Below are 109,974 nucleotides of genomic sequence, written 5' to 3' on the forward strand. Positions count from 1 at the left end.
CCCGGCGAAGACCCGCGCGACGCGCCGGACATCGCGGCGCTGTGGTCGATCCTGGACCTGACGCCCGAAGGCCGGCCCGCGGATTGGTACCCCAAGCTGCACTATTGAGGCTGGATATATCTGCAGTATTCCGACGAAAAGCTGTATGCTTGAACAGCCAATCAAGGAGCTTTCGATGGACACCCTGCTCGACACCGCCTACCTGGTCGCACTGGTCGAACCGGCCTTGCCAGAGGCCGCCCGCATGCAAGCTGAACTGCGCTACTGTCGCGAACTGGAGCGCCGGCTGGGCACGCCCGATGACGTGGCGCACGCCCTGCGCGCGATTGCGCGCGTGGCCGCGCTTGAGGACGAACCCGGCGCCGAGGCCCAGACCCTTCTCGTCCAATGGCGGCTGGCCAACCACGCAGCGCGCCAGCTGGCCGTGCAGGACCTGCCACAGGCCGCCGCGCAGGCGCGGTTCGAGGTGCGGCTGGGGTGAGCGCCGGCGTCCACACTTCTGTGGATAGCCGATCGGCGCTCCCAGGCCAGCCTGCGCAAACCCTCGTTGTGCATTGGCACTGCCATCTCTACATTTGCCCGAATATATTGGTGCAACTTTCGAGCGAAGGGAGTCGCAAGAGCGAGCCATGCGCAGCCCATCCTCACCGTGGGTCTGGTCCCTCGTCGCGCTGGCGATGGGATGCGCGCTGGCCTTTGCAGAGGCGCACCGCATCGCCGCCGCGCAGCAGGAAGTCCGCGCGCAGCGCTTCGACAGCCTGGTCGAGCGCGCGACCGCCGAACTGCTCGAGCGCCTGAACATCTACGAGTACGGCCTGCGCGGCACACGCGGCGCGGTCATCGCAGCGGGCAACGGCCAGATCAGGCGCGAGAGCTTTCGCCGCTACGCCGAATCGCGCGAGATGGCGCGCGAGTTCCCGGGGGCCCGCGGCTTCGGCTTCGTGCGGCGCGTGCCGCAGGCGCAGCTGCCCGAGTTCCTGGCGCAGGCGCGCGCGGAGCGGGCGGACTTCGCAGTCCAGCAGCGCAGCGCCCACGACGGCGATCTGCTCATCATCCAGTACGTCGAGCCCGAGGCGCAGAACCGCGAGGCCATCGGCCTGGACATCGCCTCCGAAGCGAACCGGCGCGACGCGGCTTTGCAGGCCTTGCGCAGCGGCCAGCCCACGCTGACGCGCCCGATCACGCTGCTGCAGGCCAGCGGCCAGCCGTCGCAGGGCTTTCTGTTCCTGCTGCCCATCTACACCGCCCACGACGGCCGGGCCTTGCCGCTGGACGCCGCATTGACCGCCGAGGGCCTGGCCTACGCGCCGCTCGTGATCAACGAGGTGCTGGCCGGGCAGGCGCTGATCCACGACGAGCTCTCGCTCGCGCTGTACGACACCGACGGCACGCAGCCGCCGCAGCGCTTCTTCGCAGAGCCCCAGGCCGACGATGCGGCGCACGCCGGTCTGGTGCGCCGCGTGGCGCTGGCCGTGTACGGCCGCCAATGGATCGCCGAGGTCAAGGCCACGCCGGTGTTCTCGGCACGGCTCGGCCTGCCGCCGCCGCAGCGCACGGCGCAGCTGATGATGGGCGCGAGCGCGCTGCTGGCCACCCTGCTCTACTTCTTCCTGCGCGACCGGCAGCACCGCCGCCAGGCCATGGTGGAGGACGCCCACATGGCCGCCATCGCGGAGAACGCCGGTGACGGCATCGTCGGCCTGGACCCGCAAGGCCGGATCACGCGCTGGAACCGCGCGGCCGAGAGCATCTTCGGCCGCAGCACGGCGCAGGTGCTGGGCCGCCCGCTGCAGGATCTCCTGACGGGCGCGGACGGCAGCGCCCCGGGCCCGCTGCTGCCCACGGCGCGCACGGAGTTCACGGCACAGCTGCAGCGCGACGGCCGCCGCATCGACCTGGACATCCGCAGCGCGCCCGTGGTTGCCCAGGACGGCCGGAGCCTGGGGCTGGCCGTCACGGTGCGCGACATCACCGAGCAGCTGCGCGCCGACGAGCGCTTCCAGCTGGCGGTGGAGGCTGCGCCGACGGCGATGCTGATGGTCGATGCGCAGCAGCGCATCGTGTTGGCCAGCCGCAAGGCCGAGGAGCTGTTCGGCCACGACGCGGCCGAACTGCGTGGCCTGTCGCTGGATGCGCTGATTCCGGAGGGCCACCGCAGCGACCACGCCGACAACGTGGCCAGCTACCTGCGCGCACCGCAGCCGCGCGCCATGGGCCAGGGCCGCGCGCTGTACGCGCGCCACCGCGACGGGCGCGCCATCCCGGTGGAGATCGGCCTGAACCCGGTGCGCACGCGCGAGGGGCCGGCCACGCTGGCCTCCATCACCGACATCTCGCAGCGGCGCCGGCTGGAGGTGCAGCTGCAGGCCACGCTGGACCGGCTGCGCCTGGCGGTGGCCGCGGCAGATGTCGGCATCTGGGTCTGGCGCCTGGAAGACGAGGAGATGGAATGGGACGCGCGCATGTTCGATATCTACGGCGTGCCGCCCGCGCTGCGTGCCGGCAGCGGCTGGGTCGCGTTCTGGCAGTCGCGCGTGCACCCGGACGACCTGCTGGCGCTGCAGCCGGGGCTGGAGCGGCTGCGGCGCGAGGGCGGCACCTACGAAGCCAGCTTCCGCATCACGCGCGCGGGCGAGACCCGCCACATCCAGGCCGCCGCCATCGTCGAGCACGGCCCCGATGGGCGCGTGCAGCGGCTGGTCGGCATCAACCGCGACATCACGGCGCAGATCACCGCACAAGACCGCATCCTGGAGCTCAACACCTCGCTGGAGGAACAGGTCGCGCGGCGCACGCAGGAGTTGCACCACGCGCTGGAGGACGCGCGCCAGGCCACCCGCACCAAGTCGGAGTTCCTGGCCAACATGAGCCACGAGATCCGCACGCCGATGAACGCCATCCTGGGCCTGTGCTACCTGCTGGCCGGCCAGCAGTTGCCGGCCGATGCGCAGGCCATGCTGCAACGCCTGCGCGACGCCGGCCAGGGCCTGCTGGCCATCATCAACGACATCCTGGACTTCTCCAAGATCGAGGCGCACCGGCTGGAGATCGAGCAGCAGCCCTTCGACCTGGGCGGCGTGCTGGACAACCTGGCCTCGGTCATGGCCGCGGCCCGTGGCGACAAGCCGGTGGCCCTCGTCGTGCAGCCGCCGCCGGCCGGCTGCCGCTACCTGGTCGGCGACAGCCTGCGCCTGGGCCAGGTGCTCATGAACCTGCTCAGCAACGCCATCAAGTTCACCGAGCGGGGCGAGGTCACGCTGGGCGTGGCGCGCGAGGACGACGGCGCCACGCCGGGCCGGGTGCGGCTGCGCCTGTGGGTGTCCGACACGGGCATCGGCATCGGGCCCGAGCAGCAGGCGCACATCTTCGAAGCCTTCAGCCAGGCCGACAGCTCGACCTCGCGGCGCTTCGGCGGCACCGGCCTGGGGCTGACCATCAGCAGCCACCTGGTGGGCCTGATGGGCGGCAACCTGACCGTGGCCAGCGTGCCCGGTGTCGGCAGCACCTTCAGCTTCACGCTCGATGTCGCCACCACCACGGCCGAGCGCTGCCCACCATTGCACCAGGCCGCCGCCCGCCTGGCCTGCGGCGCCGCGGCACGCAGGCTGCAAGGCATGGCGCTGCTGGTCGTCGACGACAGCGAGATCAACCGCGAGGTGGCGGCGCGCATCCTGGGCGGGGAAGGCGCCACGGTGTCGCTGGCCGACGACGGCAGCAGCGCGCTGGCCCGGCTGGCGCAGCAGCCCACCGCCTTCGACGTGGTGCTCATGGACATCCAGATGCCGGGCATGGACGGCTACGAGGCGACGCGGCGCATCCGCGCCACGCCGGCCCTGCGCCAGCTGCCCGTGGTGGCGCTGACGGCGGGCGCATTCCCATCGGAGCGCGACAAGGCCCTGGCCAGCGGGCTCGACGCCTTCGTCGCCAAGCCCTTCCTGGTCGACCAGCTGGTGCAGACCCTGCTGCACGTGCGGCGCAGTGGCCATGCCGCGCCGGCGGACCAGCCGCCGGCCCGGCCCGGCGCCACGGCGCTCGATGTGCAGCGCGGGCTGGCGGTCTATGGCGACGCCGCGGCGTTCGCCCTGGCCCTGGGCCGGTTCATGCAGCTGTACGGCGACGAGGCGCTGCAGCTGCGCCGCGCCAGCCCGGCCGAAGCCGCGGCGCTGGCGCACCGGCTGCGCGGCGCGGCGGCGCAGCTGGGGCTGGTCGATGTGGCCGAGCGCGCCGCCGCCTACGAGCATGCGCTGGGCAGCGGCCGCGCGACGGACGCCGCACTGGATGCGCTGGCGCAGGCGATGGCGCAGGCCGGCGCTGCGGTTGCCGACTACGCGCGCCAGGCTGGCGGCTGACCTGCGCCACGCAGCGCGTGGGCGTTGCCCACCGGGCGCAGCGCGAGAGCGCCGCCCGCGGGCTCAGCGGTAGGGGTTCTGGAAGCCCAGCCGCTCCAGGATCTCGGCTTCGCGCGCTTCCATGGCCTCGGCGTCCTCTTCGCCGGTCTCGTGGTCCCAGCCCTGGGCGTGCAGCGTGCCGTGCACGAGCAGGTGGGCGTAATGCGCCTGCAGCGTCTTGCCGTTCTCGCGTGCCTCCTGCGCGACGACAGGCGCGCACAGCACGAGGTCGGCCGTGACCACGGGCTCCTGCGTGTAGTCGAAGGTCAGCACGTTGGTGGCGTAGTCGCGCTGGCGGTAGTCGCGGTTGAGCGCCTGGCCCTCCTCGGCGCCGACGATGCGCACGGTGATCTCGGCGTCCGTGTCGAGCGCGTGGCGGATCCAGCGCTGCACCTTGTGGCGCGGCAGCGCGGCGCGGTGTTCGGCCACGCCGTCGAAAGCGGCGAATTGCAGCGACAGCTGCAGCCCGTTCAACACGCTCATCGTGCCCCCCGGCGCGCACGCACCACCTGCTCGGCCGCGTCGCGGCCGGTGGCGTCGGCATCGCCACCGCTGCCACGCGCGTCGTAGGCATCGACGATGCGCGCCACCAGCGGATGGCGCACCACGTCGGCGCTGGTCAGCCGCGTGATGGCGATGCCCTTGACGCGCTTCAGGACACGCTCGGCATCGATCAGGCCCGACAGCTGCTGCTTTGGCAGGTCGATCTGGCTCACGTCGCCCGTCACCACGGCCTTGGCGCCGAAGCCGATGCGCGTGAGGAACATCTTCATCTGCTCGGGCGTGGTGTTCTGCGCCTCGTCCAGGATCACGAAGGCGTTGTTCAGCGTGCGCCCGCGCATGAAGGCCAGCGGCGCGATCTCCAGTGCATTGCGCTCGAAGCACTTGGCCACGCGCTCGGCACCCATGAGGTCGTACAGCGCGTCGTAGAGCGGGCGCAGGTAGGGGTCGATCTTCTGCGCCAGATCGCCGGGCAGAAAGCCCAGGCGCTCGCCGGCCTCGACGGCCGGGCGCGTGAGCACGATGCGCTGCACGGCCGAGCGCTCCAGCGCGTCGACGGCGCAGGCCACGGCCAGGTAGGTCTTGCCGGTGCCCGCCGGGCCGATGCCGAAGGTGATGTCGTGGCTGGCGATGTTGTCCAGGTAGGTGGCCTGGTTGAGCGTGCGCGCCTTGAGGTCGCTGCGGCGCGTCAGCAGCGAGGGGCCTTCCGGGCCGCCGGAGACATCGCCGTCGCCGGCCAGCATCAGCTGCACGGTGTCGGTGGCGATCGGGCGGGCGGCGATCTCGTACATCGCCTGCAGCACCTCGAGCGCGCGCTGGGCCTTGGCCTTGGGGCCGTCGATCTTGAACTGCTCGTGGCGGTGGGCGATTTTGACCGCGAGCGCAGTCTCGATCTGGCGCAGGTGCGCGTCCATGGGGCCGCACACGTGGTCCAGCCGGGTGTTGTTGGGGGGCGTGAAGTTGTGGCGGACGATCATGGCGCCATTGTCGCCCGCTACCATCGCCGCCCATGATCGGACGACTGCAGGGCCTGCTGGCCGAAAAGAACCCACCCCAGGTGCTGGTGGATTGCCACGGCGTGGGCTATGAGGTCGACGTGCCCATGAGCACCTTCTACAACCTGCCCGCGCTGGGCGAACGGGTGACGCTGCTCACGCACTTCATCGTGCGCGAGGACGCGCAGCTGCTGTTCGGCTTCGGCACCGCGGCCGAGCGCAACACCTTCCGCCAGCTCATCAAGATCACCGGTGTGGGCCCGCGCACGGCGCTGGGTGTGCTGTCGGGCCTGGGCGTGGCCGACCTGGCGCAGGCCGTCACGCTGCAGGAAAGCGGCCGGCTCATCAAGGTGCCTGGCATCGGCAAGAAGATCGCCGAGCGGCTGCTGCTGGAGCTCAAGGGCAAGCTCGGCGCCGACATCGGCCCGCACCAGGGCGCCACCACCGACCACCAGGCCGACATCCTGCAGGCGCTGCTGGCGCTGGGCTACAGCGACAAGGAAGCCGCCGCCGCGCTGAAGGCCCTGCCCCAGGACGTGGGTGTGAGCGAGGGCATCAAGCTCGCGCTGAAGGCCTTGTCCAAGGCCTAATTGCGGGTGGAGGAACCGCCCGCGCGCCCTGGCGCCGGGCTTGGCGCACCCGCCCGCTAAACTCGCCGGCTGCCCCCGCAGCCCCTTCTCGAGCCCGCCCGCCGCCATGTTCGCCTCCACCGATCCCGCCACCATCGCCCGGACTGTCGTCATCGGCGGGCTGCTCATCGGCCTGGCCCTGGGCATCGTCGGCCAGGCGAGCCGCTTCTGCATCCGCGGCGCCATCGCCGACTGGGTGATCTTCCGCGGCCCGGCGCGGCTGGCCTCCTGGCTGCTGGCCATCGGTGTGGGAGCGCTGTGCGTGCAGGGCCTGGTCAGCGGCGGGCTGCTGGACGCCACGCGCACCATCGCCTGGTCGGACCGGCTGGCCTGGCTCTCCTGCGCGGTCGGCGGGCTGCTGTTCGGCTACGGGATGATCCTGTCCGGCGGCTGCCCGCAGCGGTGCCTCGTGAAGGCCGGCTCGGGCAGCCTCAAGGCCATGGTCGTGCTGGTGCTGGTGGCGATTGCCGCCCTCATGACGCTGCGCGGCGCCTTCGCCGGCCTGCGGGTGGATTACCTGGATGCAGCCGCGCTGCCGCTGGCCGGCCCGCAGGACCTGGGCGGCCTGCTGTCGCGCGCGTCCGGCGTGGGCGCCGCGGGCCTGCGCTGGGCCCTGGCCGGGCTGATCGCTGCGGGCGCCTTCGCTTTCGCCTGGCGCGCACGCCAGCGCCTGGACGCCGTGCACTGGGTCGGCGGCATCGGCGTGGGCCTGCTCCTGGGCGTGGCGCTGTTCATCACCGGCCACCTGGGCTTCCTGGCGGAACACCCGGAGACGCTGGAATCGGCCTGGCTGGGCACGCAGTCGCGCCGGCCCGAGGGCCTGTCGTTCGCCGCGCCCATGGCCGCCGCGCTGGATCTGCTCACGCTGTGGACCGACCGCGCCACCGTGTTGACCTTCGGCGTGGCCGTGGCGCTGGGCGTGCTGGTGGGCAGCCACATCAGCGCGCGGCTGCGCGGCGAATTCCGCCTGGAATCCTTCACCACGCCGGGCGAGCTGGCATCGCACAGCGCCGGCGCGCTGCTGATGGGCTTCGGCGGCGTGACGGCCCTGGGCTGCTCGGTCGGCAATGGGGTCACCGGGCTGGCGCTGCAGTCGGCCGGCTCGGTGCTGGCCGTGGCCGGCATCGTGGCCGGCGCCTGCCTGGCGCTGCTCGTGCAGGACCGGCACAGCGCGGCGCGCGGCATCGGCACGCCGGTGGCGCCGAGCGCAAGCCGCTGAGCGCCGTTCAGGCGGCGTAGCCGGGGTTGGGCAACCCGCCCGTGAGCCTGGGCTGGTTCACCTTGCGCGGCGTGACCTTGCCGCCCTGCGCCTGGAGCCATTGCTCCACCACCTCCCAGACGGGCCGGTTGCCGGCCCTGGCGGCCTCCTCCGCCACCGGGGCCCAGCCGGCCACCTTGTAGCTGCGGCCGGCCTCGATGGGCTTGCCGTGCAGCCGCATGTCCTCGATGCGCCTGCCGGCTGCCGCCAGGGGGTTGCAGCTGTACTGCAGCCCGCCGACGCGCACCATGTCGCCGCCCTGCTGGTAGTAGGGATCGGGGTTGAACAGGTTGTCGCAGACGTCTTCCAGCACGGTCTTGAGCATCTCGCCAGACATCGCCGTCACGGTGGCGTACGAGTAGGTGGTGGCGGTCATGTCCATGAGCCACTCGCGCGTGATGGCCTGGCCCGACAGCAGGCTGGTGCCCCAGCGAAAGCCGGGAGAGAACGCGATCTCGGCACCCTGCACGTCCATCAGCGCGTCCAGCAGCAGCTGGTCGCCCGAGCCGTTGAAGTTGCCGCGCCGGTAGAGCAGGCCCTCCGTGTGGGCCAGCGTTTCACCGAGCTTTGCTTCGTAGGGCGCGCGGATCTTCGTGATCAGCGCGTCCATGGCGGGGTCGGCCGGCAGCATGTTGGCGAACACGGGCAGCAGCCGGTAGCGGAAGTCCGCCACTTTGCCGTCCTTGACGTCGAAGTCCAGCACCCCGAGGAACTTGCCGTTGGAGCCGGCGTTGGTGACGATGGTCTTGCCGCCACGGTTCTCGACCAGCGAGGCGACCGGCATGCCGTCGTGCGTGTGGCCACCCAGGATGGCGTCCACACCGCTCACGCGGCCGGCCATCTTCAGATCGACGTCCATGCCGTTGTGGCTCAGTACCACGACCACCTGCGCACCCTTGGCGCGCGCCTCGTCCACCATCTTCTGCAGGTTCTCGTCCTGGATGCCGAACTCCCAGTCGGCCACGAGGTAGCGCGGGTTGGCGATCGGCGTGTAGGGAAAGGCCTGGCCGATGATGGCGCAGGGCACGCCGTTGATGGGGCGGATCACGTAGGGCTTGAAGACCGGGTCGCCGAAGTCGGTGGTCTTGACGTTCTGTGCGACGAAGTCGACCTGGCCCGCGAAGTCCTTGTCGATGATCTCCTTCACGCGCTCCATGCCCAGCGTGAACTCCCAGTGCCCCGTCATCACGTCCACGCCGAGCAGCTTGGCGGCGTCCACCATGTCCTGGCCTTTGGTCCACAGCGCCGTGGCCGAACCCTGCCAGGTGTCGCCGCCGTCGAGCAGCAGTGCGCCGGGCCGGCTCGCACGCATGCGCTTGACGAGCGTGGACAGGTGCGCGAAGCCGCCGACCTTGCCGTAGCGGCGCGCCGCCTGGTCGAAGTCGAGGTAGGTCAGCGCGTGGGCCTGGGCGCTGCCCGGCGGCACCCTGGCGGCCTTGAGCAGATGCTCGCCCACCAGGTGCGGCAGCCGGCCCTGCATGCCGGCGATGCCCAGGTTCACGCTGGGTTCGCGGAAGTGGATGGGTTTGAGCTGCGCGTGGCAGTCGGTCATGTGCAGGAAGGACACATTGCCGAAGCGCGGCAACTCGTACAGCGCCAAGGACGCGGCCGCAGCGTCGGCCTCGCTCCACCGTCCCAGGCCCATGCCGGCCACCGAAGCGGCGCCCATGACCTGCAGGAACTCACGCTTGGTCAGATTCATGAATCAGCAGTTGCTTATGGATGGGAGATGAAAAAGGCCTGGGATTCCCAGGCCCGCAGGCTCATTGATTGACCGGTGAGGCCGGGTCGAGCAGCAGCGCCATGATGTCGCGCACCTGCGCCTCGGTCAGGTTGCCCATGTGGCCCGAACGCGGCATGTTGGAGCAGGCGTTGTAGGCCTTGGCGTTCCAGATCTTGCCCCAGGTGTATTCCACGATGGGCTTGGCCGCCGCGCCGGAAGGATCGGTCACGCCGCGCAGCTTGCCGTAGTGGTACAGGCTTGGGCCGATGGTGCCGAAGGAAATCTCCTCCTTGGCGATCTGGTGGCAGTTGTAGCAGTTGCCGCCATTCACGGTGCCCGCCGCATCGGTCCAGGTCTGGCCCCGGCCGCTCTGGGCGATCCTCTCGCCCTCTTTCCAGTCGCCCAGGAACCGGCCGTCGGCAGGCCACTTCACGGCCTTGAGGTTCTCGGCCTCGATGCGCCTGGCCACCTCGGGCGCCAGCGGCTTGCCGGCGACGTCTGCCGCGTTGCACAGCTTCAAGGTCTCGTCGATGCCGGTGACCCGGTCGACCGTGGCGATGCCCTGGGCGCGGAAGCCGGCCTTGACCATGTCTGCGGCCACCTGGTCGGCGTCGGTGGCGGCGCCGCCCATGCGGCTGGCGCAGCCCACCAGGACGGCTGCCGAGGCCAGCGCCGCGGCCATGACGATGCGTGTCTTGTTCATGCCTGCTCCTGCTTCAGCGCTTGATGGCGGGTGCGGCGGACTTGGCACCCCTGGCGTTGACGCCGAGGTAGGTGCTCAACGCCGTCAGCGCATCGGCGCCGAACTCCGGATAGGGAAAGCGCTGCTGGCGATAGCAGTCGTTCAGGCGCAACTGCATGCTCCACATCTGCCCGTTGGAGACGCGGTAGGCCGGCCACGCCGCGAAGCCGACGCCGTCGCCGGGGTTCTTGGTCAGATTGGGCAGGTCCTGCAGGCGGATGCGCTTGCCGTCCTCGCCATGGCAGGAGGCGCAGGCGAAATCGTGGGTGCCGCCGCGCATGAAGAACAGGCGCTTGCCCGCCTCGTAGTAGGTCTTCTCCTGGGCGTGGTTCTGCGGCAGGTTGAACGGCAGCCCCTTGGACTCGGCGGCCACGTAAGTGGCCAGCGCCGTCACATTGGCCATCTCGCCGCGGCCGAACGGCGTCTTGGCGATCTCGGCGGCATCGAAGCCCTGCTGCTGCTGCATGCAGGTGACGAGCCGCGTCTCCAGGTCCTGGACCTTGCCGGTGTCGGCGAAGTAGCGCGGCAGCTCGACGAAGGCGCCCTTGACCACGCCCGGGCCCTTGCCCAGGTCGCAGCCCTGCAGCGAAGCGTTCCGGGGCCCGCGCTTGCTCTTCCACAGCTCCTCGCCCTTGGCTTCGAAGAGGTCCGCCGGATTGCCGTCTTCCAGCATCTTGCGGTACTCCTCGATCGATTCGGTCGTGGTCTTCTGGGCGAACGCGCCCGGCGCTGCGGCGAGGCCCAGCAGCACGGCCCAGAGTGTTGTCTTCGTTGTTGTCATGCGTTCCACTCGTTGTCGACAAGCCCTGTGGGGAGGGGGAAGGCTCAGAAGCTGTGAATGAATCGATCGCGGCCACGACGGGGTGCGCCGGGCCACAGGCGTAGGCGCAGGCCGCCGCCCGGGCTCGTGCCCGGGCAAGGCCTGCAACGCCCGCATGTGGGCTGGCGTGCCCCGGCCCGAAGGGCGAGGCCCCTGGCGCGACGAAGGCGATGGAAGCTGGCTGTCATGGGGCCTCGCGTGGTCGTGAGGGATTCGTTCACAGCTTCTCAGGACACGGTCGCTTCGTCCGTGCGCGTGTCGCCCTTGTTGTCCTTCCAGGTGACCGAGACCTTGTCGCCGGCCTTGGCACCCTTCAGTGTGAATTGCATGAAGGGATTCTTGGAGACCGCGGGGCCCCACTCTGCGCTCAGCACCGGCTTGCCGTTGTGGGCCGCGGTGACTTCGGTGATGTGCCAGGCGGGGATGGTCTTGCCCGCGCTGTCCTTGCGCTGGCCGGTTTCCATTTCGTGGCTCATGAGGACGCGGACGACGGCATTGCCGCCGTTGGCCTGCGCGCGGATGCGCATCGGATCTGCCATGGTGCTGTGCTCCTGGATGTCTGGATGGGATGAAGTCTTGCGCCGCTCAGCCGCCGCAGCCGCCGAGCGTGACCTTGACTTCCTTCTTCGCGTACAGCGCCTTGCCGTCGTTGGTGATCGCCACGGCGTACACATCGGAGGTCTGGCCCATCTTGGCGCGCGTGGAGAAGCTGGGCTCGACCGCGTCGGACACGTTGAACATCGCGACCAGCGCGTTCGGGTTCTTCTCGACCAGTACCAGCAGGTGCTTGAGGTTGGGCAGCGTGGAGGCCACGGCCATCGGCACGACGGCGCCGTTCTCGGCGATGTCGGGTGCGGTCAGGGTCACGTCCTTGCTCTCGGCGGGCGCGCTGCCGCCGAAGGCCTTGGCCGCGTCGGCGATGCTCTTGGCTTCGAAAGCCGTCTTGTTGAACGCGAACGCATCGCGCGGAAGGAGGCCGGCAGCGGCCAGAAGGCCGGCCACCGCCATGGATTGCTGCAAGGTATCGCGTCGGGTTTGCATCGCGGCTCCAGATGACTCGTTAGTTAAGCAGATACTAATGTGATGGGGGTCACGCACTATCGGGAATATCCCTGTCGGTCAGCGGCTTGCGCCGCTGGCGAGCCAGCCGGCGATTCTCTGCGCATCCTCGGCGGAGATCTCCTGCGGCGGCATCGGCATGCTGCCCCACACGCCGGCCCCGCCCGACTTGATCTTGCCGGCCAGGTACGCGCCCTGGCCTGCGTGCCTGGCCGCGATCTCGGCCCAGCTCGGCCCGATGGTCTTGCGGTCGGGCGCGTGGCAGGCCGTGCAGCTGTTCCTCGCCAGCAGCTCGCCGGGCATGGCGGAGCCAGCGGCAGCCGGCGCGCCCGTGGCAACACCCGCGGTCGCGCCCGTGGCAGCGCCACGCTGGGCGCCGACCAGGCGGTTCTGCTCGGCCAGGTTGCCATGCGCATTGCGCGCGAAGTCGGGCAGGCTGGAGGCGACCCGGCCCTCGACCGGGCAATCCTTCATGCAGGCCGTGGCCGCCAAGTCGGGCCGGGCCGCGGTGCCGGCGATGCCGCTGCCGGGCCACAGGGCATGGGCCGTGGCCATGCCGTTGCGGTTGGGCATGCGCTGCTGCACCTCGGCGATGTTGCGGTCGCTGAGCACGTAGTCGTCGGGCACCACACCGGCGAGATTGAGCATGAAGGCGGTCACCGCGTAGACCTCCTCGGTCGACAGCGACTTGGGCTGGTTCCACGGCATGGCCCGGTTGATGTAGTCCCACAGCGTGGAGACGGTGGCCACCTTCATCATCGTGGTGCGGCCGGGGTAGTCGGTGCGCCGCAGGTTGGCCACGCGGCCGGACTGGATGTCCGCAGCCGTGGTGCCGCCGACCAGCGGGTTGAACACCTCGTTGGACTCGCCGAACACACCGTGGCAGGAGGCGCACTTGGCCTCCCACACGTCCTGCCCCTTCGCCACCGAACCTGCGCCCTTGGGCAGGCCCTTGAAGTCGGGGCGCACGTCGATGTCCCAGGCGGCCACCTCGGCCGGCGTGGCCGCGCGGCCCAGGCCCGGGAAGCGCTCCGCAGGCTGGGCCTGCACGGCCGCCGCGCCGGCCAGCAGCACCAGGGCGGCAGCCAGTTCACGCAGTCTGGACATTCTTCACCTCCCCGCTCTCCTGCACCAGCCAGGACTGGACCGCGTTGTTGTGGTAGATCGAGCGCGTGCCCCGCACCGCGCGCAGCTGGCGGTAGCCGGGCTGCACGTAGCCGGTCTCGTCCATGGCGCGGCTCTGCACGATGGCGGGCTTGCCATCCCAGACCCAGTCGATGTCGAAGCGCGTGAGGCACCTGTCCATGACGGGGCCTTGCAGCCGCGCGGTGCGCCAGTTGCGCCCCCCATCGACCGACACGTCCACGCGCTTGACCTTCCCACGGCCCGACCAGGCCAGGCCGGTGATGCTGTAGAAGCCCTTGTCCAGTAGCACCTGGCCGCCCGAAGGCGTGGTGACCACGCTCTTGCACTCCTGGATGCTGGTGTACTGGCGGTGCTGCCCGTCGGGCATGAGGTCGATGTAGTGCACGGCCTCGTCCTTGGCGCCCCAGGGCTGGTCGCCGACCTCGATGCGCCGCAGGTACTTGACCCAGCTGACGCCCTGCACGCCGGGCACCACCAGGCGCAGCGGGTAGCCGTTCTCGGGCCGCAGCATCTCGCCGTTCTGTCCGTAGGCGACCAGCACGGCGCCCGAGCGCACCATGTCCATCGGGATGGTGCGGGTCATGGACGAACCATCGGCGCCCTCGGCCAGCACGAACTGGCCACGCTGCAGGTCGGCTCCGGCCATCTCCAGCAAGGTGATGAGCGGCACGCCGGTGAACTCGCTGCACGAGAGCATGCCGTGCGAGTACTGGCACGTCGGCACGGCCACGTTGCCCCACTCCATGCCGGTGTTGGCGCCGCATTCGATGAAATGGAAGCGCGAGACCGAGGGCAGCCGCATGAGCTCGTCCATGGTGAACACCTTGGCCTGCTTGACCATGCCGTTGAGCATGAGGCGGTGCCGGGACGGGTCGACATCCCACCAGCCCTGGTGGTGCCGTTCGAAGTGCAGGCCGCTCGGCGTGACGATGCCGAACAGGGACTGCAGCGGCGCGAACGACACCGAGGCCTGCGCGGTCTGCGTGAGGCCCGGGCTCTGGCGCCGCTGCACATTGCGCTCGTACCTGGAGGGTTTGCCGTAGCCATCGGTCACCACCGGCTGGCCCAGGCCCGTGGAGTGCTCGGGCAGTTGCAGGATGGCCGGATCGCCGTCCTGCACGGTGGACGCCCCCTGGGCCAGCGCCAGCGGTGCGGCCGCGCCCGCCGCAGCGGCCGCGAAGGCACCACGGATGAAGTCGCGCCTGCCGTTGCGCGCCTCCTGCACCACGCTGGCCAGGCCGGCGCGGTCCAGGAAATTCTCGGGCGCCTTGCGCAGGCGGCCGGGCTCGATGCCTTGCTTGTCCATCTCGGTCCTTTCGCTCACCGCGAACACTTCTTCATGTGCCAGCACCCCCGTCCACCATGCGGCGCACGGCTTCGCACAGCAGGCCGCCGTGCACGGGATGGACGGCGTAGAACACCTGCGCGCCCTTGCGCTGGCGCGTTAGCACACCGCAGCGGTGCAGCGTGGCCAGGTGCTGCGAGACGCTGGACCGGGCGCTGCCCAGTGCCGCCCGCAGTTCGCCCACGTTCATCTCGCTGCGGCACAGCCGCTGCAGGATGCGCAACCGCAGCGGCGTGCCCAGCAGCGCGAACAGCTCCGCCGCGCGCTCGAACACCCGGGCCGAAGCCATGTCTCCCGCCCCCGCATCGCCCTGCGCGGCCGGCGTCTCGCTGGTGGTCGGTGCGCGCCTCATGCCCCGGCCATGGCCGAGACCGCCAGCGCGAGACACGCGAGCTTCATGGGGCTGCCTCCTTGTACGTTTATTTCGAATATCAGCATGTTCGAATGTAATGGAGGCAGACCGGCGATGCCATCCTTGCGCCCCCGGGGAAAACCCTGGAAGCGTGCCGCTTCAGCCGCGCAGCGCCTGCCGCGCCGTGTCGATGCGTGCGTCGAGGTAGGCGCCGTAGAAGTCGGCGCTGGACATGCCACGCAGGCGCGGCGCCAGTTCGCGTCCGGCATGGCCCAGGAACAGCAGCGTCGGTGCGGCATCGACCCGCCAGGCGCGCACCAGCTGCGCGTGGGTGCGCTCCTGCCCGTCGGCGTCGACAACGCGCCTGGCACTGCGCATGTCCACCTGGACCACGGGCAGGCCGCCGTGGCGGCGCAGCGGCACGAGGTGGTGGTCGCGCACGGTGCGGCAGTAGGCGCAGCCGTCCAGGCTCACCATGACCACGAGCGGCTGGCCGGCACCCAGCGCGGCCACGGTTTCGGCAGGCAGAGACGCGGCCAGCGGCAGCGCCGGCTGGGCGTGCAAGGGCAGCGCCTGCCCCCACGCACTGGCCAGGAGCAGCCGGCGCTTCATCGGTCTTCGCGCTCCATCAGCAGGTAGGTGTTGTACGCGTTCATGCGGTTGGCCGCGCCGAACAAGGGCAGGTGCGCGAAGCGTGACCAATCGGTGCGGGCGTAGGCTTCGTCGAAGGGCTCCATGTCGCGCGCGGCCCGGCCCATGGTCTCGCGCAGGTAGGCCAGGTAGTCGCGCGTGAGTTCCATGTCGGCGCGCGCGTCGCGCGACACCGGGCCGTGGCCGGGCACCACCGCCTGGGCGTCGAGCGCCAGCAGGCGGGTGAGCGCCTCGATCCATTCGCCGCTGCGGGCCTGGCCGACGAAAGGCACGCGCCCACGGAACACCAGGTCGCCAGCGAACAGGAGCTTTTGCGATGGCACGAACACCGCCAGGTCTTCCGGCGTGTGCGCCGGACCGACCGGCATGAGCACGAATCGCAGCTTGCCCACCACCAGCTCGCGCGGGCCGTCGATCCACTCGTCCGCCGGCACCAAGTGCGTCTGCGCGTCGATCCAGGGTGCGAGCTCGGTGCGGGAGGCCGCCAGGCGCGACGCCGCCAGCTCGGAATGCAGGTACTCCAGGCCCCCGCGGTGGGCGACGATGCGCGCGCCGGCACGCTGGAACTCCTGCAGGCCGTAGATGTGGTCGGCGTGGTAGTGCGTGACGATCACGTGCGTCACGGCCTTGCCGGTGACGCGGCGGATCTCCTGCATGAACGCGCGCGCCAGCTGCGGCGAGCCCAGCGCATCGATGGCCACCACGCCGTCGTCGGTCGCGACGAAACCGGCATTGGAGATGAAGTTGCGGTTCTGCGGGCTGCCCAGCGCCGACATGCCTTGCACATACCAGGCCGCTGGCGCCACCCGCTCGGCCACCAGCGCCGGCTGGGCCCACCCGGTACAGGCCAGGCAGAGCAACGCCAGCACAGCGGCACGTCCGCACAACGCATCCAAATAAGCCATTGCTTATTTTAAAGACGAAGTTGCGGGCGCGCGAAGCGGGCCGGGCCCTACTGCAGATCCGATTCGATGGCGATCTGCGTGCACACCGCCCGGCACAGCGTGACCACGCGGTCGTTGTTGATGCGGTAGTAGATCTGCACGCCTTCGCGGCGCTTGGCCAGCACGCCGGCCTGGTACAGCGTGTTGAGGTGCTGCGACATATTGGGCTGGGTGGTGTCGATCTCTTCGAGCAGCTGGGTGACGTTCTTCTCGCCATTGCACAGCGCGCTGATGATCTTGAGCCGCATGGGCGCAGACATCACGCGGAACACCTCGGCGGCCAGCTCGAACACCTCGTCCGACTCCGCCGGAGCGGCCGCCTTCACTGCACCCATTGCCCGCTTCACCATGATGAGTCCTTGCCCTTCGTGCCTATATTAACAACGGGCGATGTTTGCCGCACCAGCCATTGTGCGCCGGCACGGCACGGGGCGATGGCGCTCAGGGCTTGATGTAGACGAAGCCCTCGCGCGCCTGCAGCCGCGCCACGCGCACCACGCCGGAGGGCGTGAAGTCCGCGTCCATGGTGAACTGGTCCTTCTTGAGATTGCGGTTGCGCAGCGTGATCTCGCAGACCTCGAAGCGCACGCCGCGCGCCTTCAGTGCACTGACCAGGGCGCCGTAGTCGATGTCGGGGTTCTTCGCATCGCGCGCGCCCTCCATCAGGAAGTCGATGCCTTCGGCATGCGTGACCACCACGATGGTGGTGTCCGGTGCCACGTCCAGGTGGTTGCGGATGTTGCGCAGCCCCTTGGTGGCCTGCGCCGCCGCATTGTCGATGTGGTAGACGACCTTGTCCTGGGCCAGCGCCGCACCGCACAGCAGCACCAGGCCCGCCAGCACGCCCAGCAGCCTTCTCGTGGTCTTCATGGGAATCCTTCTTTCATGAAGCATCAGTCTCGACGCATCGATGGTCGCCGCCCGTACGGGTTTTCCCCTTGGACGCACCGCGACGGGGCGGCCGGGGAAATCAACGCCGGCTGATGGATCGGCGTTACTGCGCGTCGCGCACGATGCGCCCGTTGAGCGCCTGCACCGGCCGGGCGTTGGCCGGGAACATCTGCGCGAACAGGCGCAACTGCTCGGCGCTCAGCGTCACGGGCTGCTTGAGCACCATCCACAGCACGCCCTCGGTGCAGGGCGGCTGCGTCAGCGAGCCGAAGAACTGGTAGTAGCGCTGGTCCTTGGGCAGCAGCGCGGACAGGTCGAGCCAGCCCAGCGGCATGCGCACCATGTCGCCGGCGTCCAGCGGGATGTAGGTCCAGACCCGGTCGATGAAGGGGTTCTGCTCGCCCGGCTGCAGCAGCACGGCCACGATGGCGGTCTGGCCTTCAGCGTTGCGGTGCACCAGGTGCACGCCCATGGCGAAGCCGCTGTGGTCGACGACCTCCCCGGCCGGGTGCTGGAAGTCGAAGGACTCCAGCCGCCAGCTGCTGCCGCGCACCTGCAGCAGGTTCTCGCCCTGCACCTCCACGCGGATGGTGCGCCCGTCGTGCACCACGGTGCCGGTGCTGGGCCGGTAGTCGAAACCCAGCGCCTCGTTCGGCCCCTGCAGGGCTGCCGACGCTTCGATGTGGATGGGCGACTGGCGCTGCCCGCTGCCGCACAGCTGGTACTCGGGCTGCAGGCGGGCCCAGGCCTGCGGGCCACCCGGGCCCCTGTACGACCAGGGCGGTGGCGGGCCTGCGGGCTTGCGCTCCTCGGGCGGCGCAGCGTCGCGCGGCGGGCGGGCTTGGACCGGGATCGGCAGACCCAGCGCGATGGCCCGGGCGCGCTCGTACTGGCGCTGGACCTGCTCCTCGCTGGCACGTGCCGGCGGCCGGGCGTTCACCAGCGGCGCGGCGCCAGCGGCACGTGCCGCCGGTGCAGCGGCCGGTGCGGTCCGCGGCGGCGGCACCTCGTCCTGGGCGATGGCCTGGGCCTGGCGCGCCGGGGCGGCGGCTGGCGCCCTCGATGCACTCGACGCAGTCGACGGACCGGACGCGCTCGCTGCACGCTGTGCGCTCGGCGCCGTGGGCGGTGTGGGGACCACGCGCAAGGCGCCGCCCTGCCCTACGTTGACGGTGACGCTGGGGATCGGCGCAACCGGCGGCGGCTGGCCCTTGGCGGGCCGCGTGGTCGGCGGGGTGCGCTGGCCATTGGCCCGCTCGATGGCCTCACGCAGTTGCTGCGACATGCGTTCGTTGCCGCCCTCGGCTGGCTGGGCCTGGGCCGCCGAACCCACGGACGCCAGCGCGCCGCACAGCAGGACGACAAGGGGAAAACGGGGCAATGGCAAGGCAATGGGCATGGTGGGTGGATGGCGCTTGCGGCACCCTGCTGCTGTATCGGCGCGGATGGCCGCGACTTGAGCGCGGCAATGTGCAAATCGCGTCCGCAAACCGGTCGGATGCCGGGCTATAGTGCCCGTTTTCGTGCCTGCCTTTCCCTTGCGCATTCCCCGTGTCCATCCAGACTGACAACTTCGCCATGCCGCCGGAGCGCCGTGTGGTGTCGGCCGCGCCCGCCTCGCCCAACGAAGAGGCGATCGAGCGCGCGCTGCGCCCCAAGCTGCTCGACGAGTACGTCGGCCAGGCCAAGGCGCGCGAGCAGCTGGAGATCTTCATCGGCGCGGCCAAGAAGCGCACCGAGGCACTGGACCACGTGCTGCTGTTCGGCCCGCCGGGCCTGGGCAAGACCACGCTGTCGCACATCATTGCCCAGGAGCTCGGCGTGAACATGCGCCAGACCAGCGGCCCGGTGCTGGAGAAGCCCAAGGACCTGGCGGCGCTGCTGACCAACCTGGAGCGCAACGACGTTCTGTTCATCGACGAGATCCACCGGCTGAGCCCGCTGGTCGAGGAAATCCTCTACCCGGCGCTGGAGGACTACCAGATCGACATCATGATCGGCGAGGGGCCGGCCGCGCGCAGCATCAAGCTGGACCTGCAGCCGTTCACGCTGGTCGGCGCCACCACGCGCGCCGGCATGCTGACCAACCCGCTGCGCGACCGCTTCGGCATCGTGGCGCGGCTGGAGTTCTACACGGCCGAGGAGCTCTCGCGCATCGTCACGCGCAGCGCTGGCCTGTTGAAGGTGCCGATCGAGGCACAGGGCAGCCTGGAGATCGCCACGCGCTCGCGCGGCACGCCACGCATCGCCAACCGGCTGCTGCGCCGCGTGCGCGACTACGCCGACGTGAAGGGCAACGGCACCATCACCCAGGACATCGCCAACCGCGCGCTGGCGCTGCTCGACGTCGATCCGCAGGGCTTCGACGTGATGGACCGCAAGCTGCTGGAGGCGGTGATCCACCGCTTCGACGGCGGCCCCGTGGGGCTGGACAACATCGCCGCCAGCATCGGCGAGGAAGCCGGCACCATCGAGGATGTGATCGAGCCCTACCTGATCCAGCAGGGCTTCCTGCAGCGCACGCCGCGCGGGCGCATCGCCACGCAGGCCGCGTTCCGCCACCTGGGCGTGACGCCGCCACAGACTGCGCCCGACCTGTTCGCCTGATGCAGCAGGACGCGCCCGACACCGGGCTGTTCACCCCGCTCGAATTCGCGCCCACCCGCCGGCGCCAGAACCTGCTGGTGGCCGGGCTGCTGGTGCTGGCCGGCCCGGCCCTGGCCTGGGCCGCGGCGGCGCAACTGCCCGGCATGGCACTGGGCTGGCGCGTGCTGGCCGGCGTGGCCGTGCTGTTGTCGTGCCTGTGGCTGGCGCGCACGCTGTGGCGCCATGCCGCCAGCAGTGCGCCCGTGCTGCGGCTGGACGGGCGCGGCATCTCCGGCGCCACGCTGCAGCCGCCCGTGCCCTGGCATGTGCTGGAAGACGCTCAGCTCGAGCGCGGCGGCCTGCTGCGCCTGCAGCGCCGGCCCGATGGCGCGCACCCGGACCAGCCCCAGGGCTGGCTGCGCCGCAACCCGGCGCGCCCACGCGTGAGCCTGCACTTGCTGAGCCCGCGCCAGCAGGACATCGCCTACGACGCCATCCACGCCCGGCTGGACGTGCTGCGCCTGCGCGCCGGCACCGGCGAGGCCGCCAGCCGGCGCGCCGCGCGCGACGAGGACGCCTTCGAGAGCCACCTGGACACCCTGGTGCCCACGCCCTGGGCGCTCTACGTGGTGGTGGCCGCCAACGTGCTGGTCTGGGCCATGAACTGGGCAGCCGGCCTGAGCCCGCTCAAGCCGGCCTCCACCGAGTTGTTCGCCTGGGGTGCCAACGCGGCCTCGGCCGTGGTGCTGGACGGCCAGTGGTGGCGGCTGCTGACCGCCGCCTTCCTGCATGGCGGCATCGTGCACCTGACATTCAACATGCTGGGCCTGTGGGAGGCCGGCAAGCAGCTGTGCCGGCTGCTCGGCAATGGCCAGTTCGGGCTGGTCTACCTCGCCAGTGCGCTGGCCGGCAGCGCCGCCAGCCTGCACTACGCGGCCCAGAACTCGGTCTCGGTCGGCGCCTCGGGTGCGGTGTTCGGCGTGCTGGGCGCGCTGGTCACGGCCAGCTGGCACTACCGCCACCTGGTGCCCGCCACCAATTTGCGCCGGCTGTGGACCGGGCTCGGCTTTTTCATCGGCTATTCGCTGCTGCACGGCTTCACGCAGGAGAACGTGGACAACGCCGCCCACGTCGGCGGCCTGGCCTGCGGCATGCTGCTGGGCCTGGTGCTGCTGGCGCCGATCGACCGGCAGGCCGCAGCCAGCCGCCGCCACAAGCGCGCCGCCGCCATGGGCCTGCTGGCGCTGGCGGCGGTCGGCTACGCCGTGCTGGCCACACCGGTGCCACGGGTCTGGCACGCGCAGATGTACGCCGCGCAGGAACTGCTGCCCGAGGTCGCGCGCCGCTTCGACCAGGGCTTTCGCCAGATGGCACTGGAGGCGCAGCGCCTGCAGCGCGGCGAGATCCGCCAGCCGGTGTTCCTGCAGAACGCCGAGCGCGCGATCAGCCCGGCCTGCAGCGCCATCACGGAGGAGCTGGCGCCGCTGCGCGTGCCGCGCTGGGAGCAGACCGGCCGCCTGGTCCACATGTACCTGCAGATCTGCGCGCTCACCACCCGCTCGCTGGCGCTGGAGCAGGCCATGCTGCGGCGCGACCCCGACCTGCCGGCCGACGCGGCGGCGCAGCTGGCGCAACTGTCCGGCCAGATGCAGCTGGCCCTGCGCGAGCTGGCCGACGCCGTGCGCCGCGCTCCCGTTCCCGTTCCCGTGCCCCGAAAGCCTGCGCGTGCACCCCAAGCCCCAACCTGAACCCCGCCCACGCCGCAGCGGTGTGCTGCTGCTGGCCGCGCTGCTGGTTGTGGCCGCCCTGTTGTGGACGGGCCGCGCCGAACTGCCGGCCCAGCTGGCGCGCTGGACCGGCGCCGCCACCCGCCCGACCGCCACGCTGGACTACGCCCGCCTCTCGCCTTCACTGGACGCCGCCGCACTGGGCCGGCAACTCGGTGGCCTGTCGCTGCCTTGCCAGCCACAGGCCGAAGGCAGCGTCTGCGAAGCCGCGCTGGCCGAGGCCAACGGCGTGGCCGCCGCGTTGCTGCGCGCCCGCTGGCATCAGGGCACGCTGCAGTCCGTGGACTTGCTGCTGCCCTGGTGGGAACACCACCGTGCGGTCGGCATGCTGACCGAACGCCTGGGCGCGCCGGGTGGCAACGAAGTCGTCACTGCCGACGGCCAGCGTCTGGCCGCGCTGCGCTGGAGCCTGCCCGAAGGCACGGTGCAGATGGCGCGCGCGCCAGGCTGGAACCCGCTGCACTGGGCCACCGTGCGCTGGGACGCCGCGCCGCCGCGCTGAGCGTGGCTGCAGGGAACGCGCGCGCATGGTAAGGTCGCGCGCTCGGGTTTTCCCCTAGAAACCCCACCGACCGGCCCGCGCAGCGCGGTCCGCGCCCAGGAGTCTCCCGCCTTGAACAACCTCCCCACCGCCGAAGGCACCGCCACGCCTGGCGCGGCCACCACAGGCTTTGCCCGCGCCGTCTTCTCGCTCGGCGTGGGCGGCTTCGCCATCGGCACCGGCGAGTTCGTGATCATGGGCCTGCTGCCCGAAGTGGCCGCCGACATCGGCACCACCATCCCGCAGGCCGGCCACGTGATCAGCGCCTATGCGCTGGGCGTGGTGATCGGCGCGCCTGTGCTGGCCGTGCTGGCCGCCGGCATGGGCCGGCGCGCGCTACTGGTCGCGCTGATGGCCGTGTTCGCCCTGGGCAACTTCGCCAGCGCTGCCGCGCCGGGCTATTGGTCGCTGAACCTGCTGCGCTTCGCGGCCGGCCTGCCGCACGGCACCTACTTCGGCGTGGCCGCCCTCGTGGCGGCCGCGCTCGCGCCGCCCGGCCGGCGGGCCCAGGCCGTCGGCCTCGTGATGCTGGGCCTGACCAGCGCCACGCTGGTCGGTGTGCCCATCGCCGCGGCACTGGGCCAGTGGCTGGGCTGGCGCGCGGCCTTCGTGCTGGTCGGCGTGATTGCGCTGGCCGCCGCCGTGCTGGTGCAGCGCAACGTGCCCGACCTGCAGCCCGACGCCGGCGCCAGCCCGCTGCGCGAACTCGGCGCCCTGGCCAAGCCGCAGGTCTGGCTCACGCTGGGCATCGGCGCCATCGGCTTCGGCGGCATGTTCGCGGTGTTCAGCTACATCAAGCCCACGCTGCTCGAAGTGGCCGGCATGCCGCTGTCGTGGGTGCCCGTGGTGCTGGCCTTGTTCGGCCTGGGCATGGTGGCCGGCAACCTGGCGGGCGCGCGCCTGGCGGACCGCGCGCTGATGCGCACCATCGGCACCATGCTGGTCTGGTCCGGCCTGGTGCTGGCGCTGTTCACGGTGATGGCGCACCACCCGGTCACGGCCGCGCTGAACCTCTTCATGGTGGGCACCATCGTGGCCATCGGCCCGGCGCTGCAAGTGCGGCTGATGGACGTGGCGGGCGACGCGCAGACGCTGGCTGCCGCGCTCAACCACTCGGCCTTCAACGTGGCCAACGCCGTGGGCGCCTGGCTCGGCGGCGTGGCGATCAGCGCGGGCTTCGGCTGGACGTCCACAGGCTGGGTCGGCGTGGCACTGGCCATGGCCGGGCTGGCGGTGTACTTCTGGGCGCTGTCGAATGCGCGCGCCCATGCGCGCCGCAACGCAGTGGCGCCGCAGAACTGCGCCGAGCAAGCGGGCTGATCAGGCCCGCGCGGCCAGCCTCATCGCTGGCGGCGGCGGCGCACCCACAGCATGGCCAGCCCGCCGCTCAGCACCAGCAAGGCGCTGGCCGGCTCCGGCACCTCGGACAGGGCCAGCTGCTGGTACGCCAGCTCCTGCATCCTGCGGGCCTGCGCACCGGTGATGCCCAGCGCGGCCGCCGCCGTCTCGGATGAGCCCAGGCTGCGCGGGTCCAGCCCCGTGACCTGGCCGAAGACCACCAGGGCTTCCAGGTAGCTGCCGTACTGGCTGGCGTGGTAGCTGTCGCTGGCCCACAGGTTGACGAGGCCAGGCGCGATGCCGTCGTAGGGGTTGGGATCGGCGAAGCCCTGCGCCATGGCCATGTTCCAGGCCAGGCCCACGGGGATCACGCCGTGGATGTTGTCGGACGCCGCGTCCGCCAGCGCATAGCCCGCGTACACGTCCAGCGCCATCTGGTAGATGGATTCGCCATACCAGGGCCGGCCGGCCGGGTAGGTCTGGTCGGCACGCGACCAGGTCGCCATCAGCTGCACGTTCACATCCGCGTTCTGCGCGACGAACATGTCGGCCAGCAGGCTGGAGTACTGCAGCAGCTTGGTCGGATCGCCGGGAGCGGCGGCGTCCAGCGTGCTGAAGGTGTGCATCACCACGTTGTCCCATGGCTTGTTGATCAGCGCCTGCTTGGTGTTGTAGTGCAGGTCCAGCCCGCTGCCGCCCACGGTCTCCAGGCTCACGTTGTAGCTGAGCCCGGCCTGCTGCGTGAAGGCCTTGAACAGCGCAGGTATGCCGCCGATGCCGCCGCCGTTCAGGTCGGTCACCGTGTTCGGCTGGTAGGTCTGCACGGCCGAACCCTGGCCGTAGGTGAAGCTGTTGCCGATGAACAGGATGGAGGGCGCGGCACAGGCGCCGACGCCGGCCGCGCCAAGCGAGAGCGCCAGAGCCGCCTGGGCGGCGCGGCGCCACAACCGGGACGATGGAAAGAGCGAGCCGTTGCGCATGCGGTGTGGCTCCTGTCTGGATTGGGGCGCCGAATATACGAATGAATGCGCCATTCGCGCGCAGATCGTTACGAATTGTTGCGACAACGGAGGCCCAGGGAGAGCAGCCGGCGCGGCGCTCGCCGCGCCCTACGCCTTGCCGCGTTCCAGCATGCGGCCTTCGCGCGCCGACACCTCCAGCACGCCCTCGCGGTAGGCGCAGCGCCCGTTCACATAGACCGCCACCACCCCCACGCTGGCCTGCACCGGCTGGTCGTAAGTGGCCATGTCGGCGATGCGCGCGGGATCGAACACCACCACGTCGCCGGCATGGCCCACCCGCAGCAGGCCGCGGCCTGCGAGACGGAAGTTCTTCGCCGTCATGCCGGTCATCTTGTGCACGGTCTGCTCCAGCGTGAACAGGCCGCGGCCGCGCCAGTAGCGCGCGAACACACGCGGGAAGGCGCCCCACAAACGCGGGTGCGGGTGCCGGTCGTGCGGCAGGCCGTCGCTGCCGACCATGGCCAGCGGATGGGCGATGACGCGCTCCACGTCGTCCTCGCGCATCTGGAAGTAGCAGGCGCCGCCCGGCATGAGCCGCCGCGCCGCGGCCTTCTGGTCCACGCCCCACTCGGCCGCGATGTCGGCCAGCAGGCGGCCGGTGAACTCGGGGTGCGTGTCGCTCCAGGTGAGGAGCACGTCGATCACGCCGTCGACCAGGTCTTCGCGCAGCACGGTGGAGCCGGCCACGTAGGGGTAGACGTCGAGCGCCACGTCCTGGCGCTGGGCCAGCTGGTCCACCAGCGGGAGCGTCTCGCGCGTGCGCCCCCATTGCGTGGGGCCGGCGCACTTGTGGTGGGACAGCACGAGCGGCACGCCCGCATCGAAGGCGCAGTCGCCCGCCTCGTGCATGGCTTCCAGGATGGACTGCATTTCGCTGCGCAGGTGCGTGGCGTAGACGCCGCCGTGTCGCGCGACGACGCGGGCCAGGTCTGTCACCTCGTCGGCCGGCGCCGCGAAGGCTTCCTCGTAGAACAGGCCCGAGGACAGCCCCAGCGCCCCCTCGGCCATGGCCGCATCGAGCAGCGCGGCCATGGCGGCGCGCTCCTCGCCGCTGGCGGCGCGCGTGAGGTCGTCCATCGCCGCGAAGCGCAGCGTGGTGTGGCCGATCAGCGCGGCCACGTTGAGCGCGGGCCGCGCCAGGTGCACGGCCTCGCGGTAGGCGGCCAGCGTGGCGTAGCGGAACGAGTCGCCCCCCAGCAAGGTGAGCGGCGGCTTGGCCTGGGCCGTGGCATAGGGCGCCAGCGAGATGCCGCAGTTGCCCGTGACCACGGTGGTGATGCCCTGCGACAGCTTGGCCAGGTACTCGGGCGTGCGCAGCACGATGGCGTCGTCGTGCGTGTGGCAGTCGATGAAGCCTGGCGCCACGGCCTGGCCGGTGCAGTCCATCACCGCCACGTCGGCGATGTCCAGGCCGGCCGGCAGGCGCTGGCGCAGGCCAACACCCGACGCGGCGATGCGGCCGTCCACGAGCAGCAGGTCGCCGGTCCACGACGGGCCGCCCGAGCCGTCGACGATGAGGCCGTTCTCCAGCAGGGTGACTTCAGCCACGTTGCACTCCTCCGCCATCCCAGCTCTGCAGCGGATGGCTCTGCACGTCGATGCCATGGCGCTGCAACGCCTCGCGCACGCCGCGCAAACGGCGCACGGCGGGCTCGCCCACGCGCTGGGCCACCAGCACGGTCAGGATCTCGATCAGGGTCAGGTGCACCAGGTAGGCATCGATGCCCACGTGCATCACCGCGTCGTCCGGCACGGTCAGGCCCAGCAGCCAGTCGGCCCGCGCGGCCAGCGGCGTGCCGGGCCGCGTGATGGCCACCACCTTGGCACCCTGCGCGCGCGCGATGTCCACCGCGTCGAGCAGGCTGGGCATGCCGCCCACGTGCGTGAAGGCGATGACCACGCCGCCGGCCTTCTGCGCGCCGGCCGCCACCTGTTGCAGGTGGTAGTCGGCCCAGGCCGTGGCCGACAGGCCCAGGCGGAACAGCCGCGCCTGCAAGTCCATGGCCATGAACCAGGAGGTGTTGCCGGCGCCGACGATGTCGATGTGTGTCGCCGTGGCGATGGCGTCCACCGCGGCCTGCAGCACGTCCATGTCGAGCTGGTTGCGCACGCCGGCCACCGAGGCCGCGGCGCTGCGCGCGATCTTGCCGACCACCTCGTCGGCGGCATCGGCGATGTTCACGCGGCGGTGCAGCGGCGAGCCGCCCAGCGCCAACTCTTGCGCCAAGGCAAGCTTGAACTCGCGCAGGCCGGCGAAACCCAGGTCGCGGCAGGTGCGCATGATGGTGGGCACCGAACTGCCGCTGCGCTCGGCCAGCTGCTCGAAGCTTTCCTCGAGCGTGCGGTCGGGGTCCTCCAGCATGGCTTGCAGGATGGCGCGGCGCGTGGCCGGCGCCGCCTCGCGCGCCAGCGCGATGCGTTCGAGCAGGGAGGGCGAGTTGTTCATCAGAAGTGCAGCGTGACGGCATCCGTCACGCGGTAGTCGTCCTCGACGATGGGCATCCAGTGCCATTTGTCGAAGGTGGTGCAGGGATGCGAGATGCCGAGGCCGACGCGCTCGCCGACCACCGGGGCCGTGGCCTCGTCGGCGGCGTCCCAACGCAGGAAGGCGTGCTGGTCGTTGAGCGCCGTGACCGTCCAGCTCGCGGGGATCGCCTGCGGCGCCGGCATGCCGCGCGGTGCGCGCGCAAACGGGATCGGCATCTCCTGGTCGTAGGAGATGTCGCGCCGCCCGCAGGTCAGGATCGCCAGGCCCGGCTCGGGCCGCGACTGCACGGCGGCCCAGACTTCGAGCGCAGGCTGCAGCGTTTCGGTGAAGCCGCAGCGCTCGGCCACCGAGGCCAGCAGGCGCTTGTAGTTGCCATGGTCGTGCGTGATGTAGCAGCCCGAGCGCAGCAACCCGCGCACGGGCCGGCCCAGCAGCGGCGTGAGGCGCCCGGCCACCAGGTCGAAGATGGCCGAGCCGCCGGCCGAGAGCAACACCTCGTCGTGCGCGAACAGGCTGTCCTCTGCGCACAGCTTGGCGATGGCCTCGACGCGGGTCATCAGCGCGTCGGCGTAGGCCGCGTCGTGCTCGGTGCGACCGGTGGCGCCCATGCCCTCGTAGCACTCGATGCCGGCCAGCCGCGTGGCCGGGCTGGCGTGCAGCGCGCGGGCCAGTGCGGTGGCCTCCTCGTGCGTGCGGCAGCCGGTGCGGGCGCCGGGCACGCCGATCTCCAGCATCACCTCGAACGGCTGGCTGCCGGGGTGCGCGGCGAACCATTGTTCGATCAGCGCAAGCTGGGCGGTCGAATCGACGAGGAACACCACGCGCAGACTGGCATGTGCGGCCAACAGCGCCTGGATGCCGGCCAGGTCGTCGTCGGTCACGACCTGGTTGGCGATCAGCGTGCGGCGCGCGCCGGCCTGCACGCCGACGGCGAGCTGCGTGACGGTGGCGAAGCTCAGGCCCCAGGCGCCGGTGTCGAGCTGGCGCGTGAACAACTGGGGCGACATGGTGGTCTTGCCATGCGGCGCGAGGTCGATGCCGCGCTCGCGCACGAAGGCCTGCATCCAGGCCAGGTTGTGGCTCAGCGCGCTGCGTTTGAGGACGGCCAGGGGGAGAGGCAAGCGGCCATCGAGCACGTGCCAGCCGGCGCTGCCGATGGTGCTGAGCGCACGGGGTGCTTCGGTGCGTGGGTAGCCCTTGTAGCCGGGGTCGAGGATGGGGTCAGTGGTCATGGTTCAGATTCATCGGTACAGAGGTTGCGCGTGGGTCGCGGCCACCGGGTGGCCCCTTCCGCGAATGTCCCCCGCCAGGGCCGCAGGCGGCCCTGGCTCCTCCTTTATTTCGCTGCAGGGGCCACCCGATACCCTCGACCTTGGACACGTCGCGTCGTGCGGGGGCGTGCGACGCGACGTTGATGGACCGCGTCGATGGTGTGCTCCACGCAGCGAAATAAAGGAGGAGGCCTTGCCCGCCTTGCCGGCCCCAAGGCCGGCAAGGCGGGCAAGGCCGGGGGACATTCGCGGAGTGGAGTACACCGTCGGCGCGGTCGCGCGCCCCGCCCGAACAAGATCGCATCTCAAAACCCTCCAGCAATCGGATGCCGCGCCACAAAGTGCCCGGGCCCGACCTCCACCAGCGGCTGCACCACCGGCTCGTCGCCCACAGCCCGGATGGGGCTCGGAATCTCGCCCTCGATCAGCGCGCGCTTGGCATGCCGGCGCGCGGGGTCGGCCACCGGCACGGCGGCCATCAGGCGCCGCGTGTAGGCGTGCTGCGGATTTTCGAACACCGCGCGGCGCGGGCCGATCTCCACGATCTGGCCAAGGAACATCACGGCCACACGGTGGCTGATGCGCTCGACCACGGCCATGTCGTGCGAGATGAACAGGATGGCCACGCCCATCTCGCGCTGCAGCTGCATCATGAGGTTGACGATCTGCGCCTGGATCGACACGTCCAGCGCCGAAACCGACTCGTCGGCCACGATGACCTTGGGCTCCAACGCGAGGGCCCGCGCGATGGCGATGCGCTGGCGCTGGCCGCCCGAGAACTCGTGCGGGTGGCGCTGCGCGGCCTCGGGCGGCAACTGCACCTTCTGCAGCAGCCACTGCACCTTGGCCTCGCGCTCGGCCGGCGTGCCGATCTTGTGGACCATGAGCGGCTCGGCCAGCGAGAAGCCCACGGTCTTGCGCGGGTCCAGCGAGGCGAACGGGTCCTGGAAGATGAACTGGATGTTGCGGCGCAGCGCCTGCACCTCGTTCACCGGCAGGTCGAGGATGTTGCGGCCGCCGAACTCGATGGCGCCGCCCTGGCTCTCCACCAGGCGCAGCAGCGAGCGGCCGGTGGTCGACTTGCCGCAGCCCGATTCGCCGACCACGGCCAGCGTCTCGCCCGGGTGCAGGTCGAAGCTCACATGCTCGACCGCGTGCACGCGGCGCGTGACCTTGCCGAACACGCCGTTCTTGAGGTCGAAGCGCGTGACCAGGTTCTTCACGCGCAGCACCGGGGCGGCGCCCGGCGTGCGCGTGTCTTCGACCACGGCAGGCGGCGTGTCCGCGGCACCGTCCACGCGCAGCAGCTCGAACGGGCGCGGCAAATCGGTGCCCTGCATCGCACCCAGGCGCGGCACCGCCGACAGCAGGGCTTTCGTGTAGGGGTGGGCAGGGCGCGCGAACACGTCGTCGGTCGTGCCTTCCTCTACCCGGTCGCCGCGGAACATCACCAGCACGCGGTCGGCCACCTCGGCCACCACGCCCATGTCGTGCGTGATGAAGATGACGCCCATGTCCATGTCTTCCTGCAGCTGGCGGATCAGCCGCAGGATTTGCGCCTGGATCGTCACGTCCAGTGCCGTGGTGGGCTCGTCGGCGATCAACAGCTGCGGCTTGCACGACAGCGCCATCGCGATCATCACGCGCTGGCGCATGCCGCCGGACAGCTGGTGCGGATAGCGGCCCAACACATTGCGCGCCTCCGGGATGCGCACCAGTTCCAGCATGCGCAGCGCCTCGGCGCTGGCAGCCGTGCGGTCCTTGCCCTGGTGCGTGCGCACCGATTCGGCGATCTGCTCGCCGACCGTGAACACCGGGTTCAGGGAAGTCATCGGCTCCTGGAAAATCATCGCGATGTCGGCGCCGCGCACGGCGCGCATCTGGTCCTTGCCGGCCTGCATCAGGTCGAGCACCTGGCCGTTGCGCCGGCGCAGGATGGCGCTGCCACCGGCGATCTCGCCGCCGCCGTATTCGATCAGCCGCATCAGCGCGAGCGAGGTGACGGACTTGCCCGAGCCCGATTCGCCGACGATGGCCAGCGTCTGGCCACGGTCGACGTTGAACGCCAGGTTGCGCACCGCATCGACGGTGCGTTCGGTCGAGCGGAAGCGCACGCTGAGACCATCGACGGAGAGAACCCGGCTGTCGGGCATGGCGAGCGCTGCGTTCGCGCGCTCCAGAGTTACGGTAGCGTCCATGGTCAAGCCGCCTTCTTGAGTTTGGGATCGAGCATGTCGCGCACACCGTCGCCCAGCAGTTGCAGCGACAGCGCGGTCAGGATGATGGCCAGGCCCGGGAACAGCACGACCCAGAACGCGCGCTCGGCGTACTGCTGGCTGCCCGCGACCATGGTGCCCCAGGTCGGGATCTCCGGCGGCACGCCCACGCCCAGGAACGACAAGCCAGCCTCGGCCAGGATCGCGTAGGCGAAGATGAACGAGCCCTGCACCAGGATGGGCGACAGCAAATTGGGCAACACGTGGTGCCACAGGATGTGGGGCGTGCGCGCGCCGATGGCGCGGGCCGCCTCCACGAACAGCAGCTCGCGCACCACCAGCGTGGAGGCCCGCACCACGCGCGCCACGCGCGGTGTGTAGACCAGCACCAGGGCCAGCACCACGTTGGTCAGCGAGGCGCCGAGGATGGCCACCAGCGCGATGGCCAAGAGGATGTCGGGGAAGGACATCATGGCGTCGACCACGCGCATCAGCGGCGCGTCGAGCCGGCGGAAGAAGCCGGCGACCAGGCCGACAAAGGTGCCGAACACGATGGAGCCCACGGCCGTCATCGCGGCGATGGACAGCGAGTAGCGCGCGCCATGCACCACGCGGGCATACAGGTCGCGGCCGAGTTCGTCGGTGCCGAGCAGGTGCTCGGCGCTGGGTGCCTTGAGGCGGTCGAGCACGGCCGTGTCGTTGGGGTCGGCGCTGGCGAACACCGAGGCGCCCAGCGCCAACACGGTGATCAGCACCAGCACGATGGCCGACAGCAGCACGATGCGGCGGCGGAACAAGCGGGTCAGAACGGCTTTCATGGCCTCACACCTTCACGCGCGGATCGACGACCGCGTACAGCATGTCGATCGCGAAGTTGATGAACACGTAGATCGCCGCAATGACCAAGAGCGCGCCCTGGATCACCGGGTAGTCGCGCCGCAGCACGGCGCCCACCACCAGGTTGCCGACCCCGGGCAGGCCGAACACGGTCTCGGTGACGACGGCGCCGCCGATCATCAGCGCCGTGGTCAGGCCCACCACGGTGACGATGGGCACCATGGCATTGCGCAGCGCATGCTTGAGCACGACGACACCCTCACCCAGGCCCTTGGCGCGCGCGGTGCGCACGTAGTCCTCTCCCAGCACGTCGAGCATCGAGGCGCGCGTGAAGCGCGTGATCAGCGCCGAGTTGAGCAGGCCCAGCACGGTGGCCGGCAGCACCAGCGTGTGCAGGCGTTCGGCCAGCGAGGCGCCGGGCTCGCCGTAGCCCGAGACCGGGAACCAGCCCATCTTCACAGCGAAGAACTGGATCAGCACGATGCCCAGCCAGAAGCTCGGCACGCTAGCACCCAGCATGGCGATGCCGGTGAAGGCCTGGTCCACCGCCTTGCCGCGGTACACGGCAGAGACGATGCCGCAGGGGATGCCGATCAACGCGGCCAGCGCCACGGCCATCAGCGTCAGCAAGGCCGTGGGCTCGGCCCGCTCGGCCAATGCCTGGGTGACGGGCCGCTGCAGGAAGATCGAGTCGCCCAGGTTGCCCTGCAGCACTTCGCGCAGCCAGTAGCCGAACTGCACCGGCAGCGGCTTGTCGAGCCCGTACTGCTGCTGCACGCGGGCGATGTCGGCGGCCGTGGCCTGGTCGCCCAGGAGCACGGCGACCGGGTCGCCCGAGGCGGCGCGCGTGAGCACGAACACCAGCACGGCGACGATGGCCAGCACGGCCAGCATGCCGGCGGCCTTGGAGAGGATGAAACGGTACATGACCGGCTTTCGTGGGGGTTCGCTGCAGCAGGCCTTACTTGATCCTGGCGTTCCAGAAGAACGGCCAGGTCGCGGGCGTGTAGTTCTCCAGCGCCGGGCTCTTCGCCGACAGGCCGCTGAACTTGCCGACGTTGATGTAGGGCACCTCGTCGTAGACCAGCTGCTGCACCTTGCCCCACAGCGCGCCACGCTTGGCCGGGTCGGTCTCGGCGTTGAAGGCTGCCAGCGCGGCCTGCTTGGCCGGCGTCTCCCACCAGCCGGGCGCACCGTCGCCCAGTTGCGGCGGCGACAGCATGGGCTCGGGGAACTGGCCCGAGTGGGTGACGTAGATGTCCCAGAGCTTGGCGTCGTTGCGGCGCTGCACCAGCGTGGCCCAGTCGACGACGTTGAGGTCGGCTTTGAAGCCGGCGCGCTTGAGCTGCTCGGCCATCAGCAGCGCCATGTTGTAGTGGAAGTCGTACTGGCGGCTGGTCAGCACGCGGATCGGCTCGCCCTTGTAGCCGGCCTTGGCCGCCAGTTCCTTGGCCTTGGCCGCGTTGCGCTGGTTGTACTGGTCGGTGCCGGCCGTGGCGTAGAACGGCGAGCCCTTGGGAAAGTGGTTGCCTTCCACCGTGAAGAAGCGCGTGTCGCCGAAGCCGGCCGCCAGCATCTCACCCTCGCCCAGTGCGGTCTGCAGCGCCTGGCGCAGCGGCTGGTTGGCCATCACCCCCTCCTTGGTGTTGAGCACCAGGTAGGGGAAGCCGAAGGACGGCGTCAGCACCGGCACGGTCTTGCCGGCGGCCTTCTCCAGGCGGCTCAAGGCCTCGGTGGGCAGCAGGTCGGCGAAGTCGTACTGGCCGGCCAGCGCGCCCTCCACGCGCGTGTTGGCATTGGGCACGGGCACGAAGCGCAGTTCGGCGATCAGCGCCTCGCGCTTGCCGCCGTAGCCGTTCGCGGGCTCCTTGCGCGCGGCGTACTGGGCGAAGCGCTCCAGCAGCAGGTACTGGTCAGGCCGGCGCTCCTTGAACTTGTAGGGGCCGGTGCCGACGAAGTCCTTGAGCGGCGTGGCGATGGACTCCTTGGCCATGATGGCGGCCATGCCACTGGGCAGGGCCAGTTGGGCCAGCAGCGGCGCATAGGGCGCGGTCAGTGCGATCTCCACCGTGCCCGGGCCCTTGGCCTGGATGTGGGCGAGTTGCTTGCCCACGGCCTTGCCGCGCGGCGCCTGCTCGACCCAGCGCTGCAGGCTGGCGACCACGTCGTCGGCGCTCAAAGCGCGGCCGTTGTGCAATTGCACGTCCTTGCGCAGCGTGATGGTGTAGACCTTGCCGTCGGCCGAGATCCTGGGCGCCGCCTCGGCCAGCATGGGCACCACGTTCCACTTGGCGTCGAAGGTGTAGAGCGTCTCGTAGACGTGCTGCATGATGGTGCCGACCAGGTCGGCCGTGCTGGCCATCGGGTCCAGCGTCTGCGGCTCGGCCACCATGGCCAGCGTGGCGTGCGCGCGTGGCGCCTGTGCCAGGGCCTGCTGGGCGGCGGGCAGCAGCAGGGCCAGGGCCGCGGCGGCATGCACCAGATGGCGGCGACGGAGGGTGGGGATCATGCTCATCGAGGCTCTCCTGTGGGGTCCGGATGCACCGGAAGTGTGAAAGTAAATTTCAGACAAACGAACTTTGCGTGAGGACTGCAAGATCCGCACCAGGGTTTTCCCGGTGTTCTGGTCGAGAATCTGAAATAAACTTTCTCCATTTTTCAAAAGGAGCGCCACACATGCCACTCGAATACCTGGGCAACCCGCCCGCCGCATCCGACCGCCAGCCCCGTCCGTTCTCGCCTGCCGTGCGCGCCGGCGACTTCATCTATGTGTCGGGCCAGGTGCCCGCCAATGCCCAGGGCGAGATCGTCGTGGGCGGCATCGAGGCGCAGACGCGCCAGGTCATGGAGAACCTGAAGGCCGCGCTGGCGCTGGCCGGCGCCACGCTGGACGATGTCTGCAAAAGCAACTGCTGGCTGCACGACGCGCGCGACTTCGGCGCATTCAACCGCATCTACCTGGAGTACTTCCCCAACGGCAAGCCGGCGCGTTCGACGACCGAGGCGCGCCTGATGGTCGACGCCAAGGTCGAGATCGACGTGATCGCGTACAAGCCGAAGGGCTGACAGGGCTCAGACCAGCCGCGCGACGCGCCGCTTGCGCCACACGCCCTGGAAGTACGCGGCGTTGAGCGCCAGCATGGCCGCAAAGGTGACGGGATAGCTGATCCACACCCCCTGCAGGCCGAGCGGCCCGGACAGCCCATAGGCCACGGGCAGTTCGACCAGGGCGATGCAGGCCACGCCGATCAGCATGGGCACCATCACCGTGCCCGAGGCGCGCATCACGCCGCCCAGCACGCTGGCCCAGCCGTACAGCAGCAGGCTCCACAGCAGGATGTGCAGCAGCGACTGCGCCAGCGCGATGACCTCGGGCTGCGTGATGAACACGCCCAGCAACGGCGCCGACAGCGCATAGCCCAGCAGCACCAGCGCGCCGGTGATGGCGAGGTTGAGCCAGAGCGCCGTCCGCGTGATGGCGCCCAGGCGCTCGGCCCGGCCCGCGCCGATGGCCTGGGCGCACAGGATGGACGCAGTGATCGCGATCGACATGGCCGGGAACTGCACGTAGTTGACGATCTGGTTCACGGCGCCGTAGGCCGCCACGGCATCGGGGCCATGGCCGTTGACGAGCGCCAGCAGCACGATCTCGGCCAGCGAGACCACGATCATCTGCACGCCGGCCGGCATGCCGATGCGCAGCATGAGCCGCAGCGTGGGGCCGTGCGGGCGCATCTCGCGCAGCAACGGCGCTCCGAGCGCCAGCGGGTGCTGGCGCCGCCGCAGGTACCAGGCCAGCCAGGCCAGCGCGCCCACATAGGAGGCCACCGTGGCCACGGCCGCGCTGACCAGGCCCAGCTGCGGCAGGCCGCCCCAGCCGCGGATCAGCGCGGGCGTCAGCACGCAGGACAGCGCCGTGGACAGCAACATGGCCACCATGGGCGAGAAGGTGTCGCCCACGCCGCGCAGCAGCTGCGAGAACAGGATGAACAGCAGCAGCCCCGGCATGGCCAGCATCAGCGTGCGCGCGTAGAGCACGGCATCGGCCAGCACCTCGGGCGGCGTGCGCAGTGCGCGCAGCACGGGTTCGGCGAACACGCCGCCGAGCACGGCCGCGAGCAGCCCGACGACCAGGCCGGCCAGCAGCGCGTTGCCGGCGATGTGGCGCACCTTGTGCGGCTCGCGCGCGCCCCATGCCTGGCCGATCAGGATGGACGCGCCCGCGCCGACGCCGATGACCAGCGACACCAGGAAGAACACGACCGGGAACATGCCGGCCGTGGCCGCCAGGGCGTGCGTGCCCAGCATCTGGCCCACGAAGATGCCGTTGAGCGTGCCCTGCATGCCTTGCAGCACGTTGCCCAGGACCATGGGGCCGAGGAAGGCCAGGAACGTGCGCCACAGCGGGCGCGGGTCGGCGGTGGGCGCAGGCATCGCCATGGCCTTCACGCTTGCGGCGCGCCGAAGGCGCCTTCGGCGAGCCGCTGGCCGTGGGCCAGCACATCGGACGGCCAGCCCGCCGTGGCAGCGTCGAAACCGGCCCGGTCACCGCGGAACAGCGCGCGCAGCGCCTCCTCGTAGCCCGGCAGGTCGCCGGCGATGGCGCGCAGGAACTGGTAACAGCGCTCCTGCGCGGCGCGCTGGGCGTCCTGCCCTGCCAGCGTGCGGCGCGCCTCGTGCACCAGCTTGCGCAGCGCAACGGAGGCGCCACCCGGCTGCAGCGCGAGCCACTCCCAGTGCTGAGGCAAGAGAGTCACTTCGCGCGCGACCACGCCGAGCCGCGGACGGCCGGGCGGCGGTGGCGGCGCGGCCGCTTCAACCTGCGCCGCCGCGGTGGCGGGGACGCGGCCATGCAGGTCGAGCTCGACTGGCGCACCGCTCGCATCGTCGAAGACCAGCAGCGGCGCGCTGGCGGCGGCCGGCGTGGCCAGCGCACGCCGGGCGGCACGGGTGACGGCGGCGCGGGGGCCCTGGCCGATGCGGCGGTGGCCGAGAAAAGCGGTGACCGCTGGCTCGGCGGGATCGGGGGGGGGCGAATCGGAAGTCATGCCGCGGATATTACCCGGGTAAAAACTCCATGTCAATTTCACCCGGGTAAAACCCGTGTGGCGTGTTCAGGCGGATTCGTCCAGGCGCAGCGCCAAGCCGAGCCGCTGGCCCGAGCGCACCCGCGCGATACCGTGCCGCATCCGTACGGTGTAGTCGCCGCGCGCGCCGGCTTGGGGCCGCTCGGCCGCGGCGTACACCGCGATGTCGCCGCACCGCAGCGGCAGCACCATGGGCCGCGACTGCATGCGCGGGCGCTGCTCGGTCAGCACCATGGCGCCGCCGGTGAAGTCCGCGCCGGGGGTGCTGAGCAGGATGCCCAGCTGCAGGGGAAAGGCGTGGGCGTGCGCGCTGCCGTGCTGCAGCGGGAGGTCTGCGCCGGCGGGCAGGCGCTGCGGCTGCGGGTCTTCGCCGTGCACCAGCGTGGCCGGATGGCGCAGCGGCCGCATCAGGCGAGCGTGCCAGTCGTTGGCCACGGGGGTCAGCCGCACACGGAGCGCCGCTTGCAGCGCCGCGACCCAGCCGGGCCAGGGCCCGGGCCGCGCGCACAGCGCAGCCAGGGCCTGGATCTGCGCAGCATCCAGCAGGCCGGAGAGCACGGCCCAACCTTCGGTGTTCAGCTGCGCCGCGATGTCCGTCCAGTCCAGGCCCGCAACGCGCGCGCCCATGGGCTCAGCCACCGGCCGCCTCGCGCAGCAGCAGCGCGCGCTTGCGCTCCACGCCCCAGCGGTAGCCCGAGAGTTCGCCGCTGTGCCGCACCACGCGGTGGCAGGGGATGGCGACGGCGAGCCGGTTGGCGCCGCAGGCCTGGGCCACGGCCCGCACCGCCTTGGGCTGGCCGATGCGCGCGGCCACCTCGGCGTAGCTGACCGTGGCGCCCGGCGGGATCTCGCGCAGCGCCTGCCACACGCGCTCCTGGAAGGCCGTTCCCTGCACGTCCAGCGGCAGGTTCAGGCCCAGCGCAGGCGCCTCGACAAAGCCCACCACCTGCGCCACGAGCTGCTCGAAGCCGGCATCGCCACCCAACAGCTGCGCCCTGGGGAACTGGTCCTGCAGTTCGCGCACCAGCTGCTCCGCGTCGTCGCCGAGCAGGATGGCGCAGATGCCACGCTGGCTCTGCGCGACCAGCAGCGCGCCCAGCGCGCACTGGCCGACCGCGAAGCGGATGCGCATGTTGGGGCCGCCGGCCCGGTAGTCGCGCGCGTGCATGCCCAGCAGCTCCTGCGAGGCCGCGTAGAAGCGGCTGTTGGAGTTGAAGCCCGCCCCGTAGATCGCCTCTGTGACCGAGGCCTCGCTGGCACCGAGTTCTTCGCGCAGGCGGCGTGCGCGAAAGGCCGAGGCATAGGCCTTGGGTGTGAGCCCGGTCTCGGCCTTGAACACGCGGTGGAAGTGGAAGGCGCTCATGCCCGCCTCGGTCGCCAGCGCCTGCAGCGAAGGCGCCTGCTCTGCGGCCTCGATGCACCGGCAGGCCTGGGCGACCAGCGCGGCGCGTTGCGCGGCCAGCGCGGTGCGGTCGGCCGCGGCGCGGCGGCTCGCGCGGTAGCCCGCGGCCTCGGCCGCCTGCGCGCTCGCGAAGAACTCGACGTTCTCGCGCCGGGGCAGGCGCGCCGCGGCGCTGGGCCTGCAGAACACGCCCGTGGTCTTCACACCGTAGACGAAGCGGCCGTCGGCGCGCGCGTCGCGCGCCTGCACGGCGGCCCAGCGCGCGTCGTCGCTCGCGTAGGTGTTCTGGCTCGAAAGACGGGTCGTTGGCATGGTGCTCTCCTGTGGCCTGCAGTGTGCGGCGCAGTTCCAGCGCAAGCACTCCGGTTCTTGCGGCCGAATTCAGGCCGCGTCGTGGAAGATCAGGCCGACGGTGTGGCGCTGGCCGGCCAGCAGCCGGCTCACGCCATGGCGCATGGCGAGCCGGCGCATGCGGCCCGTGGCTCCCGGCCCCGGCCGCTCGTGCACGGCGAAGACCACGCCGTCGCCCTGCGCCAGCGGCACCACATGGGCGCGCTGCTCGCCTGGCCGGCTCTCGGTCATCACGAACTCGCCACCGGAAAAATCCACCCCGGGCCGCGACAGCAGGATCGCCACCTGGAGCGGGAACACATGCTCGCCGTACAGGTCCTGGTGCAGGCAGTTGTAGTCGCCCGGGCCGTAGGACAGGATCAGCGGCGTGGGCCGCGTCTGGCCGGCGCGGTGGCAGCGCGCGAGGAAGGCGTCCAGCGTCGCCGGATAGCGCAGCGCCCTGCCGAGCAGTTGGTTCCAGCGGTTCGCGGTGGGCACCAGCCGCGGGTACAGCGCCTGGCGCAGCTCTGCCAGCAGGGGCGGCAGCGGGTAGGCGAAGTAACGGTATTCGCCACGGCCGAAGCCGTGGCTTGCCATGACCACCGTGCTGCGGTACAGCGCATCCTGCGGGTACAGCGCGGCCAGCGCCGCGCATTGCGCGGGCGCCAGCAGGCCGGGCAGAAGGGCATGGCCTTCGGCGTCCAGCGCGGCGGCCATGTCCACGGCGGTATCGGCAAGGAGCGATGTCTGCATGGGCGGGCAGTCTAGGCCGCCGCATCGGCGGCCGCACCCCGTTCCTTGCGCTCCAATTGCCGCCCGCTACATCGCCCCGCGCACGCGCTCGAACACCTTCCAGAAGGCCTGCGCCTGCGTGGTCGCGAAGTTGATGCGCATCAGCGTGCCGGGCTTGCGGCCGGCGTGGAACAGCGCGCCGGGCGCCAGCAGGTAGCCCTCGTCCAGCAGGCGCAGGGCCAGGGCTTCGGTGTCCACGCCCGTGTCGACCCAACCGAACAGGCCGGCCGGCTCGCTGACGAACCGGCAGCCGGCCGCCCGTGCGAGCTTCACGCTGCGCGCGCGCGCCTGGTCCAGCCGCGTGCGCACGCGCTGGGCGTGGCGGCGCAGCTGGCCCTGCTCGATGCACCAGGCCATGGCCTGCTCCAGCAGCGCGGGCGTGGTCAGCGTCGTCAGCATCTTGGTGTCGCGCAGCCGCTCGACAAGGTCGGTCGGCGCAGCCAGGTAACCCACGCGCCAGCCCGGTGCCAGGATCTTGGCGAAGCCGCTCACGTAGATCGTGCGCTGCAGCCCGTCCAGCGCACACAGCCGCGTGGCGTGGTCGGGCGCCAGGTGGCTGTAGGTGTCGTCCTCGACGATGTGGAAGTCGTGCGCATTGGCCAGGGTCAGCACGCGGTGCGCGCTGCCCGGCGTGAGGCAGTAGCCCGTGGGGTTGTGCAGCACGCTCACGCTCACGAACAGCTTGGGCGCATGGGCCGCGCAGTAGCGCGCCATGACCTCGATGTCGGGCCCGTCGGCACGCCGCGGCACGGGCAGGATCACCGCGCCCAGTGCCTGCAGACGCGCGAATTCGATGGCCCAGCCGGGCTCTTCCACCATCACATGGTCGCCGGCGCGCAGCAGCGTGCGGCTCACCAGGTCCAGCGCATGCGTGGCGCCCACGGTGGTGAGGATCTGCTCGGGCGCGGCCGGCACACTGAGGTCGGCCAGCTTGTGCGACAGCGCACGCCGCAGCGCCGGATCGCCGGACGGATCGCCGTACTGCAGCGACAAGGCCTTGAGCCCCTGCCCCGCCGTGACCCGGCGCACGCCCGCGGCCACGATGTCGCCGGCCAGCCAATCCACCGGGAACACGCCGATGCCGGGCTGCGGCAGCTGGCTGCCGCTCTGGAACATGCCGCGCATGAGGGCCGCTGCGTCGACCTGGCGGCGCCAGCCCGGCGAAGCGGCCAGCGAGGGGCTGGCCGCCGCCGCAGCCGGCGGCGCCGCGCGCTGCTCGCGCACGAAGAAGCCGCGGTTGCGCTGCGCCTCCACCAGGCCCTGGGCCAGCAGCCGGTCGTAGGCCGCCACCACCGTGGCCGGGCTCACGCCGTGCTGCTCGGCACACTGGCGCACCGAGGGCAGGCGTGTGCCGGCAGCCAGCAGCCGGTCGCCGATGCGCTCGGCGAAATGCGCCGCCAGCTGTTCGGTCAGCGACTGCGAGGCGGTGCGCATCAGCATGGTGGGCGTCCTGTCAGGAGATGTATCGGCTTGTCGGGCAATACAGTAGCGTTACAGACAACACAAACTGTATTGGTAGTGTGTTGGTCGTGACTATAGAGTCTGTATCCCCATGAATGCAAGCGAACTGAGTGCCCTGCTGCTGCTGGCCACGGCGATGAGTTTCTCGCCGGGGCCGAACACGACGCTGTCGTCGGCGCTGGCGGCCAACCACGGCCTGCGCCACGCCATGCCCTTCATCTGGGCCGTGCCCGCCGGCTGGGGCCTGGTGCTGCTGCTGTGCACGGCCGGTGTCGGTGCGCTCGTGGTGGCCCAGCCCGCGCTGGCGCTGGCGATCAAGCTGTTCGGCGTGGCCTACCTGCTGTGGCTGGCCTTCAAGCTGGCGCGCAGCGCCCGGCTCGGCGAGGCCGATGCGCGCCGGCTCGACGTCGGCTTCGTGCAGGGCATCGCGCTGCAGTTCGTGAACATCAAGGCCTGGATGCTGGCACTGGCCATCGTCGCGGGCTGGATCGCCGGCCGCGACGACCTGCTGCAGCGCCTGGCCGTCGTGCTGCCGCTCATGCTGTGCTTCGCGTTCTTCAGCAACCTGGCCTATGCGCTGATCGGCGCGCTGCTGCGCAACTGGCTGGCCCAGGGCCGCAGGCTGCTGTGCTTCAACCGGGTGATGGCAGCGGTGCTGGTGCTCACGGCGGTCTGGATGCTGCAAGCGAAGGCAGGTGCATGACCACACGCGACGAAACCCTGGGCCTGTGGCTGGGCGTGGTCGGCGTGGCGCTGTTCGCCATCACGCTGCCCATGACGCGGCTGGCCACCGGCACGGCCGCGGCGCCGCAGCTGTCGCCCTGGTTCGTCACGCTGGGCCGCGCCGCGCTGGCGGGCGGCCTGTCGGTCCTGTTCCTCCTGGCCACGCGCTCGCCGCTGCCGGCGCGCCGGCACCTGTGGCCGCTGGCCATGGCCGTAATCGGCAACGTGGTGGGTTACCCGCTGCTGCTGGCCTATGCGCTGCGCGTCGTCACGGCCAGCCATGCGGCCGTCATCACGGCGCTGCTGCCGCTGGCCACGGCGGCCGTCGCGGCGGCGGTGATGCGCCAGCGCGCCGCGCTGGGCTTCTGGCTCTGCGCTGCAGCCGGTAGCGCGCTCGTGGTGGTGTTCTCGGTGCTGCGCGCGGCGCAGCACGGCGGCGGCTTCGGCTTCGAATGGGCCGACCTGCTGCTGGTGGGCGCCGTCATCGCGGCCTCGGTCGGCTATGTGTACGGCGCCAAGGTCACGCCCGAGCTCGGTGCCGAGCGCGTGATCTGCTGGGTCTGCGTGCTGGCGCTGCCGCTCACGCTGCCGGCCACCCTGTGGCTGTGGCCCACGACGCCGGTGGCGCCCAGCGCCTGGGCAGGCTTCGTCTACGTGGGCGTGTTCTCCATGTGGATCGGCTTCTTCGCCTGGTACCGCGGCCTGGCCCTGGGCGGCACATTGCGCGTGAGCCAGACGCAGCTGCTGCAACCCTTCCTGTCGATCCTGGCCGCGGTGCCGCTGCTGGGCGAAACGCTGGACACCGTCACCCTGGGATTCGCCGCCGCCGTGGTCGCCACGGTCGTCCTGGGCAAGAATCTGGCCCGAACCTCTTCCGCACCAACAACCAAGACCGCCTCAAGGAGCACATGATGTCCTGGACCCTGGCCGCACGCGCCGAAAAGATGAACCCCTCGGTGATCCGCGAGATCCTCAAGGTCACCGAGAAGCCCGGCATCATCAGCTTCGCCGGGGGCCTGCCCTCGCCCAAGACCTTCCCGGTCGCTGAATTCCGCGCCGCCTGCGAGAAGGTGCTGACCGAAGACGGCCCGGCCGCGCTGCAGTACGCCGCCAGCGAGGGCTACGGCCCGCTGCGCGAGATGGTGGCCGCCGGCCTGCCCTGGAAGGTCGACCCGGCGCAGGTGCTGATCACCACCGGCTCGCAGCAGGGCCTGGACCTCGTGGCCAAGATCCTGCTGGACAGCGGCAGCCGCATGCTGGTGGAAACGCCCACCTACCTGGGCGCGCTGCAGGCCTTCGCGCCGATGGAGCCGCGTGCCGTGTCGGTCGCCAGCGACGACGAAGGCGTGCGCGCCGACGACCTGGCCGCCAAGGCCGGCCAGGGCGCCGAGCGCGCCCGCTTCGCCTACCTGCTGCCGAACTTCCAGAACCCGACCGGCCGCACCATGAGCGAGGAGCGCCGCGCCGCCGTGGTGGCCGCCGCCGCCAACGCCGGCGTGCCGCTGCTGGAGGACAACCCCTACGGCGACCTGTGGTTCGAACAGCCGCCGCCGGCCCCGTTGACCGCACGCAACCCCGAGGGCTGCCTGTACCTGGGCTCGTTCTCCAAGGTGCTGGCACCGGGCCTGCGGCTGGGCTTCCTGGTGGCACCGCCGGCCATCTATCCCAAGCTGCTGCAGGCCAAGCAGGCGGCCGACCTGCACAGCCCCAGCTTCAACCAGCGCATGGTGGCGCAGGTCATGCAGGACGGCTTCCTGGCGCGCCACGTGCCGACCATCCGTGCGTTGTACAAGAGCCAGCGCGACCACATGCTGAGGGCGCTCGAACGTGAGATGCCCGACGGCGTGCAGTGGAGCCGGCCGGTCGGTGGCATGTTCCTGTGGGTGCGGCTGCCGGCCGGGCTGGATGCCGTCACGCTGCTGCCGCGCGCGGTCGAGCGCAACGTGGCCTTCGTGCCCGGTGCCGCGTTCTATGCCGATGTGCCCGAGAGCAACACCATGCGCCTGTCCTTCGTGACGGCCAGCACCAGCCAGATCGACATCGGCATCGCGGCGCTGGCGCAGACCATCCGCGAGGCGATGGAGACGCAACGCACGGGGCGGCCTGCCACGCCCGTCCAGCTATGACGCTCCACATCTGGGGCCGCATGAGCTCCATCAACGTGCGCAAGGTGGTCTTCGCCGTGCAGGAACTGGGCCTGTCGGCCCAGCGCACCGACGCGGGCGGCCATTTCGGCCTGGTGACCGAGCCCGACTACCGCGCCAGGAACCCCAACGGCATGGTGCCGCTGCTGGAAGACGGCGACGCCACGCTGTGGGAGTCCAACGTGATCGTGCGCTACCTCTGCGCGCGCCACGCCGCCGGCACGCTGTACCCCGAGCCATTGGCCACGCGCTTCACCGCCGAGATGTGGATGGACTGGCAGCAGACCACGCTGAACCCGGCTGGCCGCGGCGCCTTCCTGCAACTCGTGCGCACGCCGGTCGAGCAGCGCGACGACGTGCTGATCGCGCAGTCCGTCGCCGAGACCGAGCCCCTGCTCGACCTGCTGGACGCCGAGCTCGCACGCCGCCCCTACCTGGCCGGCGACGAGTTCACCATGGCCGACATCCCCGTGGCCTGCGAGGTCCACCGCTGGTATGGCCTGCCTCTGGCACGTCCGGCGCGCCCCCAACTGGACCGCTGGTACCAGGCCGTCAGCGGACGGCCCGGCGCAGCCGGCGTGCTCGACATGGGCCTGTCATGAGCATGCCATCGCGCCCCTTCCGCCAGGTCGATGTCTTCACCGACCAGCCCTACTACGGCAACCCGCTGGCCGTGGTGCTCGACGGCTCCGGCCTCACCGACGCGCAGATGCAGCGCTTCGCGCAGTGGACCAACCTGTCGGAGACCACCTTCGTGCTGCCGGCGACCGAGCCCGGCGCCGACTACCGGCTGCGCATCTTCACGCCCGGCGGCGAACTGCCCTTCGCGGGCCACCCCACGCTGGGCAGCTGCCACGCCTGGCTGGCCGCCGGCGGCCAGCCGCGGGGCGGCGAAACCATCGTGCAGCAATGCGGCGCGGGCCTGGTGCGCATCCGGCGCGAGGGCGAACGCCTGGCCTTCGCGGCACCGGCGCTCAAGCGCAGCGCGCCACGCCCGACCGAGCTGGCCCAGGTCGCCTCGGCCCTGGGCCTGAAGGCCGCACAGATCGTCAGCAGCCAGGTGCTGGACAACGGCCCGGTCTGGTTCACGCTGCTGCTGGACGACCCGACCACGGTGCTGCGCTTGCAGCCGGACCACGTGGTGCTCAAGGCGCTGGGCCACAAGATCGGCGTGGCCGCGCTGGACGGCGCGGCCGCCACGCCGCTGATCGCGCGGGGCAACCGCGAGGCCCGGGCCTTCGGCGCATCGGCCCCCGCGCCAACCGAGGCGCCATCGCTGGTGGTGCGCGCGTTCGCGGCGGCCAGCGGCATCCTGGAAGATCCGGTGACGGGCAGCCTCAACGCGAGCCTGGCGCAATGGCTGATCGCCGACGAACACATCGCCGCGCCCTACGTGGCCACGCAAGGCGCCTGCCTGGGCCGCGACGGCATGGTCCACATCGCGCGCGACGCCGAGGGGCAGGTCTGGGTGGGCGGGCACTCCGTCGTGTGCATCGCAGGCACGGTGACGCTATGACCGCCACCCTGCCCACGCGGGCCGAGATCGAGCGCGCCGCCGCGCTCGTCCACGGCGCCTTTCCGGCCACGCCCCAGCACCGCTGGGCACTGGCCAGCCAGCGCCTGGGCACGGACTGCTGGCTCAAGCACGAGAACCACACGCCGGTCGGCGCCTTCAAGATCCGCGGCGGCCTGACCTACTTCGCCGCGCTGGCGGCGGCCGGCCCGCTGCCCGCCGAGGTCGTCAGCGCCACGCGCGGCAACCATGGCCAGAGCATCGGCTGGGCCGCGCGCGCCCATGGCGTGCGCTGCACCATCGTCGTGCCGCACGGCAACTCGGTCGAGAAGAACGCCGCCATGCGCGCGCTGGGGGCCACGCTGATCGAGCACGGCCATGACTTCCAGGAAAGCCGCGAGTACGCCATGGGCCTCGCGGCCGAGCGTGGTGCCCACATGGTGCCGAGCTTTCACCAGGCGCTGGTGCTGGGCGTGGCCACCTACTGGTGGGAATTCCTGCGCGCCGTGCCGCAACTCGACGTGGTCTACGTGCCGATCGGCCAGGGCTCGGGCGCCTGTGCGGCCATTGCGGCCAAGCGCGCGCTGGGCCATGCGGCGCGCATCGTCGGCGTGGTCAGCGCACATGCCACGACCTATGCCGACTCCCTCGCGGCCGGCCACGTGGTCGAGTCCCCGGTCACCACGCGGCTGGCCGACGGCATGGCCTGCCGCGTGGCCGATGAGCAAGCGCTGGCGATCCTCGCCGGCGGTCTGGACCATGTCGTGCAGGTGACGGATGCGGAAGTGGCGAGCGCCATGCACGCGCTGTTTATCGACACGCACAACGTGGCCGAAGGCGCCGGCGCTGCCGGCTTCGCTGCCGCGCTCCAGGAACGTGCCGCGCTGCGCGGCCTGGCCGTGGGCGCCGTGCTGAGCGGCGGCAACGTGGACGCGCCCATGTTCGCCGAAGTGCTTTCCAAGGAGTGACACATGGTTCCCCTGCACGACCTGGGCTGGTTCGCCCTCGCCACGCTGGCCATGGCGCTGACGCCCGGCCCCAACATGCTCTATTGCGTCTCGCGCACGCTGAGCCAGGGCCGCGGCGCGGGCCTGGTGTCGCTGGCCGGCGTGCTGGCGGCCTTCGTCGTTCACATCCTGGCGGCGGCCTTCGGCCTCACGGCCCTGCTGCTGGCGGTGCCCTTCGCGTTCGGCGCGATCAAGGCGGTGGGTGCGGCCTATCTCGCCTGGCTGGCTTGGCAGGCGCTCAAGCCCGGCGGCAGCGGCCCGTTCCAGGCGCGCCAGCTGCCCGTGCACTCCACCGGCACGCTGCTGCGCATGGGCTTTTTGACCAACCTGCTGAATCCCAAGGTCGCGCTGTTCACGCTGTCCTTCTTCCCGCAGTTCCTGCATCCCGAGCACGGCAGCGTGCTGCTGCAGGCGCTGCAGCTGGGCGCGGTGCAGATCGCGGCCAGCGCAGCCGTCAACACGCTGGTCATCTTCGGTGCCGCCAGCATCACCGGGCTTCTCTCGCGCAGCGCAGGCTGGATGCGCGCGCAGCGCTATGTGATGGGCTCGGTGCTGGCGTTCCTGGCGCTGCGGGTGGCGTTGATCGAGCGCAAGTGAGTCAGACTCCGCGCCAAGGTGTAGCGGTCGGCCGCTGCGCAGCCCGCCCGAGCGCGCGTGCACGCAGGTAGGCGTGGACCTCGTCCGCAGCAAAGCACTCACCGGACTGCAAGGCCTCGCTGCGTGCGGCCAGTGCCGCAGCGACAAATGCCCGGCGCGCGTCACCGGGCAAGCAGGCGCCGAACGGTGTCGCATCCTGGGGATCGCTGGGTGAAGTCATCTTCTTCCTGGTGAGTTTGGAAACGGCACAGCATGGTAGTCCGGCCTGCCGTGACCGCGTCTCAGCCGTGACAGCCCTGCCAACCGCCTGCCTTACAGTCGCGCGCCATGGGAACCCTCTACCTTGTGCGCCACGGCCAGGCCTCGTTCGGTGCCGACGATTACGACCAGCTCAGCGCGCAAGGCCAGCGCCAGAGCGTGCGGCTGGGCGAGTATTTCGCGTTCAAGGGCATCGCGTTCGAGGCCACGCTGACCGGCACGCTGCGCCGCCACGCGCAGACTTTTGCCGGCATCCAGCAAGGCATGGAAGCCGCCGGCACGCCGCCGCTGCCCGAGCCCTCGGCCTGGCCCGGCCTCAACGAGTACGACAGCGCGGCCGTGATCGCCACGGTGCACCCCGAGGCGCTGCAAAAGCCCACCACGCCCGAGCTGTACAAGCACCACTTCCGCGTGCTGCGCCAGGGCCTGACGGCCTGGATGGCCGGCCGCGTGCAGCCCGAGGGCATGCCGACCTATGTGGAATTCCGCGACGGCATCGCGGCCGTGCTCGACCACGTGCGCACGCGCCACACCGGCAACGTGCTGCTGGTCTCCAGCGGCGGGCCGATCTCCACGGCCGTGGGCCAGGTGCTGGGCACGGCGCCCGAGACCACCATCGACCTCAACATGCGCATCCGCAACAGCGCCGTGACGGAATTCGTCTACACCCAGAGCCGGCATGTGCTGCTGACCTACAACACGCTGCCGCACCTGGACCATCCGGACCACGCGGGCTGGATCACCTTCGCGTGAAGGTTCCAGCCATGTGATTCGTCGCTTCGGACGATGCGTGCGGACATGGGCATGTCGACCATGGCTGCACCATTCCAACGAAGGAGACGACACATGCGCTTGCGCACTTCCGCCCTCAGCCTGGGCCTTTCGATCCTCGCGGCCTGGGCCGCCCCCGCGGCCGCCCAGACGCCCGGGGTCACCGCCACCGAGATCAAGATCGGCTCGACCCAGCCGCTGAGCGGCCCGGCCTCGGCCTACGGCGTGGTCGCGGCCTCCACCGAGGCCTACTTCACGCGGCTCAACGAAGCCGGCGGCATCCACGGCCGCAAGATCACCTGGCTGCCCATGGACGACGCGTTCACGCCAGCCAAGACGGTGGAGCAGACGCGCAAGCTCGTGGAGCAGGAAGGCGTATTCATGATCTTCGCGCCGCAGGGCACGGCGGCGTCGTCGTCGGTCACCAAGTACCTCAACGCCAAGAAGGTGCCGCAGTTCTTCGTCAACTCGGGCTCGCACCTGTTCCAGAACCCCAAGGACCTGCCCTGGACGGTGCCCTACCTGCCGACCTACTACGGTGAGTCGCGCATCTACGCCAAGCACATCCTCGCGAACAAGCCCGACGCCAAGGTCGGCGTGCTCTACCAGAACGACGATTTCGGCCGCGACTACCTGCGCGGCATCAAGGCCGGCCTGGGCGACAAGGCGGCCAAGATGGTCATCAGCGAGCAAGGCTACGAGGTGAGCGACCCAACCGTGGACTCGCAGATCGTGGCGCTCAAGTCGGCCGGCGTGGACGTGGTGCTGCTGGGCTCGCTGTCCAAGCAGTCCAGCCAGGCCATCCGCAAGATGGCGGACCTGAACTGGAAGCCGACCATCTACATGAGCTACATCTCGGCCAACGTGTCGCCGACCTTCACCAACGCCGGGCTGGACAAGGCGACGGGCATCATCACCGCCACCGCCATCAAGGACCCGACCGACACGCGCTGGGCCAACGACAAGGACTACCAGGACTGGCTGGCCTGGATGAAGAAGTACTACCCCAAGGGCGACCTCAACAACATGAGCAACGTGTTCGCCTACATCGCCGCCAACACGCTGGAGCATGCGCTGCGCGAGACCGGCAAGGACCTCACGCGCGAAGGCCTGCTCAAGACGCTCAGCACGCTGGACTACGCCGCACCCATGCTCACGCCCGGCGTGAAGCTCACGTTCTCGCCCAACGACTACAACCCCTACAAGAAGCTGCAGATGCAGCGCTTCGACGGCACCAAGTGGACGCTGCTGGGCGAGCCGATCGGCGACTGAGACATCAATCCGGCGTGAGCACCATCTTCAGTGCGCCGGCCTCGCGCGCATCGAACAGCGCATAGGCCTGTGCGCCCTGCGACAAGGGCATGCGGTGGCTGATCAGCCGCTCGGGCCGCAGCCGGCCAGAAGCCACCAGCGGGAACAGCGCCGGCAGCTCTTCCGAGACCGAGCAGGTGCCCGTGCGGAAGGTCACGCCGTTGGCGAACAGCCGCTCCAGCGGCAGCGTGTAGCGGCGCGTCTGGTGCACGCCGATGGCCGACACCGTGCCGCGCCGGCCGACCAGGCGCCAGGCCATGTCCAGCGTGGCGTCCAGCCCCACGACCTCGACCACGCTGTCGACCTTGCGGCCCTGCGTCTGTTCGCGGATGGTCTCCAGGGCCTCGCCGGGGTGCAGCGCGATGGCACCGGCCTGGGCCGCCAGCGCGCGGCGCTCGGGCACGGGGTCGATGGCGTAGACCTGGCGCGCGCCCATGACAAAGGCGCTGTCCACGGCCATCAGGCCGATGGGGCCGAGCCCGATCACAGCCACGCTGGCGCCCGGACGCACGTCAGCCTGGCGCACGCCGAACCAGGCCGTGGCCATGCCGTCGGTCAGCATCAACGCCTGTTCTTCGGTCAGTCCGTCAGGGATCTTCACGGCGTTGGCATCCGCCGCGGGAATGCGGAAGGCTTCTGCCTGCAGGCCCTGCAGCGCGGCCGAGATGCCGTAGCACGACCCCTGGCCGCTCTCGCAGCAGTTGACGTTGCCGGCCAGGCAGGAGCGGCAGGCGCCGCAGCCGACCGAGGCGGGGATCATCACCTTGTCGCCCGCCTTCAGCCGTGTGACGGCGCGGCCCACCTCCACCACCTCGCCCACGGCTTCGTGGCCGACGCAAAAGCCCGTGTCCGTGGAGAAGCCATGGCCGTGGAAGATGTGCAGGTCGCTCCCGCAGATGGCGCAGCTGCGCATCTTCACGATGGCGTCGCGATCGGATTGCAGCGCTGGATCGTCCATCGCTTCGTGGCGGATGTCGCGGGTGCCGTGGTAGCGCAGTGCCTTCATGCCGGGTCTCCTGGGTTGACGTTGCCTCGCCTCAAACTATACAGTCTGCTTGTCTGACAATCTGTCATTCATGCACCAACTGACGCCACCGCGCGATCCTGGAGACAAGGCAATGACGAGACCCCTGACGAAGATCCTGGCGGCCGCCTCGGTGCTGCTGGCCACGCTGCCCGCGCTGGCCCAGAAGGCCTACGGCCCGGGCGTGAGCGACACCGAGATCAAGCTCGGCCAGTCCATTCCCTACAGCGGCCCCCTGTCGTCGTACGCCACGCTGGGCAAGACGCAGCTGGCGTACTTCAAGTGGATCAACGAGCAGGGCGGCATCAACGGCCGCAAGATCAACCTGGTCTCGCTGGACGACGCCTACAGCCCGCCCAAGACGCTGGAGACCACGCGCCGCCTGGTCGAGCAGGACGAGGTGCTAGCCGTCTACGGCACCATCGGCACGCCCACCAACACCGCCATCCACAAGTACCTGAACGGCAAGAAGGTGCCTCACCTGCTGGCGTCCAGCGGCGGCACCAAGTGGAACGACCCGAAGAACTTCCCGTGGACCATGGCCTGGCTGCCGACCTACCACGCCGAGGGCCGCATCTACGCCGAGCACATCCTCAAGACCGTGCCCAACGCCAAGGTGGCCGTGCTCTACCAGAACGACGACTTCGGCAAGGACTACTACAACGGCTTCAAGGAAGGCCTGGGCGACAAGCTCAAGCAGGTGGTGGTGGCCGACGCCTCGTACGAGGCGACCGACCCGACGGTCGACTCGCAGATGGTGGCGCTCAAGAGCTCGGGCGCCAACGTGTTCGTGAACCTGGCCTCGCCCAAGGCCGCCGCGCTGGCGGTGCGCAAGGTGCACGAGCTGGGCTGGAAGCCGACCGCGCAGTACCTGGTGTCGATCTCGTCGTCGGTGGGCGCGGTACTCAAGCCGGCCGGCATCGATGCGTCCAACGGCCTCGTCACCGTGCTGTGGCTCAAGGACACGGCCGACCAGCAATGGGCCGACGATGCCGGCATGAAGTGGTACCTGGACTTCATGAAGAAGTACTACCCCGAGGGCGACCCGAACGACCTCATGAACGGCATCGCCGTGTCGTCGGCGGCCGTCATGGCGCAGATCATCCGGCAGGCCGGCGACAACCTCACGCGCGAGAATCTGATGCGCCAGGCCGCCAGCCTGCAGGGTGCCACCGCGCCGCTGCTCCTGCCCGGCATCACGGTGAACACCAGCGCCACCGATTTCGCGATGGTCGAATCCATGCAGCTCGCCAGGTTCGACGGCACGCGCTGGGTGCGCTTCGGCGAAGTCATGGGCAAGTGAAGGGCAAGTGAAGGGCAAATCGATGATGGCGCCAGAACTCACGCAACTCGGCTCGCTCGGCGACCTCATCGTCACCGCGCTCCAGCGCGGCGGCGACCGCACCGCCTTCATCCACGGCGAACGCCAGACCAGCTACCGCGCGTTCGGTGCACAGCTGGCGCGGCTGATCGCCGCACTCGACGCCCAGGGCCTCCAGAAGGGCGACACCATCGCCTCGCTGTCGGGCAACCGGCCCGAGGCCTTCCTGGTCTCGTGCGCCGGCTACCTGATGGGCCTGCGCGTGGGCTGGATCAACCCCACCGCATCGGAGAACGACCAGGCCTACCTGCTGACGGATGCCGGCGTGGGCACGCTGTTCGTCGACCCCGACCTGTTCCGCGAGCGCGGCGAGCGGCTGGCCGCGCGCACCGGCATCCAGCGCGTCTGGTGGCTGGCGCCGACGGACGCCGGCACCGACATCGACACCCTCTGCCGCGACGCCACGCCCGCCCCGCTGCTGCCGCGCGCCAGCGCCGACGACGTGGCCGTGCTGGTCTACACCGGGGGCACCACCGGCGTGCCCAAGGGCGTGGTCCACACCCACCGCGTGCAGGTGGCGATGACGCTGATGCAGCTGGCCGACTGGGACTGGCCGCAGGAGACCCGCTACCTGGCGCTGACGCCCATCACCCACGCGGCCGGCACCTTCATCCTGCCCACGCTGCTGCGCGGCGGCACGGTGGTGCTGACGCATGGCTTCGGCGCCGACAAGTTCATCGACCTGGTCGAGCGCCACCGCATCACCACCACCTTCCTGGTGCCGACGATGCTCTACGTGCTGCTGGACCATCCGCGGCTGGCCGATGCCGACCTCTCCAGCCTGCAGATGGTGGCCTATGGCGCCGCGCCCATGCTGCCGAGCCGGCTCACCGAGGGCATGCGCCGGCTCGGGCCGGTCTTCATGCAGCTGTATGGCCAGTCGGAGGCGCCGATGATGATCACGGTGCTGCGCCAGCGCGACCACGACCCGGAGCACCACCCCGAGCGGTTGGCCTCGTGCGGATTGCCGGTGATCGGCAACCAGCTGCGGCTGCTGGACGAACAGGGCCGCGAGGTGCCGCAAGGCGAAGTGGGCGAGATCTGCCTGCGCTCGCCGCTGGTCATGGCCGGCTACCTCAAGAAGCCCGACGAAACCGCCAAGGCCTTGCGCAATGGCTGGCTCTACACCGGCGACCTGGCGCGCCAGGATGCCGACGGCTATCTCTACATCGTCGACCGCTCCAAGGACATGGTCATTAGCGGCGGCTTCAACGTCTACCCGCGCGAGGTGGAGGATGTGCTGGCACTGCACCCGGCGGTTTCTTCGGCCGCCGTGGTGGGCGTGCCCGACCCCAAGTGGGGCGAGCAGGTGCGGGCCATGGTCGTGCTCAAGCAGGGCCAGTCGGCCACGGCGGAAGAACTCATGGCGCTGGTGCGCGAGCACAAGGGCGCCGTCAGCGTGCCCAAGCAGATCCGCTTCGTCGCCCAACTGCCGGTCACGACGATCGGCAAGCTCGACAAGAAGGCGGTGCGGGCGCGCTTCGCGGAGGAAGGCTGAATCAGGCCTTCTTGCGCGCCGCCCTGGGACGGGCCGCCGGCGCGGCATCCTGCTCTGCGATCTGCTTTTGCGCCAGCTCGTAGCCGCGCTTGAAGTCCACGATGTGCCGGATGGTGCACTGCTCGGCCTCGTCCGCATCGCGCCGGCGCAGCGCGGCCAAGGTGGCCCGTCGCGATTCCAGCATGCGCTTGCTGGCCGCGGGCACGTGGTCGAACACGGCCGCCTGGTAGCGCGGGTACATCTGGCGCCACATGGTCTCGTGGGCCAGCAGCAGCGCGCGGTTGCCGCTCATGCGCGCCACCATGTCGTCGAACACGATGTTGAGATCGACCAGCGACGCACGCGCCTCGACCGCCTGCTGCAGCAGCGCGAGGTGGTCCTGCAGCGCGTCGAGCTGCGCATCGGTGGCGCGCTCAGCCGCCAGGCGCGTCATCGCCGGGCCGACGGCGCGCACCGTCTCCCAGAGCTCCTGGAAGCTGATCTCCTGCAGCTGCACCATGCGCTCGAACTGCACGCCCAGGTCGGCGTTCGACGGGTGGCTGATGACGAAGCGCCGGCTGGTCTCGCGCCGCAGCAGGCTGGCCTCTTCCAGCACACGCACCGCCTCGCGCACGGTGGAGCGGTTGACGCCGAAGGTCTCGCACAGTTGGGCCTCGGTCGGCAGCGGATCGCCGGCGCGCAGCCGGCCGTCCAGGATCTGCAGCGTGACCGCCTCGGCCAGCATGCGGTAGGACGGCACCCGCTTGAGCTTGTCGAACGCGAACGCCGGCCCTGCCTCCGTGGTCTGTTGCCCTGTCCCGCCTTCCGCCATGCCGCTCTCCGCAATTCCAAAGAGACCGATTGTCGCCAAGCTCAACCGTGCCGCTCCAGCCGCCGCAAAGCGCGCCGGAACAGCAGCAGCGTGTGGGCGTGCAGCAGCGCCCCAGCCTCACGGCTGGCCTTGCCGGCGCATGCGCGCGCGTAGGTGCCCTCCAGGATCAGGCCGAGCTTGTAGCAGGCCAGCACCTCGTACCAGACGTGGTGCTCCACGCCGCGTCGGCCATGCCCGGCGTAACGCGCCACCAGTTCCTCGGCCGTGGCGAAGCCCTGCCAGGGCTGGGTGCGGAACAGCGGTTCGGGCTCGGCCTCGGGCTCGGGCCAGGTGGCCAGCAGCCACCCCAGGTCGAGCAGCGGGTCGCCGATGGTGACGAGCTCCCAGTCGACGATGGCGGCCACCTCGCCGCTGCCGGGCGCGAACAGCACGTTGGCCAGATGGAAGTCGCCGTGCAGGATGCCGGGGCGAAAGCTGGCCGGCCGGTGCCGCTCCAGCCAGTCGGCCACCGCAGCGATGCCGGGGATCTCGGCCGGCCCGGGCCAGCCCGCGTAGTCGTGGTAGCTCTCGAGCTGCGCACGCCAGCGCGGCACCTGGCGTTCGAGGAAGCCCTCGGTCTTTCCGAGGCCCGCCAGGCCGGCGGCCGCATGGTCGACATCGCCCAGTTCGATCAGCGCGTCAACCATCGACAGGCCCATGCGGTGGCGCAGCGCGGCGTCGGCGGTGTGCAGCGGCGGCAGGTCCACAGAAGCGTTGAAACCCTCCACCGGCTCCATGAGGTAGAAGGCCGCGCCCAGCACCTGCGGGTCGGCACAGGCGGCGATCAACGCGGGGTGCGGCACGCGGCTGCCGGCCAGCGCGGCCAGCACCTGGGCCTCGCGCTGCATGGTCTTGTTGCCATCAGCACGCGGGTGGGCGGGCGGGCGGCGCAGCACGTAGCCGCGGCCGCCGCGCATGAAACGCAGCAACACGCTCTGCGTGCCTCCCGTCAGCGGCTGCACCTGCGCGATCGGCCCGCCGCCCAGGCCCTGGCCGTCCATCCACGCCGCCAGCCGCTCCAGATCGACCAGCTCGGCCCACGGCTGCACAACAGCTTGCGCTTGCGCCATCGTCAGCCGAGCAGGTGGCGGTACTTGGCCTCGGCCGCCGCCTTGGCGCGCGGCCGGTGGTAGGCCGGGAACAGGTCGGGGCAGGCCACGTAGTCGCGCAGCACCTGCTTGGCCACGGTCACCTTGTGCACCTCGGTCGGCCCATCGGCCAGGCCCATGTGGTACGAGAGGACCAGCTGGTCGGTGTAGGGCATCTCGAGCGAGGCACCCAGCGAGCCGTGGATGTGCAGCGCACGCTCGGCGATGTCGTGCAGCACCTTGGGCATGAGCGCCTTGACGGCCGAGATGTCCTTGCGCACCTTCAGGTAGTCCTTGTGCTTGTCGATGCGCCAGGCCGTGCGCAGCACCAGCAGGCGGAACTGCTCGAGCTGGCACCACGAATCGGCGATCTTCTCCTGCACCATCTGCTTGTCGGCCAGCAACTCGCCCTGGGTGGTGCGCGACAGCGCGCGTTCGCACAGCTGGTCGAAGGCCTTCTTCGCCTGGCCGATGGTGCGCATGGCGTGGTGGATGCGCCCGCCGCCCAGCCGTGTCTGCGCCACGGCGAAGGCCTCGCCGGGCTGGCCCAGCATGTCGGCCGCGGGCACGCGCACGCCGTCGAACTTCAGGTAGCCGTGCGTGGGCACGGGCTCGTCGGCCAGGCCCACGTTGCGCATGATGCTCAGGCCCGGTGCGTCCTTGGGCACGATGAACATCGACATCTGCTGGTACGGCGGTGCGTCGGGGTCGGTTACCACCATCACGATGAAGAACTCCGCATAGCGCGCGTTCGATGCAAACCACTTCTCGCCGGTGATGACCCAGTCGCCGCCCTGCTGCACGGCGCGCGTCTTGAACACCTTGGGGTCAGCGCCGCCCTGCGGCTCGGTCATCGCGAAGCACGAGACGATCTGGTTGGCCAGCAGCGGCTCCAGGTACTTCTTCTTCTGCGCCTCGCTGCCGTAGTGCGACAGGATCTCCGAGTTGCCGGTGTCAGGCGCCTGGCAACCGAACACGATGGGTGCAAAGTGCGCCTTGCCCAGGATCTCGTTGAGCAGCGCGAGCTTCATCTGCCCGTAGCCCTGGCCGCCCTGGTGCGGCGCGAGGTGGCAGGCCCACAGCTTGCGCTCCTTCACCTGCGCCTGCAGCGGGCGCACGAGCGTGGTGAAGCGCGGGTCGTGGATGTCCCAGGGGCTGCCCAGCACATGCTCCAGCGGCTCGACCTCCTCGTCGACGAAACGCTCGACCCAGTCGAGCTGGGTTTGGAATTCAGGATCGGTCTCGAAGTCCCAGGACATGGGTGGCCCCCCTCAATGCAATGTGGATGGAATCAGAGCGTCAGGCCGCCGTCGACCGGGATGGTCTGGCCGATCACGTAGGCGGCCAGCGGCGAAGCCAGGAACAGCGCCACGCCGGCCATGTCGGTCGGCGTGCCGAAGCGGCCCAGCGGAATGCGGTCGATCGCCGCCTCCTTGCGCTCAGGGTGGTCGGTGGTCACGCGCGTCATCTTGGTGGCGACGAAGCCCGGCGCGATGCCGTTCACGCGGATGCCATCGCGCGCCCAGGCATCGCCCAGCGTGCGCGTGAGGCCGAAGGCGCCGGCCTTCGATGCCGCATATGCCGGGTTGCCGCGCACCGCGTGGAAGGCCGCCGTCGAGCTGATCGTGATGATGGAGCCCTGGCTGGCCTTGAGCATCGCGTAGAACTTCTCGGCGAAGGTCATCAGGCTGGTCATGTTCACGTCGACCACCTGCTTGAAGGCCGGCGTCTTGAACTCCTGGCGCTTGTAGAGCACCTGGCCCTGCGACAGCACCAGCACGTCGAGCCGGTCGAACGGCGGCGCGAACGCCTCGATCTCTTCGGTGTTGCCCGCGTCGATGCGGTGGTAGTTGAGACCATCGAGCTGCGAATCGGGCGAGCCTGCGTAGTCGGCCGCGCTGGCACGGGTGCCGGCCACGTGCACGGTGGCGCCCTTGCGCCGGAACGCCTGCGCGATGCCGTTGCCGATGCCGCTGGAGCCGCCCACCACCAGCACGGTCTTGCCGCTGAAATCGAGTTCGTCCATCCGCTTGTCTCCGCTGTGTTGCAGTGTCCGACCTTATCTCATTGTCAGACAAACAGTCAATCACACGAAGCTTCACAGCACTGTTACACGACTGCGGCGGCACGCAAGCCGATATCGGCACGCGAATTGCACACCACTTGGCCATGGCGACCCTGCCCTCCTCCCCGCCCAGCTCCGGTGCGCAGTGGCGCACGCTGGAACTGCAGCTGCTCGGCCTGCTGGTGCAGCGCCTGGGCGACACCGGCACGCCCGACCCGCTGCTGCGTGCCATGCTGGAGCAGATGGACGCGCTGCTGGACCTGCAGCGTGCCCGCATCGTGCTCGTGATGCCGGGCGACACGCACGCGCGCATCCATCTGGCGCACGGGCTCACGGACCAGGAGATCGCGCGCGGCGTCTACGCGCTCGGCGAGGGCGTGACAGGCCTGGTGCTGGACACCGGGCAGGCGGTGCTGGTGCACGACATCGATGCGGAGCCGCGCTTCCTGGCGCGCAGTGTGGCCCGCGAGAAGCTGCCGAACGAGGGCCAGGCCTTCCTGGCGCTGCCGATCCAGGTCGAGGCGCGCACCGTGGGCGTGCTCAGCTGCCACCGCAGCCGCCAGGCCGACCGCTCGCTGGACGACGACCTGGCGTTGCTGCGCGTGCTGGCCGCGCTGGCCGGCCAGCGGCTGCGCCTGAGCGCGCCGCGTCCGCTGGTACGGCAATATTTGCCGGCCCACTCGCACACCCGGGAAGAACTGGAGCGCGTGCTGCTGCTGCACGGCGGCAAGCAGGCACGCGCCGCCGATGCGCTGGGCCTCACGCTGCGCCAGTTCGGCTACCGGCTGCGCAAGGCGCGCCGCGCCTGAGCGGCCCCCGCACGCATCCCGGGGGTCCCTGGCGCCCTCGGGAAAACCCCCTGCTTTTCGCGTCCGAATTGTTTGGCCGCTGACATTGTCAAAGCGCGCTGCGTGACAAACTGGCTGCGGCAGTTCACACCAACGAGAGGAGACGATATGCAGAGTCATGCAGGTTTTCCGCTGTTCCGCTTCAGCCTTTCCGTCCTGGCCGCCGCCGCCCTGGTGGGTTGCGGCGGGGATGACAACGACAACGACGGGGGCACAGGCAACGCATCGGCCACGGCCGAGCAGGCGTGCGCGGCCCTGGCGGGCAAGACGCTCGCTGGCGCCACGGTGGCCACGGCCGCCACCGTCGCGGCCAGTGGCGCCGCGCCGCTGTACTGCAAGGTCAACGCGACCATCGCGCCGCAACTCAACCTGGAACTGCGCCTGCCGCAGCAGTGGAACGGCAAGCTCTACTACGGCGGCGGTGGCGGCTACAACGGCGCCATTCCCGATCTCTCGGGCCCCAACCTCAACGCGCTCACGCAGGGCTATGCCACGGTCAACAGCGACTCCGGCCACCAGGGCAACGTGCTCTCGGCCGACTTCGCCCTGAACGACACCTACGCCGCCAACCTGTTCGGCTCGCTGTCGGTGCCCACGGTGCTGTCGTCGGCCCGCGAGATGGTGCAGGCCGCCTACGGCAAGCAGCCCGACCGCGCCTACTTCGAGGGCTGCTCCAACGGCGGGCGCGAGGCGCTGATGGCGGCCCAGCGCAACCCCAACCTCTTCGACGGCATCATCGCGCGCGCGCCGGCCTACAACTGGGTCGGCTTCATGGGCCAGTTCAACCGCACGGCCAAGGCCCTGGCCGCGCCGGGCGGCGGCTTCAGCCCGGCCAAGGTGGCCACGCTGGCGGCCGCGGTGCGCAACGCCTGCGATGCCGGCGACGGCATCGTCGACGGCGTGGTCGGCAACCCGCAGGCCTGCAGCTTCGACCCGGCCGTGCTGCGCTGCGTCGGCGGCGCCGACACCGGCAACGCCTGCCTGTCCGACGCACAGCTGGCGGCCGTTTCCTCGTGGACCTCCACGGCCTCCTGGGCCGGCGGCGCCTACACGAACGCGGGCTGGGCCCTCACCGGCAACGAGGACGACCCCGGCGCCTGGGCCACCTGGGTCAGCGGCACGCCCGACGTGCGCAGCGCGCTGCAATACCTGTTCCAGGACACGACCGTCAAGAACTACCTGGCGCGCAACCCGGCGCAGGACTCGCTCGCCTACACCTGGGATGCCAACCTCAACGCGGTCTACGCGCTGGCGGCGCTGAACGATGCGACGAACGCCGACCTGCGGCCCTTCAAGAACAGCAACGCCAAGCTCATCCTCTGGCACGGCGGGAACGACGCGGCGCTGAGTCACAAGGCCACCACCGCCTACTACCAGGCCGCCACGGCCGCCGTGGGCGGCCAGGCCGCGATGAACGAGTTCGCGCGCTACTACATCGCGCCGGGCGTGAACCATTGCGCGGGCGGGCCTGGCGCCGACGATGCCGACCTGCTGGCCGCGCTCGATGCCTGGGTCAGCAACAACACGGCACCGGGCACGCTGACCGCACGCAAGGTGGTGGCCGGCGCCACGCAGTTCACCCGGCCGCTGTGCCAGTACCCGCAGTACGCGCGCTACACGGGCCCCGCGAACAACGCGGCAGCCGCGGCGCTGGCCAGCAACTACACCTGCACGGCGCCTTGATGCAGGCCGGCGGTGCCGCGCCGGGCTCTCCGGGGCCGGCGGCACCGCCGGTTGTACAGCGCACCGGCCCCATGCCGACACCCGGCGAACTTGCCGCCTTCTTCGAACGCTGCAGCTGGCCCCGCGCGTTGACGCAGGCCGAGCGCAGTGCGGCGTTCGAAGCCCTGACCGTGCGCTGCCACGAAGCGCATTCGCACGTTTGCCAGCGCGACGAGATCGCCGACAGCTGGGTGGGAGTGATGGAGGGCTTCCTCAGCGTGCAGGACACGACGCTGGACGGCAGGCTGATCATGTACACCGGCGTCGCGCCGGGCGGCTGGGTCGGCGAAGGCTCGCTGCTCAAGCCCGAGCAACGCAAGTACGAGATCATGGCCACGCGCCCGACCGTCACGGTGCACCTGCCGCGCAAGACCTTCGGCTGGCTGCTGGAGCGCAGCATCCCGTTCAACCACTTCATGCTGTCGCACCTGAACGAGCGGCTCGGGCAGTTCATCGCGATGGTGAAGTTCGACCGGCTGCTCGAACCCACGGCGCGTGTGGCACGCGGCATCTCGGGCCTGTTCCATCCCGTGCTGTACCCGAACACCGACGCCACGCTGCGCATCAACCAGGAGGAACTGGGCTGGCTGGTGGGCGTCTCGCGCCAGCGCGTCAACACCGCCTTGACCGAACTGGAGGCCGCTGGGCTGATCCGCCGCGGCTATGGTTACCTCGTGGTCATGGACCGGCAAGGGCTGTCGCGCTATCCCTGATCCGGCCCTAGGACGCCGGCCCGCGCAGCTCGGCCCCGGCATTGGGGTCGAGCCGCACGAACCACAGCAGCGACAGCAGGGTGACGCAGGCGATGGCCCAGTAGGCCGGCGCGAAGTCGCCCGCCGCCAGGTGCGCCGGGTCGCCGCCGCGCCAGTGCGCAGCCAGGCCCAGCAGCGCCGCCCCGAACAGCACGCCCAGCGAGAGCGACAGCTGCTGCGCCATCGTCGCGAGCGTGGTGGCGTGGCTCATGCGCGGCTTGGGGATCTCCGAGTAGCCCAGGGTCTGCAGCGCCACCATGCCCATGGAGTTGACAAGCCCGCCCAGCATCAGCGTGGCGAAGATCAGCGGGTGCGGCGTGGCCGGCGTGAACAGGCTGTAGCTGGCGTAGGCCAGGCTGGTCATCACCGTGGTGCCCAGCAGCAGCGGCTTGAACCCCAGCCAGCCGATGGTGCGCGTGACCACCACGCGCGTGGCCAGCGAACCGACGGCCGTGGCCACCGTGATCAGGCCCGACTCCAGCGGCGAGAGGCCAAAGCCCAGCTGCATCATCAGCGGCAGCAGGAAGGGCGAGGCGCCGATGGCGATCCGCAGCGGCATGCCACCGACGATGGAGGCGCGGTAGGTCGGGTGCCGCAGGATGGTGAGGTCGATCAGCGGCGCCGCGGTGCGCCGGCTGCGCCAGACATAGATGCCGAGCGCGGCCACGCCCACGCCGCCGGCCAGCCACTGCAGCCAGCCCGCCACCAAGCCCTTGCCAGCGATCTCGACGGTGCCGAGCACCGCGGTCAGCCCCAGCGCGAGCAGGCCGAAGCCGACGCCATCGAACCGCGGTGGCGCCGGTGCCGCCTCGCCCGGCCGCGGGCCAGGCAGGAAGTGCAGCGCCAGCGCGATGCCGAGCAAGCCGAAGGGCACGTTGACGAAGAAGATCCAGCGCCAGGAGGTGAAGCTCACGATGGCGCCGCCGAACAGCGGCCCCAGCATGCGCCCGATGGTGGGCGGCACCGTGAACCAGACCATGGCCGAGACCATCAGCGCGGCCGGCACGCTGCGCAGCAGGATCAGCCGGCCGACCGGCACCATGAGCGCACCGCCCATGCCCTGCAGGATGCGGAACAGCACCAGCTGGTGCAGCGTCTGCGCCATGCCGCACAGGGCCGAGCCCAGCGCGAACAGGCCGATGGCCCAGCAGAACACGCGGCGCGCGCCGAAGCGCTCGGCACACCAGCCCGACAGCGGCAGGAACACCGCCAGGCTGAGCAGGTAGGCCGTGATGGCCAGGTTCAGCCGCAGCGGCTGCACGTCGAGCGCGCGCGCGATGCTGGGCAGCGCAGTGGCCATGACCGAGGTGTCCAGGTTCTGCAGGAACAGCGGACAGGCGACAACGACGGGGATCAGCCGGGTGCGCCAGCCCACCGGCGCCGCGTCTGCAGCATCAGCAGCTGCGCTCACTGTTGCAACCTTCGGCCTGCGGCCTGTCCCGCCCGGCGGACGCCGGCTGGCTTGGGGCAGCCCGGCGCGCTGCTCACACGATCTTTCCCTTGGGCAGGTCCGGCGCATCCGGTGGGTAGCGCAGCTGCAGGCTTTCGAGCTTGTGCTTGAGCAGCGTGGCGATCATGAGATTGCGGTGCGTCTTGGAGTCCGCGGGCACGATGGTCCAGGGCGCCCAGGGCGTGCCCGTGGCCGCGACGGCGTCTTGGTAGGCGCGCTGGTAGTCGTCCCACTGGGCGCGCACGGCCAGGTCTTCGGACTGGAATTTCCAGCGCTTGGCCGGGTCGTCCAGCCGCGCCTGCAGGCGTTCGCGCTGCTCGTCCTTGCCGATGTGCAGCAGGAACTTGCAAACGACGGTGCCGGTCTCGCAGAGCATGCGCTCGAAGTCGTTGATGTGGGCGTAGCGCTGGCGCTGCTGCTCGGGCGTGATCCAGCCATGCACCACGGGCACCAGCACATCCTCGTAGTGGCTGCGGTTGAAGACCACGATCTCGCCGGCACGCGGCACTTCGTGGTGGATGCGCCAGAGCACATCGTGCGCCTTCTCCTCGTCGGTCGGCGCCTTCCAGCCCACGGCCCGCACGCCCAGCGGGCTGGCGCGACCGAACACGCCGCGCAGCGTGCCGTCCTTGCCGCTGGTGTCGATGCCCTGCAGGACCACCAGCAGCTTGAAGCGCTTGTCGGCATAGAACAGGTTCTGCAGCGTGTCGATCTCCAGCGCCAGGGCTTCCACGGAGGCCTTGTCGCGGGCTTTGTCGCCGCTGGAGAAGGGCTTGGCCGAGGGGTCGATGCCGGCCAGCCGGAAGCGGGCCTTGGGGTTGCCATGGGTCAGCGCGGCGAGCTTGCGGGCGCTGGGCCCGCGGGTGGTGGTTGCGGTCATGCGGCGACGATAGCAGCCGCTTGGCGGGGCCGCAGCACCGGGCCCCGCCCTGCGCCGGGCCGGGCTGTGGTTATATTTGTGCGCATGCCGCCGCCACCCCTGGCGCTGCCCAGCGGACAACACGGAAAGAGGGACGATGCTCGAAGCCTTGATCGTGGTCGTGCTGGCACTCGGTGGGCTGGCCCTCTGGTGGCTGCTGCGGCGTGGCGGGCGTGCGCAGCCGCCGTTGGCAACTGCCCGGCGGCCGGCCGCCAGCGGTCGGCCCGCGCCGCCCGCGCCAGCCGCTGCGCCGCAAGGCGGCACGGCACCGACCGAGGACGGCCGGCTCGCACGGCACGAGAGCCTGCCTGCAGAGCGCCGCCAGGCGCTGCTCGAGGCGCTGCGCCAGCTGCCACGGCCGCCGCGTGCGCTGCACCAGCTGGTCTCGCCCGAGTTCGTCGCACGGGCCTCCTCCGCCGAACTGGCTGAACTGGTGATGGCGGAGCCCGTGGTCGCCGCGCGCGTGATGGCGGCCGTCAACTCGCCGCTGTACGGCCTGCGCAGCGCCGTGACCAGCATCGGCCAGGCCATCACATTCCTGGGCCTGAACACGGTGCGCAACCTGTGCCTGCAGCACCTGCTGCGCGAGGCCATGCCGGCGCCTGATCCGGCCCTGCGCCAGGAGTTCGACACCCTGTGGCGCAGCAGCGCCATCGCCAGTGAACTGAGCCTGGCGGTGGCCAAGCGGCTGCAGCTGGCCGATGCCGCGGGGATGAGCACGCAGCTGGTGCTGCACTTCCTGGGCCGCTTCGCCGCGGTCACGCTGCTGCAGGCGCAAGGGGACGCGACGGCTCCCGTCACCGCGCTGCGAGCACGCGCGCTGGCCGAGCAGCAGCGCCTGGGCCTGTCCGCCGGCGAGATCGGCTCGCTGCTGCTGCAGGAGTGGGGCCTGCCCGCTGCCATGGAAGCGCCCACCCGGGAGATCGCGCGCATCGCCTTCGCGGTCCCGCCGGTGCCGCCCCTGCCGCAGCAGGCTGCGCGGCCGGCGCTCGGCGCGCTGTGCGCCAGCCTGGCCGAGCGCATCGCACGCCGCGAACTCACCGCGCTGCAGGACTACACGCCGGAGCACGATCTGCACGAAGACCTGCAGGTGCTGCGCCCCCAGCTGCCCCCGCCGGTGCTGGCCGCCGTGGGCGCGGCGCTGCGCGAGCCGGACATGGCGCGCGTGCTCGCTTGAGCGCCCGCTGCTTAGATGGCAGCGGCATAAGCAACGGACTATTCAATCGTTCCTGTTTGGAGGACGGACTTCCAGAATCGCCGCATCTGCAACGATCCCAGCGAAAGTTCTCCATGCCAACGCGCCGCCGCCTCCTGAGCCACCTCTCCAGCGCCACGCTGGCCCTGTCCCTGGGCGCCGCGCTGGCCCCCGCGCTGGCCCAGGCCCCCGCCCCGGTCACGCTGCTGAACGTTTCCTACGACCCCACGCGTGAGCTGTACGTGGACTACAACAAGGCCTTCGCCGCGTACTGGAAGGCCAAGACCGGGCAGGACGTGACGGTCAAGCAGTCGCATGGCGGCTCGGGGAAGCAGGCGCGTTCCATCATCGACGGCCTGGACGCCGATGTGGCCACGCTGGCACTGGCAGGCGACACCGACGCGCTGGTGAAGCACGGCGGCTGGCTGGCGGCCGACTGGCAAAAGCGCCTGCCCCACAACGCCTCGCCCTACACCTCGACCATCGTCTTCGCCGTGCGCAAGGGCAATCCCAAGGGCATCAAGGACTGGGACGACCTCGTCAAGCCCGGCGTCAGCGTGATCACCCCCAACCCCAAGACCTCGGGCGGCGCGCGCTGGAACTACCTGGCGGCCTGGGAATTCGCCAAGCGCAAGAACGGCGGCAGCGACGCCAAGGCCAAGGAATTCGTCGCCGCCCTGTACAAGAACGTGCCCGTGCTCGACACCGGTGCGCGCGGCTCCACGATCACGTTCGCGCAGCGCGCGCAGGGCGACGTGCTGATCGCCTGGGAGAACGAGGCCTACCTGCTCGACAAGGAGTTCGGCGCAAAGTTCGACGTGGTCGCGCCCTCGCTGAGCATCCTGGCCGAGCCGGCCGTGGCCGTGGTCGACAAGAACGTCGACAAGAAGGGCACGCGCGCCGTGGCCGAGGAATACCTCAAGTTCCTGTACTCCGAAGAAGGCCAGGACATCGCCGGCAAGCACTTCTACCGCCCCGCGGTCTCCGACAAGGCCAAGGCGAAGTACGCGGCGCAGTTCCCCAAGCTGAACCTGTTCACCATCGACCAGGCCTTCGGCGGCTGGGCCAAGGCCGACAAGGCGCACTTCGCGGACGGCGGCAGCTTCGACCAGATCTACACGGCGAAGTAACAAAGTGCAGGGGCTTGCCGCCCCGGGTCGACAGGCGCGCAGTGCCGGCCTATGCTGGCCGGCATTTGACCGACGAAGGAGACACGGACGTGCAAACCCTTTCCCCACCCGGAGTTACCAGGGCCATCGCCACCGCGGCGCTGGCCCTTTTCGCATGTGGCGGCGCCTGGGCGCAGAAGGCCGGCGACATCGTGCTGGGCGCAGGGTGGCTGCGCTACGCGCCCCGCGACAAGAGCACGCCGCTGCGCTTCACCTCGCCGGTGGAGCGCGAGGTGCCTGGCTCGGGCTCCAGCCTGTCGCATTCCGACACGCTGGGCCTGAACGCCCACTACTTCCTGACCGACAACTGGGCCATCGAGGGCGTGTTCGGCATCCCGCCGCGGCTCAAGCTCCAGGGCGAAGGCACGCTGGCGGGCATTGGCGAACTGGGCTCGGCGCGGCTGTACGGCCCTTCGCTGCTGGCCAAGTACTTCTTTGGCCAGCCCACCGACAAGTGGCGGCTGGCCGCCGGCCTGGGCGTGACCTACGCGCACTTCTCCGATGTGCAGCTGACCGGCGGCCTGCAGAACACCCTGGGTGGCGCGCTGGGCCTGCCCGCGGGTGCCTCCAGCACGCGCGCCAAGATCGACAGCCGCTTCGGCCCCGTGTTCGCGCTGGGCGCCACCTACGCGTTCACCGACCGCCTGGGCCTCACGCTGTCGGTCTCCTACGTGCGCATGAAGACCAAGGCCAAGCTGACCACCTATGCCAACGGCAATGCCGTCGCCACATCGGAGAGCGGGCTCACCCTGAACCCCGTGGTGCCGTTCGCCTACCTGACCTACAGGTTCTGATCCTCGCCGCGGCCGCTGGATTTCCACGGCAGCCTGCCGATGCCGCGTGCGCAGTTCCCGCGCACCGTCAACGGCGTGGGGCGGCTCCGGCCTCGCGCTGCTGTGGCGCTACGCCACGGGCTGATCAGACGCCGGCGCCGTGGTCCACGAACACCTTGGCACGGCGCGGCGTGACCACCAGGGTCTCCCCCTCGCGGAAGCCGCGCGCGTTGAACTCCTCGGCCGTCAGCTGGGCCTCGATGATCTGGTCGCCCTTGGCGTCCTGCGTGTCGTGCGGCGTGAGCTCCAGCCGGGCGATGGGGCCGACCACCAGGGCCCGCGTGAGTTGGGCCACGATGCCCGTGGCGCCCGGCGAATAGCGCTCGACCTCCAGGTCGTGCGGACGCACATAGGCGAAGGCCTTGGCGTCGCTGGCCGCGGCATGCTCGGGCGCGTCGATCCTCATGCCCTGCACCAGCAGCTCGCCCTCGTGGGCGCGGCCGTGGAACAGGTTCACGTCGCCCAGGAAGCCGTAGACGAAGGGGCTGGCCGGCTGCTCCCAGACCTGCTGCGGCGTGCCGATCTGCTCGATCCGCCCCTTGTTCATGACCACCACGCGGTCGGCCACCTCGAGCGCCTCTTCCTGGTCGTGGGTCACGAAGATGCTGGTCACGTGCAGGTCGTCGTGCAGGCGGCGCAGCCAGCGGCGCAGCTCCTTGCGCACCTTGGCGTCCAGCGCGCCGAAAGGCTCGTCGAGCAGCAGCACCTTGGGCTCCACGGCCAGTGCGCGGGCCAGCGCGATGCGCTGGCGCTGGCCGCCGGACAGCTGCGCCGGAAAGCGGTCGGCCAGCCAGTCCAGCTGCACCAGGCCCAGGAGCTCGTGCACCTTGCTCTTGATCTGGGCCTCCGACGGGCGCTGGCCACGCGGCTTCATGCGCAGGCCGAAGGCCACGTTGTCGAACACCGTCATGTGGCGGAACAGCGCGTAGTGCTGGAACACGAAGCCGACCTGGCGTTCGCGCACATGCACGTCGGTGGTGTCCTCGCCCGCGAACAGGATGCTGCCGGCGTCGCCGCTTTCCAGCCCGGCGATGATGCGCAGCAGCGTGGTCTTGCCGCAGCCCGAGGGGCCCAGCAGCGCGACGAGTTCGCCCGAGCCGATGTCCAGGCTCACGTTGTCGAGGGCGCGGAAGTTGCCGAACTGCTTGCTGACGTTGCGGATTTCGATGCTCATGGTGTCTCTCAGGTTGCAGCGGCAGGTTGCGGACGCTCGGGCGGCAGGTCGGCTGCGGCCTTGCGCTCGCGCTCGTGGCGCCACTCGACCCAGCTCTTGATGCCCAGCGTGACCAGTGCCAGCAGCGCCAGCAGCGAGGCCACGGCGAAGGCCGCCACGCTCTGGTATTCGTTGTAGAGGATCTCCACGTGCAGCGGCATGGTGTTGGTCTGGCCGCGGATGTGGCCCGAGACCACCGAGACCGCGCCGAACTCGCCCATGGCACGCGCATTGCACAGGATCACGCCGTACAGCAGGCCCCACTTGATGTTGGGCAGCGTCACGTACCAGAAGGTCTGCCAACCGGTGGCGCCCAGCACGATGGCGGCCTGCTCCTCCTCGTTGCCCTGCGCCTGCATGAGCGGGATCAGCTCGCGCGCAATGAACGGGAAGGTCACGAACACCGTGGCCAGCACGATGCCGGGGATCGCGAAAACGATCTTGATGTCGTGCGCGGCCAGCCAGGGGCCGAACCAGCCGTTGGCGCCGAACACCAGCACGTAGATCAGGCCCGCCACGACCGGCGAGACCGAGAACGGCAGGTCCACCAACGTGGTCAGGAAGGCCTTGCCGCGGAACTCGTACTTGGCGATGCACCAGGCCGCGCAAACACCGAACACCAGGTTCAGCGGCACGGCGATGGCCGCCGTGATCAGCGTGAGACGGATCGCGGCCCAGGCGTCGGGCTCCTTGAGCGCCTCCAGGTAGGCGTCCAGCCCCTTGCGCAGCGCCTCGGTGAACACCGCCGCCAGCGGCAGCGCCAGGAACAGCGCGAGGAACAGCAGCGCCACGCCGATCAGCGTGCGCCGCACCCAGGGCGTCTCTGTGGTCGTGATGTGCTTGCGGGTGACGTCGATGGCGGCCATCTCAGACCCCTCCCGAGCGCTTGCGCTGCCAGGCCTGCAGGCCGTTGATGACCAGCAGCATGACGAAGGAGATCAGCAGCATGACGACGGCCACGGCGGTCGCGCCGGCGTAGTCGTATTGCTCGAGCTTGCCGATGATGATCAGCGGCGTGATCTCGGAGACCATGGGCATGTTGCCGGCGATGAAGATGACCGAGCCGTACTCGCCGATCGCGCGCGCGAAGGCCATGGCGAAGCCGGTCAGGAGGGCCGGCGCGATGGCCGGGAAGATCACCTTGGAGAAGGTCTGCCAGCGCGTGGCGCCCAGGCACATGGCGGCCTCCTCGAGTTCTTTCTCGGTGTCCTCGAGCACGGGCTGCACGGTGCGCACCACGAAGGGCAGGCCGATGAAGATCAGCGCGATGACCACGCCGTTGGGCGTGAACGCCAGCTTGATGCCCAGCGGCTCCAGGTACTGGCCGACCCAGCCGTTGCCGGCCAGCAGCGCCGTGAGCGAAATGCCGGCCACGGCCGTGGGCAGCGCGAAGGGCAGATCCACCAGCGCGTCGACGATCTTCTTGCCGAAGAACTCGTAGCGCACCAGCACCCAGGCCACGAGCAGGCCGAACACGGTGTTGACGATGGCGGCGAGGAACGAGGCGCCGAAGGTCAGCCGGTACGAGGCCAGCACGCGCGGCGAACTCACGGCATCCCAGAACTGCGGCCAGCTCAGCGTGAGCGTCTTGGCGAACAGCGCCGTGAGCGGGATCAGCACGATCAGGCTCAGGTACAGCAGCGTGTAGCCCAGCGTGATGTTGAAGCCGGGCAGCACGCGTTTGCCGCCGTTGCGCCGCGGCACGGCCACACCGGGCGCGGGCCCGGCCAGCGCCGCGGTGGAGGTCGTGGCGCTCATCGCTTACTTGACGGTGTAGAGCTTGTCGAACTGGCCGCCGTCGTTGAAGTGCACCTTCTGCGCCTCACCCAGCGAGCCGAAGTACTTGGCCACCGTGTACTGCTTGATCGGCTTGAACAGGTCGGCGTGCTTCTTGAGCACGGCGGCCGAACGTGGGCGCAGCGCATGCTGGGCGGCGATCTCCTGGGCCTCGTCGGTGTACAGGAAGTTCAGGTAGGCCTTGGCGGCCTCGGCCGTGCCCTTTTTGGCCACGGTGCGCTCGACCACGGCCACCGGGTTCTCGGCCACGATGCTGGTGGACGGGTGGATCGCATCGACCTTGCCCTTGCCGAATTCGCGCTCGACCGAGATGACTTCGGACTCGAAGGTGATGAGCACGTCGCCGGTGTTGCGTTGCAGGAAGATGCTGGTCGCATCGCGGCCACCCTTGCCCAGCACGGGCACGTTGGCGTAGAGCTTCTTGACGAACTCCGCTGCCTGCGCGTCGGTGCCGCCGTTCTCGCGCACATAGCCCCAGGCCGCCAGGTAGGCGTAGCGGCCGTTGCCGCCGGTCTTGGGGTTCACGACGACGACCTGCACGCCGGGCTTGACGAGGTCGTCCCAGTCCTTGATGCCCTTGGGGTTGCCGTTGCGCACCAGGAACAGCATGGTCGAGGTGGTGGGCGAGGCATCGTTCGGAAAGCGCTTGGCCCAATCCTTGGCGACGATGTTGTTGCCGGCCAGGAACTCGATGTCGGTGGTGGTGTTGAAGGTCACCACGTCGGCCTCCAGGCCGTCGTTGACGGCGCGCGCCTGGGCGCTGGAGCCGCCATGGGCCTGGTCGACCTTGATGTCCTTGCCCGTGGTCTTCTTGTAGTAGGGCACGAACGCAGCGTTGATGTCCTTGTAGAACTCGCGCGCGACGTCGTAGGAGACGTTGAGCAGCGTCTGGGTCTGGGCCGAGGCGGCGGTGGCGGCGGCCAGCACAGCGGCGGCGAGGACGGAGCGGGCCGTGCGGCCGGAGAAGAACTTGGAGGTCATGACGGAATCCCTGAGCAGATGCTGCATTGTCAAGACCGCTTCGCTATGCGCAAACTATTGTTTTTCTCTTTGCTTTCATCCGAAAACTTATAAGGCGTGACGGGATGCAACGGGTTCAGTGGAAGTCACCCGTCTCTAGATGGTCGAGAAAGGCGCGAACGGCCGGTACCAGACCGCGCCGCGACGCAAACACGGCATGGACGATGCCATGCGGCGGCGACCATCCCTGCAGCACCTCGACGAGCCGGCCTGCGCCGAGCGCCTCGCGGCACATGTAGCCTGGCAACAACGCCACGCCCACACCGTCGATGGCCGCGCGCAGCAGAGTCTCCAGGTCGTCGGCCACATAGCGCGGGTGGTGCTGCCACTGGAATTCGGCCCCGCCCGGCCCCTGCAGCTTGACGCCGGCCCGCCCGTCGACAGCGGACATCGCCATGGAATCGAGCTGCTGCAGTTCCTGTGGCTGCTGGGGCCGGCCCTGGCGTGCCAGCAGCGCGGGGCTGGCGACCAGGACCGATTGCGAGCAGCCCAGCTGCTTGACGACCAGGCTGGCGCTCTCCTGCAGGCTGGGGCGCACCCGCAGCGCCACGTCCACGCCCTCTTCCACGGGATCGACCACGCGGTTGCTGACCTCCATCTCCACCCGCACCTGGGGGTGCGCCAACAGGAAAGCCGGCATCAGCGCGCCGACCACCGACTGCGCGAGCGTGACCGGGCAGGTGACGCGCACGGTGCCACGCGGCTCCACCGCGAGGCGCTGCACCACCTCGCTGGCTGCCAGCGCCTCGCTGCGCATGGCCAGGCAATGGCGCAGGTAGAGCGCTCCGACTTCCGTCAGGGAGAGCTTGCGCGTGCTGCGGTGCAGCAGGCGCACGCCCAGGCGGTCCTCCAGCTCGGCCACGCGACGCGACAGCCGCGACTTGGGCAAGCCCAGCGCGCGGCCCGCGGCGGCAAAGCTGCCGCGCTCGGCCACTTCCGCAAAGAACAGCATGTCGTTGAGGTCTTGCATGGGCTGATTGTTTCCAGGATCAGGACGATCCATTTCAATTCACCCATCTTATCGGCGACTAGGTCGACCAGCACAATTAATCCCGTCGCATCCAACCCCTTGAAAGACCCGCCATGAACATCCTGCACATCGATTCCAGCGTCCTCGGCGACGCTTCCGTGACCCGCCAGCTGACCGCCAGCACCGTGGCCGCCTGGCGCGCCGCCCATCCCGGCGCCCAGGTGCAGTACCTGGACCTGGCCGCCGACGCGCCGGCCCACTTCGGTGCCGACGCCTTGAGCTTCAAGCTCGGCCTGGACCTGAGCCAGGTCAACGAAGCACAGCGCGCCGAGAACGTCGCCACCGAACGCTACCTGGCGCAGTTCCTGGCGTCGGACGTCATCGTCGTCGGCGCACCGATGTACAACTTCTCGATCCCCACCCAGCTCAAGGCCTGGATCGACCGCCTGGCCGTGCCCGGCCGCGCCTTCCGCTACACCGCGGCCGGCCCGGAAGGCCTGGCCAAGGGGAAGACCGTGGTCGTGGTCTCGGGCCGCGGCGGCATCTACTCGACCAGCGAGCAAGGCCGCGCGCTGGAGCACCAGGAAAGCTACCTGCAGACGGTGTTCGGCTTCTTCGGCATCACCGATGTGCGCTTCGTGCGTGCCGAGGGCATCGCCTACGGCCCCGAACAGCGCGTCGCCGCGCTGCGCCAGGGCGAGGCCGACATCGCCGCCTCGCTGGTGGCCGCGCCGGCTGCCGAAGCGGTGAGCGCCTGACGCACGGGCGTGGCTGCTTGCTGTCCGCCGGCGGACAACAGGCGGCCACGCCAACGCCTACAGTGGCGTCTTCCCACCTCCTGGAGACGCCACGATGAACGCCCCGCAAGACCTGCGCGCCCATGTCAGTGCCGAAGAATGGCAGCTGCGCACCGACTTGGCAGCCTGCTACCGCCTGGTGGCGCTGTACGGCTGGAGCGACCTGGTGTTCACGCACATCAGCGCCCGCATTCCCGGGCCCGAGCACCATTTCCTGATCAACCCCTACGGGCTGATGTTCGACGAGATCACCGCGTCCAGCCTGGTGAAGGTGGACCAGGCCTGCAACAAGCTGATCGAGTCGCCCTACCCCGTGAACCCGGCGGGCTTCGTGATCCACAGCGCCATCCACGCCGTGCGCGACGACGCCCAGTGCGTGCTGCACACGCACACCCGTGCCGGCATCGCGGTCAGCGCGCAGAAGGGTGGCGTGCTGCCGATCAGCCAGCAATCGACCTTCGTGCTGGCCTCGCTGGCCTACCACGGCTACGAGGGCGTGGCGATCCGCGACGACGAGAAGGCACGCCTGCAGGCGGACCTGGGCGAGGCGAACTTCCTGATGCTGCGCAACCACGGCCTGCTGACGGTGGGCGCGAGCATTGCCGACGCGTTCCTGTCCATGTACACGTTCGAGAACACCTGCCAGATCCAGATTGCCGCGCAAGCGGGCGGCGGCGAACTGGTGGCGGTGGACCCGCGCATCGTCGAAGGCGTGGGCCATGCGTCGCGGGTGCAGACCGGCGGCCTGGGTGGGCGCTTCGTCTGGCCGGCGCTGCTGCGCAAGCTGGACCGGATCGATCCGAGCTACAAGAACTGAAGGGGCGGCGCGACCGGCTGGCAGGCGGCCATGGCGCCTGTGGGTTGGCGATCCTCGTTGCCTGCCCGCATCGGGGCGAGGATCGCCGGCAGGGGGCATGGCCGCTGAGAGAGGCAGCGCGGGCACGGCGCGGGTGTCGGTCTCGACCGGCTTCGCCGCGCCGCGCGCCTGATCCTCACTTGGTCGGGCCGACCTCGCCGCTGGGCTGCTTCTTGATCGCTTCGGCGCCTTCGGCCTGGCGCTTGGCCCGCGCGGCGGCCCTTTCCTCGGGCGTGGCCTTGGCGGCGGGAGGCGGCGCCTTCGAACGGCCGACCTCGCCATCCTTGTTCTGCTTCACGGCCTCGGCGCCCTCGGCCCTGCGCTCGGCCTTGGCGGCAGCCCTCTCCTGGGGCGAGGCCGGGGTGGACGGTGGCGGCTTCTTCACGCCGCCCACTTCACCCTGGGCAAAGGCGCCCACGGCGAACATCTGGGCCACGGCGATGCCGAGGGAGAGGACTGTTTTCTTCATGGCTGGCTTTCAGGTCTCGGGATGGTTGTAGAGCTCGCCGTGCCGGAATGCTCCGGCACCGCGAACCTCACCATATCCAGGGGCCAAGCCAGACCGCCCCGTCTACGGGCGCATCGCCACGTAGGAAACCGGCGCCCGCCACGGTAGGCGCGGCAGCGCTTGCTTGCTGGCCGAAGCGGCTGGCGCTGCCCCGGCGGGCCTCTTACTTGGAGGGGCCGACTTCGCCAGGAGGCGCCTGCTTGATCGCGGCAGCGCCTTCGGCCTTGCGCTTGGCGCGCGCAGCCGCCTTTTCCTCGGCCGACACCTTGGTCGCCGGTGCCGCCTTCTTCACACCGCCCACCTCACCTGGAGGCTGGTCCTTGATTGCAGCGGTGCCTGCGGCCTTGCGCTCGGCACGCGCAGCGGCGCGCTCCTCGGGCGAAGCCTTCTGGGCAGGCGGCGGTGCCTTGGACGTGCCAGCCTCACCTTGTGCGAAAGCACCAACGGCGAACATTTGCGCCAAGGCGACGCCGAGTGTGAGAACGACTTTTTTCATGTGCTGTCTTTCAGATCTCTGGGTGATAGAAACGGTTCGTCTTCCGCGCAAAACCAGGGGGGTCTTGCACAGAAGTGATACACGATAACCGAGCTTTTGACGCCCGATTGCAACATTTCGCTTACAAGTCTGACGCTGGCAACACTTCTCCCTAATAGGTCTTGTAGGGAAGGAATTTGCCGGATAGGACGACGTTGACACGGTCGCCCTTGGGGTCGGGCTGGCGCGCGATGTCCATGGAGAAGTCGATCGCGCTCATGATCCCGTCGCCGAATTCCTCGTGGATCAGCTCCTTGATCGTGGCCCCGTAGACATTGACGATCTCGTACCAGCGGTAAATCAACGGGTCGGTCGGCACGGCCGTGGGCAGCGAGCCCTTGTACGGCACGACCTGCAGCCACTTCTGCTCCTCGGCCGTGAGGCCGAAGATCTTGCCCACCGCCTTGGCCTGCTCCGGCGTGGCCGTCATCTGGCCCAGGCACAGGGCCGTGGTCCATTCCTTGGACTGGCCGACCTTCCTGGCCACGTCGGCCCACTGGATGCCCTTGGCAACCTTGGCGGTGATGATCTTTTCGGTGACTGCGAGGCGGTTCATGGCGGTGTGTGCTCCGTGGGTTGGAATCAATGCGCGTGCGCGCGCGTGACAAGGAAATCGACGATGTGGTTGCGCAGGTCGTAGTAGCCGGGCAGGTGGTGCAGGCCGGCGCGCGTGCGCGTGCGCGGTAGGGGGTTGGCCACCACCTCGGCGATGTCGCCCGGCCGCCAGCCGGCCGGCAGGTCGGCGCCGTTGCGCATCAGCAGAATGCGGTCGGCCAGCAGGATGGCCTCGTCCACATCGTGCGTGATCATGAAGACGGTCTGCTGCGTCTGGCGCACGATGGCCAGCAACTCGTCCTGGATGCTGCCGCGCGTGAGCGCGTCCAGCGCGCCGAAAGGCTCGTCGAGCAGCAGCATCTTGGGCTGGATGGCGAAGGCGCGCGCGATGCCCACGCGCTGCTTCATGCCGCCCGACAGTTCGTTGGGCTTCTTGTCGATGGCCGGCAGCAGGCCGACCAGGGCGACGAACTTCTTCACATGGGCATCGACCTCGGTCCGGCCCCATTGCGGCCAGCGCGACCTGACTGCGAACGCGATGTTCTGCCGCACGGTGAGCCAGGGCATCAGCGCGTGGCCCTGGAACACCACGCCGCGCTCCAGGCCTGGGCCGTCGATGGCGCGGCCGTCCATGAACACGTGGCCACCGCTGGCCGCGTCCAGCCCCGCCAGCACGTTGAGGATGGTGGTCTTGCCGCAGCCCGAATGGCCGATGATGCAGACGAACTCGCCCTTGGCGAGCGCGAACGAGACCTCGGCGAAGACCGGCCGCGCCGGCTGGAAGGCCTTGGCCAGGCCCTGCACCTGCAGGAAGGCCTCACTCGACATAGGTCACCGCCTTCTGCAGCCGGCCGAACGCCAGGTCCAGCAGCATGCCGACCACGCCGATCAGGACGATCGCGAAGATCACGTTGGTCAGCGACAGGTTGTTCCACTCGTTCCAGACGAAGTAGCCGATGCCGGTTCCGCCGACCAGCATCTCGGCCGCCACGATCACGAGCCAGGCGATGCCCATGCTGATGCGCATGCCCGTGAGGATGGTGGGGGCCGCGGCCGGCAGGATCACGAGGAATGCCTTGCGCAGCGGGCTCACCTCCAGCGTGCTGGCCACGTTGAGCCACTCGCGCCGCACCGAGGCCACGCCGAAGGCCGTGTTCACGAGCATGGGCCAGAGCGAGCAGATGAAGATCACGAAGATGCCGCTGATGGCCGAGTCCTTGATCGTGTAGAGCGCCAGCGGCATCCAGGCCAGCGGACTGATCGGCTTCAGCACTTGGATGAATGGGTCGAGCGCGCGGTGGATGAGCGGCGACATGCCGATCACGAAGCCCAGCGGGATCGCCACCGCGCAGGCCAGGCCGAAGCCCAGTGCCACGCGGCCCAGCGAATGGCCGAGCTGGATCGCGATGCCCTTGTCGTTGGGCCCGTTGTCGTAGAACGGGTTGGAAAGATGGCCCCAGACCGTCGCGCCCATCTGGGCCAGCGTGGGAAAGCCCCCGCTGCGCCCCGCACCCGGGTCCTGGCCCGTCATCTTGGCGTACTCGATCTGCTCGGCCGTCATGCCGGCCGCGGTGCCACCGGCCGCCGACGCGCCAGTGGCCAGGTGCCAGATGCCCAGCACCAGCAGGAACAGCAGCACGGACAGCAGCGCTGCCTTGGCGTTGAGCGACTTCATGCCTTGCTGATCGCAAAGCCCTTGGCATAGGCCGCGGCCTTGTCGGCGTCGAACTCCTTGCCCATGATCCTGAACTTCGGGTACGCGCCCTCGGGCGCCTTCTGGTCCAGCGCCGCCATCTGCCGCTTCGCGTCGGTCAGCAGGAACACGCGCTCGGCGATCTGCTTGTAGTCGACCTCGCCCTTGAGGTAGCCCCAGCGCTGCATCTGCGTGAGCATCCAGACCGCCATGCTCTGCCAGGGGATGGGGTCGAAGTCGGCGCGGTCGGGTACGGTCTGGATCTTTCCAAGGCCGTCGGCGAAGCGCCCTGTCAGCACCTGCGTCAACACGGTTTCGGGCTGGTTCAGGTACTGCGCGGGCGCGATCACCTTGGCGATCAGTTCCCGGTTTTTCGGGTCGCGCGCCATGGCGGAGGCCGTCAGCACGGCGCGGTACAGCGCGGCGAAGCTGTTGGGATTCTGGCGAATGAACTCGGCACTGGTGCCGAAGGCGCAGCAGGGGTGGCCGTTCCAGAGTTCCTTGGTCAGCAGGTGGATGAAGCCGACCTCCTCGAACACGGCGCGCTGGTTGAACGGATCCGGCCCGAGGTAGCCGTCGATGTTGCCGGCGCGCAGGTTGGCCACCATCTCGGGCGGTGGCACCACGCGGATTTGCACGTCGGTGTCGGGGTTGACGCCGTGCTCCGCAAGGTAGTAGCGCAGCAGGAAGTTGTGCATCGAGTAGTCGAACGGCACGGCGAAGCGCATGCCCTTCCAGTTCTTCGGGTCGCGGTTGCCCTTGTGCTTGTTGGCCAGCGTGATCGCTTGGCCGTTGGTGTTCTGGATGGTGGCGACCTGCATGGGTGCGGCCGTGGAGCCCACGCCCAGGCTGATGGCCAGGGGCATCGGGCTCAGGAACTGCGAGGCGTCGTGCTCCTTGTTGATCATCTTGTCGCGGATCAGCGCCCAGTTGGCGGTCTTGATGACCTCCACGTTGAGGCCCTGCTGGCGGTAAAAACCCAGCGGGTGCGCCATGATCAGCGGCGTGGCGCAAGTGATCGGGATGAAGCCGATCTTGAGGTCCTTCTTCTCCAGCGCGCCCTTCTCCTGCGCCATGGCTTGCAGACTGGCAACGGGCAGCACGCTGCCGATGGCGGCCATGGCCGTTCCGCGGCCCACGGCGCGGATGAAGCGCCGGCGCACGGCGTCCTGCGGGAACAGCGCCTTGACCAATGCGGCCTCGACAAAGGCGTTGGAGCGGGCCTGGACGTCGGGCCGTCGGGAACGCTCGCGCAGCTCGCGCGCGGCACTGACGGCGCTGGCCTGCACGGCGGCCTCGGCCGCATGCTCGGCAGCGCTGTGGTCGCGGCCACAGCTGCAGCCCAAACGCAGCGGGCGGTCGGCGTCATAGGGATCGGGTAAGGAAGACATGGCGCACCTCCGGGACAAAGATGCAGGCCAGCGTGCAAGCTCTTTGCCAATCGGCGGCCCGATGCGGCCCGCCCTGCAAGATCGCGGGCGCCGGCACGACGCGCTGTAGGGCCAGCCCTACAGCCGCAGGCGCTCAGCCCCGGCCCAGCATGTAGAGCGTGAGCTCCACGTCGTTCTTGGTACCGGTCTTCTCGAGGATGCGTGCGCGGTAGGTGCTCACCGTGTTCGTCGCCAGGCCGAGCTGCGCACCAATTTCGCCCACGCTGTGCCCCGATGTGAGCAGGCGCAGCACCTGGTGCTCGCGGTGCGAGAGCGCGTCTGTGCCCGGCCGTGCACCGCGCCGGCCCACGGCCGTGGCCAGCGCCTCGGCCGTGGCACCGCTGACCCAGATGCCGCCGGCGGCGGCCTTGCGCACGGCCGCCAGCATGTCGTCGGGGTCGGCGCCCTTGTGCAGGTAGCCGGCCGCGCCCAGGCGGATGCAGCGCACCGCGTATTGGCGCTCGGGGTAGGTGCTCAGCATCAGCACGGGCAGGCGCGGGTGCTCGCGGCGCAGCGTCTCCAGCACGTCCAGGCCGTCGCCTTCGGGCATGGCGATGTCCAGCAGCACCAGGTCCAGCGCGGCGCCAGCGGCATGCACGGCCGCCAGAACCTGGGCGCCGCTGGCGGCCTCGGCCACGACCTGGACCTCTGGCGCATCGGCCAGCACCTGCTTGAGCCCCTCGCGCACGATGCGGTGGTCGTCGGCCAGCAGCACCCGGATGGGCGCCGTCATGCCTCGGGGCCCAGCGGCATCTGCAAGGTGAAGGTGGCACCCGCACCCGGCGCGCTGGCGACCTCGATGCAGCCCCCGAAGTGCAGCGCCCGCTCGCGCATGCCCATCACGCCGTAGGCCGTGGCGGCCTCCAAGGCTGTCGCGGGCGCGCCCACCCCATCGTCGTGCACGGCCAGGCGCAGCGCCCGCGCGCCGGCCGCCACGTCCACCGACAGGGTGCGCGCACGCGCGTGGCGGCCGACGTTGGACAGCATCTCCTGGAAGATGCGGAACACCGCCATGGCACGCGTGCCGCCGGGTTCGGGCGCGCCGTCCACCTGCATGCGCCAGTGCAGGCGCAGTTCGGCGGCGGCCACGAACTCCTGCGCCTGCCATTCCAGCGCGGCCCACAGGCCCTGGTGGTCCAGGATGCTGGGCCGCAGGTCGGTGATGATCCGGCCCACGTTGTCCACGGCCGACTCGATCAGCCGGCTCATGTTGCTGCACTTGCTGCGCATGCGCGCGCGCATGGCCTCGGCCTCGTGCGCGCTGCGGGCCTGCTGCTCGGACAAGCGCTTGTCCAGCCAGTTCACATCCAGCTTGAGCGCCACGAGCAGGCTGCCGAGCTCGTCGTGCACCTCGCGCGCGATGCGCGTGCGCTCTTCCTCGCGCACGGTGTCCAGGTGGGCGGAGAGCTCGCGCTGACGCTGGAGCGCCAAGGACAGCTCGTGCGTGCGTTCGGCCACGCGCTGCTCCAGCTCGTCGCGCGCGCGACGCAGCGCATCGGCCACGCGCCTGCGCTCTGTGATGTCGACGAAGGTGACGACCGCGCCGCGCACCTCGCCGCCGTCGACGATGGGATAGCTGGAGTACTCGACCGGAAAGGCCGTGCCGTCGGCACGCCAGAACACCTCGCTGTCGATGCGGCAGGGCAGGCCGCGGCGGAAGGCGTTGAAGATCGGGCAGTCCTCGTCGGCATAGTGGGCGCCGTCGGCATGCGAATGGTGGGTGACCTCGTGCATGTTGCGGCCCAGCAGCGCCGCAGGCTCATGGCCGATCAGGCGCGCGCCGGCCCGGTTGATGAACATGCAGCGGCCATCGAGATCGATGCCGAAGATGCCGTCGCCTGTGGACTGCAACAGCAGGCCCAGCTGCCGCTGCCAAAGGGGGTGGACGGCGGTGTCGGCGGTGCTGGCCAGGTCCAGGGCGTCTGCGTGCATGGCCTGGACGCACGCAACCGCTGTGCCAGCGGCGCCGGCGTCAGGCGCGTAAGGCGATGTTCAGCTGGTCAACCACCTCGGCCCAATCCGCGTCGCGCTGCCACTGCTCGCGCAGGAACTGCGCCTGCGCCGGCGTCCAGAACGCGGCGTCGGGCAGCGCCGTGGCTTCGGGCACGGGGCGGTGGCGCGTGATGAACTGCTGCACGGCAGCCTCGTCGCTGGCAAGGCCGAGCTGGTCGAACAGGTCGTGCATGGTGTGGGTGGACAGGTCCATGGATTTGATCCTCGTGAAGGTGCTGGCCCATGGTTGCTGCGCCGCCCGCGCCTGTCTGTAGGAAAGAGGGCCGTTCAAAGCCCGAGTTCGGAGAGGCCCGGGTGGTCGTCCGGCCGCCGGCCCAGCGGCCAGTGGAATTTGCGGTCAGCGGCCTGGATCGGCAAGTCGTTGATGCTGGCGAAGCGCCGCGCCATGAGACCGGCGGCGTCGAACTCCCAGTTCTCGTTGCCGTAGCTGCGGAACCAGTGGCCGCTGTCGTCGTGCCATTCGTAAGCGAAGCGCACGGCGATGCGGTGGCCCGCGAAGGCCCAGAGCTCCTTGATGAGCCGGTAGTCCAGCTCGCGCGCCCACTTGCGCTGCAACAGGGCACGGGCCTGGTCGCGCCCTACCGGGAACTCGGCGCGGTTGCGCCAGACGGTGTCGGGCGTGTAGGCCAGCACCACGCGGTCGGGGTCGCGCGTGTTCCAGCCGTCCTCGGCCAGGCGCACCTTCAGCGCGGCGGTCTCCGCGGTGAAGGGCGGCAGCGGCGGGCGTTGCTCGGGGGCGTTCATGCAGGGCTCCTTGCAAGTAGACAGGTTCGTCCACTGCATGCTAACGCCGATAGACAGACCTGTCTACAATGCCCGGCATGGAGACGACAGCCCCTTCGGCGCGCGAGCGCATCCTGGCGACCGCGCACGACCTGTTCTACCGCGATGGCATCCGCGCCACGGGCGTGGACAGGCTGATCGCCGAAAGCGGGGTGGCCAAGCTGACCTTCTACCGCCACTTCGCGTCCAAGGACGACCTGGTGCGCGCCTTTCTCGGCCACCGCCACGAACGCTGGATGGCCTGGTTCGTCGATGCGCTGGGCCGGCATGGCGCAGGACAGGGCACCGGCTTGCAGCCGTTGCTGGACGCGCTGGAGGAATGGTTCCGCGACCCGGCCTTCCGCGGCTGTGCCTTCATCAACAGCGTGGTGGAGGTGGGCGCCAGCCTGCAGGGCGCGGCCGACATGGCGCGGCGCCACAAGCAGGAGATGGAGCAGGTGATCGCCGAACTGCTGCCGCCCGGGCCGCAGCGCATGGCGCGGGCGCAGGCGGTCGGCGTGGCGCTGGACGGCGCCATCGTGCGGGCGCAGATGGGCGATGTGGAAGGCGCCCTGGCCGCGTTGCGCGCGCTGCTCTGAGCCCGCGCCCGGCGTCAGCCGATCTGCAGCGGCGCGAACGACTTCACGAGGTCGTCGATCGCCTTGACCTGCGTGAGGAAGGGCTCGAGCTTGTCCAGCGGCAAGGCGCTGGGGCCGTCGCACCTGGCCTGGTCAGGGTTGGGATGTGCTTCGAGGAACAGCCCGCCCAGGCCCACGGCCATGCCGGCGCGTGCGAGATCGACCACCTGCGCACGGCGCCCGCCCGAGGCCGCGCCCGTCGGGTCGCGCTGCTGCAGCGCATGCGTCACGTCGAAGATGAGCGGCAGGTTGCCCGTCACCTGCTTCATGACGCCGAAGCCCAGCATGTCGACCACCAGGTTGTCATAGCCGAAGCAGGTGCCGCGGTCGCACAGGATGATGCGCTCGTTGCCGGCCTCCTTGAACTTCTCGACGATGTTGAGCATCTGCGGCGGGCTCAGGAACTGTGGCTTCTTGATGTTGACCACGCGGCCGGTCTTGGCCAGGGCCACCACCAGGTCGGTCTGGCGCGCCAGAAAGGCCGGCAGCTGCAGCACGTCGACCACCTCGGCCACGGGCTGGGCCTGCCAGGGCTCGTGCACGTCGGTGATGACGGGCACGCCGAACTGCGCCTTGACCGCCTCGAAGATCTTCATGCCCTCCTCCAGGCCGGGGCCGCGGTAGGAGTGGATGGACGAGCGGTTGGCCTTGTCGAAGCTTGCCTTGAACACGTACGGGATGCCCAGCTTGGTCGTGACGCGCACGTACTCCTCGCAGGTGCGCAGGGCCAGGTCGCGGGATTCGAGCACGTTGATGCCGCCGAACAGCACGAAGGGGCGGTCGTTGCCGACGGAGATGGAGGGGGTGATGGCGATCATGGAAGTCATCGGAAAGGCGATGCGCGATTGTGGCGCGGTCGCGCATGCCCCTGCTGCCCATGCCGCCCGTGCCGCCCCGCTGCCCGGGCAGTCCTCAGCGCTTGCCGCGCACCTTCTCGATCTCCGCCATCATTTCGGCCGCGAGCTTCTCGCCGCCTTCCTTGACGTACTTGGCGTTGACCGCGCTGACCTTCTCGCGCATGCGTGCCACCTCCGCTGCGCTCACGGTGTTGAGCTGCAGGCCCTTGGCCCGGAGGGTTTCGGCCGCCTTGTCGTTGCCTTCGCGCGAGACTTTGCGTTCGTAAGCACCCGCCTCGGCCGCGGCGTCCATGAGGATCTTGCGGTCGGCAGGCGTGAGCTTGTCCCACTTCATCTTGCTGAACACCACCACCAGCGGGTTGTAGGCGTGGTTGGTGGCCGAGGCGAACTTCTGCACCTCCTGCAGCTTGAGCGCCTCGACGGCGGCATAGGGATTCTCCTGTCCGTCCATGGCCTTGGCCTCCAGGGCGCCGTAGAGCTCGGGGATGGGCATGGGCACGGCGTTGGCACCCAGCGCGGTGAAGGTCTCGATGAAGATGGTGCTCTGCGGCACGCGCAGCTTCAGGCCAGAGAAGTCTTCGACCTTCGTGATGGCGCGGCGGCTGTTGGTGACGATGCGAAAGCCGTGGTCCCAGTAGCCCAGGCCGATCAGGCCCTTGTCGGGCAACAGTTCCAGCAGGCGCTTGCCGACCGGGCCGTCGAGCACGGCATCGGCCTCGGCGTAGTTGCCGAACAGGAAAGGCAGGTCGAGCAGCACGAACTCCTTGGCCATGCCGGTCAGCAGGCTGGGGATCACCACGGTCATGTCGACGGTGCCGCCACGCAGCGACGACAGCACGGCCACATCGCCGCCCAAGGTGGCGCTGCCGAAGCTCTTCACCTCGATGCGGTTGGCGCTCTTTTGCTGCACGAGCTCGGCGAACTTGCGGATGCCCAGGCCATGCGGATGGTCGGGCGCCTGCACATACGCCACGCGCAGCGAGACCGGCTCCTGCGCCAACGCGGGCGCGGCCCACCCCAACAGCGCGGCGGCCGCCAGCGACAGGAATGTTCTGGTGTTCATGGTGCGTGTCTCCTCTTGTTTGGAATCAGGGAACGACAGTCCATTGGTCGACGATGTGGTCGCTGAACTGCCGCGTGTCGATCTCGATGCCCAGGCCCGGCCCGTCGGGGATGGCGATGCGGCCATCGGCCCGCACGCCCACGGCGCCGCACATGTCGCGGAACGGGTTGTGCGAGGGGTCGAACTCGAACATCGGGTAGCGCAGGCCCGGGCCGCGCAGTTCGGGCAAGCCGGCGATGAACTGCAGCGACGCGTGGAAGTTGATGGCCGTGCCCCAGACATGCGGCACCAGCGGCAAGCCGTAGGCATCGGCCAACGCGGCGATCTTGAGGCCCTCGGTGAAGCCGCCGCACAGCGCCAAGTCGGGCTGCACCACGTCGAGCGCGCCCTGGGCCAGGAAGTCGCGGAACGGCGTCACGCCGATCAGCGCCTCGCCACCGGCCAGTGCCATCGGCAGGGCCTTGGCCAGCTGGACATAGCCGGGCAGGTTGTCGTGGCGGATCGGCTCTTCGAGCCAGACCAGGTCGCTGGGCGCGAAATGCTGCGCGAACACCATGGCAGAGCGCACCGTGGCGCCTTCGTTGAGGTCGGCCATCAGCGGGAAGGCGTCGCCCACGCGCTGGCGCAGGCGGGCCAGCAGGGCGCCCTCGGCGCGTGCATCCAGGCCCAGCCGCAGCTTCATGGCCTGGAAGCCGGCGTGCAGGTAGCCGTCGATGTCGCGGTCGAAGTCGCGGTATGGGTCGCTGCCGGGCTTGAGGAAGGGGCCGCTGACGTAGGCCGGCACGTCGTGGCGCACGGCGCCGCCCAGCAGGCGGGCGATCGGCATGTTGGCGCGCCGGGCCGCCAGGTCCCAGGCGGCGATGTCGATGGCGCTCATGGCCATGGTGGTCACGCCGCGCCGGTCGTAGATGAGGGTCTGGCCCATGGCGTTCCACAGCACCCGCGGCGCGCCGTCGGCCTGCGCCAGCACCGCCTGGGCCAGGCCGTTGCGGATGACGGTGGCGGCAGCGCCCGGCATCGACCAGGTCTCGCCCCAGCCGACCTGCCCGTCCGCATCCGTCAGGCGCACCAGCAGCGTGACCCGCCGGTCGAAGAAGCGCATCGCGTTGCCGATCAACTCGGGCAGCGTGCAGGCAATTTCAAAGCCGTCGATGCGGACGATGCGCGAACCTTGGGGTGTCTCCATGCGCCGGATTGTTAAGGTCTGCCGACCTTCATGTCCAATACCGATTCTTCGCCTGTCCATAGAGTCACTGCATACCCCGGGGTTGACCCCAGCGAGCGCTGCCGCGCGCAGGCGCTGGCCCCGCAGGCGAAGCAGAAGGAGCCCCCATGAGCCTGACGCTCAGACACATCGAGGTGATCCGCGCCGTGCTGCAGGAGGGCTCGGTCACCGGCGCCGCGCGCCTGCTGGCCGTGTCGCAGCCGGCACTGAGCCGCACGCTGAAAAACGCCGAGACCCGCCTGGGCATGCTGCTGTTCGAACGGCGCAGCGGCCGCATGGCGCCGACGCCGGAAGCGCTGACGCTGCAGCGCGACATCGAGCGCGTGTACCGCGAGGTCGAGGCGGTCGAGCGCACCTCGGGCGACCTGCGCAACCTGCGCGGCGGGCGGCTGTCGGTGGCCTGCAATCCGTCGGTCGCCTCGACCCTCGTGGCCACCGTGCTGGGCCAGACCACCGAAGCTGCGCCCGACGTGCGCGTCTCCGTCCAGACGGCGCTGAACTACGAGGTGGTGGAGCTGGTGCGCACGCGCAGTGCAGACATCGGCTATGCCTGGGACGTGCCGCGCCAGCCCGAGGTGGTGGCCACAGAGATCGGCCGCTCGCGCCTGGTCTGCCTGCTGCCGCACGGCCATGCGCTGGCGGCGCGCAAGTCGGTGTCGGCCCGCGACCTGCACGGCGTGCCGCTGATCTCCTTCAGCTCGACGCTGCCGATCGGCTTCGAGACGGAGAGCGCCTTCGCCGAGGCCGGTGCCACGCGGCGCATCGGCATCGAGGTGGGGCAGACCTTCGTGGCTGCTGCGATGGTGCGTGCAGGCGCGGGCATCGCCATCGTCGACCAGCTCTCGGTTCGCGCGCTGGCGGACGACCTGGTGGTGCGGCCGCTGCTCCCGCGGCGCGTGGTGCGGCTGTACGCGATCACGCGGCCGGAGCGGCCTTCGCTGCTGGCCAAGCAGTTCGGCGACCGGCTCGCGCGGCTGGCGGTCGACATGGTGCGTTGAAAGCGGTCGCGTTCCCACCCGCACCGCGACGCTCAACGGCTCGGCTAGGGGCCGGCGTTGCCGGCAACCTGCACGGGATGCAGTGCGCGCCGCAACTCGTCCAGCCGGGCCAGCGTGGGGCACTGCGCCATGCGCCGGTGGTGGCTGTCGATGATCTGCTCGGGCACGTCGAGCAGCGTCGACAGCGTGGTGACACCCGCGGCCGAGTCGATGTTGAGCGCGTACGTCCAGATGTCCCTGATGCCCCGCGTGCCAAGGTCCTTCAGGCGCGACTCGTCGAACAGCAGCGCCAGCTGGGCCTGGCCCACGAAATCGACGGCAAGGTCCAGCGTGTAGGACGTGCGCGCCCACAGCACCATCGGGTTCTCGCTGGCGAGCTTCTGCACGTTATCGATGTTGAGCTCGTTCAGCCGGTCGACCTTGTCCGGCACCATGCCCTGCAGCAGCATCAGGGACATGTTGTTGGGCAGCTTTTCCTTGTCTGGCCAGCGCTGCGAAGGAATCTGCGTCTTGATGAGGTCGCGCACCTTGATGAGCAGCTCATCGATCCACAGCGTGGGATTCCAGCCGATCAGAAAGGCCAGGATGGCAAGGCCAGCCGGATAGTCCACCCCTTCGATCGTCACAGTGCTCAGATCGCGCAGGAAAGGAATCGCCTCGACGACGTGGCGCGACAGCCCACCAACCAGGCATACCGCGAGCAACCGGATCGACAGGAAGTAGTAGGTGATCGGGTTCATGTCGTCGTTGTTGATGCGGTTGATCAACTGGTGGATCATCCACACGTACGCCGCCAGGAACGCCATGGACCCGACGAAGACGGTTTGCGACTGGTAGTGCTGCAGCGCCTGGGCACTGCCAACGCCGGGCTGGGTGGCCAGGATGCCGCCGAGCACGTAGCTGGGCACGACCTCGGAGGCCGCAACCATCTGCGCGCCGAAGTAGCAGACGGATGCACATCCCCCGACGACGACGATCAGGAACCAGATCGGAATCACATGGGCCCGGCTCGTGAACAGGTTGCCGACGTTGCGGCGCAAAAAATACCTGCAGGCCGCCTGATGCAGCTCCGTGCTCTTGACCCGGTCCGGCAGGTTGTCGAGAACGTCGAGCACCTGCTGGCTCGCACGCTGCTGCAACAGCGTGGTGGCGACAAGAAAGCCGATCAGCAGCAGCACGCTGCCGCCACCCTGCACGGCGACGAAGTTGCCCAAGAAACCACCCATGTCTCGCTCCTTCGAAAGCCAGGACGCCACGATGTTCGCCAGGATCGCTCTGCGGCACATACCCTGTTGTGAGGACGTCCTCGGTCAGGCCGCCGGGGGCGCAGGGTCCAAGGATGTCGACGCGCCCGCGCTGGAAGCCGGCGGCACGGCGCACCAGCGCGAGCCCTGATCTTGGTCCAGTCCGATCGCACATTCTTGGGTCTGGTGGGCGCGCCGCCGCGTTTCTACAGTTCCTCCATCGACCCAAGGAAGGAACATGGACACCGCAACGAGCATTCCCCTGCCGCCCGGCACGGCCCTGCGCCACGCCGAGAGCGCCGCTGCGCTGCGCGCCTGCTGGCCCGTGGCCCGCCAGCTGCGCCCGCAGCTGGCCGGTATCGACGACTACCTGGAGCGCGTGCAGCGCATGCGCCAGCACAGCTACCGCGTGCTGGTCGCCTGGCACGGCGAGCGGGTGCTGGCACTGGCCGGCTACCGGCTGCAGGAGAACCTGGTCTACGGCCGCTTTCTGTATGTCGACGATCTCGTCAGTGCCGAAGAGGTGCGCGGCCAGGGCTGGGGCGCGCGGCTGATCGTGGCCACGCGCCAGCTGGCCGCGCAGGCCGGCTGCGCCCATGTCGTGCTGGACACCGCCATCGCCAACACCGCCGCGCAACGCTTCTACACGGCGCAGGGCCTGGCCAACAAGGCCACGCGCTTCAGCTGCGCCGTGCCGGCGGAGGTGGCCGCATGAAGCTCCTGCACATCACCTGCAGCCCGCGTGCGCAGGAATCGCACAGCGCGCGGCTGGCACAGGCCATCGTGGAGCGGCTCTGCGCGGTGCATCCCGCCATGCAGGTGCAGCTGCGCGACCTGGCGGCCGAGCCGCTGCCGCATGTGGACGGTGCCTACGCCGATGCGCTGGCCGGCAAGGCGCCAGTGGGCACCGCAGCCGGTGCGCTGGTACGCTCGGACACGCTGATCGCCGAACTCGTGCAGGCCGACGCCATCGTGCTGGGCACGCCCATGCACAACTTCACCGTGCCCTCGGCGCTCAAGTCCTGGATCGACCATGTGCTGCGCATCCACCGTACCTTTGCGCCCACACCCGAAGGCCACAAGCGCGGGCTGCTGCGCAACCGGCCGGTCTACATCGCGGTGGCGGCGGGCGGCATGTTCCTGGGCGAGCGCGCGCGCCAGCCCGACTTCCTGACGCCCTACCTGCGCGCCGTGTTCAACACCATGGGCTTGCACGACCTGCACTTCTTCGTGCTGCAGGCCACGGTGCGCGGACCCGAAGCGCTTGCCGCAGCGTGGGACGACGCACTGCGCCAGGTCGCACGACTGGCGGCGCCGCAGCCCGCCCCCCTCGAACTCCAGGACTGAAGGACGATGACGCAACGACTCCTGCTCAACGATGCGGCGCCGAACGCCGCCAAGGGCCTGTACGCCACCAGCGCCTACCTCGCGCAATGCAGTCTGCCCAAGGTGCTGGTGGACCTGGTCTATCTGCGCGTGTCGCAGATGAACGGCTGCGCCTACTGCATCGACATGCATTCGCGCGACCTGCTGCAGCTGGGCATGGCCGTGGACAAGCTGCTGCTGGTGCCGGTCTGGCGCGAAGCCCTGCCCCTGTTCGACGCACGCGAACGCGCTGCGCTGCAATGGGCCGAGAGCCTCACCGCGGTGGCGCAGACGCAGGCGCCCGATGCCGACTACGCCGCCGTGGCTGCGGTGTTCGGCGAACGCGAGATCGGCGAACTGACGCTGGCCGTGGGCCTCATGAACGCGTTCAACCGCATCGGCGTGGGGCTGCGCATGGTGCCGAAGGCGGCGGCTCAGGCCGCCGGTGCGGTCAGCGCGTAGGCCGGCACGCGTGCTGCGAAGTCCTGCAGCCAGGCCACCAGCGCAGGGTGGGCCGTGCGCCACGCGCCTGCGAAGCGCAGGTCCAGGTAGCCGAGCGCGCAGGCCTGGGCGATCTCGCCGATGTGCGGCACGCCCGCGCCGGGCACCGCGTGGTGCGTGGCCAGGTGGGCCAGGGCGCGCTCCATCTTGCCGCGCTGGTGCGCGAGCCACTGCTCGCCACGCAGCTCGGGCGGGCGGTAGCGGCCTTCGTAGACCTGCAGGATGCAGGCGTCGATCAGGCCGTCGGCCAACGCCTGGTGGCGCAGCACGGCGAGGCGGGCCGGCCCGGGCGGCACCAGCACGGGCATGGCCGCGGTCTCGTTGAGGTATTCGACGATCACGCGCGAGTCGTACAGCGGTTCGCCGTCGTCCAGCAGCAGCGTGGGGATCTTGCCGAGCGGGTTCTGCTTGCGCAGCAGGTCGTCGGCGTCGTTGGTGTCCGCCGCTTCGATGCGGATGCGGTCGGCCAGGCCGGCGATGTCGGCGGCGATACGGACCTTGCGGCCGAAAGGCGAGGCGGGGGATGTGCGCAGGATGTGCATGGGCGGATGTTAGAGCGCCGCTCCAACGAGGGCCTGCAGCCGGGCCCATTGCGCCGCGGTGTCGTCCACGCGCAGGTTGGTGACGCCCAGCAGCAGGCCGTTGTGCTCGGGGCCGGGCCGCACATACCAGGACGACAGCGGCGCGGGTGACAGGCCCAGGGCCTGGGCCGCGCGCACGATCGCCACGTCGCGACGCCCGGGCGGCAGCTTGAGCAGCACGGCCAGCCCGGCCGCGCGGTGGGTGATGCCGGCTGTGCGCAGGCAGGCCAGCAGCGCATCGCGCCGCTGCAGGTACAGGCGCTTCATGCGCCGCAGGTGGCGCAGGTGGTGGCCGCCCTGCAGCAGTTCGGCCACGGCCTGCTGCACGAGCGGCGCGGGCGCGCTGCCGCGCAGGGCCGTGGCGGCGTCGAAGCGGGCCACCTGGTCGGCCGGCACGACCAGGAAGCCCAGGCGCAGCGCCGGGCTGATGGTCTTGCTGAAGGTGCCCACGTGCAGCACGCGCGCCGCGGCCACGCCGGCACCGAGCGCGGGCGCGGCCCGGCCTTGCAGTTGCAACTCGCCGAGATAGTCGTCTTCGAGCACCCAGGCCTGCTGGCGCACGGCCCAGTCCAGCAGCGCACGGCGCCGCGCCGGTGCCAGCGCCACGCCCAGCGGGGCCTGCTGGCCGGGCGTGACGACGGCCAGCGCGGCCTGCGGCGCCAGCGCCTGGCCGGCCGCCACGTCCAGGCCCTGCGCGTCCACCGGTACCGCCACGGTGGCCAGGCCGAGCGTGGCCAGCAGGCTGCGCGTGAGCGGGTAGCCGGGCTCCTCGGTCCAGGTCTGTCCCGCCAGGCCCAGCGCCTGCACCGCGAGCGTGACGGATGCCGCGTGGCCGCCCGTCACGTAGACCTGCGCCGGGCTGCAGGCCAGGCCGCGTGCCACGGCCAGCATGGCGGCGATCTGCGCGCGCAGCGCGGGCTCGCCGCGCGGATCGGGGTAGTCCGGCGCGGCGCCGGCGGCCGCGCGGGCCGCGCGCACGAACAGGCGCGACCAGAGCTTGGCCGGGATCGCGTCCTGCGCCGGCACGCCCATCTGGAACACACCGCTGCCGCGCACCAGGCCGGGCAGCGGGCTAGGCACGGCGGTGGCTGGTGGATCGTCCTGCGAACGCACGGGCACGCACCTCGCCACGCGCGTGCCGGCAGCCCCCAGGGCCTGGACCAGGCCGGCGTCGATCAGCGTCTCGTAGGCCGCGCGCACGGTGCCGCGCGCCACGCCCAGCTGGGAGGCCAGGTCACGCCAGGACGGCAGCCGCGCACCGGGGGCCAGGCGGCCCTGCGCAATCGCGCTGCGCAGGCCGGCGGCGATCTGCTCGGACAGCGCGGCGGGTGCGGCGCGGTCGAGCGCCAGCGCAAGCGGCGCGGCGGGGGCGGCCACTCCGTCGGTCACTCAGCGGCCACTCAGTCGGCCAGCCGAGGAGCGTCGACCAGCGTGGCCAGCGGCAGGCTGGACAGCTCGCCGAGCAGCGCCGCCAGCTGGCGGCCGGCGGCGTCCACGAGCGCGCGGCCCTTCTCGGCCGTGGCGTTGGCGGCGTTGCCGGCCGCGCCATCGGCGTTGTAGTCCTGCATCTGCCAGCCGAGCTTGGCGGTCTTGCCGTTGCCCAGGATGGGGTAGGCGGCAGCGCGGTCCTGCGATGTGGAGCGGAAGTGGCGGGCCTGCGCCATGTCCACGCGGGCCGGGTCCAGCGCCAGCATCATCGAGGTCTCGATGTCGCCACCGTGGATGCCGAAGCGGTGCTCCTCGGCGCTGAACAGGCCTTCCACGTCCTGCCCCAGCGGCAGGGTGTACCAGCTGGCGTGGTAGCACAGCAGTTCGCAGCGCGTGCGCAGGTCACGCGCCACGATGTCCATGATGGAGACCTGGCCGCCGTGGCTGTTGAAGATCAGCAGCTTGCGCAGGCCGGCGCGCGCGACCGACTCGCCGATCTCGGTCCACAGCCGGATCGTGGTCTCGGCCGACAGCGACAGCGTGCCCGGAAAGCGCTGGTGCTCGCTGCTGCGGCCGATGGCTTGCGTCGGCAGGAACAGCACCGGCAAGGCCTCGGGCAGGTGCGGCAGCGCGGCGGCGATGACGCCGTCGACCAACGCCGCGTCCACCCGCACGGGCAGGTGCGGGCCGTGCTGCTCGGTGGCGGCCACGGGCAGCACGGCCACGGTGGCGGCGGGGTCCAGCCGCGCGAAATCGCGCGTGCCGAGATCGGACCAGAATCGCGAGGGTAGGCTCATGGCGGGGATCTTAGAGCGTGTTCCGCGGCCGTGCCCCTGTGCCGGCGCCGCCACGGCCCGGGCGCTAACATGCCTGCCGCCTCCTGCCCCATCCCCTATGTCATCGATTCCATCCGACGCCTCCGCCCCGGTGGCGTACGGCCCCTGGGCCATCGCCGCCGCCGGCGCGGTGGGCCTGGCCACCGCCATGGGCATCGGCCGCTTCGCGTTCACGCCGCTGATGCCCATGATGCTGCACGACGGCGTGATCGACCTGGCCGGCGCCAGCTGGCTGGCCAGCGCCAACTACCTGGGCTATCTGCTCGGCGCAGTGCTCTGCACGCTGCAGCCCTGGCTTTGGCGCCGGCTCGGCAATCCGCCACCGCCCAACGCCGCACGGCTGGTGCAGGCCGGCCTCGTCGCCACCGTCTTGCTGACGCTGGCCATGGCCCTGCCCTGGCCGGCGCTGTGGCCGGCGTTGCGCTTCGCGGCCGGCGTGGCCAGCGCATTCGTGTTCGTCTACATCTCGGGTTGGTGCCTGGCGCAGCTGGCGCGGCGCGACCGCGGCGCGCTGGGCGGCATGATCTATGTGGGACCAGGCACGGGCATCGTGCTGAGCGGCCTGATCGCCGGAGCGGTGGTGGTAGGCGATGGCAGCGCGCGGCTGGGCTGGCTGGTGTTCGGCGCGCTGGCCGCCGCCATGACGGTCGCCGTGCGGCCGGTGCTGCGCCACGGCGAATTGCCGGCGCCGCCGGTGGCTGCGGCGGCCGGCCCGTCCGCCGCGCAGCGCGCGGCCCCGCGCGGCGAGGTGGCCCTGCTGGCCGCGGGCTATGGCTGCGCCGGTTTTGGCTACATCATCACCGCCACCTTCCTGCCCGTCATCGCCCGCGCGGCGCTGCCGGCCTCGGTCTGGCTCGACCTGTTCTGGCCGATCTTCGGCGCCGGCGTGATCCTCGGCGCCATGGCCACCACGCGTGTGGCCCTGAGCGGCGACCTGCGCCGGATGCTGGCGCTGTGCCACGGCGTGCAGGCCGTGGGCGTGGCCATGAGCCTGGTCAGCCCCACCCTGCCGGGCTTCGTGCTGGGCAGTCTGCTGCTGGGGCTGCCGTTCACGGCCATCACCTACTTCGCCATGCAGGAGGTGCGCCGCCTGCGGCCCGCCAACGCGGCCAGCACCATGGGGTTGCTGACGGCGCTGTACGGCATCGGCCAGGTGCTGGGGCCGCCGCTGGTGGCACTGTTGATCGGCTGGTCGGGCTCGCCGGCGCGCGGTTTCGCGCTGGCCCTGATGGTGGCAGCCGGCACGCTGCTGCTGGGCGCGGCGCTGTACCTGCTGGGGGCGCGCCGCTATCCCAAGGAAAGCACGCGATGAGACCGGGTGGCCGGGCTCTCGTTGCGGCCGTGCTCGCGGGGTTGGTGGTGGGCGCCGCGGCGATGTCGCCAGAGGATGCGCTCAAGTCGCCCGCCTGCCTGGCCGCACGCGAGCGGCTCGACGCCACCATGGCCGAGCAGAAGCCGGACATCGTGCTGTTGCGCGCGGCGCGCCAACGCGCGGCACGCGCCTGCTTCCGCGCCGAGGCCGACGCCCCACCGCCTTCGCGTGCCGAACGCCCACTGGTGCTGCTGCCGCCAGCGGGGATGCCGGCGCCACCGGCAGCGCCCACAGCGCCCACCACCACGGCACCGACCCGACCGCAGCCTCCGCAGGTGGCGCGCTGCGACGCAGGCGGCTGCTGGGACAGCCAGGGGCAACGGCTGAACCGCGCGGGCGGCCAGCTGGTCAATCCGCAGGGTCAGCTGTGCACGCAGCAGGGCACGGTGCTGAGCTGCCCTTGAACGGCACGCCGGCAGCGCCGCCGCCGTACACGGTGGCCGTGCGCGCGCTGTGCGAGTTCACGGCCAAGGCCGGGGACCTGGACCTGCGCTTCACGCCCGCGCCCACCGCGCTGGAGGGCATCGCCGGCCACGCGCTGGTGACCGGGCGGCGCGCGCCGGACTACGCATCCGAAGTGCGGCTGCAGGGGCGCCACGGCGCGTTGCAGGTGCGCGGCCGCGCCGACGGCTTCGACGCCGCCCGGCAACGGCTCGAAGAGATCAAGACCCACCGCGGCGACCTGGCGCGCCAGCCGGCCCAGCAGCGGGTCTTGCACTGGGCCCAGCTCAAGGTCTATGGCGCCTTGCTGTGCGCCGAGCGCGGCCTGCCCGCGCTGACACTGGCACTGGTGTACTTCGACATCGCGAGCCAGCGCGAGACGGTGTTCGAGGAACGGCACGGGGCGGCGGCACTGCAGGCCTTCTTCGAGCAGCAATGCGAGCGCTTTCTGGCCTGGGCCGCGCAAGAGCAGGCCCACCGCGCTGCGCGCGACGCGGCCCTGGCAGCGCTGGCGTTTCCGCACGCCGAGTTCCGCCCTGGCCAGCGCGACCTGGCCGAAGCCGTGTACCGCGCGGCCGCGCGCGGCCGGCCCTTGCTGGCGCAGGCCCCCACGGGCATCGGCAAGACGGTGGGCACGCTGTTCCCGCTGCTCAAGGCCTGCCCGGGCAAGGGCATCGACAAGCTGTTCTACCTCGCGGCCAAGACACCGGGCCGCCAGCTGGCGCTGGATGCCCTCGCACGCATCGCGCCGATGGGCCAGCCGCTGCGCGTGCTGGAACTGACCGCGCGCGAGAAGAGCTGCGAGCACCCCGACAAGGCCTGCCACGGCGAATCTTGCCCGCTGGCGCGCGGCTTCTACGACCGGCTGCCGGCCGCCCGAGGCGCGGCGGTGGCCGCAGGGCCGCTGGCGCGCGCCACGCTGCGCGAGGTGGCGCTGGCGCATCAGGTCTGCCCTTACTACCTGGGCCAGGAGCTGGCGCGCTGGGCCGACGTGGTGGTCGGCGACTACAACTACTGGTTCGACGGCAGCGCCATGCTGTACGCGCTGGCCGTGCAGAACGAATGGCGCGTGGGCGTGCTGGTGGACGAAGCGCACAACCTGGTCGACCGAGGCCGCGCCATGTACTCGGCCGGCATGCAGCGCGGCACGGTGCGGGCCTTGGCACGCGAGGCGCCGGCTGCGCTGCGGCGCCCGCTCGAGCGGCTGGACCGGCAATGGCGCGCCCTGCTGGCCGAAGACGAGCGCCCCTACAGCACGCGCGAGGCGCCACCGGCCGACTGGGCCACTGCGCTGCAGAACGCTGCCGCTGCGCTGGGCGACTACTTCGCCGATGCCGCGCCGGGCGCGCCGCATCCCCTCGACGGTGCGCTGCAGTCGTTCTGGTTCGAAGCCCTGCAGCTGCTGCGGCTGGTGCAGAGCTTCGGGGCGCATTCCATGGTCGATGTGACGCGCCTGCCCGCCGGCAAGGGGACCGGGCGCAACGATGCCGAACTGCACATCCGCAACCTGATCCCGGCCGAGTTCCTGGCGCCGCGGCTGGCAGCTGCGTGGAACTGCACGCTGTTCTCAGCCACGCTGGCGCCGCCGGACTTCTACCGCAACATGCTGGGATTGCCGGCCGACACGCCCTTCGTCGACATCGCATCGCCCTATGCGGCCGAGCAGCTGTGCGTGCGCGTGGCCGACCGCATTTCCACCCGCTTTGCCGACCGGCAGGCGTCTGCCGCGCCCATTGCCGCGCTGATGGCGCAGCAGTACCTGGCGCAGCCCGGCAACTATCTGGCGTTCTTCAGCAGCCACGACTACCTGGAACTGGTGGCCGACGCGTTCGCACTGATGCACCCGACCATCCCCCACTGGCGCCAGACCCGGCGCATGGACGAGGCCGAACGCCAGGCGTTCCTCGCCCGCTTTGCACCCCGCGGGGCGGGCATCGGCTTTGCAGTGCTGGGCGGCAGCTTCGGCGAGGGCATCGACCTGCCGGGCGACCGGCTGATCGGCGCCTTCGTCGCGACGCTCGGACTGCCGCAGGTCAATCCCGTCAACGAGGAGATGCGCCGGCGCATGCAGGACGCGTTCGGTGCCGGCTACGACTACGCCTACCTGTATCCCGGCCTGCGCAAGGTGGTGCAGGCGGCGGGCCGTGTGATTCGGTCGCGCGAGGACCGGGGCGTGGTCGTGCTCATCGATGCGCGTTTTGCCCGCCGTGCGGTGCGGGCCCTGTTGCCGAAGTGGTGGCCGATGGCACTTCCCGTGGCATGAGTTGTCTCCATTGCAGCATGGCAATGCGTTGCAACGATGACACATGCACCCTGCTCACGCGACGGCCAGCAACGCCGATGCCAAGCACCAAGCCCTGTTGCGGCACCGCGATGGGCACCACGCCGGCGTGCCTGTCTAAGACTTCGTCCTCAACCTGGTCCACGTGTTCGCGCACGCGCAGTTCAGCCACCAGCTCATACACCACCTCTCGGTCACCGGCGTCATTGAAGTGCTGATCCGTGGTTTGCCGTGTGGCTGGGCTCGCAGTACAGCGGCCGGGTCATCCTCTGGCTTGACACCAAGGCGCCGCACATCCGCGGCCTCATCTTCGCCAGCATGGGGTTGGGTCCGGTGACGGCGTTCAGCATCCCCCAGGGGGTCGGAGAGCGCGAAATGGTCTTCGCGCCGTCCCATGTCGCCGTCCAGGTTAAGCGCACGGCGTTCACCGCGCGGCAGTCGCTGTCCGATGAGGCCTGTCCGACGTGGAGCACAGGTCGTCCGGTGCTCCAGGCACTGCTGACCACCTTCCTCGGTACGCACTGCGGTGGCTTTGTTGCGGCGCCTCAGCAAGGAGGCGAGCGAGGCTATCGTGCGCTCGGACGGTCCCGGTCGGATCGGCGCCCGTTTCCACCATCTCCATGCCGTTCTCAGGGCCGGCTCATCGCCACCGCGGTCCGCAACGACCTTGCAGCGGTCCATCCACGTGCCATGCCGAGGGCAGCCCAGGTCGCCATCCTGCTGATGGGGCCGCCGATCCATCTACTGGGCAGTGCGGTCCACGAGACGGTGGTTTGCAGTGGCGTGACCGTCTCGCACATCGTCGGGGCCATCATGCTGCAGGTACTCATGCCCTTCGGCATGGCAGGCATGCATGATCCCCATGGGGTAGCTGACCACCGCCGCGGTGCTCGTGGTCGGCATCCGGGAGACAAAGCGTCTGCGGCGCCGCCGCGGGCCGTGTGAAATGCCATGACGGCAGCGTGTCGCACACCACTGAAACTTCACGCCACGTCGAAAATCTTGACATCCAAGTACGGAGAACGAGCCAAAACCACAACCAAGTCGATGTTTTTGTTCAATATTTAATGAACGGCACGCGAGTTGCTCGATATCTCGCACCAACCTCGTTGGGCCGCCTTCTCCTCATCTGTCTCACCGAATTAAGGAATAGACAATGCGCTACTTCAAACTTCTCGCAACCGCGGTTGCGGTGTTCGCAGCAACTGCGGCTTCTGCTGCTCCCGTCACCAAGTGGACCTACAGCGTTTCGAGCGCCTTTGACATCAGCGCCACCCAGTATGTGCCTTCTGGCACCACTCCTGGCGCACCGGCTTCGTCGGATAGCATGTACGACAGCCAAACCAATCTGCTCCAGTGGGGCCGCAAGTTCGTGCCAGGCACGACCACCGCTGGTAGCATTGAAAACGGCAACCGCAGCGGCTTGGGCATCAACAATTCTCCCAACGGAGGTACGACGGATACCAACGGTGCGTTGGTAGCTGCAAACAGCTACACCCACTACAACAACATGAGCATTGGCGCTAACAGCTGGACGCTGTCGCGTACGGTCATCAATGCGTCGTTGACGTTGAGTGGGCTGGAGCCCGAAGTCGGCCCGGGCAAAATCTTGACGCAGAACTACCAAGTCCGGTTCGTTGAAACGCCAAACAACGCCACTAACTGCCCCACGAAGGATACCGACACGACGCTGTGCAGCGACATCTTCACGATCGTGGGCGGACTTGGCGAAAACTTCACCTATGAAGGCTACGAGTACGGTCTGCAGTTTGTGGCAACCGGCTTTACGGAGTTGCTGCCGAAACAGTGCGAACTGGCTGGCTTTGCTGTGGGCACGTCGTGCTTCGGTTTCTCCACGCCTGAGGGCGAGGACTACACCTCGCAATTTTCGTTCCGCATCACTCGCGCTGGTGAAGTCCCTGAACCTGCTTCGATCGCCCTGATCGGTGCTGGCCTGCTGGGCTTGGCTGGCCTGCGTCGCCGCCAGCAAAAGAGCAAGGCCTGATTTTTTCAGCCTTGCTTCCAAAACCCCGCCTCGGCGGGGTTTTTTTATGTCTGCAGAGCGACCCGCGCTGCCTCGGCGATGGCCGCTGCGTCGACACCAAAAAAGCGGCGCAGTGCGGCCCGCGTGTCGCTGCGGCCGAAACCATCCGTGCCCAGCGTCGCATAGCTTCGTGATGCTGGAACACCCGCACGCAGGCTCTCGGGCACGGCACGCACGTAGTCGCTGGCCGCGACGATGGGGCCTCGGCCAGTCATCAGTTCGGCCAGGGTCGCACGGCCGGTCGGGCGCGCCAGCTCGCTCCAGCTCGTGACGCTCAGGACTTCGCTGCCGATGCCCTCGATGGCCAGTTGCTCGGCCGCCTTGATCACCTCGGTGAGGATGGCGCCCGAGCCCATCAGCGTCACACCCTCCCCGCCCTGCGGGCCATACACGCCGAAACGGTAGCCGCCGCGCACCACGCCCTGCGCCGCGCCTTCGGGCAGGCTCGGTTGGGCGTAGTTCTCGTTCATGAGCGTCACGTAGTAGAAAACGTCCTGCTGCTCGACCAGCATCTCGCGCATGCCCGCATCGACGATGACGGCCATCTCACCAGCGAACGCCGGGTCGTAGGCCTTGCAATTGGGAATGGTGGCCGCGACCAGGTGGCTGCTGCCATCCTGGTGCTGCAGGCCCTCGCCGCCCAGCGTGGTGCGGCCCGAAGTCGCGCCGAGCAGGAAGCCGCGTGCGCGTTGGTCGGCCGCGGCCCAGATCGCATCGCCCACGCGCTGGAAGCCGAACATCGAATAGTAGATGTAGAACGGCAGCATGGCCAGGCCATGCACGCTATAGCTCGTCGCGGCAGCCGTCCAGCTGGCGATGGCACCGGCCTCGCTGATGCCTTCCTCCAGGATCTGTCCGTCCAGTGCCTCGCGGTAGGACAGCACCGAGCCGATGTCCTCGGGCGCGTAGCGCTGGCCCACGCTGCTGTAGATGCCGACCTGCTTGAACAAATTGGCCATGCCGAAGGTGCGGGCCTCGTCGGCCACGATGGGCACGATGCGCGGGCCCAACTGAGGGTCCTTGAGCAGCTGACCCAGCAGCCGCACGAAGGCCATGGTCGTACTCATCTCCTTGCCCTCGGCCGCCAGTGCGAATTGCGCGTAACCGGAAAGCGCCGGCACCGGCGGTGCGTCGCAGGCCGTTTCACGGCGCGGCAGAAAGCCGCCGAGCGCGGCACGGCGCTCGTGCAGGTAGACCATCTCGGGGCTGTCCTCGGCCGGCTTGTGGAAGGCCAGCGAGGTGGCCTGCTCGTCGGTCAGCGGCAGGTCGAAGCGGTTGCGGAAGGCGATCAGGTCGGTCTCGTCGAGCTTCTTTTGCGAATGCGTGGTCATGCGGCCCTGGCCGGCCGTGCCCATGCCGTAGCCCTTCTTGGTATGCGCCAGCACCACCGTCGGCTGGCCGCGGTGCGCGGCAGCGGCGGCATAGGCGGCATGGATCTTCACCAGGTCATGGCCGCCGCGGCGCAGGCGGTCGATCTGCTCGTCGGTCATGCCCTGGGCCAGGCGCTGCAAGGCTTCGTCCTGCCCGAAGAAATGCTCGCGGTTGTAGCGCCCATCCTTGGCCGCGAAGGTCTGCATCTGGCCATCCACCGTGTGGGCAAAGGCACGCAGCAGCGCACCCTGTTGGTCGCGTGCGAACAGGCCGTCCCAGTCGCTGCCCCAGACAAGTTTGATGACATTCCAGCCTGCGCCGGCGAACAGCTGCTCAAGCTCGTCGATGATGCGGCCGTTGCCCCGCACCGGGCCGTCCAGGCGCTGCAGGTTGCAATTGACCACCCAGACCAGGTTGTCCAGTTTCTCGCGCGCGGCCAGCGTCAGCGCGCTCATGGATTCGGGCTCGTCCATCTCGCCATCGCCAAACACGCCCCAGACCTTGCGGCCGGCGCAGTCCAGCAGGTTGCGGTGCGTGAGGTAGCGCATGAAGCGCGCGTGGTAGATCGAGCTGATCGGCCCGATGCCCATCGAGCCCGTCGGAAACTGCCAGAAGTCCGGCATCAACCAGGGGTGCGGGTAGCTCGACAGGCCGCGCGCGCCGGCCTCGGGCGCAACGATTTCCTGGCGGTAGTGCAGGAGGTCGGCCTCGCCGAGCCGCCCCTCCAGGAAGGCGCGCGCGTAGACGCCGGGTGCGCTGTGCGGCTGGAAGAACACAAGGTCGCCGCGGTGCCGGTCATCTCTTGCGTGGAAGAAGTGGTTGAAGCCGACCTCGAACAAATCCGCTGCGCTGGCATAGCTCGCGATGTGGCCGCCGAGCTCGCCATAGGCCAGGTTGGCGCGCACCACCATGGCCAGCGCGTTCCAGCGCATCAGCGACGCCAGCCGCTCCTCGACGGCCAGGTCGCCCGGAAACACGGGCTGCTCCTCCACGGCGATGGTGTTGGCGTACGGCGTGCCCGGTTCAGGCTTCCAGCCGATGCGCTGGACACGCGCCAGGCGCGCGAGTTCGTCGAGCATGAAGCGCGCCCGCTCCGGCCCGCCCGCGGCCAGCAGGGCAGAAAAGGCATCCCGCCATTCCTGTGTTTCCAGCGGGTCGGTGTCGGCCGCCGCGGGCATCTGCAGCAGTTGGGCCATCGAGTTGGGTGCGTTCATGGCGGGCAAAGAATCGAGTCGAGGATGCCAGCACTCTAGGTGCAAATGCGCCGAACATGTTGCCGAGCTGCATGGCACACGGCGCCAAAGCGGCACAGAATGCCGTCAAATTCAAAAATGGAGGCACAAAATGAATCTGGATGCAATAGACCTGCGCATCCTGGACGAATTGCAGCGCGACGGGGCCTTGTCCAATGTGGAACTCGCCCGGCGCGTGCACCTCTCGCCTTCGCCCTGCCTGGCCCGCGTGAAGGCGCTGCAGGCCAACGGCATCATCACCGGCTACGTGGCGCTGGCAGACCCGGCGCGGCTCGGCCTGGGCCTGAACGTGTTCATCTCCATCAGCCTGACGCGCCAAAGCAAGGAGGCATTGGCCGATTTCGAGCGCCGCATCGCGCTGCACGACGAGGTGATGGAGTGCTACCTCATGACGGGCGACAGCGACTACCTGATCCGCGTGGCCGTGGCCGACATCGCAGCGCTGGAACGGTTCATCCTGGAGCAGCTGACGCCCATCCCCGGCATCGAGAAGATCCGTTCGAGCTTTGCGCTCAAGCAGGTGCGCTACAAGACGGCACTGCCCTTGCCGTCCAGCGCCGCCTGAGCGCGCGCGCAAGGCACACTTGCCCTTTTTTTGAGACCAGGAGACCGATCGCATGCACGTCGTGCACCACATCACCGAACTGCGCCAGGCCCTGGAGGCCGGCCCCCGCCCGGCCTTCGTGCCGACCATGGGCAACCTGCACGAAGGACACCTGGCCCTGGTGCGCGAAGCCAAGGCCAGCGACCGGCCCGTGGTCGCCAGCATCTTCGTGAACCGGCTGCAGTTTGCGCCGCATGAAGACTTCGACCGCTACCCCCGCACACTGCCGCGCGACAGCGAACTGCTGGCCGGCGCCGGCTGCGATATCGTGTTCGCGCCCGACGAGGCCGAGATGTACCCCACGCCGCAGGCCTACAAGGTGGCCCCGCCGGCGGCCCTCGGCGACATCCTGGAAGGCCACTTTCGCCCCGGCTTCTTCACAGGCGTGTGCACGGTGGTCATGAAGTTGTTCCAGATCGTGCAGCCGGGCTTGGCACTGTTCGGCAAGAAGGACTACCAGCAGCTGCGCGTGATCGAAGGCATGGTGCGCGACTTTGCGCTGCCCATCACCATCGCCGGCGGCGAGACCGTGCGCGCCGAAGACGGCTTGGCACTGTCCTCGCGCAACGGCTACCTGGGTGCTGGTGAGCGGGCCGAGTCCACGGCCCTGATCACGCAGCTGCGCGCCGTGGCCGACGCCGTGCGCGCGGATCCCGGACGCACGGAGGCCGCCGAGCAAGCCGCCATGCACGCCCTGCGCGCACGCGGCTGGGCACCCGACTACATCGCCGTGCGCGGCCGCACGGACCTGCTGCCCACCGCTTCCGCAGGCGCGCCCCGCGTGGTGCTGGCCGCCGCCCGGTTGGGCAACACACGCCTCATCGACAACCTGGAGTTCTGAGCCCCATGCCCGTCCTCGACGCCTTTGCCGACACCGACCGCTTCCGCACGCTGCGCCGCGACATCCATGCCCACCCGGAGCTCGGCTTCGAGGAGCACCGCACCAGCGAGCTGGTGGCCGACCTGCTGGCCAACTGGGGCATTGCGGTGCACCGCGGCATCGCCGGCACCGGCCTGGTCGGCGTGTTGCGCGGCAGCCTGCCCGACACGGGCAAGACCATCGGCCTGCGCGCCGACATGGACGCGTTGCCGCTGCAGGAGGTCAACGGCTTCGCGCACCGCTCCCGCCACGACGGCCGCATGCACGCCTGCGGCCACGACGGCCACACCACCATGCTGCTGGCGGCCGCCTGGCAGCTGGCGCAGCGGCGCGACTTTGCGGGCACCGTGCATTTCATCTTCCAGCCGGCCGAGGAGATGGGCAAGGCGGGCGCACGCAAGATGATCGACGAGGGCTTGTTCGAGCGCTTCCCCTGCGATGCGGTGTTCGCCCTGCACAACTTCAACCTGGGCCGCGTGGGCAATTTCGCCCTGAACCACGGGGCGCTGATGGCGTCCAGCAACACCTGGCGCATCACGGTGCGGGGGCGCGGCACGCACGCCTCCATGCCGCACACGGGCCTGGACCCGGTCGGCGCGGTGCTGGAAATCGCGCAGGCGCTGCGCAGCCTGGTGGCGCGCACCATCCCGAGCACCGAGCGCGCGCTGCTGGCCGTCACGCAGATCCAGGGATCGGACGCACCCAACGTGATTCCCGACACCGCCTGGGTCGGCGGCACGGTGCGCACCTTCTCGGTCGACGCGCTGGACAAGATCGAGGCGCGGCTGCGCCACCAGGCCGAGCACATCGCCCTGGCCCACGAATGCCAGGCCGAGGTGATGTTCCGGCGCGCCTCGCCGCCCGTCGTAAACCACCCGGCCGAGGCGCGCTTCGCGGCCGATGTCATGCGCGAGATCGTCGGCGACGCCATGGTCGACGAGGATCTGCCCGGCGTGCTGGGCGCCGAAGACTTCGCACACATGCTCATGGAGCGGCCCGGCTGCTATGCCTTCCTGGGCAATGGCGACGGCGACCACCGCATGGCCGGCCACGGCCCCGGGCCGTGCATCATCCACAACACCTCGTTCGACTTCAACGACGAGATCATCCCGGTCGGCGCGAGCTACTTCGTGCGCCTGGCCGAGCGCTGGCTCGCCACACCGCGCTGACAAGCTGGCGTCGTTCTTGCTCGGCCTGCCGTTTCACCACCCCAGGAGTCGCTTCATGTTCCGCCCCACCCTCTTGCGCCTGCTGCCGCTGCTGGCGGCCGGCCTGTTGTCCGCGGCGCTGCCCGCCCAGGCCCAGCGCGTGGTGCGCATCGTCGTGCCCTTCGGCACGGGCGCGGTGCAGGACACCATCGCCCGCGCGATCAACAACGAACTGGGCCAGGCGCTGGGCGCCAGCGTGATCGTGGAGAACCGGGCTGGCGCGGGCGGCAGCGTGGGCTCGTCCTACGTGGCCAAGTCCGCGCCCGACGGCAACACGCTGGTGCTGGCCGCTGCCAGCCACCACATCGTCGGCCACCTGTACAAGAAGCTCGACTACGACCCCCTCAAAGACTTCGTGGGCGTGGGCTACATCGGCAACTCGGGCTACGCCCTCGTCGCCAACGCAGCGCTGGGCGCGACCAACACGCGCGAGTTCATCGCCGCCGTGAAGGCCAGGCCCGGCAGCACCAACTACGCCTCGGCAGGCAACGGCAGCGCCACGCACCTGGGCATGGCCTCGTTCGTGGCCATGGCCGGGCTGGACATGCAGCACATCCCGATGAAGTCCACCGGCGACGCCGTCAACGAGGTGCTCGCCGGCCGCGTGCAGGCGGTCACGTCCTCGCTGATCGGCGTGATGGGCTACCGGGACGATGCGCGCGTGAAGTTCATCGCCTACACGGGCAAGCAGCGCTCCCGCTTCCTGCCGGATTTGCCGACCGCGGCCGAGAGCGGCCTGCCGGGCTACAGCTTCGACTCGTGGATCGGCCTGTTGGCACCGGCAGCGCTGCCGCGTGCCGAGCGCGACAGGCTCAACGCCGCGTTGCAGAAGACGCTCGCCGATCCGGCCGTGCAGGAGCGGCTGGCACGGCTCGGCGTGGAGACCGCCCCCATGGCGCCAGACGCCTTCCAGCAGCTGCTGCGCGCGGACTGGGACAACTCGGCCGCGATGGTCAAGGCCTCGGGCGCCAAGGTCGAGTAGTCCGCCGCAGGCAGCCCTTCAGGCGCGCGCAGCCGCCCAGCGTGCGCGGGCCTCGGCCGACCACACCTGGGCGGGGTCGTAGAACTCGGGCACCGCGAAGGCCCCCTCGGGCAGCGGCAGCCAGGTCTGGCGCGTGGAGGTGAACACATGCACGTCGGGCGGCAGCCGCGCCGGCGCCTCGAGCGTGCCAACGCGCACGAAGCAGATGCGCTCGCCGGCCGTCGGATAGTGGCTCCAGAGCGCCACCTGGCACTGCGGGCAGCGGGCGATCTTCTGGTTCCTGCCGCTCGCAGAAGGCGTCACGACCATGTGGATTTCGCCCTGCACCAGCGTCACGCGTGCGGCCTCGATCACGGCATTGACGACGAAGGGCCCGCCGCTCTCGCGTTGGCACCAGCTGCAGTGGCAGGCGTGCACGATCATCGGTGCCGATGCCATGCGGTAGCGCACGAAGCCGCAGCTGCAATGGCCTTCGTGGGTATCGTGTCCTGGCTGCACCACGTCAGTCCAGCTGGATCTTGCGGTCGCGGACGAGCTTGGCCCACTTCTCGTTGTCGGCCTTGACGAACGCGGCGAAGGCCTCGGGCCCCTGGTAGTGCACCTCGGCGCCCGCCGCCGCGAACTTGGCCTGCACATCCGGCATGGCCAGCACCTTGGCCAGGCCGGTCGCCAGCCTGTCGACCACCTCCCGCGGCAGGCCGGCCGGGCCCACCAGGCCCTGGAAACCGATGGACTGCACGCCGGCCAGGCCCTGCTCGGCCACCGTCGCGACATCGGGCAGCTGCGGGTCTCGCTTTGCGCCGGTCACGGCCAGCGCCTTGAGCTTGCCGCCCTTGACCTGGGGCAGCAGCACGGTGCCCGCGTCGATCAGCAGCTGAGTCTGGCCGCCGATCAGGTCCTGCACCGCCGGTGCGCTGCCCTTGTAGGGCACGTGCACGAGGTCCAGCCCGGTGACCTGGTTCAACAGCTCACCGTTCAGGTGCGTGGACGATCCCTTGCCGGCCGAGGCGAAGTTGACCTGGCCCGCATTGGCGCGCGACCAGGCCACGAACTCCTTCAGGTCGCGTGCCGGGTGGTCGGGCCGCGTCACCGCGATGTAGCTGCCCTGGCTGATCTGGCCGACGTAGGTGAAGCTGCGCAGCGGGTCGTACGGCATCCTGGGCTGCAGGTAGGGCGCGATCGCGAACGGGCCGGTGTTGGCCAGCAGCAGCGTGTAGCCGTCGGGTGCCGCCCGTGTGAGTTCGGTGGCCGCCAGCAGGCCGCCTGCGCCGGGCTTGTACTCGACGACCATCTGCTGGCCCAGCAGCTCCTGCAGCGGCGCCTGCACCGTGCGTGCCGCGAAATCGATGCCGCCTCCAGGCGGAAAGCCGACGATGAACTTGATCGGTTTGGCCGGCCAGGCCTGGGCGCGCACAGCGGGTGCGAGCGCGCCGGCGGCCAGGCCCAGCAACAGCGCACGGCGTTGCGGATGGGACATGTCTCCTCCTGGTTCTGGGTGTTCGGCCAGCATAGCAGCGGCCCCGCGCCGCGCCGCCGACAATGGCGGCCCTGCCTGCACCACAGCCCTCTCCCACGATGACCCAGGATCTCTTCCGCCAGGACGCCCGCCTGCGCCAGACCAGCGCCACCATCACCGCCATCGGCCCCGATGGCCTGGTGCTCGACCGCACGGTCTTCTACCCACTGGGCGGCGGCCAGGCTGGCGACACAGGCTGGCTGCTGCTGGCCGATGGCCAACGCCTGGGCGTCGTGGACACGCGCAAGGCCAAGGACGCCGAAGGCCGGCCCACGGCCGCGATCTGCCATGTGCCGGCGCCCGGGCAGGACGACCTGCTGGCGCTGTGCACCGTGGGCGCGCCCGTGACGGCCGAGGTCGACTGGGAGCGCCGGCACCGGCTCATGCGCTTCCACACCACCACGCACCTGCTGTGCCACCTCGTGGCGCTGCCGGTGAACGGCTGCTCGATCACGGCCGATGCGGCGCGGCTGGACTTCCATACCGACCAGCCGCTGGACAAGGAGGCGCTCAGCGCCGGCATTGCGCGCCTCGTGGGCGCTGCGCTGCCCGTCACCGTGGGCGAGATCACCGAGGCCGAACTCGACGCCAACCCGGCCCTGGTCAAGAGCATGTCGGTCTCGCCGCCGCGCGGCACGGGCGCCGTGCGCACCATCCGCGTCGGCGCCGAGGAACTGATCGACCTGCAACCCTGCGGCGGCACGCACGTGGCCAACACCGCAGAGATCGGCGCCGTGGTCGTGACCAAGATCGAGAAGAAGGGCGCCATGGCCCGCCGCGTGGTGCTGGGTTTCGCCACATGATGCGGTGGAACTTTGCGGTCGGGCACCGCTCCCATCTGCGCCTTCGCCCGATCTCCATGCCGCACCACCCTGCCCTTGCCCTGCTCCTGGCCGCCAGCAGCGCCCTGGCCGCGCCCGCCGCGCTGGCCGATGCCGCTGTCGTGACCACGCCCCAGGTGCGCGCCGAACTCGTGGCGCTGGCGCCGCAGGGCGTGGCACCGGGCCAGCCGCTCTGGGTCGGGCTGTCCATCGCGCACAAGCCCGAGTGGCACACCTACTGGAAGAACCCGGGCGACTCGGGCCTGCCGACCGAGCTGCGCTGGCAGCTGCCGGCCGGGGTGCAGGCGGGCGGCATCGCCTGGCCCGTGCCGCACAAGATCCCGATCGGCCCACTCGCCAACTACGGCTACGAAAACACCGTGCTGCTGCCCGTGCCGCTGACCGTGGGGCCGGATTTCCAGGCCCGTGGCGGGCAGCTGCAGGTCAAGCTCAGCGCGTCCTGGCTGGTCTGTCGCAAGGAATGCATCCCCGAAGAGGGCGAGTTCACGCTGGAGGTGCCCGTGCAGGGCGCTACCGCCTTGCACCAGGCCGCGTTCGACGCCGCCGCAGCCGCCCACCCGAAGGCCTTGCCCGCGGGCAGCACGGCGGACATCGCCGATGGCAAGACGCTGGTCGTGGCCGTGCGCGGCCTGCCGCCCGCGCTGCAGGGCCGGACGCTGGAGTTCTTCCCCGAGACGGCCGAGGTCATCGAAACCGCGGGCGCCTGGACCCAGGCCTGGGACGGCGCGGTCTGGACCGCGCGCGTGCCGCTGTCGGACCAGCGCAGCCAGAGTCCGGCGGTGATGCCCGTGGTGCTCGCGCTGGACGCCGATGGCCGACGCCAGGCCTGGCGTGCCGAGGCCGCGGTGGCCGGGCCCTGGCCGCAGGGCGCGGCCGTCGCGACGGTGTCGCCCGCGCTGAGCGCCGCGCTCGAAGCCAACGCGGTGGCCCGGCAGCCCGTCGACGCGGGCCGGCCGATCGGCCTGTTCGCGGCGCTGGCCGGCGCCCTGCTCGGCGGGCTGATCCTGAACTTCATGCCCTGCGTGTTCCCGGTGCTGGCCATCAAGATGCTGGGCTTCGCACGCCATGCCGGCGAGCAACGCGCGCTGCGGCTGCACGGCCTGGCGTACAGCGCGGGCGTGGTGCTCTCCTTCGTGGCGCTGGCCGGCCTGCTGCTGGGCCTGCGTGCGGCCGGCGAGCAACTGGGCTGGGGTTTCCAGCTGCAGTCGCCGGGCGTGGTGGCCGCGCTGGCCGTGCTGTTCACGCTGCTGGGGCTGAACCTGGCCGGCCTGTTCGATTTCGGCCACATGCTGCCCTCGCGCGTGGCATCGGCCCAGGCGCGCAACCCGGTCACCGATGCCTTCCTGTCCGGCGTGCTGGCCGTGGCCATCGCCTCGCCGTGCACGGCGCCGTTCATGGGCGCCTCCATGGGCTTCGCGGTGGGCCTGCCGACGGCCCAGGCCCTGCTGGTCTTCGCGGTGCTGGGCCTGGGCATGGCGCTGCCCTTCCTGCTGGCCAGCCTGGTGCCGGCCATGGTGCGCTGGCTGCCGCGGCCCGGCCCCTGGATGGACGTGTTCCGCCGTTGCATGGCGTTCCCGATGTTCGCCACCGTGGCCTGGCTGGTGTGGGTGCTGGGGCAGCAGACCGGCATCGACGGTGCCGCCGCGCTGCTCTTGCTGCTGGTGGCACTGGCGGCCGTGGTCTGGGCGCTGGGCCTGGCGGGCCGCGCGCGCCTGTTCATGGGCACGCTGGCACTGCTCCTGGCTGTGGGCATGCTGGGCCTGTTCGGCCCCGCCGTGCTGCGCCCCGTCGAGGCCGCCACGCCCGTGGCCGCGGCCGGTGCGCGCTGGCAGCCCTGGGCGCCCGCGCAGGTGCAGCAGGCGCTGGCCCAAGGCCGGCCGGTGTTCGTGGATTTCACGGCCGCCTGGTGCGTGACCTGCCAGTACAACAAGCGCACGGCGCTGGCCGACAAGAGCGTGCTGGCCGACCTCGGCGCCAAGAACGTGCAGCTGCTGACGGCCGACTGGACGCGGCGCGACCCGGCCATCACCGCCGCGCTGCGCGATCTGGGGCGCAGCGGCGTGCCGGTCTACGTGCTGTACCGCCAGGGCAGCGCGCCGGTGGTGCTGTCCGAGATCCTGAGCGTGGCCGAGCTGCGTGCGGCCATCGCGAGCCTGTAATCACCACCCTGAAGGAGCCGATGCGATGCCATCCCTGGTCCGACCCCTCCTGCAGCGCCGCACGGCCCTGCTGACCACCGCTGCTGCCTGCGCCCTGCTGCTGGCCGGCACCGTGCAGGCCGCGGCCGCCGTCGGCCAGCCCGCGCCTGCCTTCACGCTGACCGACACCAGCGGCAAGACGCGCACGTTGGCCGAATTCAAGGGCAAGACCGTGGTGCTGGAGTGGACCAACCCCGGCTGCCCGTTCGTGCGCAAGCACTACGACAGCGCCAACCTGCCGGGCCTGCAAAAGGAGTTCACAGGCAAGGACGTGGTCTGGCTGGCCGTCAACTCGACCGAGAAGGCCGCCTCCGACTACCTGGCGCCGCAGCAGCTGGCGCGCTGGATGCAGGACAAGTCCGGCGCGCCGACGGCCACGCTGATGGACGAGGAAGGCACGGCGGGCAGGGCCTACGGCGCGCGCACCACGCCGCACATGTACATCGTCAATCCGCAGGGCACGCTGGTCTATGCCGGCGGCATCGACTCCATTGCCTCGGCCCGCGCCAGCGACATCAAGACCGCCACCAACTATGTACGCCAGGGCCTGGACGAGGCGCTGGCCGGCAAGCCCATCAGCCAGGCGCAGACCCAGCCCTACGGCTGCACCATCAAGTACAAAAGCTGATCCGGTCCGGCCAGGCGGCGCCGAGACAGGCCGGCGTCAGGGGTGGCTGTTAGCATCTCCTGCTGCTTTCGCCGGGGCGTGAGAAACGCCTCTTCATCCCGCATGTCTCCCGGCCAACCCGCCGCCTCCTTCCTGCGACGCCATGGGCCGGCATGTCTGGCCCTGTCCATGCTGCTCGTCCTCGGACTGGACGCTCCTGCCATGGGGCAGCACATCGGGCTGGACCTGCGCGAAACCGTGACCCGCGTGCTCGCCTACACGCGCTGGCCTGTGCCCCCCGATCCCTTGCGCGTGTGCTTCATCGGCACCAGCCCGCACGCCGAACGCCTGCAGGAGCAGGGCATCGCCTGGCCTGGCGGGCCCGTGCTGCTGCGCCGGCCGGATCCCGGCCCCGGCGTGGCGGCGCAGTGCGACGTGCTCTACATCGGCGCGCTCGAGGCGGCGCAATGGCAGCAGCTCGCGCAGGAGCTGGAGGGCCAGCCCGTGCTGACGCTGTGCGAACGCTCGACCCCCTGCCTGGCCAGCGGCATGGTGCGGCTGGACATCGAGCGCGCAGGGCGGGCCGTGCGCTTCGAGATCAACCTCGATGCGCTGGCACGCGGCAAGGTGCGCATCCACCCGCAGGTGCTGCGCCTGGGCCAGGAGCGCAAGCCATGAGCCGCGACCGGCCTGCGCACGGCTCCCATGCCGATGCCACTTCCATGAAGCCGCGCGTGCCCGTGCAGGCGGCGGCCGAGCCCGCGCGCCGCAGCCTGCTGCAGACGCTGCGGCGGGCCCATGTGCGCGTGGCCAGCATCAGCATGGCGGCGGTGGGCCTGGCGCTGCTGCTGGCGGCGGTGCTGGCGCTGCGCACCTATGCCAACAACCACCTGGAGCTGGTGGCGCGGTCCATCGCCTACTCGGTCGAGGCGGCGGTGGTGTTCAACGACCGCGTGGCCATCATGGAGCAACTGGCAGTCATCGCCCAGCGCGAGTCGCTGCGCGAGGCCGAGTTGCGCGACCAGGCCGGCCATGTGCTGGCGCGCTACGAGCTTGCGGACCGGCAACGGGCCGACGCGCTGCTGGAGGCGGCGGGCGAGCCGCTCGCGCGCCTGCTGATGCCGGCCCCGACCGTGGCCCCGGTGCTGGACCGCGGCCGCCAGATCGGCGAAGTCCGCCTGCGCGGCGACGGCGCGGTGTTCGCCCGCTTCCTGGCCACCGCGGCGGCGGGCATCGCGCTGTGCCTGGTGTTCGCCGGGCTGGGCCTGCGCCTGCTGTCGCGGCGCATCCAGCGTGACATCGTGGAGCCTGTGGACGCCTTGATCGCCATGACCCACCGGGCGCGTGTGCAACGGGGTGGCATGCAGCGCGCGCCGGCCTCGCAGATCGCCGAGTTCCACGTGCTCGGCGAGGACTTCAACGCCCTGCTGACCGAGCTCGAAATGCAGCAGGCCCAGCTGGCGCAGGAGAACCGCTCGCTGACGCACCTGGCCAACCACGACAGCCTGACCGGCCTGTACAACCGCGCCTACTTCAGCCGCCGCCTCGGCCGGATCCTGCAGGACGCGCAGATCCAGGGCGGCAACATCGCCGTGCTGTACATGGACAACGACCGTTTCAAGGAAATCAACGACCACTACGGCCACGCGGTCGGCGACCTGCTGCTGATCGAGGTGGCCACGCGCATCCGCGCACAGTTGCGCGAGGGCGACACCGTGGCGCGCCTGGGCGGCGACGAGTTCGCCGTGCTGCTGGCGCCCGTGCACCAGC

Annotated in this window: 110 protein-coding genes (2 of these 110 cut by a window edge); 49 read left to right on the forward strand and 61 right to left on the reverse strand. The window is 70.1% G+C overall.

Features of this window, described 5'->3' with window-relative positions; translation table 11 throughout:
- The 3 genes from DES41_RS10870 to DES41_RS10880 all read left to right on the forward strand — a co-directional run.
- Positions 1-108: the 3' end of a DUF899 family protein gene (locus DES41_RS10870; RefSeq protein WP_114467839.1), read on the forward strand. It extends 582 nt beyond the left edge of the window; only the last 108 of its 690 coding nucleotides appear in the window; its start codon lies off the left edge, out of view; it ends in the stop codon at positions 106-108.
- Between the two features lie 67 nt (positions 109-175).
- Positions 176-481 (forward strand): hypothetical protein, encoded by a 306-nt coding sequence (locus DES41_RS10875; RefSeq protein WP_114467625.1) that lies wholly within the window; start codon positions 176-178, stop codon positions 479-481.
- Between the two features lie 148 nt (positions 482-629).
- Positions 630-4,349, forward strand: coding sequence for a CHASE domain-containing protein (locus DES41_RS10880; RefSeq protein ID WP_114467626.1), 3,720 nt, complete (start codon positions 630-632; stop codon positions 4,347-4,349).
- A 63-nt stretch (positions 4,350-4,412) separates the two neighbouring features.
- On the opposite strand, the gene ybeY is transcribed toward DES41_RS10880, so the two are convergent.
- Entirely contained in the window at positions 4,413-4,871 is a 459-nt protein-coding gene (ybeY, locus tag DES41_RS10885) for an rRNA maturation RNase YbeY (protein ID WP_114467627.1), read from the reverse strand.
- Positions 4,868-5,866 carry a PhoH family protein gene (locus tag DES41_RS10890; RefSeq protein WP_114467840.1) on the reverse strand — a complete coding sequence of 333 codons (999 nt, stop codon included), beginning with the start codon at positions 5,864-5,866 and terminating at the stop codon, positions 4,868-4,870. The genes ybeY and DES41_RS10890 overlap by 4 nt, the downstream gene beginning before the upstream one ends.
- A gap of 32 nt (positions 5,867-5,898) precedes the next feature.
- On the opposite strand from DES41_RS10890, the gene ruvA reads away from it, so the two are divergent.
- Positions 5,899-6,474 carry a Holliday junction branch migration protein RuvA gene (gene ruvA / locus DES41_RS10895; protein WP_114467628.1) on the forward strand — a complete coding sequence of 192 codons (576 nt, stop codon included), beginning with the start codon at positions 5,899-5,901 and terminating at the stop codon, positions 6,472-6,474.
- A 106-nt stretch (positions 6,475-6,580) separates the two neighbouring features.
- Entirely contained in the window at positions 6,581-7,732 is a 1,152-nt protein-coding gene (locus tag DES41_RS10900) for a YeeE/YedE family protein (protein WP_114467629.1), read from the forward strand.
- 7 nt (positions 7,733-7,739) lie between these two features.
- Here DES41_RS10900 and soxB read toward each other — a convergent pair whose 3' ends face one another.
- From soxB to DES41_RS10965, 13 genes are all read right to left on the reverse strand, one after another.
- On the reverse strand, positions 7,740-9,473 hold the full coding sequence (gene soxB / locus DES41_RS10905; RefSeq protein ID WP_114467630.1) for a thiosulfohydrolase SoxB: 1,734 nt from the start codon (positions 9,471-9,473) through the stop codon (positions 7,740-7,742).
- Between the two features lie 61 nt (positions 9,474-9,534).
- The gene (gene soxX, locus DES41_RS10910; protein ID WP_114467631.1) at positions 9,535-10,197 is read right to left on the reverse strand and encodes a sulfur oxidation c-type cytochrome SoxX; all 663 of its coding nucleotides are present in this window, start codon (positions 10,195-10,197) and stop codon (positions 9,535-9,537) included.
- Positions 10,198-10,210: 13 nt separating this feature from the next.
- The gene (gene soxA / locus DES41_RS10915; RefSeq protein WP_114467632.1) at positions 10,211-11,017 is read right to left on the reverse strand and encodes a sulfur oxidation c-type cytochrome SoxA; all 807 of its coding nucleotides are present in this window, start codon (positions 11,015-11,017) and stop codon (positions 10,211-10,213) included.
- A 266-nt stretch (positions 11,018-11,283) separates the two neighbouring features.
- A complete protein-coding gene (soxZ, locus tag DES41_RS10920) occupies positions 11,284-11,595 on the reverse strand; it encodes a thiosulfate oxidation carrier complex protein SoxZ (protein ID WP_114467633.1) in 312 nt (103 codons plus the stop codon).
- A gap of 46 nt (positions 11,596-11,641) precedes the next feature.
- The gene (gene soxY / locus DES41_RS10925; RefSeq protein WP_114467634.1) at positions 11,642-12,097 is read right to left on the reverse strand and encodes a thiosulfate oxidation carrier protein SoxY; all 456 of its coding nucleotides are present in this window, start codon (positions 12,095-12,097) and stop codon (positions 11,642-11,644) included.
- Between the two features lie 78 nt (positions 12,098-12,175).
- Positions 12,176-13,222, reverse strand: coding sequence for a c-type cytochrome (locus tag DES41_RS10930; RefSeq protein ID WP_114467635.1), 1,047 nt, complete (start codon positions 13,220-13,222; stop codon positions 12,176-12,178).
- Complete coding sequence (soxC, locus tag DES41_RS10935; protein WP_114467636.1) at positions 13,206-14,567, reverse strand: sulfite dehydrogenase; 1,362 nt, start codon at positions 14,565-14,567, stop codon at positions 13,206-13,208. The genes DES41_RS10930 and soxC overlap by 17 nt, the downstream gene beginning before the upstream one ends.
- A 31-nt stretch (positions 14,568-14,598) precedes the next feature.
- Positions 14,599-14,958, reverse strand: a complete 360-nt coding sequence (locus DES41_RS10940; protein ID WP_114467637.1) for an ArsR/SmtB family transcription factor — start codon at positions 14,956-14,958, stop codon at positions 14,599-14,601.
- A 159-nt stretch (positions 14,959-15,117) separates the two neighbouring features.
- The gene (locus DES41_RS10945; RefSeq protein ID WP_245965651.1) at positions 15,118-15,570 is read right to left on the reverse strand and encodes a thioredoxin family protein; all 453 of its coding nucleotides are present in this window, start codon (positions 15,568-15,570) and stop codon (positions 15,118-15,120) included.
- Positions 15,567-16,478 (reverse strand): MBL fold metallo-hydrolase, encoded by a 912-nt coding sequence (locus tag DES41_RS10950; protein ID WP_342769649.1) that lies wholly within the window; start codon positions 16,476-16,478, stop codon positions 15,567-15,569. Before DES41_RS10950 ends, DES41_RS10945 begins: the two co-directional genes overlap by 4 nt.
- A gap of 83 nt (positions 16,479-16,561) precedes the next feature.
- Entirely contained in the window at positions 16,562-16,888 is a 327-nt protein-coding gene (locus DES41_RS10955; protein WP_114467639.1) for an ArsR/SmtB family transcription factor, read from the reverse strand.
- Positions 16,889-16,994: 106 nt separating this feature from the next.
- Positions 16,995-17,423, reverse strand: a complete 429-nt coding sequence (locus DES41_RS10960; protein ID WP_114467640.1) for a DsrE family protein — start codon at positions 17,421-17,423, stop codon at positions 16,995-16,997.
- Positions 17,424-17,547: 124 nt separating this feature from the next.
- The gene (locus tag DES41_RS10965) at positions 17,548-18,831 is read right to left on the reverse strand and encodes a carbonic anhydrase (protein WP_147282830.1); all 1,284 of its coding nucleotides are present in this window, start codon (positions 18,829-18,831) and stop codon (positions 17,548-17,550) included.
- A 164-nt stretch (positions 18,832-18,995) separates the two neighbouring features.
- Between DES41_RS10965 and ruvB the strand changes: the two genes are divergently transcribed.
- The 4 genes from ruvB to DES41_RS10985 all read left to right on the forward strand — a co-directional run bounded on the left by ruvB (position 18,996) and on the right by DES41_RS10985 (position 23,678).
- Positions 18,996-20,051: a Holliday junction branch migration DNA helicase RuvB gene (gene ruvB / locus DES41_RS10970; protein WP_114467642.1), complete on the forward strand. Its 1,056-nt coding sequence runs from the start codon at positions 18,996-18,998 to the stop codon at positions 20,049-20,051.
- Positions 20,051-21,778, forward strand: coding sequence for a rhomboid family protein (locus tag DES41_RS10975; RefSeq protein WP_114467643.1), 1,728 nt, complete (start codon positions 20,051-20,053; stop codon positions 21,776-21,778). The genes ruvB and DES41_RS10975 overlap by 1 nt, the downstream gene beginning before the upstream one ends.
- Positions 21,756-22,319, forward strand: coding sequence for a hypothetical protein (locus DES41_RS10980; protein WP_147282831.1), 564 nt, complete (start codon positions 21,756-21,758; stop codon positions 22,317-22,319). The genes DES41_RS10975 and DES41_RS10980 overlap by 23 nt, the downstream gene beginning before the upstream one ends.
- 111 nt (positions 22,320-22,430) lie before the next feature.
- A complete protein-coding gene (locus DES41_RS10985; protein WP_114467645.1) occupies positions 22,431-23,678 on the forward strand; it encodes an MFS transporter in 1,248 nt (415 codons plus the stop codon).
- A 20-nt stretch (positions 23,679-23,698) separates the two neighbouring features.
- On the opposite strand, the gene DES41_RS10990 is transcribed toward DES41_RS10985, so the two are convergent.
- From DES41_RS10990 to DES41_RS11025, 8 genes are all read right to left on the reverse strand, one after another.
- On the reverse strand, positions 23,699-24,676 hold the full coding sequence (locus tag DES41_RS10990; RefSeq protein WP_114467646.1) for a PEP-CTERM sorting domain-containing protein: 978 nt from the start codon (positions 24,674-24,676) through the stop codon (positions 23,699-23,701).
- A 129-nt stretch (positions 24,677-24,805) separates the two neighbouring features.
- A complete protein-coding gene (locus DES41_RS10995) occupies positions 24,806-26,284 on the reverse strand; it encodes an N-acyl-D-amino-acid deacylase family protein (protein ID WP_114467647.1) in 1,479 nt (492 codons plus the stop codon).
- On the reverse strand, positions 26,259-27,164 hold the full coding sequence (locus tag DES41_RS11000) for a MurR/RpiR family transcriptional regulator (protein WP_114467648.1): 906 nt from the start codon (positions 27,162-27,164) through the stop codon (positions 26,259-26,261). Before DES41_RS11000 ends, DES41_RS10995 begins: the two co-directional genes overlap by 26 nt.
- Positions 27,164-28,438: an amino acid deaminase gene (locus tag DES41_RS11005; RefSeq protein WP_114467649.1), complete on the reverse strand. Its 1,275-nt coding sequence runs from the start codon at positions 28,436-28,438 to the stop codon at positions 27,164-27,166. The genes DES41_RS11000 and DES41_RS11005 overlap by 1 nt, the downstream gene beginning before the upstream one ends.
- Positions 28,439-28,782: 344 nt before the next feature.
- The gene (locus DES41_RS11010; protein ID WP_114467650.1) at positions 28,783-30,675 is read right to left on the reverse strand and encodes a dipeptide ABC transporter ATP-binding protein; all 1,893 of its coding nucleotides are present in this window, start codon (positions 30,673-30,675) and stop codon (positions 28,783-28,785) included.
- 2 nt (positions 30,676-30,677) lie between these two features.
- A complete protein-coding gene (locus DES41_RS11015; protein ID WP_114467651.1) occupies positions 30,678-31,511 on the reverse strand; it encodes an ABC transporter permease in 834 nt (277 codons plus the stop codon).
- A gap of 4 nt (positions 31,512-31,515) precedes the next feature.
- The gene (locus DES41_RS11020) at positions 31,516-32,457 is read right to left on the reverse strand and encodes an ABC transporter permease (protein WP_114467652.1); all 942 of its coding nucleotides are present in this window, start codon (positions 32,455-32,457) and stop codon (positions 31,516-31,518) included.
- 34 nt (positions 32,458-32,491) lie between these two features.
- Positions 32,492-34,045 carry an ABC transporter substrate-binding protein gene (locus DES41_RS11025; RefSeq protein WP_114467653.1) on the reverse strand — a complete coding sequence of 518 codons (1,554 nt, stop codon included), beginning with the start codon at positions 34,043-34,045 and terminating at the stop codon, positions 32,492-32,494.
- Between the two features lie 161 nt (positions 34,046-34,206).
- Between DES41_RS11025 and DES41_RS11030 the strand changes: the two genes are divergently transcribed.
- Positions 34,207-34,596: a RidA family protein gene (locus tag DES41_RS11030; protein ID WP_114467654.1), complete on the forward strand. Its 390-nt coding sequence runs from the start codon at positions 34,207-34,209 to the stop codon at positions 34,594-34,596.
- A gap of 6 nt (positions 34,597-34,602) precedes the next feature.
- Here DES41_RS11030 and DES41_RS11035 read toward each other — a convergent pair whose 3' ends face one another.
- The 6 genes from DES41_RS11035 to DES41_RS11060 form a co-directional block, all read right to left on the reverse strand.
- A complete protein-coding gene (locus DES41_RS11035; RefSeq protein WP_114467842.1) occupies positions 34,603-35,964 on the reverse strand; it encodes an MATE family efflux transporter in 1,362 nt (453 codons plus the stop codon).
- An 11-nt stretch (positions 35,965-35,975) separates the two neighbouring features.
- Entirely contained in the window at positions 35,976-36,578 is a 603-nt protein-coding gene (locus DES41_RS11040) for a DUF2239 family protein (RefSeq protein WP_114467655.1), read from the reverse strand.
- Between the two features lie 66 nt (positions 36,579-36,644).
- Positions 36,645-37,244 (reverse strand): 2OG-Fe(II) oxygenase, encoded by a 600-nt coding sequence (locus tag DES41_RS11045; protein WP_114467656.1) that lies wholly within the window; start codon positions 37,242-37,244, stop codon positions 36,645-36,647.
- A gap of 4 nt (positions 37,245-37,248) precedes the next feature.
- Positions 37,249-38,331: a bifunctional DNA-binding transcriptional regulator/O6-methylguanine-DNA methyltransferase Ada gene (gene ada, locus DES41_RS11050; RefSeq protein ID WP_114467657.1), complete on the reverse strand. Its 1,083-nt coding sequence runs from the start codon at positions 38,329-38,331 to the stop codon at positions 37,249-37,251.
- 69 nt (positions 38,332-38,400) lie between these two features.
- On the reverse strand, positions 38,401-39,102 hold the full coding sequence (locus tag DES41_RS11055) for a 2OG-Fe(II) oxygenase (RefSeq protein ID WP_114467658.1): 702 nt from the start codon (positions 39,100-39,102) through the stop codon (positions 38,401-38,403).
- Positions 39,103-39,168: 66 nt separating this feature from the next.
- The gene (locus DES41_RS11060) at positions 39,169-40,581 is read right to left on the reverse strand and encodes an aminotransferase-like domain-containing protein (RefSeq protein WP_114467659.1); all 1,413 of its coding nucleotides are present in this window, start codon (positions 40,579-40,581) and stop codon (positions 39,169-39,171) included.
- 112 nt (positions 40,582-40,693) lie between these two features.
- Between DES41_RS11060 and DES41_RS11065 the strand changes: the two genes are divergently transcribed.
- From DES41_RS11065 to DES41_RS11105, 9 genes are all read left to right on the forward strand, one after another.
- Positions 40,694-41,305, forward strand: coding sequence for a LysE family translocator (locus DES41_RS11065; protein ID WP_114467660.1), 612 nt, complete (start codon positions 40,694-40,696; stop codon positions 41,303-41,305).
- Positions 41,302-42,237: a DMT family transporter gene (locus tag DES41_RS11070; protein ID WP_114467661.1), complete on the forward strand. Its 936-nt coding sequence runs from the start codon at positions 41,302-41,304 to the stop codon at positions 42,235-42,237. Before DES41_RS11065 ends, DES41_RS11070 begins: the two co-directional genes overlap by 4 nt.
- Positions 42,234-43,451: an aminotransferase-like domain-containing protein gene (locus DES41_RS11075; RefSeq protein WP_114467662.1), complete on the forward strand. Its 1,218-nt coding sequence runs from the start codon at positions 42,234-42,236 to the stop codon at positions 43,449-43,451. The genes DES41_RS11070 and DES41_RS11075 overlap by 4 nt, the downstream gene beginning before the upstream one ends.
- Entirely contained in the window at positions 43,448-44,071 is a 624-nt protein-coding gene (locus tag DES41_RS11080; protein ID WP_114467663.1) for a glutathione S-transferase family protein, read from the forward strand. Before DES41_RS11075 ends, DES41_RS11080 begins: the two co-directional genes overlap by 4 nt.
- Positions 44,072-44,073: 2 nt before the next feature.
- Positions 44,074-44,985 (forward strand): PhzF family phenazine biosynthesis protein, encoded by a 912-nt coding sequence (locus tag DES41_RS11085; RefSeq protein ID WP_114467664.1) that lies wholly within the window; start codon positions 44,074-44,076, stop codon positions 44,983-44,985.
- Complete coding sequence (locus DES41_RS11090; RefSeq protein ID WP_114467665.1) at positions 44,982-45,950, forward strand: threonine dehydratase; 969 nt, start codon at positions 44,982-44,984, stop codon at positions 45,948-45,950. The genes DES41_RS11085 and DES41_RS11090 overlap by 4 nt, the downstream gene beginning before the upstream one ends.
- Before the next feature lie 3 nt (positions 45,951-45,953).
- Positions 45,954-46,586, forward strand: a complete 633-nt coding sequence (locus DES41_RS11095; RefSeq protein ID WP_114467666.1) for a LysE family translocator — start codon at positions 45,954-45,956, stop codon at positions 46,584-46,586.
- Positions 46,587-46,913: 327 nt separating this feature from the next.
- A complete protein-coding gene (locus DES41_RS11100; RefSeq protein ID WP_114467667.1) occupies positions 46,914-47,597 on the forward strand; it encodes a histidine phosphatase family protein in 684 nt (227 codons plus the stop codon).
- A gap of 93 nt (positions 47,598-47,690) precedes the next feature.
- Positions 47,691-48,887: an ABC transporter substrate-binding protein gene (locus DES41_RS11105; RefSeq protein ID WP_170168140.1), complete on the forward strand. Its 1,197-nt coding sequence runs from the start codon at positions 47,691-47,693 to the stop codon at positions 48,885-48,887.
- Positions 48,888-48,891: 4 nt separating this feature from the next.
- Here the strand turns inward: DES41_RS11105 and DES41_RS11110 are convergent, their stop codons facing one another.
- Positions 48,892-49,932, reverse strand: a complete 1,041-nt coding sequence (locus tag DES41_RS11110; RefSeq protein ID WP_114467669.1) for an alcohol dehydrogenase family protein — start codon at positions 49,930-49,932, stop codon at positions 48,892-48,894.
- Positions 49,933-50,044: 112 nt separating this feature from the next.
- Here DES41_RS11110 and DES41_RS11115 point away from each other — a divergent pair, with 112 nt between their 5' ends.
- Together DES41_RS11115 and DES41_RS11120 are read left to right on the forward strand one after the other, a co-directional pair.
- A complete protein-coding gene (locus DES41_RS11115; RefSeq protein ID WP_114467670.1) occupies positions 50,045-51,253 on the forward strand; it encodes an ABC transporter substrate-binding protein in 1,209 nt (402 codons plus the stop codon).
- A gap of 22 nt (positions 51,254-51,275) precedes the next feature.
- Positions 51,276-52,829 (forward strand): AMP-binding protein, encoded by a 1,554-nt coding sequence (locus DES41_RS11120; protein ID WP_114467843.1) that lies wholly within the window; start codon positions 51,276-51,278, stop codon positions 52,827-52,829.
- A gap of 1 nt (position 52,830) precedes the next feature.
- Here DES41_RS11120 and DES41_RS11125 read toward each other — a convergent pair whose 3' ends face one another.
- The 4 genes from DES41_RS11125 to DES41_RS11140 are packed head-to-tail and all read right to left on the reverse strand — an operon-like array spanning position 52,831 to position 56,793.
- Positions 52,831-53,640: a FadR/GntR family transcriptional regulator gene (locus DES41_RS11125; RefSeq protein ID WP_114467671.1), complete on the reverse strand. Its 810-nt coding sequence runs from the start codon at positions 53,638-53,640 to the stop codon at positions 52,831-52,833.
- Between the two features lie 41 nt (positions 53,641-53,681).
- A complete protein-coding gene (locus tag DES41_RS11130; protein WP_114467672.1) occupies positions 53,682-54,749 on the reverse strand; it encodes a phosphotransferase family protein in 1,068 nt (355 codons plus the stop codon).
- Positions 54,750-54,751: 2 nt separating this feature from the next.
- On the reverse strand, positions 54,752-56,026 hold the full coding sequence (locus DES41_RS11135; protein WP_114467673.1) for an acyl-CoA dehydrogenase family protein: 1,275 nt from the start codon (positions 56,024-56,026) through the stop codon (positions 54,752-54,754).
- A gap of 32 nt (positions 56,027-56,058) precedes the next feature.
- Entirely contained in the window at positions 56,059-56,793 is a 735-nt protein-coding gene (locus DES41_RS11140; protein ID WP_114467674.1) for an SDR family NAD(P)-dependent oxidoreductase, read from the reverse strand.
- 143 nt (positions 56,794-56,936) lie between these two features.
- Here DES41_RS11140 and DES41_RS11145 point away from each other — a divergent pair, with 143 nt between their 5' ends.
- The 3 genes from DES41_RS11145 to DES41_RS11155 all read left to right on the forward strand — a co-directional run bounded on the left by DES41_RS11145 (position 56,937) and on the right by DES41_RS11155 (position 60,115).
- The gene (locus DES41_RS11145) at positions 56,937-57,641 is read left to right on the forward strand and encodes a GAF domain-containing protein (protein WP_147282832.1); all 705 of its coding nucleotides are present in this window, start codon (positions 56,937-56,939) and stop codon (positions 57,639-57,641) included.
- Between the two features lie 147 nt (positions 57,642-57,788).
- Complete coding sequence (locus DES41_RS11150) at positions 57,789-59,363, forward strand: tannase/feruloyl esterase family alpha/beta hydrolase (RefSeq protein WP_114467676.1); 1,575 nt, start codon at positions 57,789-57,791, stop codon at positions 59,361-59,363.
- A gap of 71 nt (positions 59,364-59,434) precedes the next feature.
- The gene (locus DES41_RS11155) at positions 59,435-60,115 is read left to right on the forward strand and encodes a Crp/Fnr family transcriptional regulator (protein WP_114467677.1); all 681 of its coding nucleotides are present in this window, start codon (positions 59,435-59,437) and stop codon (positions 60,113-60,115) included.
- A 7-nt stretch (positions 60,116-60,122) separates the two neighbouring features.
- Here DES41_RS11155 and DES41_RS11160 read toward each other — a convergent pair whose 3' ends face one another.
- Positions 60,123-61,565: an MFS transporter gene (locus DES41_RS11160; protein ID WP_245965652.1), complete on the reverse strand. Its 1,443-nt coding sequence runs from the start codon at positions 61,563-61,565 to the stop codon at positions 60,123-60,125.
- A gap of 73 nt (positions 61,566-61,638) precedes the next feature.
- Positions 61,639-62,484 (reverse strand): PPK2 family polyphosphate kinase, encoded by an 846-nt coding sequence (locus DES41_RS11165; protein WP_114467679.1) that lies wholly within the window; start codon positions 62,482-62,484, stop codon positions 61,639-61,641.
- 136 nt (positions 62,485-62,620) lie between these two features.
- Between DES41_RS11165 and DES41_RS11170 the strand changes: the two genes are divergently transcribed.
- The 3 genes from DES41_RS11170 (at position 62,621) to DES41_RS11180 (ending at position 65,681) form a co-directional block, all read left to right on the forward strand.
- Entirely contained in the window at positions 62,621-63,700 is a 1,080-nt protein-coding gene (locus DES41_RS11170; protein WP_114467680.1) for an HDOD domain-containing protein, read from the forward strand.
- 113 nt (positions 63,701-63,813) lie between these two features.
- The gene (locus tag DES41_RS11175) at positions 63,814-64,848 is read left to right on the forward strand and encodes a sulfate ABC transporter substrate-binding protein (RefSeq protein ID WP_114467681.1); all 1,035 of its coding nucleotides are present in this window, start codon (positions 63,814-63,816) and stop codon (positions 64,846-64,848) included.
- 89 nt (positions 64,849-64,937) lie between these two features.
- Positions 64,938-65,681, forward strand: coding sequence for an OmpW/AlkL family protein (locus DES41_RS11180; RefSeq protein ID WP_245965653.1), 744 nt, complete (start codon positions 64,938-64,940; stop codon positions 65,679-65,681).
- A 124-nt stretch (positions 65,682-65,805) separates the two neighbouring features.
- On the opposite strand, the gene DES41_RS11185 is transcribed toward DES41_RS11180, so the two are convergent.
- The 5 genes from DES41_RS11185 to DES41_RS11205 form a co-directional block, all read right to left on the reverse strand.
- Entirely contained in the window at positions 65,806-66,894 is a 1,089-nt protein-coding gene (locus tag DES41_RS11185) for a sulfate/molybdate ABC transporter ATP-binding protein (protein ID WP_114467682.1), read from the reverse strand.
- Positions 66,895-66,902: 8 nt separating this feature from the next.
- A complete protein-coding gene (gene cysW, locus DES41_RS11190) occupies positions 66,903-67,799 on the reverse strand; it encodes a sulfate ABC transporter permease subunit CysW (RefSeq protein ID WP_114467683.1) in 897 nt (298 codons plus the stop codon).
- A gap of 1 nt (position 67,800) precedes the next feature.
- Positions 67,801-68,691, reverse strand: coding sequence for a sulfate ABC transporter permease subunit CysT (gene cysT / locus DES41_RS11195; protein ID WP_114467684.1), 891 nt, complete (start codon positions 68,689-68,691; stop codon positions 67,801-67,803).
- A 3-nt stretch (positions 68,692-68,694) separates the two neighbouring features.
- On the reverse strand, positions 68,695-69,711 hold the full coding sequence (locus DES41_RS11200; protein WP_114467685.1) for a sulfate ABC transporter substrate-binding protein: 1,017 nt from the start codon (positions 69,709-69,711) through the stop codon (positions 68,695-68,697).
- 115 nt (positions 69,712-69,826) lie between these two features.
- Positions 69,827-70,720, reverse strand: a complete 894-nt coding sequence (locus tag DES41_RS11205; RefSeq protein ID WP_114467686.1) for a LysR family transcriptional regulator — start codon at positions 70,718-70,720, stop codon at positions 69,827-69,829.
- 113 nt (positions 70,721-70,833) lie between these two features.
- Between DES41_RS11205 and DES41_RS11210 the strand changes: the two genes are divergently transcribed.
- Both DES41_RS11210 and DES41_RS11215 read left to right on the forward strand, forming a co-directional pair.
- Positions 70,834-71,478, forward strand: a complete 645-nt coding sequence (locus DES41_RS11210; protein ID WP_114467687.1) for an FMN-dependent NADH-azoreductase — start codon at positions 70,834-70,836, stop codon at positions 71,476-71,478.
- Positions 71,479-71,572: 94 nt separating this feature from the next.
- Positions 71,573-72,334, forward strand: coding sequence for a class II aldolase/adducin family protein (locus DES41_RS11215; protein ID WP_114467688.1), 762 nt, complete (start codon positions 71,573-71,575; stop codon positions 72,332-72,334).
- A 175-nt stretch (positions 72,335-72,509) separates the two neighbouring features.
- On the opposite strand, the gene DES41_RS11220 is transcribed toward DES41_RS11215, so the two are convergent.
- The 10 genes from DES41_RS11220 to DES41_RS11265 form a co-directional block, all read right to left on the reverse strand.
- Positions 72,510-72,842: a hypothetical protein gene (locus DES41_RS11220; RefSeq protein ID WP_114467689.1), complete on the reverse strand. Its 333-nt coding sequence runs from the start codon at positions 72,840-72,842 to the stop codon at positions 72,510-72,512.
- A 202-nt stretch (positions 72,843-73,044) separates the two neighbouring features.
- Positions 73,045-73,377, reverse strand: coding sequence for a hypothetical protein (locus DES41_RS11225; protein WP_114467690.1), 333 nt, complete (start codon positions 73,375-73,377; stop codon positions 73,045-73,047).
- Between the two features lie 151 nt (positions 73,378-73,528).
- Positions 73,529-73,972 (reverse strand): cyanase, encoded by a 444-nt coding sequence (gene cynS, locus DES41_RS11230; RefSeq protein ID WP_114467691.1) that lies wholly within the window; start codon positions 73,970-73,972, stop codon positions 73,529-73,531.
- 26 nt (positions 73,973-73,998) lie between these two features.
- Positions 73,999-74,799: an ABC transporter ATP-binding protein gene (locus DES41_RS11235; RefSeq protein ID WP_114467692.1), complete on the reverse strand. Its 801-nt coding sequence runs from the start codon at positions 74,797-74,799 to the stop codon at positions 73,999-74,001.
- The gene (ntrB, locus tag DES41_RS11240) at positions 74,789-75,646 is read right to left on the reverse strand and encodes a nitrate ABC transporter permease (RefSeq protein WP_114467693.1); all 858 of its coding nucleotides are present in this window, start codon (positions 75,644-75,646) and stop codon (positions 74,789-74,791) included. Before ntrB ends, DES41_RS11235 begins: the two co-directional genes overlap by 11 nt.
- Entirely contained in the window at positions 75,643-77,055 is a 1,413-nt protein-coding gene (locus tag DES41_RS11245; RefSeq protein ID WP_114467694.1) for a CmpA/NrtA family ABC transporter substrate-binding protein, read from the reverse strand. Before DES41_RS11245 ends, ntrB begins: the two co-directional genes overlap by 4 nt.
- Positions 77,056-77,188: 133 nt before the next feature.
- The gene (locus tag DES41_RS11250; RefSeq protein WP_114467695.1) at positions 77,189-77,827 is read right to left on the reverse strand and encodes a response regulator; all 639 of its coding nucleotides are present in this window, start codon (positions 77,825-77,827) and stop codon (positions 77,189-77,191) included.
- Positions 77,824-79,026 carry a sensor histidine kinase gene (locus DES41_RS11255; RefSeq protein WP_114467696.1) on the reverse strand — a complete coding sequence of 401 codons (1,203 nt, stop codon included), beginning with the start codon at positions 79,024-79,026 and terminating at the stop codon, positions 77,824-77,826. The genes DES41_RS11250 and DES41_RS11255 overlap by 4 nt, the downstream gene beginning before the upstream one ends.
- Before the next feature lie 40 nt (positions 79,027-79,066).
- A complete protein-coding gene (locus DES41_RS11260; RefSeq protein WP_114467697.1) occupies positions 79,067-79,300 on the reverse strand; it encodes a DUF2789 domain-containing protein in 234 nt (77 codons plus the stop codon).
- 74 nt (positions 79,301-79,374) lie between these two features.
- The gene (locus DES41_RS11265) at positions 79,375-79,851 is read right to left on the reverse strand and encodes a nuclear transport factor 2 family protein (protein ID WP_114467698.1); all 477 of its coding nucleotides are present in this window, start codon (positions 79,849-79,851) and stop codon (positions 79,375-79,377) included.
- A gap of 77 nt (positions 79,852-79,928) precedes the next feature.
- Between DES41_RS11265 and DES41_RS11270 the strand changes: the two genes are divergently transcribed.
- Positions 79,929-80,468 (forward strand): TetR/AcrR family transcriptional regulator, encoded by a 540-nt coding sequence (locus DES41_RS11270; protein ID WP_114467845.1) that lies wholly within the window; start codon positions 79,929-79,931, stop codon positions 80,466-80,468.
- Positions 80,469-80,482: 14 nt separating this feature from the next.
- On the opposite strand, the gene kdsA is transcribed toward DES41_RS11270, so the two are convergent.
- From kdsA to DES41_RS11285, 3 genes are all read right to left on the reverse strand, one after another.
- A complete protein-coding gene (kdsA, locus tag DES41_RS11275; protein ID WP_114467699.1) occupies positions 80,483-81,325 on the reverse strand; it encodes a 3-deoxy-8-phosphooctulonate synthase in 843 nt (280 codons plus the stop codon).
- Positions 81,326-81,419: 94 nt separating this feature from the next.
- Complete coding sequence (locus DES41_RS11280) at positions 81,420-82,427, reverse strand: TRAP transporter substrate-binding protein (protein ID WP_114467700.1); 1,008 nt, start codon at positions 82,425-82,427, stop codon at positions 81,420-81,422.
- Between the two features lie 25 nt (positions 82,428-82,452).
- Positions 82,453-83,613: a mandelate racemase/muconate lactonizing enzyme family protein gene (locus DES41_RS11285; RefSeq protein ID WP_170168141.1), complete on the reverse strand. Its 1,161-nt coding sequence runs from the start codon at positions 83,611-83,613 to the stop codon at positions 82,453-82,455.
- Between the two features lie 146 nt (positions 83,614-83,759).
- Between DES41_RS11285 and DES41_RS11290 the strand changes: the two genes are divergently transcribed.
- Positions 83,760-84,650 (forward strand): LysR substrate-binding domain-containing protein, encoded by an 891-nt coding sequence (locus DES41_RS11290; RefSeq protein WP_114467702.1) that lies wholly within the window; start codon positions 83,760-83,762, stop codon positions 84,648-84,650.
- A 44-nt stretch (positions 84,651-84,694) separates the two neighbouring features.
- On the opposite strand, the gene DES41_RS11295 is transcribed toward DES41_RS11290, so the two are convergent.
- A complete protein-coding gene (locus DES41_RS11295; RefSeq protein WP_114467703.1) occupies positions 84,695-85,876 on the reverse strand; it encodes a hypothetical protein in 1,182 nt (393 codons plus the stop codon).
- On the opposite strand from DES41_RS11295, the gene DES41_RS38355 reads away from it, so the two are divergent.
- The 4 genes from DES41_RS38355 (at position 85,875) to DES41_RS11310 (ending at position 87,721) form a co-directional block, all read left to right on the forward strand.
- Positions 85,875-86,045: a hypothetical protein gene (locus DES41_RS38355; protein ID WP_170168142.1), complete on the forward strand. Its 171-nt coding sequence runs from the start codon at positions 85,875-85,877 to the stop codon at positions 86,043-86,045. The two genes, DES41_RS11295 and DES41_RS38355, sit on opposite strands and share 2 nt — an antisense overlap.
- Positions 86,046-86,132: 87 nt before the next feature.
- Positions 86,133-86,609: a GNAT family N-acetyltransferase gene (locus DES41_RS11300; protein WP_114467704.1), complete on the forward strand. Its 477-nt coding sequence runs from the start codon at positions 86,133-86,135 to the stop codon at positions 86,607-86,609.
- A complete protein-coding gene (locus tag DES41_RS11305) occupies positions 86,606-87,241 on the forward strand; it encodes an FMN-dependent NADH-azoreductase (protein ID WP_114467705.1) in 636 nt (211 codons plus the stop codon). The genes DES41_RS11300 and DES41_RS11305 overlap by 4 nt, the downstream gene beginning before the upstream one ends.
- A 6-nt stretch (positions 87,242-87,247) precedes the next feature.
- Positions 87,248-87,721 carry a carboxymuconolactone decarboxylase family protein gene (locus DES41_RS11310; RefSeq protein WP_114467706.1) on the forward strand — a complete coding sequence of 158 codons (474 nt, stop codon included), beginning with the start codon at positions 87,248-87,250 and terminating at the stop codon, positions 87,719-87,721.
- On the opposite strand, the gene DES41_RS11315 is transcribed toward DES41_RS11310, so the two are convergent.
- From DES41_RS11315 to DES41_RS11325, 3 genes are read right to left on the reverse strand one after another with little or no spacing between them, the layout of a single operon-like run.
- Positions 87,694-88,302, reverse strand: coding sequence for a glutathione S-transferase family protein (locus DES41_RS11315; RefSeq protein ID WP_114467707.1), 609 nt, complete (start codon positions 88,300-88,302; stop codon positions 87,694-87,696). The two genes, DES41_RS11310 and DES41_RS11315, sit on opposite strands and share 28 nt — an antisense overlap.
- Before the next feature lie 9 nt (positions 88,303-88,311).
- Complete coding sequence (gene pdxR, locus DES41_RS11320) at positions 88,312-89,730, reverse strand: MocR-like pyridoxine biosynthesis transcription factor PdxR (RefSeq protein ID WP_245965654.1); 1,419 nt, start codon at positions 89,728-89,730, stop codon at positions 88,312-88,314.
- A gap of 11 nt (positions 89,731-89,741) precedes the next feature.
- Complete coding sequence (locus DES41_RS11325) at positions 89,742-90,566, reverse strand: creatininase family protein (protein ID WP_114467709.1); 825 nt, start codon at positions 90,564-90,566, stop codon at positions 89,742-89,744.
- Between the two features lie 97 nt (positions 90,567-90,663).
- On the opposite strand from DES41_RS11325, the gene DES41_RS11330 reads away from it, so the two are divergent.
- The 5 genes from DES41_RS11330 (at position 90,664) to DES41_RS11350 (ending at position 96,704) form a co-directional block, all read left to right on the forward strand.
- Positions 90,664-91,917, forward strand: a complete 1,254-nt coding sequence (locus DES41_RS11330) for a YbfB/YjiJ family MFS transporter (protein WP_114467710.1) — start codon at positions 90,664-90,666, stop codon at positions 91,915-91,917.
- Positions 91,914-92,381 (forward strand): hypothetical protein, encoded by a 468-nt coding sequence (locus DES41_RS11335; protein ID WP_147282833.1) that lies wholly within the window; start codon positions 91,914-91,916, stop codon positions 92,379-92,381. Before DES41_RS11330 ends, DES41_RS11335 begins: the two co-directional genes overlap by 4 nt.
- The gene (locus DES41_RS11340; protein WP_114467712.1) at positions 92,378-94,681 is read left to right on the forward strand and encodes an ATP-dependent DNA helicase; all 2,304 of its coding nucleotides are present in this window, start codon (positions 92,378-92,380) and stop codon (positions 94,679-94,681) included. Before DES41_RS11335 ends, DES41_RS11340 begins: the two co-directional genes overlap by 4 nt.
- A 249-nt stretch (positions 94,682-94,930) precedes the next feature.
- A complete protein-coding gene (locus tag DES41_RS11345; protein ID WP_114467713.1) occupies positions 94,931-95,644 on the forward strand; it encodes a low temperature requirement protein A in 714 nt (237 codons plus the stop codon).
- Positions 95,645-95,855: 211 nt separating this feature from the next.
- On the forward strand, positions 95,856-96,704 hold the full coding sequence (locus DES41_RS11350; RefSeq protein ID WP_114467714.1) for a THxN family PEP-CTERM protein: 849 nt from the start codon (positions 95,856-95,858) through the stop codon (positions 96,702-96,704).
- Positions 96,705-96,748: 44 nt separating this feature from the next.
- Here the strand turns inward: DES41_RS11350 and mdeB are convergent, their stop codons facing one another.
- Positions 96,749-99,328, reverse strand: a complete 2,580-nt coding sequence (mdeB, locus tag DES41_RS11355; protein WP_114467715.1) for an alpha-ketoglutarate dehydrogenase — start codon at positions 99,326-99,328, stop codon at positions 96,749-96,751.
- Between the two features lie 130 nt (positions 99,329-99,458).
- Here mdeB and DES41_RS11360 point away from each other — a divergent pair, with 130 nt between their 5' ends.
- From DES41_RS11360 to DES41_RS11375, 4 genes are read left to right on the forward strand one after another with little or no spacing between them, the layout of a single operon-like run.
- Positions 99,459-99,932, forward strand: a complete 474-nt coding sequence (locus DES41_RS11360; protein ID WP_114467716.1) for an Lrp/AsnC family transcriptional regulator — start codon at positions 99,459-99,461, stop codon at positions 99,930-99,932.
- A gap of 52 nt (positions 99,933-99,984) precedes the next feature.
- Complete coding sequence (gene panC, locus DES41_RS11365) at positions 99,985-100,812, forward strand: pantoate--beta-alanine ligase (protein WP_114467717.1); 828 nt, start codon at positions 99,985-99,987, stop codon at positions 100,810-100,812.
- A gap of 5 nt (positions 100,813-100,817) precedes the next feature.
- On the forward strand, positions 100,818-102,020 hold the full coding sequence (locus DES41_RS11370) for a M20 aminoacylase family protein (protein WP_114467718.1): 1,203 nt from the start codon (positions 100,818-100,820) through the stop codon (positions 102,018-102,020).
- A 55-nt stretch (positions 102,021-102,075) separates the two neighbouring features.
- The gene (locus tag DES41_RS11375) at positions 102,076-103,041 is read left to right on the forward strand and encodes a tripartite tricarboxylate transporter substrate binding protein (protein ID WP_114467719.1); all 966 of its coding nucleotides are present in this window, start codon (positions 102,076-102,078) and stop codon (positions 103,039-103,041) included.
- An 18-nt stretch (positions 103,042-103,059) separates the two neighbouring features.
- Here DES41_RS11375 and DES41_RS11380 read toward each other — a convergent pair whose 3' ends face one another.
- Entirely contained in the window at positions 103,060-103,539 is a 480-nt protein-coding gene (locus tag DES41_RS11380) for a GFA family protein (protein WP_484279569.1), read from the reverse strand.
- A 4-nt stretch (positions 103,540-103,543) separates the two neighbouring features.
- Positions 103,544-104,518 (reverse strand): Bug family tripartite tricarboxylate transporter substrate binding protein, encoded by a 975-nt coding sequence (locus tag DES41_RS11385; RefSeq protein WP_114467720.1) that lies wholly within the window; start codon positions 104,516-104,518, stop codon positions 103,544-103,546.
- A gap of 98 nt (positions 104,519-104,616) precedes the next feature.
- Between DES41_RS11385 and DES41_RS11390 the strand changes: the two genes are divergently transcribed.
- The 5 genes from DES41_RS11390 to dgcN all read left to right on the forward strand — a co-directional run.
- Positions 104,617-105,360: an alanyl-tRNA editing protein gene (locus DES41_RS11390; protein ID WP_114467721.1), complete on the forward strand. Its 744-nt coding sequence runs from the start codon at positions 104,617-104,619 to the stop codon at positions 105,358-105,360.
- A gap of 56 nt (positions 105,361-105,416) precedes the next feature.
- Positions 105,417-107,558, forward strand: a complete 2,142-nt coding sequence (locus tag DES41_RS11395) for a protein-disulfide reductase DsbD family protein (protein WP_114467722.1) — start codon at positions 105,417-105,419, stop codon at positions 107,556-107,558.
- Between the two features lie 25 nt (positions 107,559-107,583).
- Positions 107,584-108,225 carry a thioredoxin family protein gene (locus DES41_RS11400; RefSeq protein WP_114467723.1) on the forward strand — a complete coding sequence of 214 codons (642 nt, stop codon included), beginning with the start codon at positions 107,584-107,586 and terminating at the stop codon, positions 108,223-108,225.
- 168 nt (positions 108,226-108,393) lie between these two features.
- Positions 108,394-108,882 (forward strand): regulatory sequestration protein YfiR, encoded by a 489-nt coding sequence (gene yfiR, locus DES41_RS11405; protein WP_170168143.1) that lies wholly within the window; start codon positions 108,394-108,396, stop codon positions 108,880-108,882.
- Positions 108,879-109,974 carry the 5' portion of a diguanylate cyclase DgcN/YfiN gene (gene dgcN / locus DES41_RS11410; RefSeq protein ID WP_211332947.1) on the forward strand. It continues 245 nt past the right edge of the window, so only the first 1,096 of its 1,341 coding nucleotides appear in the window; the start codon lies at positions 108,879-108,881; its stop codon lies beyond the right edge, outside the window. The genes yfiR and dgcN overlap by 4 nt, the downstream gene beginning before the upstream one ends.

This window comes from Pseudorhodoferax soli (genome assembly GCF_003337555.1).
GTDB lineage: Bacteria > Pseudomonadota > Gammaproteobacteria > Burkholderiales > Burkholderiaceae_C > Pseudorhodoferax > Pseudorhodoferax soli.

What these genes read in the sequence shown, in the direction of transcription:
- DES41_RS10875 (WP_114467625.1), top strand. Translation starts at nt 176, where the DNA reads ATGGACACCCTGCTCGACACCGCCTACCTGGTCGCACTGGTCGAACCG.
- DES41_RS10880 (WP_114467626.1), top strand. Translation starts at nt 630, where the DNA reads ATGCGCAGCCCATCCTCACCGTGGGTCTGGTCCCTCGTCGCGCTGGCG.
- ybeY (WP_114467627.1), bottom strand. Translation starts at nt 4,871, where the DNA reads ATGAGCGTGTTGAACGGGCTGCAGCTGTCGCTGCAATTCGCCGCTTTC.
- DES41_RS10890 (WP_114467840.1), bottom strand. Translation starts at nt 5,866, where the DNA reads ATGATCGTCCGCCACAACTTCACGCCCCCCAACAACACCCGGCTGGAC.
- ruvA (WP_114467628.1), top strand. Translation starts at nt 5,899, where the DNA reads ATGATCGGACGACTGCAGGGCCTGCTGGCCGAAAAGAACCCACCCCAG.
- DES41_RS10900 (WP_114467629.1), top strand. Translation starts at nt 6,581, where the DNA reads ATGTTCGCCTCCACCGATCCCGCCACCATCGCCCGGACTGTCGTCATC.
- soxB (WP_114467630.1), bottom strand. Translation starts at nt 9,473, where the DNA reads ATGAATCTGACCAAGCGTGAGTTCCTGCAGGTCATGGGCGCCGCTTCG.
- soxX (WP_114467631.1), bottom strand. Translation starts at nt 10,197, where the DNA reads ATGAACAAGACACGCATCGTCATGGCCGCGGCGCTGGCCTCGGCAGCC.
- soxA (WP_114467632.1), bottom strand. Translation starts at nt 11,017, where the DNA reads ATGACAACAACGAAGACAACACTCTGGGCCGTGCTGCTGGGCCTCGCC.
- soxZ (WP_114467633.1), bottom strand. Translation starts at nt 11,595, where the DNA reads ATGGCAGATCCGATGCGCATCCGCGCGCAGGCCAACGGCGGCAATGCC.
- soxY (WP_114467634.1), bottom strand. Translation starts at nt 12,097, where the DNA reads ATGCAAACCCGACGCGATACCTTGCAGCAATCCATGGCGGTGGCCGGC.
- DES41_RS10930 (WP_114467635.1), bottom strand. Translation starts at nt 13,222, where the DNA reads ATGTCCAGACTGCGTGAACTGGCTGCCGCCCTGGTGCTGCTGGCCGGC.
- soxC (WP_114467636.1), bottom strand. Translation starts at nt 14,567, where the DNA reads ATGGACAAGCAAGGCATCGAGCCCGGCCGCCTGCGCAAGGCGCCCGAG.
- DES41_RS10940 (WP_114467637.1), bottom strand. Translation starts at nt 14,958, where the DNA reads ATGAGGCGCGCACCGACCACCAGCGAGACGCCGGCCGCGCAGGGCGAT.
- DES41_RS10945 (WP_245965651.1), bottom strand. Translation starts at nt 15,570, where the DNA reads ATGAAGCGCCGGCTGCTCCTGGCCAGTGCGTGGGGGCAGGCGCTGCCC.
- DES41_RS10955 (WP_114467639.1), bottom strand. Translation starts at nt 16,888, where the DNA reads ATGGGTGCAGTGAAGGCGGCCGCTCCGGCGGAGTCGGACGAGGTGTTC.
- DES41_RS10960 (WP_114467640.1), bottom strand. Translation starts at nt 17,423, where the DNA reads ATGAAGACCACGAGAAGGCTGCTGGGCGTGCTGGCGGGCCTGGTGCTG.
- DES41_RS10975 (WP_114467643.1), top strand. Translation starts at nt 20,051, where the DNA reads ATGCAGCAGGACGCGCCCGACACCGGGCTGTTCACCCCGCTCGAATTC.
- DES41_RS10990 (WP_114467646.1), bottom strand. Translation starts at nt 24,676, where the DNA reads ATGCGCAACGGCTCGCTCTTTCCATCGTCCCGGTTGTGGCGCCGCGCC.
- DES41_RS10995 (WP_114467647.1), bottom strand. Translation starts at nt 26,284, where the DNA reads ATGGCGGAGGAGTGCAACGTGGCTGAAGTCACCCTGCTGGAGAACGGC.
- DES41_RS11000 (WP_114467648.1), bottom strand. Translation starts at nt 27,164, where the DNA reads ATGAACAACTCGCCCTCCCTGCTCGAACGCATCGCGCTGGCGCGCGAG.
- DES41_RS11005 (WP_114467649.1), bottom strand. Translation starts at nt 28,438, where the DNA reads ATGACCACTGACCCCATCCTCGACCCCGGCTACAAGGGCTACCCACGC.
- DES41_RS11010 (WP_114467650.1), bottom strand. Translation starts at nt 30,675, where the DNA reads ATGGACGCTACCGTAACTCTGGAGCGCGCGAACGCAGCGCTCGCCATG.
- DES41_RS11015 (WP_114467651.1), bottom strand. Translation starts at nt 31,511, where the DNA reads ATGAAAGCCGTTCTGACCCGCTTGTTCCGCCGCCGCATCGTGCTGCTG.
- DES41_RS11020 (WP_114467652.1), bottom strand. Translation starts at nt 32,457, where the DNA reads ATGTACCGTTTCATCCTCTCCAAGGCCGCCGGCATGCTGGCCGTGCTG.
- DES41_RS11025 (WP_114467653.1), bottom strand. Translation starts at nt 34,045, where the DNA reads ATGAGCATGATCCCCACCCTCCGTCGCCGCCATCTGGTGCATGCCGCC.
- DES41_RS11030 (WP_114467654.1), top strand. Translation starts at nt 34,207, where the DNA reads ATGCCACTCGAATACCTGGGCAACCCGCCCGCCGCATCCGACCGCCAG.
- DES41_RS11035 (WP_114467842.1), bottom strand. Translation starts at nt 35,964, where the DNA reads ATGCCTGCGCCCACCGCCGACCCGCGCCCGCTGTGGCGCACGTTCCTG.
- DES41_RS11040 (WP_114467655.1), bottom strand. Translation starts at nt 36,578, where the DNA reads ATGACTTCCGATTCGCCCCCCCCCGATCCCGCCGAGCCAGCGGTCACC.
- DES41_RS11045 (WP_114467656.1), bottom strand. Translation starts at nt 37,244, where the DNA reads ATGGGCGCGCGCGTTGCGGGCCTGGACTGGACGGACATCGCGGCGCAG.
- ada (WP_114467657.1), bottom strand. Translation starts at nt 38,331, where the DNA reads ATGCCAACGACCCGTCTTTCGAGCCAGAACACCTACGCGAGCGACGAC.
- DES41_RS11055 (WP_114467658.1), bottom strand. Translation starts at nt 39,102, where the DNA reads ATGCAGACATCGCTCCTTGCCGATACCGCCGTGGACATGGCCGCCGCG.
- DES41_RS11060 (WP_114467659.1), bottom strand. Translation starts at nt 40,581, where the DNA reads ATGCTGATGCGCACCGCCTCGCAGTCGCTGACCGAACAGCTGGCGGCG.
- DES41_RS11065 (WP_114467660.1), top strand. Translation starts at nt 40,694, where the DNA reads ATGAATGCAAGCGAACTGAGTGCCCTGCTGCTGCTGGCCACGGCGATG.
- DES41_RS11070 (WP_114467661.1), top strand. Translation starts at nt 41,302, where the DNA reads ATGACCACACGCGACGAAACCCTGGGCCTGTGGCTGGGCGTGGTCGGC.
- DES41_RS11075 (WP_114467662.1), top strand. Translation starts at nt 42,234, where the DNA reads ATGATGTCCTGGACCCTGGCCGCACGCGCCGAAAAGATGAACCCCTCG.
- DES41_RS11080 (WP_114467663.1), top strand. Translation starts at nt 43,448, where the DNA reads ATGACGCTCCACATCTGGGGCCGCATGAGCTCCATCAACGTGCGCAAG.
- DES41_RS11085 (WP_114467664.1), top strand. Translation starts at nt 44,074, where the DNA reads ATGCCATCGCGCCCCTTCCGCCAGGTCGATGTCTTCACCGACCAGCCC.
- DES41_RS11090 (WP_114467665.1), top strand. Translation starts at nt 44,982, where the DNA reads ATGACCGCCACCCTGCCCACGCGGGCCGAGATCGAGCGCGCCGCCGCG.
- DES41_RS11095 (WP_114467666.1), top strand. Translation starts at nt 45,954, where the DNA reads ATGGTTCCCCTGCACGACCTGGGCTGGTTCGCCCTCGCCACGCTGGCC.
- DES41_RS11100 (WP_114467667.1), top strand. Translation starts at nt 46,914, where the DNA reads ATGGGAACCCTCTACCTTGTGCGCCACGGCCAGGCCTCGTTCGGTGCC.
- DES41_RS11105 (WP_170168140.1), top strand. Translation starts at nt 47,691, where the DNA reads ATGCGCTTGCGCACTTCCGCCCTCAGCCTGGGCCTTTCGATCCTCGCG.
- DES41_RS11110 (WP_114467669.1), bottom strand. Translation starts at nt 49,932, where the DNA reads ATGAAGGCACTGCGCTACCACGGCACCCGCGACATCCGCCACGAAGCG.
- DES41_RS11115 (WP_114467670.1), top strand. Translation starts at nt 50,045, where the DNA reads ATGACGAGACCCCTGACGAAGATCCTGGCGGCCGCCTCGGTGCTGCTG.
- DES41_RS11120 (WP_114467843.1), top strand. Translation starts at nt 51,276, where the DNA reads ATGATGGCGCCAGAACTCACGCAACTCGGCTCGCTCGGCGACCTCATC.
- DES41_RS11125 (WP_114467671.1), bottom strand. Translation starts at nt 53,640, where the DNA reads ATGGCGGAAGGCGGGACAGGGCAACAGACCACGGAGGCAGGGCCGGCG.
- DES41_RS11130 (WP_114467672.1), bottom strand. Translation starts at nt 54,749, where the DNA reads ATGGCGCAAGCGCAAGCTGTTGTGCAGCCGTGGGCCGAGCTGGTCGAT.
- DES41_RS11135 (WP_114467673.1), bottom strand. Translation starts at nt 56,026, where the DNA reads ATGTCCTGGGACTTCGAGACCGATCCTGAATTCCAAACCCAGCTCGAC.
- DES41_RS11140 (WP_114467674.1), bottom strand. Translation starts at nt 56,793, where the DNA reads ATGGACGAACTCGATTTCAGCGGCAAGACCGTGCTGGTGGTGGGCGGC.
- DES41_RS11145 (WP_147282832.1), top strand. Translation starts at nt 56,937, where the DNA reads ATGGCGACCCTGCCCTCCTCCCCGCCCAGCTCCGGTGCGCAGTGGCGC.
- DES41_RS11150 (WP_114467676.1), top strand. Translation starts at nt 57,789, where the DNA reads ATGCAGAGTCATGCAGGTTTTCCGCTGTTCCGCTTCAGCCTTTCCGTC.
- DES41_RS11155 (WP_114467677.1), top strand. Translation starts at nt 59,435, where the DNA reads ATGCCGACACCCGGCGAACTTGCCGCCTTCTTCGAACGCTGCAGCTGG.
- DES41_RS11165 (WP_114467679.1), bottom strand. Translation starts at nt 62,484, where the DNA reads ATGACCGCAACCACCACCCGCGGGCCCAGCGCCCGCAAGCTCGCCGCG.
- DES41_RS11170 (WP_114467680.1), top strand. Translation starts at nt 62,621, where the DNA reads ATGCTCGAAGCCTTGATCGTGGTCGTGCTGGCACTCGGTGGGCTGGCC.
- DES41_RS11175 (WP_114467681.1), top strand. Translation starts at nt 63,814, where the DNA reads ATGCCAACGCGCCGCCGCCTCCTGAGCCACCTCTCCAGCGCCACGCTG.
- DES41_RS11185 (WP_114467682.1), bottom strand. Translation starts at nt 66,894, where the DNA reads ATGAGCATCGAAATCCGCAACGTCAGCAAGCAGTTCGGCAACTTCCGC.
- cysW (WP_114467683.1), bottom strand. Translation starts at nt 67,799, where the DNA reads ATGGCCGCCATCGACGTCACCCGCAAGCACATCACGACCACAGAGACG.
- cysT (WP_114467684.1), bottom strand. Translation starts at nt 68,691, where the DNA reads ATGAGCGCCACGACCTCCACCGCGGCGCTGGCCGGGCCCGCGCCCGGT.
- DES41_RS11200 (WP_114467685.1), bottom strand. Translation starts at nt 69,711, where the DNA reads ATGACCTCCAAGTTCTTCTCCGGCCGCACGGCCCGCTCCGTCCTCGCC.
- DES41_RS11205 (WP_114467686.1), bottom strand. Translation starts at nt 70,720, where the DNA reads ATGCAAGACCTCAACGACATGCTGTTCTTTGCGGAAGTGGCCGAGCGC.
- DES41_RS11210 (WP_114467687.1), top strand. Translation starts at nt 70,834, where the DNA reads ATGAACATCCTGCACATCGATTCCAGCGTCCTCGGCGACGCTTCCGTG.
- DES41_RS11215 (WP_114467688.1), top strand. Translation starts at nt 71,573, where the DNA reads ATGAACGCCCCGCAAGACCTGCGCGCCCATGTCAGTGCCGAAGAATGG.
- DES41_RS11220 (WP_114467689.1), bottom strand. Translation starts at nt 72,842, where the DNA reads ATGAAGAAAACAGTCCTCTCCCTCGGCATCGCCGTGGCCCAGATGTTC.
- DES41_RS11225 (WP_114467690.1), bottom strand. Translation starts at nt 73,377, where the DNA reads ATGAAAAAAGTCGTTCTCACACTCGGCGTCGCCTTGGCGCAAATGTTC.
- cynS (WP_114467691.1), bottom strand. Translation starts at nt 73,972, where the DNA reads ATGAACCGCCTCGCAGTCACCGAAAAGATCATCACCGCCAAGGTTGCC.
- DES41_RS11235 (WP_114467692.1), bottom strand. Translation starts at nt 74,799, where the DNA reads ATGTCGAGTGAGGCCTTCCTGCAGGTGCAGGGCCTGGCCAAGGCCTTC.
- ntrB (WP_114467693.1), bottom strand. Translation starts at nt 75,646, where the DNA reads ATGAAGTCGCTCAACGCCAAGGCAGCGCTGCTGTCCGTGCTGCTGTTC.
- DES41_RS11245 (WP_114467694.1), bottom strand. Translation starts at nt 77,055, where the DNA reads ATGTCTTCCTTACCCGATCCCTATGACGCCGACCGCCCGCTGCGTTTG.
- DES41_RS11250 (WP_114467695.1), bottom strand. Translation starts at nt 77,827, where the DNA reads ATGACGGCGCCCATCCGGGTGCTGCTGGCCGACGACCACCGCATCGTG.
- DES41_RS11255 (WP_114467696.1), bottom strand. Translation starts at nt 79,026, where the DNA reads ATGCACGCAGACGCCCTGGACCTGGCCAGCACCGCCGACACCGCCGTC.
- DES41_RS11260 (WP_114467697.1), bottom strand. Translation starts at nt 79,300, where the DNA reads ATGGACCTGTCCACCCACACCATGCACGACCTGTTCGACCAGCTCGGC.
- DES41_RS11265 (WP_114467698.1), bottom strand. Translation starts at nt 79,851, where the DNA reads ATGAACGCCCCCGAGCAACGCCCGCCGCTGCCGCCCTTCACCGCGGAG.
- DES41_RS11270 (WP_114467845.1), top strand. Translation starts at nt 79,929, where the DNA reads ATGGAGACGACAGCCCCTTCGGCGCGCGAGCGCATCCTGGCGACCGCG.
- kdsA (WP_114467699.1), bottom strand. Translation starts at nt 81,325, where the DNA reads ATGATCGCCATCACCCCCTCCATCTCCGTCGGCAACGACCGCCCCTTC.
- DES41_RS11280 (WP_114467700.1), bottom strand. Translation starts at nt 82,427, where the DNA reads ATGAACACCAGAACATTCCTGTCGCTGGCGGCCGCCGCGCTGTTGGGG.
- DES41_RS11285 (WP_170168141.1), bottom strand. Translation starts at nt 83,613, where the DNA reads ATGGAGACACCCCAAGGTTCGCGCATCGTCCGCATCGACGGCTTTGAA.
- DES41_RS11290 (WP_114467702.1), top strand. Translation starts at nt 83,760, where the DNA reads ATGAGCCTGACGCTCAGACACATCGAGGTGATCCGCGCCGTGCTGCAG.
- DES41_RS38355 (WP_170168142.1), top strand. Translation starts at nt 85,875, where the DNA reads ATGTCTCGCTCCTTCGAAAGCCAGGACGCCACGATGTTCGCCAGGATC.
- DES41_RS11295 (WP_114467703.1), bottom strand. Translation starts at nt 85,876, where the DNA reads ATGGGTGGTTTCTTGGGCAACTTCGTCGCCGTGCAGGGTGGCGGCAGC.
- DES41_RS11300 (WP_114467704.1), top strand. Translation starts at nt 86,133, where the DNA reads ATGGACACCGCAACGAGCATTCCCCTGCCGCCCGGCACGGCCCTGCGC.
- DES41_RS11305 (WP_114467705.1), top strand. Translation starts at nt 86,606, where the DNA reads ATGAAGCTCCTGCACATCACCTGCAGCCCGCGTGCGCAGGAATCGCAC.
- DES41_RS11310 (WP_114467706.1), top strand. Translation starts at nt 87,248, where the DNA reads ATGACGCAACGACTCCTGCTCAACGATGCGGCGCCGAACGCCGCCAAG.
- DES41_RS11315 (WP_114467707.1), bottom strand. Translation starts at nt 88,302, where the DNA reads ATGCACATCCTGCGCACATCCCCCGCCTCGCCTTTCGGCCGCAAGGTC.
- DES41_RS11325 (WP_114467709.1), bottom strand. Translation starts at nt 90,566, where the DNA reads ATGAGCCTACCCTCGCGATTCTGGTCCGATCTCGGCACGCGCGATTTC.
- DES41_RS11330 (WP_114467710.1), top strand. Translation starts at nt 90,664, where the DNA reads ATGTCATCGATTCCATCCGACGCCTCCGCCCCGGTGGCGTACGGCCCC.
- DES41_RS11335 (WP_147282833.1), top strand. Translation starts at nt 91,914, where the DNA reads ATGAGACCGGGTGGCCGGGCTCTCGTTGCGGCCGTGCTCGCGGGGTTG.
- DES41_RS11350 (WP_114467714.1), top strand. Translation starts at nt 95,856, where the DNA reads ATGCGCTACTTCAAACTTCTCGCAACCGCGGTTGCGGTGTTCGCAGCA.
- mdeB (WP_114467715.1), bottom strand. Translation starts at nt 99,328, where the DNA reads ATGAACGCACCCAACTCGATGGCCCAACTGCTGCAGATGCCCGCGGCG.
- DES41_RS11360 (WP_114467716.1), top strand. Translation starts at nt 99,459, where the DNA reads ATGAATCTGGATGCAATAGACCTGCGCATCCTGGACGAATTGCAGCGC.
- panC (WP_114467717.1), top strand. Translation starts at nt 99,985, where the DNA reads ATGCACGTCGTGCACCACATCACCGAACTGCGCCAGGCCCTGGAGGCC.
- DES41_RS11370 (WP_114467718.1), top strand. Translation starts at nt 100,818, where the DNA reads ATGCCCGTCCTCGACGCCTTTGCCGACACCGACCGCTTCCGCACGCTG.
- DES41_RS11375 (WP_114467719.1), top strand. Translation starts at nt 102,076, where the DNA reads ATGTTCCGCCCCACCCTCTTGCGCCTGCTGCCGCTGCTGGCGGCCGGC.
- DES41_RS11385 (WP_114467720.1), bottom strand. Translation starts at nt 104,518, where the DNA reads ATGTCCCATCCGCAACGCCGTGCGCTGTTGCTGGGCCTGGCCGCCGGC.
- DES41_RS11390 (WP_114467721.1), top strand. Translation starts at nt 104,617, where the DNA reads ATGACCCAGGATCTCTTCCGCCAGGACGCCCGCCTGCGCCAGACCAGC.
- DES41_RS11395 (WP_114467722.1), top strand. Translation starts at nt 105,417, where the DNA reads ATGCCGCACCACCCTGCCCTTGCCCTGCTCCTGGCCGCCAGCAGCGCC.
- DES41_RS11400 (WP_114467723.1), top strand. Translation starts at nt 107,584, where the DNA reads ATGCCATCCCTGGTCCGACCCCTCCTGCAGCGCCGCACGGCCCTGCTG.
- yfiR (WP_170168143.1), top strand. Translation starts at nt 108,394, where the DNA reads ATGCTGCTCGTCCTCGGACTGGACGCTCCTGCCATGGGGCAGCACATC.